General features: G+C 65.1%; 84 protein-coding genes, 3 tRNA genes and 3 pseudogenes (1 of these 90 cut by a window edge). 51 read left to right on the top strand and 39 right to left on the bottom strand.

What is annotated here, in order from left to right; genetic code table 11:
* The first annotated feature begins 81 nt into the window (after positions 1–81).
* The 6 genes from QSJ19_RS17450 to QSJ19_RS17430 all read left to right on the top strand — a co-directional run bounded on the left by QSJ19_RS17450 (position 82) and on the right by QSJ19_RS17430 (position 7,473).
* Positions 82–1,038 carry a hypothetical protein gene (locus QSJ19_RS17450; RefSeq protein WP_286322183.1) on the top strand — a complete coding sequence of 319 codons (957 nt, stop codon included), beginning with the start codon at positions 82–84 and terminating at the stop codon, positions 1,036–1,038.
* An 8-nt stretch (positions 1,039–1,046) separates the two neighbouring features.
* Positions 1,047–1,916, top strand: coding sequence for an HNH endonuclease signature motif containing protein (locus QSJ19_RS17445; protein WP_286322181.1), 870 nt, complete (start codon positions 1,047–1,049; stop codon positions 1,914–1,916).
* Between the two features lie 478 nt (positions 1,917–2,394).
* Positions 2,395–2,781, top strand: a complete 387-nt coding sequence (locus tag QSJ19_RS27025) for a YunG family protein (RefSeq protein WP_502876218.1) — start codon at positions 2,395–2,397, stop codon at positions 2,779–2,781.
* A gap of 6 nt (positions 2,782–2,787) precedes the next feature.
* Positions 2,788–3,888 carry a hypothetical protein gene (locus QSJ19_RS17440; RefSeq protein ID WP_286322179.1) on the top strand — a complete coding sequence of 367 codons (1,101 nt, stop codon included), beginning with the start codon at positions 2,788–2,790 and terminating at the stop codon, positions 3,886–3,888.
* Between the two features lie 172 nt (positions 3,889–4,060).
* Positions 4,061–5,533 (top strand): ATP-binding protein, encoded by a 1,473-nt coding sequence (locus QSJ19_RS17435; protein WP_286322177.1) that lies wholly within the window; start codon positions 4,061–4,063, stop codon positions 5,531–5,533.
* Complete coding sequence (locus QSJ19_RS17430) at positions 5,494–7,473, top strand: Druantia anti-phage system protein DruA (RefSeq protein ID WP_286322175.1); 1,980 nt, start codon at positions 5,494–5,496, stop codon at positions 7,471–7,473. Before QSJ19_RS17435 ends, QSJ19_RS17430 begins: the two co-directional genes overlap by 40 nt.
* A 53-nt stretch (positions 7,474–7,526) precedes the next feature.
* On the opposite strand, the gene QSJ19_RS17425 is transcribed toward QSJ19_RS17430, so the two are convergent.
* From QSJ19_RS17425 to QSJ19_RS17405, 5 genes are all read right to left on the bottom strand, one after another.
* Positions 7,527–8,753: a RecB family exonuclease gene (locus QSJ19_RS17425; RefSeq protein WP_286322173.1), complete on the bottom strand. Its 1,227-nt coding sequence runs from the start codon at positions 8,751–8,753 to the stop codon at positions 7,527–7,529.
* Entirely contained in the window at positions 8,750–14,395 is a 5,646-nt protein-coding gene (locus QSJ19_RS17420; RefSeq protein WP_286322172.1) for a DEAD/DEAH box helicase family protein, read from the bottom strand. The genes QSJ19_RS17425 and QSJ19_RS17420 overlap by 4 nt, the downstream gene beginning before the upstream one ends.
* Positions 14,396–14,399: 4 nt before the next feature.
* Complete coding sequence (locus QSJ19_RS17415) at positions 14,400–15,479, bottom strand: hypothetical protein (RefSeq protein WP_286322170.1); 1,080 nt, start codon at positions 15,477–15,479, stop codon at positions 14,400–14,402.
* Positions 15,476–18,331 (bottom strand): hypothetical protein, encoded by a 2,856-nt coding sequence (locus QSJ19_RS17410; protein ID WP_286322168.1) that lies wholly within the window; start codon positions 18,329–18,331, stop codon positions 15,476–15,478. The genes QSJ19_RS17415 and QSJ19_RS17410 overlap by 4 nt, the downstream gene beginning before the upstream one ends.
* Before the next feature lie 479 nt (positions 18,332–18,810).
* Positions 18,811–19,182, bottom strand: a complete 372-nt coding sequence (locus QSJ19_RS17405; protein WP_286322167.1) for a hypothetical protein — start codon at positions 19,180–19,182, stop codon at positions 18,811–18,813.
* A 390-nt stretch (positions 19,183–19,572) separates the two neighbouring features.
* Here QSJ19_RS17405 and QSJ19_RS17400 point away from each other — a divergent pair, with 390 nt between their 5' ends.
* From QSJ19_RS17400 to QSJ19_RS17380, 7 genes and pseudogenes are all read left to right on the top strand, one after another.
* Positions 19,573–20,364 carry a hypothetical protein gene (locus tag QSJ19_RS17400; RefSeq protein WP_286322165.1) on the top strand — a complete coding sequence of 264 codons (792 nt, stop codon included), beginning with the start codon at positions 19,573–19,575 and terminating at the stop codon, positions 20,362–20,364.
* Between the two features lie 391 nt (positions 20,365–20,755).
* Positions 20,756–21,124: pseudogene (locus tag QSJ19_RS27020) on the top strand (ISL3 family transposase); the annotation flags it as partial.
* 21 nt (positions 21,125–21,145) lie between these two features.
* Positions 21,146–21,607: an ISL3 family transposase gene (locus tag QSJ19_RS27015; RefSeq protein ID WP_502876219.1), complete on the top strand. Its 462-nt coding sequence runs from the start codon at positions 21,146–21,148 to the stop codon at positions 21,605–21,607.
* A complete protein-coding gene (locus QSJ19_RS27010; RefSeq protein ID WP_502876217.1) occupies positions 21,555–22,085 on the top strand; it encodes an ISL3 family transposase in 531 nt (176 codons plus the stop codon). Before QSJ19_RS27015 ends, QSJ19_RS27010 begins: the two co-directional genes overlap by 53 nt.
* Before the next feature lie 425 nt (positions 22,086–22,510).
* Complete coding sequence (locus QSJ19_RS17390) at positions 22,511–23,854, top strand: TnsB C-terminal domain-containing protein (RefSeq protein ID WP_286322163.1); 1,344 nt, start codon at positions 22,511–22,513, stop codon at positions 23,852–23,854.
* Entirely contained in the window at positions 23,848–24,909 is a 1,062-nt protein-coding gene (locus QSJ19_RS17385; RefSeq protein WP_286322162.1) for a TniB family NTP-binding protein, read from the top strand. Before QSJ19_RS17390 ends, QSJ19_RS17385 begins: the two co-directional genes overlap by 7 nt.
* Entirely contained in the window at positions 24,906–27,062 is a 2,157-nt protein-coding gene (locus QSJ19_RS17380) for a TniQ family protein (RefSeq protein WP_286322161.1), read from the top strand. The genes QSJ19_RS17385 and QSJ19_RS17380 overlap by 4 nt, the downstream gene beginning before the upstream one ends.
* Positions 27,063–27,267: 205 nt before the next feature.
* Here the strand turns inward: QSJ19_RS17380 and dnaB are convergent, their stop codons facing one another.
* Complete coding sequence (gene dnaB, locus QSJ19_RS17375) at positions 27,268–30,558, bottom strand: replicative DNA helicase (RefSeq protein ID WP_502876216.1); 3,291 nt, start codon at positions 30,556–30,558, stop codon at positions 27,268–27,270.
* Positions 30,559–31,114: 556 nt separating this feature from the next.
* Between dnaB and QSJ19_RS17370 the strand changes: the two genes are divergently transcribed.
* Both QSJ19_RS17370 and QSJ19_RS17365 read left to right on the top strand, forming a co-directional pair.
* On the top strand, positions 31,115–31,780 hold the full coding sequence (locus QSJ19_RS17370; RefSeq protein WP_502876215.1) for a hypothetical protein: 666 nt from the start codon (positions 31,115–31,117) through the stop codon (positions 31,778–31,780).
* Between the two features lie 220 nt (positions 31,781–32,000).
* Complete coding sequence (locus QSJ19_RS17365) at positions 32,001–32,786, top strand: GAF and ANTAR domain-containing protein (RefSeq protein ID WP_286322160.1); 786 nt, start codon at positions 32,001–32,003, stop codon at positions 32,784–32,786.
* A gap of 36 nt (positions 32,787–32,822) precedes the next feature.
* On the opposite strand, the gene rplI is transcribed toward QSJ19_RS17365, so the two are convergent.
* From rplI to rpsF, 4 genes are all read right to left on the bottom strand, one after another.
* Entirely contained in the window at positions 32,823–33,275 is a 453-nt protein-coding gene (gene rplI / locus QSJ19_RS17360) for a 50S ribosomal protein L9 (RefSeq protein ID WP_187584458.1), read from the bottom strand.
* Positions 33,276–33,292: 17 nt separating this feature from the next.
* The gene (rpsR, locus tag QSJ19_RS17355; protein WP_124709165.1) at positions 33,293–33,550 is read right to left on the bottom strand and encodes a 30S ribosomal protein S18; all 258 of its coding nucleotides are present in this window, start codon (positions 33,548–33,550) and stop codon (positions 33,293–33,295) included.
* 18 nt (positions 33,551–33,568) lie between these two features.
* On the bottom strand, positions 33,569–34,084 hold the full coding sequence (locus tag QSJ19_RS17350; protein WP_286322159.1) for a single-stranded DNA-binding protein: 516 nt from the start codon (positions 34,082–34,084) through the stop codon (positions 33,569–33,571).
* A gap of 123 nt (positions 34,085–34,207) precedes the next feature.
* A complete protein-coding gene (gene rpsF / locus QSJ19_RS17345) occupies positions 34,208–34,489 on the bottom strand; it encodes a 30S ribosomal protein S6 (protein ID WP_286322158.1) in 282 nt (93 codons plus the stop codon).
* Between the two features lie 147 nt (positions 34,490–34,636).
* Here rpsF and QSJ19_RS17340 point away from each other — a divergent pair, with 147 nt between their 5' ends.
* Positions 34,637–36,070, top strand: a complete 1,434-nt coding sequence (locus tag QSJ19_RS17340) for a glycosyltransferase family protein (RefSeq protein ID WP_286322157.1) — start codon at positions 34,637–34,639, stop codon at positions 36,068–36,070.
* Positions 36,067–36,645: a GNAT family N-acetyltransferase gene (locus tag QSJ19_RS17335; RefSeq protein ID WP_286322156.1), complete on the top strand. Its 579-nt coding sequence runs from the start codon at positions 36,067–36,069 to the stop codon at positions 36,643–36,645. Before QSJ19_RS17340 ends, QSJ19_RS17335 begins: the two co-directional genes overlap by 4 nt.
* A 7-nt stretch (positions 36,646–36,652) precedes the next feature.
* Here the strand turns inward: QSJ19_RS17335 and QSJ19_RS17330 are convergent, their stop codons facing one another.
* The 6 genes from QSJ19_RS17330 to QSJ19_RS17305 form a co-directional block, all read right to left on the bottom strand.
* Entirely contained in the window at positions 36,653–37,060 is a 408-nt protein-coding gene (locus QSJ19_RS17330) for a hypothetical protein (protein WP_286322155.1), read from the bottom strand.
* A gap of 56 nt (positions 37,061–37,116) precedes the next feature.
* Positions 37,117–38,115 carry an acrylyl-CoA reductase family protein gene (locus QSJ19_RS17325; RefSeq protein ID WP_286322154.1) on the bottom strand — a complete coding sequence of 333 codons (999 nt, stop codon included), beginning with the start codon at positions 38,113–38,115 and terminating at the stop codon, positions 37,117–37,119.
* Between the two features lie 11 nt (positions 38,116–38,126).
* Positions 38,127–38,501 (bottom strand): HNH endonuclease, encoded by a 375-nt coding sequence (locus tag QSJ19_RS17320; protein ID WP_286322153.1) that lies wholly within the window; start codon positions 38,499–38,501, stop codon positions 38,127–38,129.
* On the bottom strand, positions 38,423–40,030 hold the full coding sequence (locus QSJ19_RS17315; protein ID WP_286322197.1) for a glycosyltransferase family 87 protein: 1,608 nt from the start codon (positions 40,028–40,030) through the stop codon (positions 38,423–38,425). Before QSJ19_RS17315 ends, QSJ19_RS17320 begins: the two co-directional genes overlap by 79 nt.
* Positions 40,031–40,156: 126 nt before the next feature.
* A complete protein-coding gene (locus tag QSJ19_RS17310; protein ID WP_502876214.1) occupies positions 40,157–42,469 on the bottom strand; it encodes a transglycosylase domain-containing protein in 2,313 nt (770 codons plus the stop codon).
* Positions 42,470–42,705: 236 nt separating this feature from the next.
* Positions 42,706–43,095 (bottom strand): DUF5318 family protein, encoded by a 390-nt coding sequence (locus QSJ19_RS17305; RefSeq protein WP_286322152.1) that lies wholly within the window; start codon positions 43,093–43,095, stop codon positions 42,706–42,708.
* A 198-nt stretch (positions 43,096–43,293) separates the two neighbouring features.
* Here QSJ19_RS17305 and QSJ19_RS17300 point away from each other — a divergent pair, with 198 nt between their 5' ends.
* Genes QSJ19_RS17300 through QSJ19_RS17290 form a run of 3 tightly spaced genes read left to right on the top strand, consistent with a single transcriptional unit; the run spans position 43,294 to position 45,930 of the window.
* Positions 43,294–44,028 (top strand): PadR family transcriptional regulator, encoded by a 735-nt coding sequence (locus QSJ19_RS17300; RefSeq protein ID WP_286322151.1) that lies wholly within the window; start codon positions 43,294–43,296, stop codon positions 44,026–44,028.
* Positions 44,021–45,109, top strand: a complete 1,089-nt coding sequence (locus QSJ19_RS17295) for an inositol-3-phosphate synthase (protein ID WP_286322149.1) — start codon at positions 44,021–44,023, stop codon at positions 45,107–45,109. Before QSJ19_RS17300 ends, QSJ19_RS17295 begins: the two co-directional genes overlap by 8 nt.
* On the top strand, positions 45,106–45,930 hold the full coding sequence (locus QSJ19_RS17290) for an alcohol dehydrogenase catalytic domain-containing protein (RefSeq protein WP_286322194.1): 825 nt from the start codon (positions 45,106–45,108) through the stop codon (positions 45,928–45,930). Before QSJ19_RS17295 ends, QSJ19_RS17290 begins: the two co-directional genes overlap by 4 nt.
* Positions 45,931–45,934: 4 nt before the next feature.
* On the opposite strand, the gene QSJ19_RS17285 is transcribed toward QSJ19_RS17290, so the two are convergent.
* A complete protein-coding gene (locus tag QSJ19_RS17285) occupies positions 45,935–47,941 on the bottom strand; it encodes an aconitate hydratase (RefSeq protein ID WP_286322147.1) in 2,007 nt (668 codons plus the stop codon).
* A gap of 148 nt (positions 47,942–48,089) precedes the next feature.
* Here QSJ19_RS17285 and QSJ19_RS17280 point away from each other — a divergent pair, with 148 nt between their 5' ends.
* The gene (locus tag QSJ19_RS17280; RefSeq protein ID WP_286322145.1) at positions 48,090–48,617 is read left to right on the top strand and encodes a hypothetical protein; all 528 of its coding nucleotides are present in this window, start codon (positions 48,090–48,092) and stop codon (positions 48,615–48,617) included.
* Positions 48,618–48,645: 28 nt separating this feature from the next.
* A complete protein-coding gene (locus QSJ19_RS17275) occupies positions 48,646–49,593 on the top strand; it encodes a calcium/sodium antiporter (RefSeq protein ID WP_286322142.1) in 948 nt (315 codons plus the stop codon).
* 13 nt (positions 49,594–49,606) lie between these two features.
* Here the strand turns inward: QSJ19_RS17275 and QSJ19_RS17270 are convergent, their stop codons facing one another.
* Together QSJ19_RS17270 and QSJ19_RS17265 are read right to left on the bottom strand one after the other, a co-directional pair.
* Complete coding sequence (locus QSJ19_RS17270; RefSeq protein WP_286322140.1) at positions 49,607–50,671, bottom strand: DNA polymerase domain-containing protein; 1,065 nt, start codon at positions 50,669–50,671, stop codon at positions 49,607–49,609.
* 1 nt (position 50,672) lies between these two features.
* Positions 50,673–51,728 (bottom strand): ATP-dependent DNA ligase, encoded by a 1,056-nt coding sequence (locus QSJ19_RS17265; RefSeq protein WP_286322139.1) that lies wholly within the window; start codon positions 51,726–51,728, stop codon positions 50,673–50,675.
* 47 nt (positions 51,729–51,775) lie between these two features.
* Here QSJ19_RS17265 and gluQRS point away from each other — a divergent pair, with 47 nt between their 5' ends.
* Complete coding sequence (gluQRS, locus tag QSJ19_RS17260) at positions 51,776–52,708, top strand: tRNA glutamyl-Q(34) synthetase GluQRS (RefSeq protein WP_286322138.1); 933 nt, start codon at positions 51,776–51,778, stop codon at positions 52,706–52,708.
* Between the two features lie 64 nt (positions 52,709–52,772).
* Here gluQRS and QSJ19_RS17255 read toward each other — a convergent pair whose 3' ends face one another.
* Together QSJ19_RS17255 and QSJ19_RS17250 are read right to left on the bottom strand one after the other, a co-directional pair.
* Positions 52,773–53,792, bottom strand: a complete 1,020-nt coding sequence (locus QSJ19_RS17255; protein WP_286322137.1) for a hemolysin family protein — start codon at positions 53,790–53,792, stop codon at positions 52,773–52,775.
* Complete coding sequence (locus QSJ19_RS17250) at positions 53,792–55,210, bottom strand: hemolysin family protein (RefSeq protein WP_286322135.1); 1,419 nt, start codon at positions 55,208–55,210, stop codon at positions 53,792–53,794. The genes QSJ19_RS17255 and QSJ19_RS17250 overlap by 1 nt, the downstream gene beginning before the upstream one ends.
* Positions 55,211–55,469: 259 nt before the next feature.
* On the opposite strand from QSJ19_RS17250, the pseudogene QSJ19_RS17245 reads away from it, so the two are divergent.
* Positions 55,470–55,947 (top strand): annotated as a pseudogene (locus QSJ19_RS17245) (LLM class flavin-dependent oxidoreductase); the annotation flags it as partial.
* A gap of 127 nt (positions 55,948–56,074) precedes the next feature.
* Here QSJ19_RS17245 and tgt read toward each other — a convergent pair.
* The gene (gene tgt, locus QSJ19_RS17240) at positions 56,075–57,349 is read right to left on the bottom strand and encodes a tRNA guanosine(34) transglycosylase Tgt (RefSeq protein WP_286322133.1); all 1,275 of its coding nucleotides are present in this window, start codon (positions 57,347–57,349) and stop codon (positions 56,075–56,077) included.
* A gap of 72 nt (positions 57,350–57,421) precedes the next feature.
* Between tgt and QSJ19_RS17235 the strand changes: the two genes are divergently transcribed.
* Both QSJ19_RS17235 and QSJ19_RS17230 read left to right on the top strand, forming a co-directional pair.
* Entirely contained in the window at positions 57,422–57,862 is a 441-nt protein-coding gene (locus QSJ19_RS17235) for a hypothetical protein (protein WP_286322131.1), read from the top strand.
* A gap of 72 nt (positions 57,863–57,934) precedes the next feature.
* Complete coding sequence (locus QSJ19_RS17230) at positions 57,935–58,708, top strand: MerR family transcriptional regulator (RefSeq protein ID WP_286322129.1); 774 nt, start codon at positions 57,935–57,937, stop codon at positions 58,706–58,708.
* A gap of 21 nt (positions 58,709–58,729) precedes the next feature.
* Here the strand turns inward: QSJ19_RS17230 and QSJ19_RS17225 are convergent, their stop codons facing one another.
* Complete coding sequence (locus QSJ19_RS17225; RefSeq protein ID WP_286322127.1) at positions 58,730–60,052, bottom strand: UDP-N-acetylmuramoyl-tripeptide--D-alanyl-D-alanine ligase; 1,323 nt, start codon at positions 60,050–60,052, stop codon at positions 58,730–58,732.
* Between the two features lie 68 nt (positions 60,053–60,120).
* On the opposite strand from QSJ19_RS17225, the gene QSJ19_RS17220 reads away from it, so the two are divergent.
* From QSJ19_RS17220 to QSJ19_RS17145, 16 genes are all read left to right on the top strand, one after another.
* Positions 60,121–61,206, top strand: a complete 1,086-nt coding sequence (locus QSJ19_RS17220; protein ID WP_286322125.1) for a D-alanine--D-alanine ligase family protein — start codon at positions 60,121–60,123, stop codon at positions 61,204–61,206.
* A 220-nt stretch (positions 61,207–61,426) separates the two neighbouring features.
* A complete protein-coding gene (locus tag QSJ19_RS17215) occupies positions 61,427–61,813 on the top strand; it encodes a DNA-binding transcriptional response regulator (protein WP_286322192.1) in 387 nt (128 codons plus the stop codon).
* A 120-nt stretch (positions 61,814–61,933) separates the two neighbouring features.
* The gene (locus QSJ19_RS17210; protein WP_286322124.1) at positions 61,934–62,347 is read left to right on the top strand and encodes an NADH-quinone oxidoreductase subunit A; all 414 of its coding nucleotides are present in this window, start codon (positions 61,934–61,936) and stop codon (positions 62,345–62,347) included.
* Between the two features lie 71 nt (positions 62,348–62,418).
* Positions 62,419–62,973, top strand: coding sequence for a NuoB/complex I 20 kDa subunit family protein (locus QSJ19_RS17205; protein WP_187584396.1), 555 nt, complete (start codon positions 62,419–62,421; stop codon positions 62,971–62,973).
* Positions 62,970–63,719: an NADH-quinone oxidoreductase subunit C gene (locus QSJ19_RS17200; RefSeq protein ID WP_286322122.1), complete on the top strand. Its 750-nt coding sequence runs from the start codon at positions 62,970–62,972 to the stop codon at positions 63,717–63,719. The genes QSJ19_RS17205 and QSJ19_RS17200 overlap by 4 nt, the downstream gene beginning before the upstream one ends.
* Positions 63,719–65,062: an NADH dehydrogenase (quinone) subunit D gene (nuoD, locus tag QSJ19_RS17195; RefSeq protein WP_286322120.1), complete on the top strand. Its 1,344-nt coding sequence runs from the start codon at positions 63,719–63,721 to the stop codon at positions 65,060–65,062. The genes QSJ19_RS17200 and nuoD overlap by 1 nt, the downstream gene beginning before the upstream one ends.
* A complete protein-coding gene (nuoF, locus tag QSJ19_RS17190; protein WP_286322119.1) occupies positions 65,059–67,191 on the top strand; it encodes an NADH-quinone oxidoreductase subunit NuoF in 2,133 nt (710 codons plus the stop codon). The genes nuoD and nuoF overlap by 4 nt, the downstream gene beginning before the upstream one ends.
* Positions 67,188–69,599: an NADH-quinone oxidoreductase subunit G gene (locus QSJ19_RS17185; protein ID WP_286322118.1), complete on the top strand. Its 2,412-nt coding sequence runs from the start codon at positions 67,188–67,190 to the stop codon at positions 69,597–69,599. Before nuoF ends, QSJ19_RS17185 begins: the two co-directional genes overlap by 4 nt.
* Before the next feature lie 2 nt (positions 69,600–69,601).
* Positions 69,602–70,903, top strand: coding sequence for an NADH-quinone oxidoreductase subunit NuoH (gene nuoH / locus QSJ19_RS17180; protein ID WP_286322117.1), 1,302 nt, complete (start codon positions 69,602–69,604; stop codon positions 70,901–70,903).
* Positions 70,896–71,432 (top strand): NADH-quinone oxidoreductase subunit NuoI, encoded by a 537-nt coding sequence (nuoI, locus tag QSJ19_RS17175; RefSeq protein WP_286322116.1) that lies wholly within the window; start codon positions 70,896–70,898, stop codon positions 71,430–71,432. Before nuoH ends, nuoI begins: the two co-directional genes overlap by 8 nt.
* Complete coding sequence (locus tag QSJ19_RS17170) at positions 71,429–72,259, top strand: NADH-quinone oxidoreductase subunit J (RefSeq protein ID WP_286322114.1); 831 nt, start codon at positions 71,429–71,431, stop codon at positions 72,257–72,259. The genes nuoI and QSJ19_RS17170 overlap by 4 nt, the downstream gene beginning before the upstream one ends.
* Positions 72,256–72,591, top strand: coding sequence for an NADH-quinone oxidoreductase subunit NuoK (gene nuoK, locus QSJ19_RS17165; protein ID WP_286322113.1), 336 nt, complete (start codon positions 72,256–72,258; stop codon positions 72,589–72,591). The genes QSJ19_RS17170 and nuoK overlap by 4 nt, the downstream gene beginning before the upstream one ends.
* Before the next feature lie 8 nt (positions 72,592–72,599).
* The gene (gene nuoL / locus QSJ19_RS17160; protein WP_286322110.1) at positions 72,600–74,501 is read left to right on the top strand and encodes an NADH-quinone oxidoreductase subunit L; all 1,902 of its coding nucleotides are present in this window, start codon (positions 72,600–72,602) and stop codon (positions 74,499–74,501) included.
* Positions 74,498–76,144, top strand: coding sequence for an NADH-quinone oxidoreductase subunit M (locus tag QSJ19_RS17155; protein WP_286322109.1), 1,647 nt, complete (start codon positions 74,498–74,500; stop codon positions 76,142–76,144). The genes nuoL and QSJ19_RS17155 overlap by 4 nt, the downstream gene beginning before the upstream one ends.
* A gap of 26 nt (positions 76,145–76,170) precedes the next feature.
* Positions 76,171–77,943, top strand: a complete 1,773-nt coding sequence (gene nuoN, locus QSJ19_RS17150) for an NADH-quinone oxidoreductase subunit NuoN (RefSeq protein ID WP_286322108.1) — start codon at positions 76,171–76,173, stop codon at positions 77,941–77,943.
* Positions 77,940–78,731: a hypothetical protein gene (locus tag QSJ19_RS17145; RefSeq protein WP_286322107.1), complete on the top strand. Its 792-nt coding sequence runs from the start codon at positions 77,940–77,942 to the stop codon at positions 78,729–78,731. The genes nuoN and QSJ19_RS17145 overlap by 4 nt, the downstream gene beginning before the upstream one ends.
* Positions 78,732–78,823: 92 nt before the next feature.
* Here QSJ19_RS17145 and QSJ19_RS17140 read toward each other — a convergent pair.
* The 5 genes from QSJ19_RS17140 to QSJ19_RS17120 all read right to left on the bottom strand — a co-directional run bounded on the left by QSJ19_RS17140 (position 78,824) and on the right by QSJ19_RS17120 (position 80,865).
* A tRNA-Ser gene (locus QSJ19_RS17140) sits at positions 78,824–78,911 on the bottom strand.
* A 66-nt stretch (positions 78,912–78,977) separates the two neighbouring features.
* Positions 78,978–79,190: a CsbD family protein gene (locus QSJ19_RS17135; protein WP_286322105.1), complete on the bottom strand. Its 213-nt coding sequence runs from the start codon at positions 79,188–79,190 to the stop codon at positions 78,978–78,980.
* 107 nt (positions 79,191–79,297) lie between these two features.
* A complete protein-coding gene (locus QSJ19_RS17130) occupies positions 79,298–79,561 on the bottom strand; it encodes a hypothetical protein (RefSeq protein WP_286322191.1) in 264 nt (87 codons plus the stop codon).
* Between the two features lie 252 nt (positions 79,562–79,813).
* Positions 79,814–80,248 carry a nucleoside deaminase gene (locus tag QSJ19_RS17125; protein WP_286322190.1) on the bottom strand — a complete coding sequence of 145 codons (435 nt, stop codon included), beginning with the start codon at positions 80,246–80,248 and terminating at the stop codon, positions 79,814–79,816.
* A gap of 71 nt (positions 80,249–80,319) precedes the next feature.
* On the bottom strand, positions 80,320–80,865 hold the full coding sequence (locus tag QSJ19_RS17120; RefSeq protein WP_286322103.1) for a tRNA adenosine deaminase-associated protein: 546 nt from the start codon (positions 80,863–80,865) through the stop codon (positions 80,320–80,322).
* A gap of 88 nt (positions 80,866–80,953) precedes the next feature.
* On the opposite strand from QSJ19_RS17120, the gene QSJ19_RS17115 reads away from it, so the two are divergent.
* On the top strand, positions 80,954–81,946 hold the full coding sequence (locus tag QSJ19_RS17115) for a prephenate dehydrogenase (protein ID WP_286322189.1): 993 nt from the start codon (positions 80,954–80,956) through the stop codon (positions 81,944–81,946).
* 16 nt (positions 81,947–81,962) lie between these two features.
* On the opposite strand, the gene QSJ19_RS17110 is transcribed toward QSJ19_RS17115, so the two are convergent.
* The 3 genes from QSJ19_RS17110 to QSJ19_RS17100 form a co-directional block, all read right to left on the bottom strand.
* Positions 81,963–82,586 (bottom strand): putative glycolipid-binding domain-containing protein, encoded by a 624-nt coding sequence (locus QSJ19_RS17110; protein WP_502876212.1) that lies wholly within the window; start codon positions 82,584–82,586, stop codon positions 81,963–81,965.
* A 79-nt stretch (positions 82,587–82,665) separates the two neighbouring features.
* Positions 82,666–83,352, bottom strand: coding sequence for a hypothetical protein (locus QSJ19_RS17105; protein WP_286322101.1), 687 nt, complete (start codon positions 83,350–83,352; stop codon positions 82,666–82,668).
* A 61-nt stretch (positions 83,353–83,413) separates the two neighbouring features.
* Positions 83,414–85,111, bottom strand: coding sequence for a cation:proton antiporter (locus tag QSJ19_RS17100; RefSeq protein ID WP_286322100.1), 1,698 nt, complete (start codon positions 85,109–85,111; stop codon positions 83,414–83,416).
* Positions 85,112–85,168: 57 nt separating this feature from the next.
* Between QSJ19_RS17100 and arr the strand changes: the two genes are divergently transcribed.
* Positions 85,169–85,579: an NAD(+)--rifampin ADP-ribosyltransferase gene (gene arr / locus QSJ19_RS17095; protein WP_286322098.1), complete on the top strand. Its 411-nt coding sequence runs from the start codon at positions 85,169–85,171 to the stop codon at positions 85,577–85,579.
* Here the strand turns inward: arr and aqpZ are convergent.
* Together aqpZ and QSJ19_RS17085 are read right to left on the bottom strand one after the other, a co-directional pair.
* On the bottom strand, positions 85,572–86,366 hold the full coding sequence (aqpZ, locus tag QSJ19_RS17090; protein WP_286322097.1) for an aquaporin Z: 795 nt from the start codon (positions 86,364–86,366) through the stop codon (positions 85,572–85,574). The genes arr and aqpZ overlap by 8 nt on opposite strands.
* Before the next feature lie 99 nt (positions 86,367–86,465).
* Positions 86,466–86,888 carry an NUDIX hydrolase gene (locus QSJ19_RS17085; RefSeq protein WP_286322096.1) on the bottom strand — a complete coding sequence of 141 codons (423 nt, stop codon included), beginning with the start codon at positions 86,886–86,888 and terminating at the stop codon, positions 86,466–86,468.
* Positions 86,889–86,932: 44 nt separating this feature from the next.
* Here QSJ19_RS17085 and QSJ19_RS27005 point away from each other — a divergent pair.
* Together QSJ19_RS27005 and QSJ19_RS17075 are read left to right on the top strand one after the other, a co-directional pair.
* A pseudogene (locus QSJ19_RS27005) lies at positions 86,933–87,275 on the top strand (bile acid:sodium symporter family protein); the annotation flags it as partial.
* 23 nt (positions 87,276–87,298) lie between these two features.
* Positions 87,299–87,457, top strand: a complete 159-nt coding sequence (locus QSJ19_RS17075) for a hypothetical protein (protein WP_286322093.1) — start codon at positions 87,299–87,301, stop codon at positions 87,455–87,457.
* On the opposite strand, the gene QSJ19_RS17070 is transcribed toward QSJ19_RS17075, so the two are convergent.
* Positions 87,447–87,519, bottom strand: a tRNA-Arg gene (locus QSJ19_RS17070). The genes QSJ19_RS17075 and QSJ19_RS17070 overlap by 11 nt on opposite strands.
* Positions 87,520–87,555: 36 nt before the next feature.
* Positions 87,556–87,644 (bottom strand) — tRNA-Ser (locus QSJ19_RS17065).
* Between the two features lie 132 nt (positions 87,645–87,776).
* On the opposite strand from QSJ19_RS17065, the gene hisC reads away from it, so the two are divergent.
* Positions 87,777–88,841 carry a histidinol-phosphate transaminase gene (gene hisC, locus QSJ19_RS17060; RefSeq protein WP_286322091.1) on the top strand — a complete coding sequence of 355 codons (1,065 nt, stop codon included), beginning with the start codon at positions 87,777–87,779 and terminating at the stop codon, positions 88,839–88,841.
* A gap of 137 nt (positions 88,842–88,978) precedes the next feature.
* On the opposite strand, the gene QSJ19_RS17055 is transcribed toward hisC, so the two are convergent.
* Complete coding sequence (locus QSJ19_RS17055) at positions 88,979–89,965, bottom strand: alpha/beta hydrolase (RefSeq protein WP_286322090.1); 987 nt, start codon at positions 89,963–89,965, stop codon at positions 88,979–88,981.
* Positions 89,966–90,033: 68 nt separating this feature from the next.
* Here QSJ19_RS17055 and QSJ19_RS17050 point away from each other — a divergent pair, with 68 nt between their 5' ends.
* A complete protein-coding gene (locus tag QSJ19_RS17050; RefSeq protein ID WP_286322088.1) occupies positions 90,034–90,492 on the top strand; it encodes an acyl-CoA thioesterase in 459 nt (152 codons plus the stop codon).
* A 27-nt stretch (positions 90,493–90,519) separates the two neighbouring features.
* Here QSJ19_RS17050 and QSJ19_RS17045 read toward each other — a convergent pair whose 3' ends face one another.
* On the bottom strand, positions 90,520–91,758 hold the full coding sequence (locus QSJ19_RS17045) for a hypothetical protein (RefSeq protein WP_286322086.1): 1,239 nt from the start codon (positions 91,756–91,758) through the stop codon (positions 90,520–90,522).
* Positions 91,759–91,808: 50 nt separating this feature from the next.
* On the bottom strand, positions 91,809–92,951 hold the full coding sequence (locus QSJ19_RS17040) for an acyltransferase family protein (protein WP_286322084.1): 1,143 nt from the start codon (positions 92,949–92,951) through the stop codon (positions 91,809–91,811).
* A gap of 43 nt (positions 92,952–92,994) precedes the next feature.
* On the opposite strand from QSJ19_RS17040, the gene QSJ19_RS17035 reads away from it, so the two are divergent.
* On the top strand, positions 92,995–94,059 hold the full coding sequence (locus QSJ19_RS17035) for a magnesium transporter CorA family protein (RefSeq protein ID WP_286322082.1): 1,065 nt from the start codon (positions 92,995–92,997) through the stop codon (positions 94,057–94,059).
* A gap of 322 nt (positions 94,060–94,381) precedes the next feature.
* Here the strand turns inward: QSJ19_RS17035 and QSJ19_RS17030 are convergent, their stop codons facing one another.
* Positions 94,382–95,056, bottom strand: a complete 675-nt coding sequence (locus QSJ19_RS17030) for a winged helix-turn-helix transcriptional regulator (protein WP_286322080.1) — start codon at positions 95,054–95,056, stop codon at positions 94,382–94,384.
* A 193-nt stretch (positions 95,057–95,249) separates the two neighbouring features.
* Between QSJ19_RS17030 and QSJ19_RS17025 the strand changes: the two genes are divergently transcribed.
* Together QSJ19_RS17025 and QSJ19_RS17020 are read left to right on the top strand one after the other, a co-directional pair.
* Positions 95,250–96,065: a class I SAM-dependent methyltransferase gene (locus QSJ19_RS17025; RefSeq protein WP_286322078.1), complete on the top strand. Its 816-nt coding sequence runs from the start codon at positions 95,250–95,252 to the stop codon at positions 96,063–96,065.
* Between the two features lie 85 nt (positions 96,066–96,150).
* Positions 96,151–96,851 carry the 5' portion of an alpha/beta hydrolase gene (locus tag QSJ19_RS17020; protein ID WP_286322075.1) on the top strand. It continues 415 nt past the right edge of the window, so the window shows 701 of its 1,116 coding nt (coding positions 1–701); the start codon lies at positions 96,151–96,153; its stop codon lies off the right edge, out of view.

The following is a 96,851-nucleotide window of genomic DNA, read 5'->3' as shown; positions in this document are numbered from 1 at the left end:
GGTGACACGCGTAGGTCGAAAGAATTAGCGTGTCGGGCCCCCACCGTAGAATGGACGAACTAACTATGGGAGGGGCCTGGCATGAGTACGTCGGGTGCAGGCAACAGTGACGCCTATCGAAAGATTCAGGTGGACGCCGCGAGGGTCGTCGCGCAGATGGCTCCCAAGATCCAGTTCGACCCCGCTACCATCGGTGCCCTCAACCAGATCGCGTCTATGTCCCCTGCGCTTGACGCCTACCGCGAAAGCATGGCGAAGCAGCTGGCCCCAGCCCTGGTCGCGTTCAACCAGGCCAACAGCTTCAAGATGGACGTCCTCGCACCTGAGCTGGCACGTACGGCGTCGACACTGGTAGACCTCAGCGCCTTCACGCAGAACTTCGCCACTTCACCGGGAATGCAAGCTCTCGCTGATTCAGTGCGGTCCTACCAGCAGTTTGATTCAATCGTCTCCCCTCAGCTTACGGAGGCAATGCGCGGGGTCATCGCGACAAGCGTCGGTACCGAGGACTTCGCCCGCAAGCTCTTCCAGGCTCCAGGTTTCGCGGACACCCTCCAGAACATCGCCTCGATCAACGTGCAAGTCGGCAACTTCGCTGAGATGTACGCCAAGATCACGGAGCCGCTGACCGAGAGTCTCCGAGCCGCCTACGAGGGCACCAAGGTCCTGGACGGCTTCGACTTCTCGGTACTCGGCGACATCGACGAAGAAGCATTTGAAGAGTTCTTGGAAGAGCACCCCGAACTCGAGGAGACCTACGAGTCCATCGAGCGGACACTCGTCCGCCGAGGTCTGATCAGCAAGGAGACCTTCAGCCGAGCCGGTGCTCGCTTCACGTCGTCGACCTTTGCCAAGCATCTGATGGTCGCGGTCATCATGTTTTCGGCTGGCGCAGCGCTGATGTTCGGCGTCAAGAGCCTCCCTGACGATCTCGAAGACGAGGGCATGATGCACCTCGGCATCGTCGGCTTCATGTACACCGCATATTCCGTCCACTCCATGGTGAAGAAGTCTGTCACTCCCCCGGACACCGAGTAGGACTGGCCATGACAGAGCGGCGACCAACGTACGAGTCGTATGTCTACCGAAACCTGTGGGCATTCTCTGGAAATAGCTGTCCAGGCCAGCTCGAAATATCTAAGGAGCGTTGCCAAAGAATCATCGTCAATCCGGACTCAGCCGAACTGGTTGGAGAGATCGCCCATATCGTCCCCTACTCTAAGCAACCCGGTCAACCGCGTCAGATTGATGGCTGGACCACCCAACAGCGAAACGACGTATCGAACCTGATGCTGTTGTGCAAGACCTGCCACGCAAAGATCGACGGCAAGCAGTGGAAACAGTGGCCAAAGGAACGTCTGGAAGATATCAAACGCAGGCACGAGTTGAAGTTCTCCAACGCGCTGTCGAAGGCATTGAGCCAGGCGGGCCTCTACACAGATCTGACTAGCATGTATCCCGGTTCCTTCGCGTCGAATGGGTATACGCTATTCTCCGAGGAGGACAAAATTGAGGCTGAAGCCAACGACGCAATCAAAACATACGATGACTTTTTGAAGGATTTGAACCAGTTCCAGACCCGGGTCAGCAAACTACCGCGCTCAGCACGGAGTGTCCTGCACATAATTCTCAAGTATGGATATATCAAAGACGCATCGCTACGCATTGATACGTGGGAGCCCGAACGACACGCAGTCGCCTCACGCGACGAGGTTCTCGCCGACCTCTACATCCTGCACAACAAAGACGTTATCTACTATTACAGCGCAGATGAGCTGGGCGAACCCGAGCCCATATCTGTAAATCTCGGCAAAGGGCATCCCTTCGATGACTTTTGGGAGAAGCTCAAAGAGCTAGGCGACGAGGATCTGCAGCGCGCCATCCTGGATGCCGATTTCACCGCCTTCGATAAATGACCTGCGGATAACTTCGCCGCCGCTGATTTCGTGTCGTGAATGAAGAATGGTGCCCTGACCTGGGATGATCGAACTTGCGAAGGTATCAATCGGACCAGGTCGAGGAGCACCATTCAGGTGAGTAAGTCTTCGTCGCCGTAACCTGTGCTGTCTGCACCTCTGACCAGCGATCGACGCCGGGCACGGCGCGGTGGCAAGGAGCACCAGTGGCCAATCAAGCACCCGAATTTCCCGGTCCGTGCCGAAATCTCTGGCTCTCGTCTGTTGATCGGTCGCACCCTCGTTACAGGAGTCCGCGAACGCAACAGCGACAGCGCGATACTGCCGCGCACAAGGCGTCTTCGGAGCAGGAGGACCACTCACCTTAGCTCTGGGAATCGCAGCCGCCAGGGCCCCAACCCAGGAATCGCTCTGCCTCTGACGGAGTTCATGAGCCGAAGCAAGTGAGGCCGTCAGCGCGATTCGGTAGACTTCCTCCATGACTTCGGCATCACGTCACACCGGCGCGGCTCACACGGGCAGTTGCCAATTCCTGATCGACGTCATCCGACGAGCCTGGTCATCTGAGACATCTGCCTCACCCGAGCAATGGAGTCCAAAGGTCCCGTCGACGGGCCAGTGCGCAGTGACCGCTCTGGTGCTGCAGGACCACCTGGGAGGTACTTTGCTTCGCGGTACTGTAGATGGCATAAGTCACTACTGGCTCAGAACCCCCACTGGCGAGGATCTCGATCTGACCATTGACCAGTTCGAGGGACACGTGTCTACGGAACCGTCCCCGCGGACTAGAGAATACGTTCTGTCTTTCGATTCGACATCTAAGCGATATCACAAACTCGCAGCAGATGTAGCTAAGCGAATGTAGCCAACCATGCCAGACGATCGCGAGATTCTGCTCTATACGTCCAATATTCGAGAGCTTTACCTCGCTGATGCGCTGTCGGTGCTGGCACTCCCTCGAGGATCTATTATTCGATTTAGGTACCACAAGGATTATGTCGCTTCAGAATTGTGGAACCATAGAAGGCTCATTGGCCGTTGGGTGCTCGTTCATCTTTCAATTCAGCATCCGAGCCGCTTCCACCCCTCAGCTTTCGTACCGCTGCGACGCGCGTCCGTCTTTCACGCGCATACCCACGGCGACGTATTGGTTTTGGACCTCAAACTGGCCGGCTACTCGGCAGCTATGCCGATTGAAGAGACACAGATCGGCGCGAGTCAAGGTCGCGGAGACGTCATTCGACGATACTCTGACTTTATCCGCCAGGACTCGTCGAAGTACCCAAACCCTGACGGCGAACCTGCCAGATCCGCTGCTTTCGCACGCCCACATTCTGAGCTCCTGGCGGATCTTGACAAACAGGGACTTACTCTAGCTTCGAGAGATGAGGAAACTTCGTTCGCTGAGTTGGTCCGAGATTTTTCGGCAACGCTGACCAACCCTGTTAGGATCTATTATCGATTCGTCGGTATCAGACCCGCGGATTCCGAGCAGTTCCTGCAGGCCGATGGCGGAGATTTTACCCTGACTGCGGGCGAGAGTTATATTCTTGAGATCGAACACCGGCAATATCAGCTGGATGCGGTTCCATCGGCAATAGATCTCCGAACTGGCACCGACGTGAGCAGTCGTGACGTGACTTCTTTACCCATCGCATCTCGATACGATCGATTCGCGGTGGCGATCGATGTGCCTAACAGGCCCGACGTCAGCCGGAGCTATTTGGAAATAGCTCCGGGGCCCGGGCAGTACGGACCGACGGCACGCATGAACCTTATCTTGCGCCCATCTAAATCCCAACAATACGCGATTCCAGCCGCAGGAGCGATAGGAGCGGGTGCTCTTGCATTCTCCAGTACGGACTCAGCACCCGACGGCAATTGGGGAGCCGCTATCGCCGTCGGTATAGCTCTACTTCTTTTTGTCCTAGGCGTTTGGCAAACCAAACGCCGATTGAGTCTTATTCCCTGAACCTACTACTAATGATCCTCAAGCAGGTTCCGGCTTCGTTCCTACCGCGGCACGCGTCTCATCCTGCGACTGCCACCCCGAGTTAGGCATTGAGAATGCTCACACGCTCTCACGGCAGCACAGACATACGCTTCAGGCCCTGGACCTTGGCGATCGCCGAGCTACTCTGGAGATGAGCGTCAAACAGGGAGCGGGTGTACGCGTGAATCAGCAAGTCCAGGCGAGCGGCCTTCTTGTCGACTGCAACTTCGTCCACGCTGTGCGCGAAGCAGGCTACCTGTCAGTGGCCACCGCACTCGCAGAGTTGGTTGACAACTCGATTCAGGCGGGCGCGACGGAGGTGGCGATCACGGTCGAACGCGACGAGCCCGAGTCCAGCCCGACGATCGTCGTTGAAGACAACGGTGCTGGCATGTCGCGCCAAGAGCTTGAAGCATGTCTCAAGTTTGGTGGCTCGTCGAGATTCGACGACCGCGCGTCTTTCGGCCGGTTTGGGATGGGCCTCCCCGCTGCATCGCTGAGCCAGACGCGGCGCGTTGAAGTCCGTGCGTGGAGGCGCTCTGGGTCCGAATACGAGGTCGTTCTCGACGTTGACCAAGTGATGGCAGGTGGTACGACGCTGTCTGCGCGACGAGTCGGTCCCCGACGGTCTGAGTCGGGCTGCTCAGTTGTGTGGAGGTCCTGCGACCGCATCCCCTACCGACGGCTGGGCTGGCTCGATCGTCTCCTTCGCGCCGACCTCGGACGCATCTATCGGCGCTTCATCACCCACGGCACGCTGCGACTCACTTTGAATGGGCGCGATGTCAAAGCTCACGATCCGATGCTGCTCGACACCAAGATCGAGAATTCGTCGGCAGAACGCGCGTTTGAACCGCTGCAGTTCGAACTGGACACCTACACCGGTGTTCCTGGATGGGTCACGGTCAACTTCGCTGTTCTCCCCGTCGCGCAGTGGCACATGCTTGACAACGTAACCAAGCGTCGAACCGGCATAGTTGGCGGACCCACCGTGTCCGTACTACGGGCTGGTCGCGAGATCGCCTCAGGCTGGCACTTCATGGGTAGCAAACGGAGAGAGAACTACGACGACTGGTGGCGTTGCGAGATTGAGTTCGATCCGGTTCTTGACGAACACTTTGGCATCACGATCAACAAACAAGGTATCCGTCCATCGGAGAGACTCCGCGAGGCTCTTGAGCCCGCACTAGAACCAGTTGCCCGGCTCCTCAACGGCCGCGTACGACAAGCCTTCGAGGAGGTGAAGTTCCGAGAGGCAGCGTCGATCTCCTGCCGGATTGCGGCGGACGCAGAGTCGAGTCTGCCTCCAATCGAGGGGCTCGGTCGCCGATCGGGTGGCATCAACTACAGCATCGGCACTGCACAGTTACCGGTCGAATCCATGCTCGCCACCAGATTTGAAGGGAACAACCTCCACGTCGACCTCAACATCGATCACCCGGCCTTTCGAGCCCTCTACCAGCCACTACAGTCCACGGCCGACAGCAGCAGCGGCGATGTCCGCACCGCCCTGGAACTGCTCATCCTCGCCTTTGCACGTAGCACTATTGTGTCACCTGATGGCGCGCAGGAACTGCTTCAAGTGTGGAGCAAGACGTATGGTCGGATGCTGCTGAAGGCATGACAGAAAGTGAGAGCGTGCCGCTTGCCTTGCCTGCCGAGGCAGCGCGGCTTGAACAACTCGCATTCCTACGTCTGTGCAGGTTGCTCAGCAACCCCGTAGGAGGCCGCTCCGACCATGAGTCCTGGGTGAGAAAAGCCAAGCTTGGCGATCTGTACGAGCAGCCAACACTTGCCGCAGCAGCACACGTCGCGATAGACCTTGTCGAACAAGGCTGGACGGTAGCTGTCTCGAAGCAGACCGCAGTGTTCTCGCCGCCGCCAACCAACGGCGACCGAGATCTCGAAAAACAACGCATCCGGGCCCAAGAACACCTGCGTCGGGACGAACAACTGAGGAAGCCAAGCGTCCGTCGCTTCGTTGGGCGAATGGAACGCACCCATCGACACGGCGACGAATTCATCTCAGTGTTCAACCTGATCCGTGATGGACGCGAACTTGCTGACGCTCTCAAGGACCCCGCCGGCAGCGGGTCCGCCATTCAGCCCTACATTCAGATCGTCGACGACTCCATATGCGACTTGACCGGCTTCCGGCTGCACGATATCTGGAGGTACTTTCGCCACACTTGGTCAAACGCGTACTCGACAGTTCCCGGTCGCTCAATGCCGATCCTGGTCCGCGACGCTGCGACCTCTCACCATGCAGTGATCGGCCTGGCTGCAATCTCAAGCCCGGTGGTACAGATCGCTGAGCGCGATCGGTGGATGGGGTGGGATACGGATCAATTCATCGAAAGCATGGAGCAAGATCCGAGCGTCAAACTGGCAAGGTGGATAAGACGACGCATCAGCACTCAACTTGACGAACTGTACTTAGATGATCTGCTTCGCGACGGAGTGCTGCAACCAAGCGACACCAAACATCCCCCGACGGACCTTGCTGACAGACTCCGGGCTGATGCGGAACGGCACCGCGAACGACACCATGGCGCGGCACGCATTAACGAGGTGCGCAATATTTCCCGTGAGTCATGGGTGGAGCGCGCTGAGACCGATCTGTTTCGGAGCAAGCGTGCGTCGGCGCTGGCAGACGCCCTAGAGATCAAACTGGCGTTGAGCCCCTATCTGGAGCCTAACCCGTCAGTCAAAGGCCTTCGAAAACTGTTGCAAAGCAAAGATGCTCGGGTACACCTACGCCGGTTGGTTCGCCGTGCTCGCGGGGAAAGGGTCGGAACGGTAATTGCGGATCTCACGGTCTGCGGCGCCGTAGCCCCCTATAATTTGCTTGCGGCAGGCAAATTGGTTGGCGCCCTATCAGTTTCGCCACCCGTGCTTGCGGCGTACCGGACCAAGTACGCACGACCGAGCGAAATCGCCTCGGCGATGGCCGGGCGAGCCATCGTTCGGGAAGCCCGACTATCTCTGATCACAACCACGTCGCTCTACGGAACCGGCTCCAGTCAATACAACCGCCTGTTCTGGCCGGCCAACACACTTGGAGGCCCGCCGGACGAGAAGATGGGGTTTCTCGAACTGGGGCGATCTCGCTCATTTGGGACCTCCCATTTCACAGACGAGACCGTCCAGGCATTGGTACGACTCTCAATGATGCGCAGTTCAGCGGTTCGGGTGAACAGCCTGTTCGGCGAAGGTGTCAGTCCTCGCCTGAGGAAGGTCCGCCTCGGCCTTGCGGCGCTCGGATGGCCAACGAACGAACTATTGCAGCACCGCCGTCAGCGCATCGTGTACGGAGTACCTCTCGCGGCGAATATCAAAGACTTTTCCCTCGGAATAGACCGCTCTCCGAACTACCTGTTCGACACCAAGATAGCGAATTCAGATGCACTCATTTCTGAATGGTGGCTGCACCGTTGGGGCCTTCCCAGAGCAGCGAGATCCGATATTCGTGACCAGATGCGCCAGCAGCGCCTATCGTATCCGATCGAACACAATGCTCGTGTCAAGCTTCCGGATCTACCCGACGATTCGGATGAGGCTTGATCATCTGCGGCCACGAACTACGCGTGGTGCGCTCAAAAGCCGACGAAAGCCGGCTACGTATCGACCGAGTACCACTCGGAGGTAGCGACCATCGAGATCACCAGCCGTTCTGGCTTATCTGGATCTCGGTTTCGACGCACACCGAGGAGTCGAACGCGCTTGCCGGCGGGGAACGGAACGTCGGTCTCGACCGTCCGGACCAGGATCTCCGTCCTCTGGTGGGACAGGGTCGCAAAGATCCAACTCCTAGACCCGTTCGGCCGAAGCACCGAGCCTTCGAAGTCGAACCACTCTTCGCTCGAGACCGTCGACACTGCTGGTGGAACGCTCAGCCAGTACGGACCGCACAGATGCTTAACCTGGCAGTACTGGCACGTTTCTTCACTCGGGAACGCAGTTGGCGGCGGCGTGACGGTGATCCGATCAGCAGTCGCGACCCGCGCAGCAGTTTCGGCTTCGAGTTCGTCCAACTGTTCTTCATCGGGGGCGTCAACAGAGCGCTCAAAGGACGGATACACGAGGCGGAGTTGCGTCGCCGGTCTGCCATCAGGGTTAGTCTGCTCATCGAGACTCCAGAGCAGGGCATACAACCGCACCTGCTCATCGTGAATGTCGTCCTGAATGCCTGTCTTGAAGTCGGTCACGATGACATTGACATCGTCGACAACCAGTTGGTCGATGGTGCCAGTCACTCGCAGGGACTCTGAGGTCACGACGCGTTCGGCGTGCGCGCCAGGCCGCGCAGGAGACCGTCGCCTCGGACCATCTGTATCAGCCCATTTGCTGCTATGTACCGTCCCGTTCGGAAGCACGCCTCGATGTAGAAAGGCTTTCACCTGATCGGCTGCTTCAGGCGCCCTCCTGGCCAGTTCGCTCCTGATCCGGTCTACGCTTTGGGCGGAAACGCGTGGGTTAGCGTCTAGTCGTGCCAACTCGGTTTCGATCGCCGCCAGCACGATCTCCCGCCAGCCCCCAAGCGATTTAAGGACACCAATCACCTCGCCCCCGCTCGACGACGTCGTTCCAGCATCGCGAAGGGTGTTGGTCAAGTGCTCAATGACACTATGAACGACACTACCGAAGACAGCTGCGGCAACGGGCAACGGCGGATAGCCGCGGCGCTCCCAAATGTCTGGGTAATCAGCGCGTGACAGCATCCAACGTTGGGGGCAGGTCTCTATTTCTCTGAGGGACGAGTAACTCCACAATGTGGGTGTGTTCGGCCAGTGTCCCCAAATGCCCGCAACATCAGTGTAGAAGCGAATCCTTTCCTCAATCACCGAACGAACTCCAGTACCTCGCGAGAGGCATTCGGCAGACTCCGCCTGATTATCAAGTCATCAATGAGTTTCACGCGCTCGAACGTCTCTTGATCGACACGGTCTAATTCGGACGTTGGCGCCACGCCGGGTGTAAGTGGGCTGTGCACCCCGATGAACGCGCGGGCGCCGCTATCCTTGGTCGCAAGAATCGGCACCAAAATCTCGCCAATGCCATCGACAGCGGTGGTCGCATTTCGCGCAAAGGTGACACCCTCGACTCCCGAACGCTCCAAGTCTTCGAAAAGCTTCTGGGCTGACGATTCAAGTCGGGCGGCGGAGAGAGTCGGTCGCGTGCCATCAAGAAGGTAGCGGAGCAAACTGGCTCCAACGTGACGGTCCAGGTGCGTGTGCTCAAACCGGTTCCGGAAGCTACGCAGGCATCGGTAACATGACTCGTCGCAGTCCTCCGGACAGTTTTCAAGCCGATCTAGGGCCAATTCGAAGATCCTTCGGCCCATGTCGCTCACCTGCTGTGTGAACCCAGCGCCGCCTGCGAGTGTGTCGTACAGATAGATCTCTGCTTCGCGGCCGTGGCCCCCCAGAGGAGTGAGCGCGGGACGAAACTCTGCCTGCAACTCGTTGGCCTCGATCTGCAGTTGTGCGGTCGCCGCGATCGTCAGAGCTTCTGCCAAGGTGCGAAGCGCCACCTGTGAGGACAAGAACGACGGCCGCAATGTCACCGGATCGGTGACCGACAGGCGGATGAGAAGAACATCCGAGATGAAGTCGGTGCCAAGCACCAGACCCCGTGTCGCCCGTCCTCCCGGGCACATCGCATCATTTGGATCTGTCGGAAACGGCTTGTGGTGCGTTCCGGCTAGCAGAGGCGTGGGCATGGCTGTCGGCTCAATCAGGCCGCACCAGGTGCAGAAAGTGTAGCCCTCATTGCGCGGCCCGGTGTTCGACACAAGTAACGTCGTCCGGTCGAAGTTCTGCTGGATCCGATCCGTCACCTGCTGCCAAAGATCCTCCTTGCCAGGTCCTCCTGCGATGAGTTTGGCGCGGGTGGCGTAAGAAACGGCGGGCTGGTCGTCGGGACTGGTACCCGGCGGCTCATTGGTCGGGTGCGCAAAGCCTGGTGGACGCAACCAATTCATCCCTGGCCCAAAACGCTCACCTTTGCAAGCTGGACAGAAGTCTGTCCGTCCACGGTCGGATTGCTCCCACGGAACATGGGTGGCGTAGTGGCAGTCTTGGCACTCGAAGTACATGAGTCTCTGCTGCCAGGCGTCGGTCAGTTCACGGCGCATAGGCGAGTAGAGCGCGCCGGAGGTCCATTCACGTTTATCCACCCACACCACTTTGCCGGGGGCGTACTGACTGAGCGCAACGGTCAGGCCCTGGCTGGGCGCGTACTCGAAGACCGGGCGATACGGTGTCGAGCGGTCCTCATCGAAGATGTGGAAGCTGACAACATCCGTCGGGAATGCATACCGCGGCAGCACGCCCTTGTAGAGGAGCCGGTCGAGTAATTTCGTGCGCGCTCGTTGCGAACTCGGGTCTTCGCCGCTGTCTTCGCCAGCATCGTCAGTCCGGCCGTCGCCGTCGTTTTCGACGCCAGCGTCCTCGTCGGAGCCGTTCTCGTCGCCGCCAACATCGGACTCGCTTGCTTCGCCCTCGGGTGGTGGAGGGACGTCGCCGGTTTCCGCAGATCCTGTGGACCCACCCTCGGATTCGATGTCGAGGGCGTGGTCAATCCCCTCCAAGGTCGTCTTGATGAGCCCGCTGAGGACCTCACTGCGCAACTCACCAGCGATCTCGCCCGGCAGCCAGTCGTCGACTTCGCCGCGGAGTGCCGCCTCATTTGAACCGAGCCACTTCTCGAAGTCAGTCCGGTTGAGAGTGGCAGTCTCGGAGAGGAAGTCGGCGACAGAGCCGAGCACTTCGAACAGGTTCGCCGGCATGGTGGCGGGGTCAAACACCTGGATACGGTCCTGGTGATATCGCTGAAGCAAGAAAGCGGTGACGTGACGCTTGGCTATCTCGACGTTGTCCATCGTGAGGACCGGGTCGGAGACTTCTCCGCTGATCATCTCCTTGGGCTCGCGGAAGTAGTGATCGTCGTGAGTATCGGCACTGCCGAACGCGATGACGGTCGCAACCGCGTTGCCTCGCCGACCTGCTCGGCCAGCCCGCTGCTGGTAGTTGGCTCGGGATGGGGGCATATTGCGAAGGGCGACACCACTCAGCGAACCAATGTCGATTCCGACTTCCATTGTCGTCGTGCAGGACAACAGGTCGATAGCAACGTCTCTCTGTTGCCCAGGCGCAGGCACCGCCAGGTCGACATCTTGGAAGAGCAACTCATACATCTCCGCCTTCGAGAAGACATCGTCGGACTGCGATGAGTTGAGTTGAGCGGTGTGCTCGGCCGCAACGATGCTCATCACCTCGCCAGGTGGCGTCGCCAGTGCACGTTTCGAACTCGCGCGGTAGTAGCCCTTGCGTGCCTTAAACACCTCATCGGTGTCGGGATGAAGCGTTTCGACGGCGTTGGCGCCACACGAGATGCAGGTGGTACGGCCGGGGAACGGGCGCTGCGTGAAACGGCATCGCTGGCAGTAGCCCCATCCATCGCCGAGTTCCAACGCGACGGTTTGGGCACTCAGTTGATATTTGTCGCCAACCTGCTGGCAGAACTCGTTTTGAAGGACTGGGAGCCACTCGTTCTGGAATGCGCGGCGCGCGTCGCGGGTCGGCAGCCAGGACTTGATCTTGCCGAAGTTTCCGGTAACGGCCTGGACCTTCGTGCCCTTCCACTCAGCGTTCATCGCTGAGAACCAGATTCCAGGCCGCCGCCACAATGACAGCCACAGCCGCATCAAGGCGATCTTCGCGTCATCGCCTGTGGCAACCCCTGGTATGTCAACTAACTCAGCAAGCAAATCATCCGTGAGGTTGGCGCGCTCGCGAAGGGTGGCGAGTCCGAGCGCCTGGAAGCTGTAGTACTGGCTGGTCAGGGTCGGCACGAGGTTGCGCAGCAGCGACTGAGGCGGCCGCTCCTGGATCGTATACAACTGGATAAGTTCACTCGGGTCAGTCAGCGCGCCACGCTTCAGCGATTTGGCAACCTGGCCGAACGCAGTGAACTTCTCAGTCCCGTCAAGCTCCGGTCGGAGTCGCACGCCGAGCAAGTTCGCGCCAACCAAGGAGGCCAAATAGAGGTGCTCAAGGCTCAATGAAGGCGCAATGACTGCCTGCTTTGACAGTTCGGCCCAGCCCTTCAAGACAATGGGCCGAACTGCATCACGTAGCGAGTAGTCCTGCACGTTGGGCGCCAAGCGGGCTGCGACTTGTCGCGAGTCGGAGAACGCCAGTACCTTTCGGCCCCGTAACGGCGCGAACTCAGTGGCGGGCTGTGGCCCCGGTGGCTGGACCTCGACTTGCCGACTCACTAGAGCCTGAAACGGCTGGTCGCCCTTTGTCTGGTGATCTTGAACGCTGCTCTGTCCAAAGCTGGCCTTCTCGCCACAAAGCCCACAGGGTACAAACTCACCGGGCTTCGGCTTCTTGGTCGATGTGTCATCACCGCTACCATCGTCGCTGCCTTGATCCTCGCGCCGAGACAAGCACAGCCAAATCGGACGCCAACGTTCACCCAAATCGTGCGGATTAAGACGTCCTGTGATCAGATCCAGTTCCTTGAGTTCCGCGTTGCTGTCGTTCTCTGGGGGTTCCTCAAGGAGCAAATCGATCGGCTCCAGTTCTGATACAGGCCCGGAAGCCGTATTGAACGCCTTGCCGGGTTCCTGCCACAGGAACGACGGGTTCTCGACATTGTCTGTGTAGGCGCGGGCGTATGCGGTCCCGCACTGGCGGCAGGTGAACAGTTCAAAAACTCGTGCGCCGCAACCGCAGGTGTTCTGCGGCTGGCCGTACATCGCACCGATTGGGCCCTTGGGAATCCCGTCACGCTCGACAATGCAGTCGGGATCAAGGCAAGCCCAGAGCCCGGGAAGACCGCGAAAGAACGCATGCACGCGACACGGCAGCAGCCCTGCACCATCGGACTTAAGTCGGGCTGCGCTGGCGAGTGAAATCAGAGTCGACACTGCCCTGTCGGCCAATTCGACATCGGCGTTCGGGAAGATCAGCTGGCCGAGTTCGCTGAGCGGAAGCGCCTTCTTCATGGTCGCGTTGACGAGCATTCCAAGAGGTGGAAAGTCGTGGAGCGCTCTAAATAGGACAGCACTCGACTCGGCGCCAGGCCCCGGGACGACCTTCCGGTAGGCCAGCAGAGACGCCGTGGCCTCAATCCTGGCCGGGTCGTCTTCGGCGGCGTAGTACCGATCCATTTGCACATCTGCGAGCGCTGCGGCGTCGGCAGCGGTACCAACCGCAGCGGGGTCTCGGAGGTCGAGCGTTCCGGTGACGGCGTCGAAGTCGCCGACTGACTTGCCGGTCAGCTGTGCTGCAAAGGCTTTGGCGTACTCGGTGTCGGAGAAGCTCGCGCTGGTTGCGATGACCTGGACACGGTCGGCGGAGATTCCCAGCCGTGCGCGTAGGCGCCGCATGAGAAGTGCAACCTCGGCCCCAGATGCGCCGCGGTAGAGGTGTGCTTCGTCAATGATCAGGAAGAAATTCTCGTCGGGGTTATCCTCGAGCCACTGCTTCGTCGCGTCGAATATCGGCCGCTCCAGCGGTCGCATCAGCATGTACTCCAACATGGAGTAGTTGGTGATGAGCACATCGGGCGGCCAGTTCAGAACCTCATGACGCGTTAGCAATTCAGCGTCGTTCGGCAGCATGACAGCGCGCTGAAACTCGCCAGTCTGCGAATTCTGCCAGCGCTGCCCGCTTGATCCGTACCACGCATTGAGGTCGGGTTTCGCCGGCCATTTGCCGCGAGCCTTAAGTTCCCCGACGAGCGCTTGTGCGCGCTTCTGCCGGGGCGAGTTGCCCTTCGCAGCCTCATCGAGCAGAGCAATGTAATACTTCTCGAGTGATTTGAGCCTGACCTGGTCTTTCTTGGCCGTTCGCACGCCCGGGTACAGAGTCCGACTGGTATAGCGTGCAAACCTTGGTGGACGACCGGCCCACCTATCGAACTGCGAGGTAACGCGGTCGTCGCCGAGTAGCAGGCGCAGACGGCCAAGCTGATCATTGACCAAGGCGTTCATCGGGTACAGAACAAGTGCGCGCACGGCGGGCGTCCCAAATGACGCCGGACGATTCGCGGCCTCTTCAGCAAGTTTGGCCAACATCGGGAGAAGAAAGGTCTCAGTCTTGCCTGAACCGGTGCCGGTTGTAACGACCAGACTCCGGCCATCTCGTGCAATCGCCTCCAGCGCGGTGGCCTGATGTGTGTATGGCGGATCGAAGACCAGGGGCTTCACGTCGCCCGCGGTGGAAGTCAGTACCCCGAACAGGTCGTGCACGGCGGCGTCGAGCCCAAGATCAGCGAATCGCTGACCGGCTGTGTAGCGCGGTGTGCTCTCCAAGAACGGCGCCTGATAAGTGTTGCCCAGGCTGTCCAGCAGCACCTGTCGCTGGCGGATAAGCGACGGGTGGCCTATATGGTAGGTCGCTTCGATGTAATCGCGTAGAGCGGTTCGAATCTCGCTGATTGTCTCGGCGATTGTAAGCGCACGCGCCGTCATCTTCTTACACTCCCTCGGAAGCTCTCATCCACAACATCTTCGACAGAAACGCCCGTGTCTCCTGCTGTGCACCGTCAGGAACACGGTAGGAGAAGAGTGCACCTTGCGACTTGGTAACCGGCATCCCGACCAAATCGAGATACCGCTCCGCCCAAGACGGGAGCGGTCCGAAAAAATCGAAGATCCAATCGGCACCTGGCTGGCTGACCGGTCTGGCGGCGCGGAACAATTGGGGTGTGCCGCGGTTAGCATCGAGAGCAGCTTGTAAGCGGCGACCTTCATCCCATCCCGGTGCAACTGAAGTGCCCAAGGGAAAGTCCAATGCGGCCTGCGGGACGCCGTCCGCGAACTCAACTAGGCACCAGACCGGCGATCCGTATGCCTGCGGTCTAGTGCCGACGAAGATGCCTTGGTCACTTGATAGTGGCTCACGCCAGCGTCCCTTGTAGTAGCGCACCGGCGTCGCTGCGTCTAATACCATTAGGCCGGTGATCGGTCCCGGCCTCTGGACGCTGGACAGGCGTCCGCGCACTGCCGCAATGGCGGTGGCCGCCGCCTCCGGGCGCGGCGCCCGTATCCACTGCTCAGGCGTCTGCCGATGCAGTCCCGCGGCCGTGAGCGCCTCAGACGCAAAGCGCTCGTCAAGGATGACGGTTCGGGTGTGTGATTCACTGGTCACGGCGGCGCCAAGCGAATCTTCGTCGACGAGGATGCCAGCGTCTGGCCGAATACCGAGTAGCAGGTAATGACCAGGCCACTTCCGTACATAGGACGGCGGGCCGAGGAAGACCATCCGCCTGTTATTATCCGCTTCGAGGAGTTCTAGTAGGTCTCCAGAGCCAATCAGAGCGTTGAGAGCGGTCGCCACATCGTCGCGTTCGATCCCCGGCCTGAGAGGGGCAAGCGAGCCGAGGACTGCGTCGACGAGTTGGCGAGGCGACGCTGGGCACATGAACGATGCGGCTCGGCGAAGCGCCGCGCAAAGTGCCTCCTTGGACGTGATATCAACCCAGTCGGCATCCAGACCGAGGACACTGACTGCAACGGCCGCTGCCTCATCCGGTTCGATCCGTTGCACGCTCATCCGATGCCTCCTAACAGCACCTCATCGCCGGTTCCCAAGACAGCAAATCTAGCGGCACGAGCAAGGACGGGGTTGGCAAAGACGCGCTGCATGTAGCGTGTCCGCTCCGTTTCGTCCCAATCGAGTAGTGCACCGGGAGAACTCGTGGCTTGAAGGACAAATCGTGTGCCCTTCACTGAGTCCGTGATACCTGCTCTCGCAAACAGACTTTCAAGGGCCTGTCCTAACCCGTAGACAAGCTCATCGGACGAGTTCCATTGCCAGAGGCTTCTCGCTATGACAGCGGCGACCGCACGATGTGCAGCGCTCTCACCCACCAGCACTTGCGCCAGATCTAGATCGACGTCGCCTTTCGCACTCGCCAAGACTTGGTGCTCATAGTCGGCCCACTTACCCGGCGCCAACATGGAAACGAACGCGGAAGTAATCGCTTCAAGCACCCTTTCGCGCTCGTAGCCAGCCACAGGGTGTGCTGGCAGTTCGGCGTCTCGCCATTGCCTGTGGTGCAGCACTAGCTTGGTTGCCTCAGACACAGACCTCTGGCTAGTCGAAACGTCGGGCCGAACGGAATCAGAGCCCAACAGTTGATTCGGATCTGATGGGATTACTTGTAGTGCTTCTTGCTCGCCGTTCGTGGCCCAGACCAGGCCGCCACAGGATTGTTCGACGACCACCGTTTCTTGTGGATACTGTTCCCCACAGAGGGGGTGCGCCATCGGGAAGAACACCACCGCGACAGGGTCGCCATCGGTGCGGTCGATGAGCCTGGCCGCGTACCCGCCATCACGGTGCCGCGCCGAAACCACCCACCGGAGTCCACGGAAGCCACGCTCACAGGTCAGCGTCGCGAATCCAATTCCGTTGTGGGCAAAGCGTAATTCGATAGCATCGCATTCGTCGTAGTGCTTGTAAAGCTGAGGGACGGAACGCAGATCGCTCATCAAACGAAGCCAATCGTCGCCTGTGACTGGAAGCCTGATGCCCTTCTGGTGCGTCGCGAGTCTTGAGTTCTCACAGTCTCTCAGAGTGACCTCCAGGCCTGCTGTGGCGCCACTCGGACCATCCACCTCGACAAGCGCGTGGCCGTCCCAAAGCTCCGGAAGACTCGGTTTCGCGGGTTCTGTGCGGACCCGGATACCTTCGCCCAAAGTGCGCCCCTGAGGAAGTATCTGACGGTCTCGAATCGCCGCGACAAGCGTTCCCTCGATAGTTCGCCCGTCACCTTCGGGGTCGCCCAGCGATACGGCTATTTGGTGTGTCCCGACCGCGAGTCCGTCCAGAGACAGGCAGATTTCGCTCTCACCGGTTGGCCAGTCAACGAAATACTGCTCGCCGTCCAGCATTAACCGAGCCTTGACTGGCGAGTGCGCAGCATGGATGCAGATGAGTACTGGTTCGCCTGCCAACCACTCGGCCGAGCCTTCCCCGTCCCATGCGCTGGCGACGAGACCGACCGGACGAATGGTGACCTCCGATGCAACGGATACTCCAGCGCCCACGAGCGCCTTGCTATCTGTTTCGCTGATCACACTTGGAACCCGCAACTCGTAGGCAACGACCTCTTCAACCGCGATCGCGACGCGGCTACACCACGCGACGTCCGGTCGCGCTATCCCCGATGCCCCCACGATGATGTAGTGGCCACCGGGACGGACAAACTTGCCATTCACCTCGAGCGCCGGTAAGTCCGACTTCAGACGAAAGACCCACCAAGGACCGCTGGTTATCCGGCACTGATCAGCGATGAGCAGGTTGACCTCCCGCGACGCGCGCTGGAGTTTTATGAAGGCTTCGGTTGGCCAGGGCCATGATGTGAACTCAACTGGCGCGGTCGCAAAGAGTAGTCCTCCCGTGGGAATGACTTGTCGCGTGCCGGTAACGACAGCGCGGGACCTTCGCATTTCGTCGTAGACACTTGGGAGAATGTCCTGCAAAGGTCTGAGATTAGGCAGCGCAGCGAACGCCTTCCAGACACCTTGCTCACAACGCAGTTGTAGCTTCGGATCGGTCTGCGCCAGGGGGCGCGGTCCTTCCTTGGCGCCTCGGCCCTCTGCCCCTGTGGATCGCCGAAAGTTGCGTGCGCGAACGATGCTGGCCGATCGTCTGGCTTCCTGAAGCCATCGCCGCGACTGACGTTCGCTATTGAGGCTCTCGACCAGCCGATCCAAAGTCGAAGACTCAATATATGGCGAATCCTCGTCCTCCTCAGATAGGAGCAACGCCGTTGCGACGTGACCGACCAGCGCCGTGTTTTGGCAGAACTTCTCCATCCTGTCGGAGTAGTGCCGCGACCAAGAGTGGAGCCGGACACCCAGGGCCTCGGGGTCGTCGAGCAGGGTCGGCCAAGTAGAACGATGGTCGGACAGCATTCTGGCGAGTTGCACCTGCAAGTAGCGAGGCAGCACTGCGTGTGTAATCGGCCATGCGATCTTGTTGAAGGTATTCGCCCAGGGACCCCTCGGTATCGCGCCACCGTATTCACGAGAGAACTTCCTGAGCCATCCGCGAACACGGTCGCGCTCGTGTTGGCTGTCCCTCCACGACGGAGTCATCTTCGCGTAAATGGGCCAGTATTCCGCCCCGTCGTAGATGTAGCCGACCTCGGCGGCATGGACTGCGAACGGCAGCCACCACCGGTTGCTCGTCCTCGCCAGACTTCCCGTGGCGTAGGCGGCGCGAACGGCATCCTCTAGGAGCGCTACGTCTTTCCCACTGAGGCAATGCTCCAGGGCATAGACCGGCGCTGGGGGGTCGAGTTTGGCGCGTCGCTCATGTAGCACGTGGAAGTGCGTGTCCAAGAGGTCGTGGAAGTACTCCAGCGTGTCCGCGGTGCTACCCGGCACTACATCCATCGCGGCAACACCCCACTTCTTTTCGACTTGAGCGCATTGACAGACAGCATGCCGGACCTATCCGACAATCCGGCACAGGACTCGGACAGAAGTCGTGACTGGGGGAAGCCTCGTGCCTCGTTGAGCAAGCAGCTTCACGAGTCGAACCAGCAGTTCCACACCTGCTTACGCCGGCTAAGCCAGCGTCGCGCCCCTGTTCGGGCTGAGCGGCGATCCAGAAGGGTAGTGCGGTGGTCCAGGTCGGCCAACGCCAAGTATCGCCGGGGAAATGCGGGGCTAGAACGGTCGAGCGGAAGTGGGTCGGTAGGGACCCACCGACCCACCGATGACTTGGGCGTACTTGTGCGCTATTCGTCGGGCAATTCGACGTCGGATGGTGCAAGCGACAGCAAGCGGCCCCTGTGTTGACCGCGGGAATCCGCGGCACAACCACAACTGAGCAAGTCCTCCTTCAGACTGCTCGGCAATGAACAACAAGCCTACGATGCCTGGGAACTGCCCCCACTACGTTCTTTGAGGTCGTGGGCAAAGACAACTTCCAGGATGGGGGGTGCCACTTCTTCCAGGGGTCCTTCATCGAGGATCTGGATGACCGTCTTGAAGCCGAAGTCCGGATGGAAGACCGTGAACCACGCTTGGATTCCGGTCGGCGTGAGTTCGTCCGACAACTCGTCGACAATCTGTGCGACTGTGCGCAGTCTGAGCAGTGCGTTAGGCCGGATTGCGCGGGTGCCGTCTCCCCACTGTTTGACTGTTCTGGCGTCCGATACGCCAAGTGCACGCGCCGCAAGTTCGACGCCGAGCACCTCGCCGATCCACTCCGCGAGCGCAGGTGGCTCTTCCGTCAGCACTGAACTAAATCTACTCACGGCGTGATACCGCCGTAAGTGCGCGATAAAGACGAGGAAATAACGTAGAAACTACGACGTTCTGACGGCTGTTGGATTACGCTCCAGATGGCCCGTGTGGAAGGCATCGAAGGCTCCTTCGGCGGTGGTGTCGGCCAGCCCCTGGTGGGCAGCGTCGGTGTGTGCGGGTGTGTTGGCTCTTCCTAGACAGTGTCGCATGTCCTCAGCGAGGTACCCGATGTTCGCAACTCACGCTGCTCGATGTCCATTCACTATTCCGGGCGCTTCTGCCGTCGCACCGGGTACTAGGTCGGACCCGTGACAGCGCAGGTACCCGGAGCAACAATCACTGCCCGTCGTGGCGCACGTCGGTCCCCGGCCCAGCTGTCAGCGATGATGCGCACCACGATGGACAAGGACCTGGCCCTGAAGGTCATGGACGACGACGACCTCAGGCGTGAAGCTATCGCCACTGCGAAGGTCTTTTGGTGGGATGGCAGGTCCATCCACGAGACAACTCCATCGGGACTGGACGCCTCGTTGATCACTGATATGGCACCTGTCCGCCGGCTTGGGTCGTATCAAGGCGCGCCGTCAAAGCTTGTCCTACACAGCACACGGGTCGAAGGGTTCACCTCGGCTGTGCTGGCGGAATCTAAACTCGAACGACACCACCTCGTCGAACTGGATCGCCGCGCCGGAGTCACCGCATATCGGACGCAACCCCTGATCGTGGTGTGGAAGTTCGGCGACGCTGGGGTGATCTGTCAAATCCCCGATATTGCGGCTGCGATAAACGGAACTGTGGAAATCGTCAGCGTTCGGCCGAGGCGATTGCTCACTGACTACAGTCACGCCCTCCTCGGTGGACTTCTGCCAGACACCTTCACCGAAGACAACCTCCGCTATCGACTTGAAGTGGATATGTCGCCAATACGCGTTCGCAATCTCAACTTGATGGCCTTTCTCCGCTGGAAATCTCCCGTCACCGAAACCGACTGGTGGGCCCGAGTCAGCGAAAGCCGTCCCGCGACGATATACGGGATCTCGGTCGCTGCACGCGACGATCGTCGGCTGGAGAAGCAAGGGCTGTTCCGAGCTCTGCTGGCACTCGCACAAGCCCACTTCGATGCCGACTTCGAAGCTGACATCGACGTATACACCGAGGTGGTATGGCGCAAGTAGCATGCTCGATGAGCAAGGGGACTCGCTTCGAGTACGAGTCGACTGAATGGACTGTGCGCCACATCGCGACGAAATCGCGCACACCTCTAGCAATTCTAGAAAGCGATGAGGGTGAGTTGCTTGAGCTTGAACTCGCCGAAGCCATGCGTGCTGCGCACGAGTATTTTTCGCCTGATCACGTCCGCGATACCGTCCCTGGCGATGTTCTCTCGGACTGTACGCCCGACCAGCGAGCACGGGCTGAAGAGCGCGCCATGTATATGGGCTCTTCAAGGTTGAGCGGGCAATGCCTGGTCAGCGGGCCGGCGTGTCGATGACGTGAGACGCCCCTGGTCTCCGGAAATCTGGATGTTGCGACACATTCCGATTTCGGTGGAGGAGTACCAGGGGCATGGCTGATGCTACGTCGTTGTTGTTGGGTCTGGAAGGACTTGAAGTCACAGGTGTGGTCACGCAGGTTGACCGGGTCCGGGTGGTGGATGTGGTGACCACTGATCCAGAGGCGTCGCGGTGCCCTGATTGCTGTGTGGTGTCTAGGTCGGTGAAGGATCGCACGGTCACCCGACCCCGCGATATCCGCTACGGTGATGATCCGATCCTGTTGCGGTGGAATAAGACACGGTATCGCTGTGTGAACCAGGAGTGCGCACGCGTTACGTTTACCGAATCGATTTCGCAGGTGCCGCCGCGGCGGCGCACCACGACTCGATTACGCACCCAGATCGGCCGATCGGTTGGTGAGGCAGCCCGCTCAGTCAGCGAGGTCGCGACCGGGGTGGGCGTGTCGTGGCCGACTGCGCACGCCGCCTTCGTCGAGCACGCCGAGCAGGTGCTCATCGACCCACAGCCGGTGAGGGTGCTCGGAATTGATGAGACCCGCCGCGGTAGGCCTCGCTGGATCAAGGACGCCGATGGCCGACGGTGGGTGCGAGTGGACCCGTGGGACACCGGGTTCGTCGATCTGGGCGGTGATCAGGGACTGCTGGGGCAGGTTGAGGGCCGCACGAGCGCGGCGGTCACCGACTGGCTCACCACCCAGAGCGAGCAGTTCCGCACCGAGATCACCCATGTGGTGATCGATCCGTCGGCCGCCTACGCCGCCGCGGTCACCGACACCGTGTTACCCAACGCGCAGGTGGTGGTCGATCATTTCCACCTGATCAAGCTGTGCCAACGACACCGTCACTGCGGTGCGACGTCGGGTGACCTTCGACGCTCACGGTCGCCGCGGGCGCAGACATGACCCGGAATGGGCGAATCGCCGCCGGTTACTTTCGGCCCGAGAACGACTGTCGGACAAGTCGTTTGCGAAGATGTGGAACGCGTTGGTCGACAACGATCCGACCAGTCAGATCTTGACTGCCTACATCGCGAAAGAAGAACTGCGCCAGTTGCTGTCCGCTGCCCGCGAGGGTGCTAACGATAGTGAGATCCGTCGGCGCCTCTACCGGTTCTACGCCTGGTGCGCCGCCGCTGACATTCCCGAAGTCACCCGGTTGGCGACCACGATCGAGACATGGTGGCCGGCGATCCTCGCTTTTCTGCACACCGGACTGACCAACGCCCGCACCGAGGGCTACAACCGGCTGGTCAAACAGGTCAAACGCGTTGCCTGCGGCTTCCGCAACACCGAGAACTCACGCCGCCGGATACGATTCCACTGCACCCGCGCCCAGCGGGCCAACATCCAGCAATTCCACTGCCAAGCAGTGCCCGCTTAACCTTGAAGAGCCTGTATATGCGGTTGATACTTGACGGCGCTCCGGCGGTCAGCTTTGGCTCCGGCCCAGCAGATAGATACCATCCGGACGTAACCAGCCCCAGTCGACGAAAACGCCAACTCATATCAGATCTAAAGGGAGTTCCTGGATATTCGCGGGCATCGATCTACAGGATGCTGGGTTGCTACGAGCGAGAACGCAACATCAGAGAATTGGTACCCTATAAAGCCAGCAACCAACCGCCTGATCCACGATTGCGAATTCCCGCCGAGTATCTGGATGCGATGTATCGCGGTCTCGCAGAACTAGCTGGACCGCATCTACCGAGGCGGAAACTCGAAGTGCTTGTCGTTCGAGCCTGTACTGCCATCAGAGACGCCCAACTCGACCCAAACTCAATTCCGCCGTATCGACTGGAGCGGGCAGTGAAGCTCGTCTCCAAGGAGCTTGGACTGGACAAGACATCTCGGCAGCGAAAAAACGAATCATCACGCGCAATCACTGGGCACCGCGCTCAACCTCCAATCATGCCGGGCGAGCGAATCGAAATTGACGCCACTCAAGGAGACATCTGGCTGATCTGCCCTGATACTCGCGAGCGATTCAGACCATGGATCATCGTCCTAATCTGCGTTGTCACACGCCTTGTATCAGTTCGAGTGACTCGTGAACCACCCATTGCAGTTGACTGGCGACTAGCACTGTTCTCCGCACTACACCCCCTGGTCTCCGAACAACCCAAGTACGATATCGACATTCCGTTTGGAGTTCCATCCACCGTGCAACTCCGAGTTGCGCCATATGGATTCGGCACCATTGTCAATGACCACGGCTCCAACATCGAGAATTACCAGATGTCAGACTGTGTAGCTCGATGGGGCGGTGAGATCGAGTATGCGGCAACCCGTACAGGTAGTCACAAACCGTACGTGGAAAACGCAAACTCGGTGATGAATATGTTCCTCCAGTACACTGCGGCATACAGCGGGGGTTCTGTGGACAACAGAGCCGATGTCGATAAACTTCCGGACGCCGACTTTCTTACCCTCGAACAGTTCAACGCGATTCTCACGGTATGGGCGAACAAACTTCGGCCCTACCGGCCACATGAGGGCCTTCCAACCCCTGATGGCAACTTTCATTCGCCCGCTAGCCGCTTCGTCCAGTGCGTCGCACGAGGACTAGGGCCCCGAATCGATGTACATCCCGACGACGTATACGGCCTACTCGACAGCACCGAGCTCAAACTCAATCCAGAGGGCATCCACAAGGGACCATTTCGATACCACGCGGAGATCGTCGGAAAGGTGGTCAATGATATTCGAAAAAGTCGAGGCCTCCTATCCGAGATGGTACGGGTTCACCACGACCGCAACGATATATCCCGTGTCTTTATCCGCGATAGCGAGGATGGGCGTTGGTACACCCTCCGTGCCATTGCCGACGACGGGACTGCACTCGAGCCATTTAGCTCGCTCATTTCCGAGGATTGGGCATCTCGTCTCGGAGAGAAACTCTGGACTCGTGGACAGCGTATCGCTGTGGGTACGCTCTTTAGTGACCTACTCTGCGAGATTCACAAGGAGAATTCATCGAGATTCTCCAGGGATCGCACCCGAGTTGAGTTGCGCCTTCCGGACCCATCCGGAGTTCCTGGATCTAGTCCTGTCGCCGACACAGATAATCAAAGCACCGACAAAGACTTCCCCTTCAACATCGACGAGTTCGTAATTCGGGATATTCCGGATATAGGAGATGACCTATGGTAAATGATCTCTACAAGCGCTCGATTCAGGATCGTGGCTGTTGGGGCCACTTGCCCCGGCGTATTGATGATTACCCTGCCCCGCCTTGCGGGCTCGATGGCGACATCCGTCTGCTCACACGATGGATTTCCGGGCTCGGGCCAATTGAAACGTCCGACATCGCACGCACATACGAGGAAGTGATGAGAATGCTTGACCACAACGCGGGCGCCGCCTACGACGACGCGCGGTGGGTAGCAATCGACGGGCCCAGCCACGTTGGCAAGACGTACACGATCATCCCGGTCTTGCTGCGGATCAACGACATGCTGCTCCGCGATGAGAGACCGCCCAAGCGCGAAGGAGTGAAGTCTGTTCACGTTCCCGTCATCTACGTCGGGGATCAGGGGGCCAGCAGCAAGACGCTGGTCGAATCCATTGCCGAATTTGCCGGCATATTCGTCTCCCGGTCCGACGTGGAGACCACCATCCTCCGGCGTCTCCGCACGATACTGCCACTTATCGGATGTCTGCTGATCGTTGTCGATGAAGGTCACATGCTGCGGCGCGTGGGCGCAAGTCGAGATCTGACCGATAACTTGCGTCGACTCCTATCCCTACCCGTGAGCTTCGTGTTTGTTGGCGCAGGTTTGCGAGATTCTGCTCTCTACAGGCGGACCGACGTGCTACGAGTCCCACAGTCCGAACGCCCGGCGGCGGCAAGAGCAAAGCCCTCGGAAGGTCTGCTTGATCACCCTGACGAGGCCGCAATGCAGCTGCGCAACCGAATGAAGGCCGTTCAGCTGCGCGCATTCGACAGTTCCAACAGTGATCATCTGAATGCGTGGCTAAAGCGCATGAACGGCCTGGTGAGCCAGCTTGAGCGGATACCGGGCCTCGATGTGAGGGAACTGAAGTCTCGAGAGTTCGCTGTCGAACTGTTCACCTTCGCTCAAGGACGAACCGGGACTTCTTTTCTCATCTTGAAAGACGTGTGCGAATTGGCTGTCCGTCGCCGCGAAAGTCCCACCATCCAGCACCTTCACGTAGAGATGGAAAAGGCAGTCTTGACGCCGTGACTCTATCCCTCGTACCTGAACTCTATCCCGGCGAATCACTCGATTCATTCGTAGAGCACCTGTGCGAGTTGCATTACTGCACTCCACGTCAGCTGTTCTCGGCAATCAACGTGTCTGAAAGCCCAAGTTCGGGAAGCCCGCTCGGTCGCCGTATCACCGACGCCGCGGTTCAGGAGTTGTCACGCCTAACTGACGTCGAAGAGCAGCAACTCATCCAGGCGACGACCGCTCGATTCACCCGGGCCGGTCTACAACTCAAGGAGGGTGCAGGTCGGGCTGGCGATGACACCTGGAGCTTTCCCGGCCACGTCGCGTTCTGCCCAGAGTGCCTGGCCCAGAACGACCTCCGATGGAGGATTTCGTGGTACCTACGTTGGACCAATGTCTGCGATGCACACTCCGTACTTCTCGTCGACGAATGTCCCGCCTGCGGCAACCGCCCCCGAACCACCGCGACATATCATCCACGTCGGCCAGGCCAACTCACTACCATGTGGCGTATTCGCAGTTGCCCCACCTCGTGCTGCTCTGAATCGCTGGCCGAGACCACGGCAACCCACGTCAACTTGACTTCCCACGCAGCCAAGCAGGAACGCTGGCTTTCAGAAGTCATCGACGAAGGCGGCGCGAGATGTGAGTACGCCGAGGGTGAGTATCTTTCGGCCACCACAATTCTTCGCGATCTCACGTTGCTGACCCGACACGCACTTCACGCGATGATTCCGGCGACTCAGCGCATCCCTGCCGCGCTCGACCCCGAAACCCCTTTAGTTCCCACGGCGTGGATTCCCGACGAGCAGGCCCACTACAGCGAATCCATGCGGAAGGTGCCTCGCGCAACCTTCCTGGTTGCGCAGACCGCCGCAATTGACACGCTCCGTACGCGATGGTCAGTCGACCGATGTGAAAGTTGGATCACACCCGATCGCGCTGCCACGATGTCCGGCGTAGCGCGTCGAAGAACTGCTGGCCCGGTGAGCAACGCACTGCTCCGCGTCATTGATCTGCATCGAGGCGTCAACTACTTTCACCCCAAGTTGGTCTCAAAGGACAGCATCGGCAGGCGACGCACACAGCATGCCTACAAGACGTTCGCGCTCGGCTCCACTCGCTCGATAGATGCGCAAACCCTACCGTCCACAATCTGGCCCATTGTCACACTCAACGCGCCATCCATGCCACCTCGAGTTCAACGAGTATTCTCACAGTTGGCGCCGATCGCGCTCGCCCTCTTTGGACGACGCGCCACTACCTCAACTCTCGCAAACACATTCAACATCGAAATCAGTGACGACGCCCTCCGGTTTGCTCTGAGCAACTTAATTGCCCACGACGAAGGCATCGCCACCTACATCTACATCGCCACTCTGCACGAACATCTACAGATGCATCCCGCCCCGATCGACTACCGGCGCCGACGGCTCCTGTGGCCGCGTCCAAGCGACATCGGTCGCAACCACATGCGCGAACTTGCGCGCATTTCAGATCTCTACCTCACCAACGCATTCCGATGGAAAATCAGCAGGTACGTCTGGCAACTTCTCACCGGAAACGATCCATTCTTCACACGCGGCACCCAGTTACTCCACGGCCCCGCCGCCTATAGCTACAGAGCTTTCGTCACCACAATGCCTTTCGAGCTTGAACAAGCCGCAGGACAGGTAGCCCAGCGACTACTCCTGAAGGAACGAATTGGCGAACCTGTCACTTACAGCCCAATTCTAGGGCCTGGTGGAATCTGGGCTCCAGGAACCGGTTCCCATTTCCTCGACACCTCACACCGCACAGACCTCAGACGGACATCCAGATCGCTTGAGCACGCCGTGACCGCAGCTGGCGAAAGTGAGGAACTGCTGCATATCGCGCTATCGGGACATGCGCTGCTCGCCCAACGATTGCTCCGATTCAGCGAGACCGCCGACTGGCCCTCTATCAGCGCGGCCGCATCCGCAGCCGGAACATCGAACCATCAGATCGCCAAAGAAACTTCGTTCCTCGAAATGGCACTCGACGATCCTCTATTCACACGCGATAGCCCAAATACCGCAACACGAAGACTGACGAGCATCGGCAGCGAACTTCGCATTCTTGTCGACATGAACGTCGACCGATTGCGGTCCGTCTCCAATTCTGCGATATCAGCGTTCACGTAGCGAAGATCACCCGAACTATCGCTTCGCGACAACCGGCCACATCGCTTACCACACTGTAGTTCATCAAACGTCACGTGACTAAACGTCTCGGGTGGTATCGCGGCCGTTTCAAAGTGTCTCAACATTCTTACAAAACAAGTCGATTTGTCTCAACGTCTCACAGAGACGCCGATTCGTCTCAACTTTTCGCGATAGCCACAGCGCCCTACCCCCGCGCCATATCCACGAACTTGCTCAAATGTAGTTGGTGCGCAACGGTGATCGTCGCCGTCGGGCCGTTACGGTGCTTGCCGAGGATGATGTCGGCTTCACCCGCGCGCGGGTCATCGCGCTCAAAGGCGTCGGGGCGGTGGAGCAGGATGACCATGTCGGCGTCCTGCTCGAGGCTGTTGTGAAGCGCGATCCCGTTCGCGACGAAGTTGTGCGTCCCCGGTACCGTTCCGTCGAAAACGTCTTGCTCACCGACGCTTTCGATGTCAACGACCTCGTCCCAGTAGACGTCGTTGCTGACCAGGAGGTCGACGTCGACGTCGTCGAGGATGTCGGCGACTTGGCCCAGTACGGAACGGCCGCCATCTGCAGATCGAGAGTCAGCTGCGGCAGTCTGTGATGCTGGGACCAGTTCAGGGGCACGCAGGATCTCGTGGAGACGTTCGGACGCTATGGCATTGGCCTGGCCGGGGAACTTGATCGGGGCTGCCGGAGCAGCCAGACCGAGAGCGTTGCTCAATAGAGAGATCTGCTCGTGGCCGTTGATGGTGACGGTGTGCGAGTGGTCTCGATACGCCTCGGGCTCGCTACGCTCGCTCGTGGCTACTCGACCAGCAGGAATAGTTGCGCCCGCGAGCTTTGCGATCGTGTCTACTCGACCATCGGAGCGCGAAATACCAGCAAAAACACCCAACCGTGCCATGAGGTGCGCGAGCTCCGCTGCCGCATCAGCACTCTGAACGGGAATCAGCCAGTTGTCCGCCGACTTAACTGCCATTCGCTCGACGACTTCGCCGACCACGCGCATGACATCAGTCGACGGCGACTGCCTCACGCCGACCTCGGGCCCGTTTCCGCATAGCCACTCGACGGCATCTGCCACGGCCGACGACGCAGAGGTCCACGTCGCCACCGGCTCGGGGACGCTACGCGGCGCGGCAACCTTCTCGCCGACCATCAACTCCGCCAACGGAATCCACCCATCCACCGTCAAGAACGGATGATTCCCCGTCGCCTCGACGACACGCCCGGAGGCCATCCGCACGCGGAAGACCTCCTTGCATCCGCTCGGGAACACCTTGACCATGCGGCGCTTGACGAGGCGGAGCCGCTCGTCCAACGACCACACCAGCGGTTGCTCTCCGGTCGCCATCAGCTCACCGAGGGTGACCTCGGAGCCGTTGTCTGCTCGAAGGATTCGAGCCGACGCCGGCAGACATCCCGACTCACGCAGATCCGACACCTGCGGCTTCTTGTCGGTTCGCTGCTCCGGGCCACGGTTCAGCTGGCTGATCGCAACAACCGGAACCTCGAGTTCCTTTGCGAGCAGCTTCAATTGACGGGAGAACTCGGACACTTCCTGCTGACGCGACTCGACCTTCTTTCCGGAGGTCATGAGCTGCATGTAGTCGACGACGACCAGCCTCAGGTCGTGACGTTGTTTCAGTCGCCGTGCCTTGGCGCGGATCTCCATCATCGTCAGGTTGGGTGAGTCGTCGATGAACAGCGGCGCCTCGGAGATCTCACCCATGCGCCGGGCCAGCCGGGTCCAGTCGTCGTCGCTCATCGTGCCGCCGCGCATGTCGCCGAGCTTGACCTTCGCCTCCGCCGACAGCAGACGCATGACGATCTCGGTCTTGCTCATCTCCAACGAGAACATCGCGCTGGTCTGCTGATTGTGAATCGAGCAGGACCGCAGGAAGTCCATGGCGAGCGTCGAGTTGTGCGTCGGCACCATGGCCTCACCGGCGAGGTACATGTGCTCGTCGTTGTCTACCTCTACACAGCGCACCGGCACGCTGTCGATCGGGCGGACCGCGACAAGGCGGCGGACGCCGGCCCGTCGGCGGAGCTCCTTGTGTCGAATGGCCTTGTGGTGCACCGTGAACACGTCGTCGTCGGCATCCACGCGCAGCCAGCCGGTGGCCGAACGCTTGTAGCTGTAGCCGAGTCCGGCGACCAGGTCGGCGACCACGGCGGTCATGTGCCGCGTCGCCGCGGGGACGGTGATCCAGCCGTCGTCGTCGACGGTGGCCCGGGCGTCGAGCAGCCCGGCGAGCAGTGCCCGTCGTTGCGCGATCGATCCCCGTAGGTACTCGAACGGGATGCGGCCGCCGAGGTCGGCCATCAGCGTCATCACGTCGACCGGTCCCTCGGCGTCGATGCGCATGCTGATCTCGGGATCGTCGAACGCCATCCCGGCGAGCGCGGCGACGGTGTACGGGCCATAGGCGAACCGGCGGCGCGGCAGATCGAGCGGCTGCGTGTTCCGGACGACGGCACACCCGACGTGGGCACGCATGGCGTCGGTGGTGACGGTCTGACGTTTACCGTCGATGTCGGCCACCCACTGGTGCTGCTCATCGGCGACGAGGATGGTTCCGTCGTTGAATTCGACCTCGTAGCAGGGCCGTTCGGTCATCACCTCGGTGGCGGCGACCACTCGCGTCGGGCGGCCCTGGGCGTCGAGCAACTGATCGCCGACGGCGACCTTGCCCATGGTGGTCCAGCCGGTCGGTGTGGGTAGCGGTGTATCGAGCGCGAGCGCCTTGCCGACGCCGGGGCGGGCGGCGACGATGATCATCTGGCCCGGGTGCAGGCCGTTGGTGATCTTGTCCAGGTCGACGAAGCCGGTCGGCACGCCGAGGGAGATGCCACCACGGGAGGCGATCGAGTCGATCTCGTCCATCGTCGGCTGCAGCAGTTCCTCGAGCGGCACGTAGTCCTCGGCGGTCCGGCGCTCGGTGACCTCGTAGACCTCCGCCTGCGCACGATCGACGACCTCGGCGACGTCCTGGCCGTCGCCGCCGGCGTAACCGAACTGCACGATGCGTGTCCCGGCGGTCACCAGACGACGCAGAATCGCCTTCTCCGCCACGATCTCCGCGTAGTACCCGGCGTTCGCCGCGGTCGGCACCGTCGAGATCAGCGTGTGCAGATACGGTGCGCCACCGACCCGACGGAGCTCACCGGCCCGCTCCAGCTCATTCGCGACGGTCACCGCATCGGCGGGCTCACCCTTGCCGTAGAGCTCCAGGATCGCGTCGTAGACGGCCTGATGGGCGGGTCGGTAGAAGTCGGCCGGCCGGAGTTTCTCGACGACGTCGGCGATCGCGTCTTTCGACAGGAGCATGCCTCCGAGCACCGACTGCTCGGCGGCCATGTCCTGCGGCGGCTGCCGACCGAAGTCCTCGGTGGGGACACCGTCCTCACCGCGATCTGCTCGACCGTTCGCCACCGATTCCAGGCGGCCGGGCTCATGCCCGCGGTCATCGACTACTGCCACGTGTGTCAAACCTCTCGCAGTACTTGCACCACTCACTCGAGTGGGTCCGACTCTGTGGCGTCGGCGGCATCCGCCACCGACGTCGGTCGTGCTGATTCCGTGATAGCGACAGGCACTGACAAGCCTCGTTCACCGGCACCCGGTCCCCGTCACAGAGGCACTGTCGGAGCACAGTAGATCCCTCACCCATCCCGCTCAAACGCGGCTGTGCACAACTCTGTCAGCAATCTGTGGACCGACTGTGGACGCCGTCGGCGCCGTTGTGAGCCCCCTGTGTACAAAGTGGGGAAATGTTCTGTGAGCAATAAAGTATTCGCAGGTCAGCGCCGAGTACTTACTCCACAGATGACTGAAGAATTCGTCTCGGCGTGTCACGTCGGACCCGCTGTTCGGCGTGTTGCGGTCATGGTTCAACAACCTGCAGCCAACAGCTCGGTGAACATTGCGTGCGACGTGGGTAACAACCGTTCATAGGTTTGTGCGGCGCCACGCGGAATGGGTCGGTTGTCCACAGATCCGACCGTTCGGTTCACCGTACGGTCGGCCGTGTGATCCAATGATCGGCGTGGGGAGGCACCTGTCGGGCAGCGCCGGAGACACCCGATCCGGCAACGATCGTCGATGGCGGCACGCGTTCGCAGCGCTGTGGGTCGCGACGCTGAGTGCGGTCGCCGTGGTGCTGGGACCCGTCGCGGCGGCGCCGGCCGCTCCCCCGCCCGGACCGACGATGCCCGTCGAGTTCGACCTGTCCCGGTATCAGCCCGTCGACGGCGCACAGTTCCGCCCTGTGGCCTACGCCGACAACGGTCGCGCATTCCTCCGCGTCGGTGGACGCCTGTGTCAGATCGGGCCGTCGTATCGCTACGTGGGCTGTCAGGGCCGGCCTGCGACGGCACCCCCCACAGCCCGCGGTGTGGCGATCTCCGGCGATCAGCAGGGCCCGTGGTGGGTGCCCGACTGGTCCGACTACCGCTTCGGAGCACCATCCGGGTTCCGGCCGCCGGCCCTGGCCGTCGGCAAACAGGTGACGATCGCCGGCGTCACGTGCACGGCGCCGCGCCCCGACACCATCGCCTGCCGGACGGGCGCCCGCGCGTTCATCCTGACCGCGGCCTGGCACAAGTTCTTCTTCCCCAGCGGCGACACCGCCCATAGTGCGAATCCGGCGCCGCGCTATCTGCCTGCGCGCCTGCAGTACTGGAATCAGCTGCCGCCGATCTGATCGTCGACACGCAGACGTAGCGAGAATCGGCGCCGGCAGACGATTTCGGCTACGTCTGTGATCAGACGGCTCCGCGGAGGGCGTATCCACGTGGGCGACACCAGGAGAGGCCGGTTTCGGCGTTGGGTAGAGTTCTCCTCACGTTGAACAAGCAGCGACCCGGCACCGCCGTGCGATCGCTTGCCGGGTGAGACACACCTGGCGAGTGGGGGTTCATGCAGTGAGTTCGGAGAGTGCCGACGGTGCCCGGCTGCAACTCCACATCGCTGACCTGATGCACCGGGTCCAGCGCCACGCCGACACCGACATCCCGCTCGCGCTCGACGAGATCGCCGCGGGCGCGGCGCAACTGATTCCTGGTGCTCAGTACGCCGCCATCACCGTGACGGGAGACGACGGCGCCGTCACGACACCGGCCAGCACCCACCGTTATCCCGCGATCCTCGACGACGTCCAGCACGAGGAGCACGTCGGGCCGTCGGCCGATGCGGCGCGCGACCGGGTCATCGTCCGCATCGACGACCTCACGCAGGACGGTCGCTGGCCGCAGTATCGGGCGAATGCGTTGGCACGCACACCCATTCGTTCGGTCCTGGTGTTCCCGCTGATGGCCCGGACGCATGCTCTCGGAGCGCTCGGCGTCTACTCCGACCGTGTCCGGGCGTTCGACGATGACGCGTTCGCGGTGGCCCAGGCCTATGCCACGCACGCGTCGTTGGCGTGGGATGCGGTGCGGCGCAAGGAACAGTTCCAGGCCGCGCTGGCGACCCGCGACATCATCGGGCAGGCCAAGGGCATGATCATGGAACGCTACGGATGCGACTCCGACCACGCGTTCGACCTGTTGAAACGGCTGTCGCAGGAGACCAACACACCACTGCGCGATCTGGCGCGCAAGCTCGTCGAGGCCGATCGGCCGGTGAGTCCCGACGACGAGAGCAGCGGCGACAAGGGGCGCGGCGGCGACAAGGACAAAGCACAGACGACTGCGCCGGCCAACCCGTGACGGGTTGACCGGCGCAGTCGAGCCGTGGTGGTCGTGTCAGCCGGCGACGACTGCCAGCTCGACCGTGGCCCGCACATCGGGGTGCAGGTTCACGACGACCGGGTAGCTGCCGGTGGCCTTGATGTGGCCCTTCGGCAGTTCGACGCTGCGCTTGTCGACGGCGGGTCCGCCGGCCGACTTGATCGCACCGGCGACGTCGGCCGCGGTGACCGAGCCGAACAGCTTGCCAGAGTCGTGGGTCTTGACGTCCAGCGAGATGTCGGACAGCGCCTCGAGGGCCTGCTTCAGCTCGTTGGCGTGCTCGAGGCCACGGACCTCGCGTGCAGCCTGCACGCGACGGATGTCCTCGACCTGCTTCTCGGCTCCACGGGTGGCCTTGATGGCCAGGCCGCGGGGCAGCAGGTAATTGCGGCCGTAACCGTCCTTGACCTCGACGGTGTCGCCTGCCTCGCCGAGGTTCTCCACGGCGGCGGTGAGGATGAGTTTCATGTCAGTCCCCTTCCCGCTCAGCGACCGGTCGAAGTGAAGGGCAGCAGGGCCACCTCACGCGAGTTCTTCACGGCCACAGCGACATCGCGCTGATGCTGGACGCAGTTGCCCGTCACGCGGCGCGAACGGATCTTGCCGCGGTCGGACAGGAAGCGCCGCAGCAGTGCGGTGTCCTTGTAGTCGATGACTGCCTTCTTGTCTTTGCAGAAGCTGCACGCCTTGGTCTTGGTGACCTTCTCGACGCGCGGCTTCCGCGTGCTCTTTGCTTTAGCCATTGGTACTCCAGTGTGTTTCTAGAAAGGTGGTTCGTCGTCGCCCCCGCCGAACGATCCGCTCGCGGGCGCACTGCCCCAGGGATCGTCGGCAACCTGCTGGCCGCCTCCGCCGGAGGAGCCGCGGCTTCCGCCGCCGCCTCCCGAGGAGAATCCGCCACCGCCGCCACCGCGCGAGGCCTTGTTGACCTTCGCGGTCGCGTAGCGCAGGGAGGGGCCGATCTCGTCGACCTCGAGTTCCACCACCGTGCGTCGTTCGCCTTCTTTGGTCTCGAAGGACCGCTGCTTGAGGCGTCCCTGCACGACGACCCGGGTTCCCTTGGACAGACTCTCGGTGACGTTCTCCGCGGCATCGCGCCAGATGTTGCAGCGGAGGAACAGCGCTTCGCCGTCCTTCCACTCGTTCGTCTGACGATCGAAGGTGCGCGGTGTGGAGGCCACCGTGAAGTTGGCCACCGCAGCTCCCGACGGCGTGAACCGGAGTTCCGGATCTGCAGTCAGGTTGCCTACGACGGTGATGACCGTGTCGCCTGCCATGTGTCTCCCCTTGGGTCGTGGTCGGGCACTCGATGATCGACGTGCACCGGACTATCGGTTGTCGTTTCCTTCAACCCTAGAGCCCGGCACCGACTGCTTACGTGTCGATCGAAGAACTGTGGATTACTTCCGCAGGACCTTGGTGCGCAGGACCGACTCGTTGAGCTTCAGCTGACGGTCGAGCTCGCTGACCGTCTTGGGCTCGGCGTCGAGATCGATGACGGCGTAGATGCCCTCGTTGTGCTTGGAGATCTCGTAAGCGAGACGGCGCTTGCCCCAGATGTCCACACCGTCCACCTTGCCGCCGTCATTGCGGACAACATTGAGGAAGGTATCGAGTGAGGGTGCGACGGTGCGCTCGTCCAGATTCGGATCGAGGATGACCATCAATTCGTAGTGACGCATAAGACCACATCACCTCCTATGGGCTAGGTCGGCCACGGACTGTCCGTGGCAGGAGGGTCGCCTGCGTCGGCAACCGCTCCAAGATACATGACGAACCCCTGACCAGCGAAATCGCGTTCGCAGCGTCGACCACCTAACCTGTAGGCCATGTCCGACGCCCCTGTAGCACGGCCGACAGGGTCGTCCCGCCTCGGCGACACGCTCGCCGGGCGCGGCCACACGACGCTGATCCTGCTGGTCTCACTGTTGACGTCGTGTCTGACGATGCTGTGGAGCTACCAGGCCAAGATCAAGTGCGGTGGCCCGCCGTTCCTGGCCGAGGGGCGCAGCTCGCATTGGCCGGTCGGCGACCCGAACGCCGTCGTCCCCTGCTACTCGGACCTCATGTTCCTGTGGGTCGGCCGCGACATCAACAATCACGTCTTCCCTTACATCAACGGGGGCATCTCCCCTGATGGGAAGCTGTTTGGCGGAGTTGTCGAGTACCCCGTGCTCTCGGGCATGTTCATGTGGCTCGGCGCGATCGGCGCCCACACCGACACCGAGTTCTTCCAGCACTCGGTGTGGCTGCTGGTCCCGTTCGGCCTGGCGATCACCGTGATGCTGGCGTTCATGACGCGGTGGTGGGTGCTGCTCTGGTCGGCTACCCCACCCCTGGTCCTCTACGCCTTCCACAACTGGGAGCTGCCCGTCGTCGCGACCGTCGTCGGCGGTGTCGCGGTCATGGCGTGGAGCTCGACGATCAGTCCACGCACCGGTGAGAGACGGTTGTCGGTTCGGACGGCGGCGATCCTCGCGGCGATCCTGTTCGCCGTCGGATTCTGTCTCAAGCTCTACCCCGGCTTCTTCGTCCTGCCCCTGGCCGCCTACGTCCTCACCTACGGTGCCGTGCCGGGCGCCCGCAAGGCACTCGACTGGGCGGGAGCGGTGTGGGTGGCGATCGCCGCGACGGTGACCGTCGTCGCGATCCAACTGCCGTTCATGGTGCTGGGCTTCGAGGGCTGGAAGGCTGCGCTCTCGTTCCAGGGCGAGCGCAAATCCGACGTCGACACCAACTCCATCTGGTACTGGGGGCTGCGCCACTTCACCGGTGGTCAGACCGACACCTACAACTCGCTCGTCGGTCTGCTCTCGCCGGTGCTGATCATGGCGTCGTTCGCACTGGCGGTCCATCTCGGCTGGCGCGCCCATCAGCGCGACGGCATCTACCCCTGGATCGGCGTGTGCGCGTCGATGCTGGCCGGCTTCATGCTGTTCCACAAGGTCCATTCGCCGCAGTACACCTTGTGGATCCTGCCGTTCTTCGTCCTGCTGAAGGTGCGCTGGCCGGTCATCGCGGCGTATCTGGTGGCCGATTTCATCCTCGACACCACCATCTTCCGGCTGTTCGGGATCTACACGTCCGGCTCGCCGATGCAGTGGTGGGTGATCACCGGGGTCAACGTCGGCGTGTGGGTCCACGCCGTAGTGCTCGCCTACCTCCTGTTCGCGTTCGTGTCGGCACCGCTGCGAGAGCCGTTGGCCTCGTTCGGCCGTCAGCCGCGAGCAGGCGGACCCGAGCGTGTCCTGACTCCGTCATGAGCGGATGGTTGGGCACGGGCGTGTTGTCGGCGGAGCGAATCACGTTGCGTCCGTTCACCTCCGACGACGCACCCGAGCTGGCCGACGTCGTCGACGACCCGGAGCGGTTCCGATGGGCGCCGGGTGTGCCGTCGGATCCGGAGTCGAGCCGCACCTGGATCGCGGCGGCGCTGGCCGATCCGTCGAGCCGTGTCGCCTACGCCGTCGTCGACAATGCGCACGGCCGGATCGTCGGCTCGACGAGCTACTACGACATCGATCCGGCGAACCGTGCGGCCGCCATCGGATACACCTTCTACGCGGAGTCCGCGCAGGGCACCGACATCAACCCGACCGCGAAATTCCTGTTGATGCGCCATGCCTTCGAGGAGTGCGGCGCGGTGCGTCTGGTGTGGCACACCCACGAGCGGAACGCGCAGTCGCGGGCGGCGATCGCCAAACTCGGCGCGAACTTCGAGGGCCTGCTGCGCAAGCACCGCCGGTTCGGTGACGGCTGGCGCACCACCGCCCTGTACGCGATGACCGACGACGAGTGGCCCGCCGCGAAAGAGCGCTTGCTGGAACGGATCTCGTAGGTACCGCCTACGGATTCTCCGTGTGATCGGGGTGCCCGTGGGTGCGGCGGGCTTCCTTCATCCGCGCTTCGTGCAGGTGCCGGACGCCGTCGGTCAGGTCGCTGCGGACCTGCTCCTCGGCCTCGCGCAGCGGGCCCCAGTAGGTGTCGTCGAACTCCTCGACGACCTGGAACGTCCATCGCCCGTTGATCACGTTGCGCCCGACCATCTCGTTCTCGACCATGTCGGCCGCGGCGGTCTGCCCGTCGGCGCGCAGGGCGTCGACGGCCTCACCGAGCACCAGGTCACCGTGGCCGATCAGCTGGTGGAAGCTGTAGAGATGTCCGCGGGCCCGCTCGACGTACTCCAACGCCTCGGACAGTTTGCCGACGGCGTCGGCGGTGCTGTCGGGGATGTGCTCGGCTCGATCACCCATGATCTTCTCGGTACCCGCTCGGGAACATCGTCAATCCACCTCGGCGTCCGGCGGGTTCAGAACTCGCCCGCGACGATGACCCGGGTCCGTCCGGTGACGCCGCCCTTCAGGATGGTCCTGATCGACTTCGGCAGGTCGGTGACGGAGACGTCGGTGGTGACATCGGACAGGTGAGCCGGCTTGAGGTCGGCGCCCAGGCGTGCCCACAGGGCGCGACGGCGGTCGATGGGCAGTTGCACCGAGTCGATTCCCGCCAGGGTCACGCCACGCAGGATGAAGGGATGCACCGTCGTCGGGAGGTCGGCACTGCCGGCGAGTCCCGATGCGGCGACGACGCCGCCGTAGTTCAGGGTGCTCAGCGCATACGCGAGGGTCGCGCCGCCGACGCAGTCGACGACGGCGGCCCAGCGTGACTTGCCGAGCGCCCGTACCTTCTCCCCTTCTTCGGGGAGTCGACCGATCACCTCGGATGCGCCGAGTGTCCGCAGCAGGTCGGCCGCGTCGGACTTGCCGGTCGAGGCGATGACCTCGTAGCCGGCCGCCGCCAGGAGGTCGACGCTGACGCTGCCGACCCCGCCGGTCGCGCCCGTCACCAGGACCGGACCGTCGGACGGGGTGATGCCGTGGAAGGCGAGCGCGTCGACGCTCATCGCCGCGGTGAAGCCCGCGGTGCCGATGGCGGCCGCGTCCTTGGCGGTCAGACCGGACAGCTTCACCACCATGTCGGCGGGGAGGCGGGCGGTATCGGCGTAGCCGCCGTGCCGGCCGGTGCCGATGTCGTAGCCGTGGGCGACCACGACGTCGCCGACGGCGAACTCCGACGATGAGCTCGACCGGACGGTGCCGGCCAGGTCGATGCCCGGAATGAGCGGATAGGACCGCGCCACTCCGCCCTTCGGCGTGACCGCGAGAGCGTCCTTGAAATTGACGCCCGAGTACTCGACCGCGATCTCGACGTCACCGTCGGGCAGGAAACTCTCGTCGACGGCCTCGTGAACGAGATCGATGTTGCCTTCGTCGTCCTGATGCGCCACCAGCGCCTGCACGTCACCCATACCTTCGAACCCTACTGAAGTCCGTCGACCGGCGGGCCGGGCTCGGCGTCGATCCGCGACTCCCGGATGGCCATGAGGCGGCGCAGGAACAGGCCTTCGTCGAGCTTCTTGCGCCGCATCCACGCGGTGACCTCGGTGTTGCATTTGCTGGCGTTGCACGAGCGGCACGCCGGAACCACGTTCCGTTCGGTGTAGCGGCCACCGACCGAGAGCGGTTGGACGCAATCACGTTGCAGCACGCCGTCGGTGCGTCCGCAGTAGGCGCAGCCTCCCCAGGCGGCCTTGATGAGTTCCCACTGTGCCGGATTCAGGTCGTTGTCGGCGAGACGCATTCGACGCTGCCGTCGCCGTCCCGCCCGTGCCCTCCGCGAGCCGCCACGTGCCATGCACCGATCGTAGGTGGCGCACCCGTCCCGACAGTGGAGGTGCGCGGTCGCGGCGCCAGCGCGAGTCGGTCCGGTGCGCGGTCGAGAACACCGCCCGCCGGGTCGTCGAGCCGTTCGTTCGGTCGGTCCCGTCGGCTGCGGATCAGGTCGTCCTCGGGACGCCAGATCTGCCACACGACGACCGCGCACAGCGCCAGCACCATGATCGCGCGAACCACGATCGCCACGGTGAACCACTGCTCCGGCAACCACTTTCGATCGGCGTCGAGATACAGCGCCATTCGCGGGATCCACACGAAGGCGTCGGCGAGCATCCAGGCGAACAGCAGGCGTGTGTGCGGGATGGCGAGCACGGCGAGCGGCACCAGCCACAGCGAGTACTGCGGACTCCACACCTTGTTGACGACGAGGAACCCCGCCACCACGAGGAAGGCGAGCTGCGCGAGCCGAGGACGTTGCGGCGCCAGCAACGCGACCGCAACGATCGCCGCCACCACCGCGACCATCAACACCATCGAGAGCGCGTTCAGCACATCGATGTTCCACGTGAACCCCGCGGCATCGCTGATGATCCGGTACAGGCTGTCGCGCTCGGCGGCTCGATCGGAGTTGTAGCGGAAGAACTCCCACCATCCCTGCGGATAGGTGATCAGGATGGGGAGATTGACCGCGATCCAGACCAGCGCCGCGGCGGCCGCCGTCCGGAAGAACTCGCGGAGCTTCCCCGCACGCAGACACAGCACGAACAGCACCGGCAGCAGGAGCACCGGATAGAGCTTCGCCGCGGTGCCGAGTCCGATGAAAACTCCGGTGAGCCAGGGTTTTCGACGCGACCAGCACAGGATGGCGACGGCGACCATCGCCATGGCGATGGCGTCGAAGTTGGTGAAGATGTGCACGATGACCAACGGTGAGAGCGCGGCCATCCAGGTCACCCACACCCGGGTGCGTGCGGTGAGTGCCGTCGCCCAGATGGTCACCAGCCAGAACAGTGCCAGCCCGAGCGCGGCGAGGTTGAAGAACAGCACGACGTCGAGAGCTGCTGGGATACCCCACTTCTCGTGTGCCGAGTCCCATGCGCGGGCCACCCACGCCACCCCGTACATGTACATCCCGGTGATCACCGGGTACTCCATGTAGCGCTTGACCTGTTGCCCGTCGCCGCCCTTCTCGAACCAGTAGGTGCGGTACGGGAAGGCGCCCTCGTTCAGCCGTTCGGCACCGAACAGACCGATGACATCGGAGTAGCAGAGGTCGGTGTACTGCCGCTGGTCGTCCCAGTCGAGCCGTAGCGACGCGCCCGCGGCGGAGTTGCCGTCGGCGGGGGCCTGCTGCAGACAGCCGGCCTTGCCGAACCATCCCAGAGCGAGGAAACACAATGCGAGAAAGAACAACACCCGCAGTGGCGTCCACGTGCGGCTGCGTCCGACCGCGGCATGCCGTCCGACCGGTCCGCCGACGACCGAGGAGGCCTCGCGCACGACGTCGTCGGTGCGCGAGGGCAGCACGCGGTCGGTGTCGACCCGCATGTCTGGGTCGAGAACGCCTGCGGTGTCCCACGATTGCGAGTCCACCGGCCTGTGTCCCGTCGACCCCGCGGGGGTGTCCGGGGAGCCCGGCTCGTCCGAGTGTCCCTCTGCCACGGTCACCGGCGGCTAGTTGAGCGCCGGGGGCTCCGGGACCTCCCCGCCACCGGTGTCGTCGCCGGTGCCGGGATCGGTTCCTCCGCCGGTGTCTCCGCCACCCGTGCCGCCGCCGTCGCCGGTTCCGCCACCGTTGCCGGAGTTGCCACCACCGTTTCCGCCGCCGTTGTTCCCACCGCCGGCGTTGCCGGGCAGGGTGATCGTCACGCCGGGCGCGAGGGTGATGTTGCCGTCGCCGCCCTCACCGGGGATGCGCGGCGTCTGGCCGCCCTGATCGCGCGGGGTGCGCGACCGCGGCGAGTTGTCGTAGGAGGTCGGCGGCGGCTCGTAGGGCACACCTGCCTGACCGCCGACGGCCTGGGGCTCCGGGAACTGCTGGATCGGTTTGCCGTCGAGGGCACCGTTCATCGCGGCCTGCCAGATGTCCGACGGCAGCATGCTGCCGTAGATCGACGAGCCGCTGTAGTTGGTGATCGCGGTGCCGTCGTCGGTGCCGACCCAGACCGCGGTGGACAGCTGCGGCGTGTAGCCGACCATCCAGGCGTCCTTGTTCTGGCCGGTGTCGCCGAGCTGGGCGGTGCCGGTCTTGGCCGCCGACGGGCGCGAACCCAGGTTCGGATCGGACAGCGAGTGCCCGTTCGAATAGGCCGCGATCGGCTGAAGCGCCGAGGTCACGTTGTCGGCGACCTTCGCCGGGAAGACCCGCTCACCGGCGACGTTGCCGCGATCGAACAGGACCTGACCGTCGGAGGTCTCCACCTTCTGCACGAAGTACGGGTCGCGGTGCACGCCGGACGCGGCGAGCGTCGCGTAGGCCGACGCCATGTCGAGAACGCGCGAGGGGTACTGCCCGAGGACGACACCGCCCTCGATGCCACCGTTCTTCTCCTGCAGCGTGTGCTGGATGTCGCCGAAGCTCTCTGCGACACCGGCCTTGTGCGCCGCCTCCGCGACGGCCTTGGCCTGTCCGTCGAGGTCCATCATCAGGCGGTAGTAGACGGTGTTCAGCGACATCTTCATCGCGGTCGCGAGGTTGCACGAGCCGCAACTCTCGCCGTCGGAGTTCTCGACGGTCAGCCCGCCGGGTCCGTCGTAGGGGCTGGAGCTGTAGACCTTCGACAGTGGGATGTCTTGCTCAAGCGCCGCGACGAGCGCGAACACCTTGAACGAGGAGCCGGTCTGCAGGCCGGCCTGGGCATAGTCCCAGCCGTTCGCGTCGTTGCCGCCGAAGTAGCCCTTGATGCCGCCGGTGCGTGGGTCCACCGAGACCACGGAGGTGCGCAGCTTCTTCGGCTCACCTTCGAGCTGACCGTTGGCCGCCTTGACGACCGAGCGCTGCACCTGTGGATCGATCGTGGTGGTGATCTTGAGTCCCTCGGTGCGCACCTGCTGCTCGGAGATGTTCAGCGCTCCGAGTTCGGCGAGCACGCGGCGCTTGATCAATCCATTGGCACCGGGGGTGTCGGCGGACTGGGTGCGGGCGTTGGGCACCTTCGGATACTTCTGGGCCGCGCGGTCACTGGGCTTCATGGCTCCGGTGGCCACCATGCCGTCGAGCACATAGTTCCAGCGCGCCTGCGCCGCATCCGGATTGATCTCCGGGTCGTAATAGGAGGGCGAGCGGATCGCCGCGGCGAGCACCGCCGACTCCGCGGGCGTCAGCTTCTGCACGTCCTTGCGGAAGTAGGCCTGCGACGCCGCCGACACTCCGTAGGCGCCGCGACCGAAGTAGATGGTGTTCAGGTAGGCGGCCATGATGTCGTCCTTGGACCATTCGTTCGACATCTTGGTCGCGAGCGCAAGCTCCTTGAACTTGCGCTCATAGCTGTGCTCGTCACCGACGAGGGCGTTCTTCACATACTGCTGGGTGATCGTCGAACCGCCGCCAGCCTCGCCGCCGTTGCCGGTGACCTGACCGATCGCGGCGCGGGACAGCCCGCGGATGGAGAAGCCCGAGTTGCTGCGGAACTCACGGTCCTCGGCAGCGATGACCGCATCCTGCATCGACTTGGGGATGTCGGTGATCTTGACGTCGGTGCGGTTGCCCTCTTCGGGCACCACCCGCGCCAGGGTCTGGCCGTTGCTCGTCAGGATCGTCGCGACCTGGTTCTGCTTGATGTCCCCGGGGGCCGGGACCGACGCACCGAAGTACGTCAGGATGAACGCGAGGATGCCGATGAGGGCGACCACCGGGACGACACCGCCGACGATCCCGAGGCCCCGGGCCATCCACTTATGCCGCTTACGCGTCGTCTCGTCGGCGGAGGGTGCGGTGCTCCGGCGTCCGGCGCCACCTCCGCTGGGCGATGTACCGCGGTTGCTCATCGACCCACCTTCCGATCCAGGCGCACGACCATGTCAGCGCTACTCACAATCCGTCTCCGTCGTTCAGCTCGTTACCCCGGTCCGTTACCCCGGTCCGTTACCCCGGTCCGTTACCCCACTGTGACCCACGCGGGGGTATCCGGGCAAAGTGTCCGTACTCGGTTCACCGCCCGCGGACGACGGGGAGCGTGTCGTCGTCAGCACCGATGCACACCCCGATCCGCCCGCGGGTCGGGTTACTTGGCGACCCGGCGCGAGCGCGTGGAGCGTGGCGGCAATCCCGCAACGTACGACTGGACGAGATGGTTCCAGCTACACGTGCGGCACACCTCCACCACGTGTACCGAGAACTCTTCCGCTGAGGTGGCCAGCCGGGCGATCTCGTCGTTGGTCCGGGCCGAACCCGATACCTGGCCGAGCTTCTCGCCGAAGACCCACGACACCAGCGTGACCTGCTCTTTTCGGCAGATCGGGCACAGCGTCGCCGAGGGTCGTCCATGGAACTTGGCCGCACGCAACAGATAGGGACTCGCGTCGCAGACATCGGCCACAGCGGTCCGTCCGGAGTGGACGTCGGACAGCCGTGACCTCCTCTGCAGGGCGTAGTCGACGATCTGGCGTTGCACGAGTTCAAGGGTACGTGGTCACTTCCGCGGCTGTCGGTGTGACCGTCATCGCGCCGAGCGCGTGTCGGTCGCGACATCGGGCCCGCTGTAGACGCGAGTTATATCGCTGCGATACATTGGGAATCACATCAGAGCGAGATGTCGGCACGTCGGTGTCGTCGATGTCACCCGTGGGCCGACCGGAAGGAGTGAGCACCGATGTTGGAGCTCGCGATTCTCGGATTGCTCCTGGAGTCCCCGATGCACGGTTACGAACTGCGCAAACGGCTCACCGGCCTGCTCGGTGCGTTCCGGGCGTTCTCCTATGGCTCGCTGTACCCGACATTGCGACGCATGCAGGCCGACGGCATGATCGACGAGGCGACCGCGCCGACGACCGTCAAGGTCCGGCGCGCACGACGCGTCTATCAGCTCACCGACGCCGGGCGCGAACGGTTCAGCGAGCTCGTCGCCGACACCGGTCCGCAGAACTACACCGACGATGGTTTCGGCGTGCACCTCGCGTTCTTCAGCCGGACACCGGCGGTCGCCAGGATGAGGATCCTGGAGGGCCGGCGCCGTCAGGTCGAGGAACGCCGCGAGGGTCTGCGCGAGATCGTCGGCCGCTCCAACAAGGCGGTCGACCGCTACACCCGCCAGCTGCATCAGCTCAGCCTCGAATCCAGCGAGCGCGAGGTGCGCTGGCTCAACGAATTGATCGCGGCGGAGGCGTCGGGCGACACCGACGACCTCCCCGACGACGGTGACATCCGCTCGACGCGCGGGAACGAGTCGGGACGCAGCCTGCTGACCGACACCGTCGACACAGACTTCCGTGTTGCGGGCTCAGAGACGAGCCGTGACGGGGGACCAGAGGAAACCGTACAAGAGAAAACACCGGTGGCGCAGCGATCTGCGACGCCCCGATCAGAAGGAGAACCCGACCATGGGTGAGCCCAATAAGGTGCGCGTGGCCATTGTGGGCGTGGGAAACTGCGCTTCATCCCTGGTTCAGGGCGTGCAGTACTACAAGGATGCCGACGAGAACTCGACGGTGCCGGGCCTGATGCACGTGAAGTTCGGGCCGTACCACGTCCGCGACGTCGAATTCGTCGCCGCCTTCGACGTCGACGCCAAGAAGGTCGGCTTCGACCTCTCCGACGCGATCTTCGCGAGCGAGAACAACACCATCAAGATCGCCGACGTGGCCCCCACCGGTGTCACGGTCCAGCGCGGTCACACGCTCGACGGACTCGGCAAGTACTACCGCGAGACCATCACCGAGGCCGACGGTGAGGGTACCGACGTCGTGCAGGCACTCAAGGACGCCGAGGTCGACGTCCTCGTGTCGTACCTGCCGGTCGGTTCCGACCAGGCCGACAAGTATTACGCGCAGTGCGCTATCGACGCGAACGTCGCTTTCGTCAACGCCCTGCCGGTCTTCATCGCCTCCGACCCCGAGTGGGCGCAGAAGTTCACCGACGCGGGTGTCCCGATCGTCGGCGACGACATCAAGAGCCAGGTCGGCGCGACCATCACCCACCGCGTGATGGCGAAGCTCTTCGAGGACCGCGGCGTCGCGCTCGACCGCACGTATCAGCTCAACGTCGGCGGCAACATGGACTTCAAGAACATGCTCGAGCGTGAGCGTCTGGAGTCCAAGAAGGTCTCCAAGACCCAGGCCGTCACCTCCAACCTGACCGGCTCGCTCGCCGGCAAGGTCGAGGACAAGAACGTCCACATCGGACCGTCGGACCACGTCGAGTGGCTCGACGACCGCAAGTGGGCATACGTCCGCCTCGAGGGTCGCGCCTTCGGCGACGTGCCGCTGAACCTGGAGTACAAGCTCGAGGTCTGGGACTCCCCCAACTCGGCCGGCATCATCATCGACGCCGTGCGCGCGGCCAAGATCGCCAAGGACCGCGGTATCGGCGGACCGATCCTGCCGGCCTCGGCCTACCTGATGAAGAGCCCGCCGAAGCAGCTCGCCGACGATGTCGCGCGCCAGGAGCTGGAGACCTTCATCCACGGCTGATCATCCGACGGGCCATCCGGCCGCCGTCGAACGACCACGATCGTCCCCGTGAGCGGGTCCGAGGGGAATGCCTCTCGGCGAACGCTCACGGGGACGTTTGTGTCGGGGTCCATGCGGCCGGGGTCAATCCGGCGGACCTGAAACATGCACGGCGCCCGGCAGATGCGTCGCAGTTGCCGCTGCCGATCGGTTACGAGGTGTCCGGCGAGATCCTCGCTGTCGGACCGGACACCGAGATCGCCTCAGGCGGGGGCGTGATCGGTGACGCGGTGCTGGCCTTCCGCGTGAAGGGCGGGTATGCGACGGCACTCACCGTTCCCGCGGAGAAGGTGTTCGCCAAGCCGCCGACCGTCGACCATCCGTCGGCGGCGAACCTGCTGCTGGCCGGATGCACGGCTGCCGACATGCTCCGGGCGGCCGCGGTCGAGCCCGGTGAGCCGATCCTGCTGCACGCCGCGTCGGGCGCGGTGGGTGTGGCGGTGCTGCAGCTTGCGCGACTGCGCGGGATCACCGTCATCGGTACGTCGAGTCCTGCGAGCGCGGTACGGGTCCGCGAATTCGGTGGAATCCCCGTCGACTACGGCCCCGGTCTCGCCGACCGCGTGCACGCGGCGGCACCCGACGGGGTCCGGGCGGCGCTCGACGCCGCCGGTACCGACGAGGCCGTCGACACCACGCTCGAACTGGTCGCCGACCGTTCCCGGATCGTCACCGTCGTCGCACCGGGCCGGGCCGCCGACGACGGCTTCGTCGCACTGGGCGGCACGCAGCCGGAGAGCCTCGCGTCCCGCGACTCCGTGCGCCCCGAGCTGATCCCGTGACAGCTCAGCTGATCTCGCCGCTGTGCTGCAGGACGGTCTCCTTGGCCTCCTGAACGTCGGACTCCTCCTCGGCGGCGAGGCGCGGGATGAGGCCTCCCGCCAGCACGTCGGCGACCTGACGCTCCGACAGACGGTGCCGCACATCGAATGTCGTTCCCTTGGTCACGTTCTCGATGGTCAGCCGGTCGGTGGAGCCGAGGCTGTCGCGCAGTCCGGTCACCTTGAGCACGTCATCCTGATCGATGGCGTCGTGATCGGCGGGATCGTCGAACTCGACGGCCAGCACACCGAAGTTGGCGAGGTTCTGCCAGTGGATGCGGGCGAACGACGTGGCGATGACCATTCGAAGTCCGAGATGGCGGGGTGCGATGGCGGCGTGCTCGCGGGAGGAACCCTGCCCGTAGTTCTCTCCGCCGACGATGATGTGCCCGCCGTCGGCGGCAGCGGCGCGCTCCGGATAGGTCTCGTCGATCTGGGTGAAGCTGAACTGCGCCAGTTTCGGGATGTTCGACCGGAACGGCAGAGCCCGTGCGCCGGCCGGTGAGATCTCGTCGGTGGAGATGTTGTCGCCGACGGTCAGCAGCACCGGCGCTTCGATGGCGTCGGGGAGTTCGTCGAGCTCCGGCAGGCTGGAGATGTTGGGACCCTTCACCGGTTCGACCTCGGCAGCGGCCGCCGCATCGATCGGCTCCACCAGCATGGCGGTGTTGATCGCGTGCTCGCGGGGCAGATCGAGGTGCGGATAGCTCATCCCGACGTCGGCCGCCCAGTCGCGGGGATCGGTGATGTGGCCGGTCAGCGCCGACGCTGCGGCGGTTTCCGGCGAACACAGCCACACCGCATCCTCACGGGTTCCCGACCGTCCGGGAAAGTTGCGCGGCATGGTGCGCAACGAGTTCCGGCCGGTCGCGGGTGCCTGTCCCATCCCGATACAGCCCATGCAGCCGGCCTGATGGATCCGGGCGCCGCCGATCACGAGCTGGGTGGTCGAGCCCATCGTGGTGAGGTCGGCGAGGATCTCCCGCGACGTCGGATTCACGTCGAAACTCACCTCCGGCGCGGTCTGTCGACCATCGATCATCGCGGCCGCGATGGCGAAATCACGCAGTCCCGGGTTCGCGCTCGACCCGATCACCACCTGCGAGATCTCCTCGCCCGCGACCTCGCGCACCGGTACGACATCGCCCGGCGACGACGGCCTCGCGATCAACGGCTCGATCGTCGACAGGTCGATGGTGTCGCTGATGTCGTAGTCGGCGCCGTCGTCGGCGACCAGATCGGTCCAGTCGTCCTCGCGGCCCTCGGCACGGAGGAAGTCGCGCACCGCATCGTCGCTCGGGAAGACCGTGGTCGTGGCGCCCAGTTCCGCACCCATGTTGGCGATGACGTGGCGGTCCATCGCCGTCAGTCCGTCGAGACCCGGCCCGTGGTATTCGATGATCCGATTCACCCCACCTTTCACGTCGTGCCGCCGGAGCATCTCCAGGATCACGTCCTTGGCCGAACACCATTCGGGCAGTTCGCCTTCCAGTCGAACCCCCCAGATCTCGGGCATCCGGATGTTCAGGGGATGCCCGGCGATCGCCAGGGCGACCTCGAGCCCGCCGACGCCGATCGCCAGCATGCCGAGAGATCCGGCGGCCGGCGTATGCGAGTCCGACCCGACCATCGTCGAGCCCGGCACACCGAACCGCTGCATGTGCGTCGGGTGCGACACGCCGTTGCCGGGCTTGGAGAACCAGAGGCCGAACCGCATGCACGCCGTACGGAGGTACTCGTGGTCCTCGGCGTTCTTCTCGTCGGTCTGCAGCAGGTTGTGATCGACGTACTGCACGCTGACCTGGGTCCGCGCGCGGTCCAGCCCGAGCGCCTCGAGTTCCTGCATCACCAGGGTGCCGGTGGCGTCCTGGGTGAGGGTCTGATCGATGCGGATCGCGATCTCCTCGCCGGGCGTCATCTCACCCTTCTCGAGATGCGAACCGATGAGTTTCCGGGCGACGTTGTCCGGCATGACGCACTCCTCGCCGCAGAAGCGTCTGCAGCGGCGACGTCTCCCGACAGCTCGGGTCCGAGCAGAGGGCTGTCGTCGAACCGTCGGTGGGGCCCACCTCGGGCCCGGCCTCTACGACGCGATCTGACGTTGCGCTCGGACTTACTCCATGGTCCCAGCCCGACGGCACGCCCGCCACGAGATCGGGGTGATCGGGTGGCGGATCGGTGACGTTGGGGTGCTGGTTGCCGGCGCCGCCGCGGTGGGATATCGACGACTACTCCGGGGACCGATCCTCACGTGGGGCGGGGCGTATACCTACGACTGGATCGAGAATCTGCTCGGTCTGCACATGCACAGCACCGATCGAGTCCGCGACGAGTTCCAACACCAGGCGATCGGTGAGGTCATCGCGCTCGGGCCGAACCGGATGCGGATCGCCGTCGCGGACCCGGCACACGCATTCGCGACGCGTTCGGAGGACGGCACCTGGGTGTGGGCGTTCACGCTCGTCGACATCGGCGACGGCACGACACGGCTCATCAGCCGCAACCGATTCCGACTGCCCCGGCTTCGCGAGAAGATCGGCATGCTGCCGATGGAACCGGGGTCGCTGATCATGGAGCGCAAGATGCTGCAGGGTATCCGGGAACGCGCCGAGACGTTGGCGCGCCGCGAGGAGGTGGGCTCCGCCTGAACCCCGCCGCGGACATCATAATCAGCGCATGAACTCCTACGTGCTGGTCGTCGTGGGGCTGGTCGCGCTGATCGTCGGTGCGGAAGGGCTGGTGCGCGGCGGTTCGGCGATCGCCGCGCGACTGGGCATCTCACCGATGCTGGTCGGCGTGACGGTGGTGTCGATCGGCACGAGCCTTCCGGAACTCGCCGTCGGCATCGACGCCGCGGTGCACGATGCGGGCCCACTGGCCGTCGGCAACATCGCGGGCACCAACATCGTCAACATCCTTCTGATCCTCGGCCTTTCGGCGGCGATGGTGCCGTTGACGCTGGGCAGGCAGACCGTCCGGCTCGATCTGCCGGTGATGGTGGTGAGCGCGCTCTTGCTGTGGGCGCTCGCCGCCAACGGTTCGTTGTCGCGGCTCGACGGCACGATCCTGCTGCTGCTCGCGATCGCCTACACCATCACGGTCGTCCGCGCCGAGATCTCGGCGGACGACGCACCGCTTTCCGAGGTACTCGACACCGCGCCGGTCCCCGACCGGATCGGTTGGCGGATCGTGCAACTCGTCGGCGGGGTGGCCGTGGTCGTCGTCGGCGCCGAGTGGCTGGTGACCGGCGCAGTCGACGTCGCAGGCGATCTCGGTGTCAGCGAGGCCGTCATCGGCCTGACCGTGGTGGCGATCGGGACGTCGGCGCCGGAGCTGGTCACCACGATCATGTCCACCATCCGCGGCGAACGAGACCTCGCGATCGGCAATCTCATCGGGTCGAGTATCTACAACGTGACGTTCATCCTCGGCACGACATCGTTGTTCCGGCCGCTGGAGGTCACCGACGAACTCGTCCGGATCGACCTGCCGCTGATGGCCGCGGTCGCGCTGATCTGTGTGCCGGTGTTCCTCACCGGCCGACGCGTCACGCGGCTCGAGGGGGTGGGGTTCGTCGTCGGGTACGTGGTGTATCTGGTGCTGGTGATCGCGTTGCGTACGTGAGGGTGGGTAACGGTCACCCCTCCACGCGATTGCCCTTGTCGTCCCAGTGTGCGGCGACCTTTTTGCTCGGCTGCACCCGCGGCGGTTCGCCGGGCATCTTCGGATAGCTGGGCGGATACGGCATGTCGCCGAGGCCGTTCGCGTCGTCGCGCTGCACCATCTCCAGCAGCGGTTCGAGACCGCGTCGATGATCGGCGATGTCGGCCATTGGATCTCCGCGTCGCGCAACGAGTCCCGGTACGGTCGCGATGGTGCAGTCGTCGGGGTTCACGTCCGCCAACTCGTCCCAGGTGACCGGGGTCGACACCCGCGCGTTGGGGCTGCGGCGTGCCGAGTAGGGAGAGGCCATCGTGCGGTCGCGGGCATTCTGGTTGTAGTCGATGAAGATCCGCTCACCGCGTTGCTCCTTCCACCAGGACGGGGTGACGCTCTCTGGATCGCGGCGTTCCATCTCACGCGCGATCGCGATCACGGCTCGTCGGCCGGCGATGAAGTCCCACTTGGGTTCGACCGGCACGTAGACGTGGATGCCACGCCCGCCCGATGTCTTCGGGAAACCCTTGTACCCCAACTCGTCCAGCAACGGCGCGAGCACCTCGATCGCGACGCGGCGGACGTCGTCGAAGTCGGTTCCGGGTTGCGGATCGAGGTCGATCCGTAGCTGATCGGGATGATCGTTGTCCGGGTCGATGGTGGGCCAACTGTGAAAGGTGAAGGTGCCCAGGTTCGCACCCCACACGATGTCGGCGGGGATCTGCGGCTTGATCGCGTCACCCGTTCTACCCGAGGGGAACACGATGCGCGTCGACTGCACGTGGTCGGGACGCTTCTTCGCGATGTGCTTCTGATAGATCTCTTCACCGTCGACACCGTCGGGGAATCGCTGCAGGAAGGTCGGCCGATCACGCACGGCGGTCATGATCGCGCCCTGAACGGCGATCTCACGGTAGTAGCCGACGAGATCCCGCTTGCGCCCGCCATTCTCGCCGAGTTCGGGGAAGTAGATCTTGTCGGGATTGCTCAGCCGGACGGCGACTCCGTCGACGTCCAGTTCCTCGGCGGGTGATCGGGATGCCATGTCAGGAGTTCCCTTCCAGCACGTCGTGCAGATCGTAGGTGAGAGGCACCTCGAGTTGGTCGTAGGTGCAGCTCTCGGGATCGCGATCGGGCCTCCACCGCAAGAACTTGACCGTGTGCCGGAACCGATGGTTCTCCATCTGGTCGTAGGCGACCTCGACGACGAGTTCAGGGCGGATCGGGATCCATTCGCCCGACTTCTCCGAGCGCCACCGCGTCGGCTCACCCGGGCTGGGCTTGTCGGGGTCGGTCCGCATGGGCTCGAACATCTCTTGCAGTTCGATGCGTTTGGCGTCGGAGAACGCGCCGGCCCCGCCGACCATGCGGAGCTCGCCGTCGGCGTAGAGCCCGAGAAGCATCGATCCCAGCCCGGTGCCGCTCTTGTGTACGCGGTATCCGAAGACCACGCAGTCAGCGGTCCGCTTGTGCTTGACCTTCACCATCTCCCGCTTGCCCTCGACGTAGGCGCCGTCGAGTCGCTTGCCGACGACACCGTCGAGGCCGGCCCCCTCGAATGCGGTGAACCAGTCGGTGGCGGTGGCGGGGTCCGCCGTCACCCGACTGACCTTCAGGAGTCGTTCGCCGCGGCCGTCCGGGTCGATCGCCTGCAGCAAGGCCTCGCGTCGGACGGGGAACGGTTCACCGGTCACACTCGTCGTGCCCAACGCCAGGGCGTCGAACCCGATGAAGATCGCCGGGGTCTTCTCCGACAGCATGGTGACCCGCGACTCGGCCGGGTGGATGCGCTGCGCGAGGGAGTCCCAGTCGAGCCGGTGCGTGTCGCCGATGAGGGCCGGCACGCCGATCTCGCCGTCGACGACCGCTTTGCCCGGCAGTTCGTCTTTGGCTGCGGCGACGAGCTCGGGAAAGTAGCGGGCCAGATCCTTTCCGCCCCGGGACCCGACGGTGACCTCGTCTCCGTCACGAAAGATCAACGCCCGAAAGCCATCCCATTTCGGCTCGTAGGACCAGACCGGATCGCCGTCCGGCTGATCGGGCACGGCCGTGACGGCCTTGGCGAGCATCGGGGCAACAGGCGGCATCACCGGGAGGTCCACGGGTCTCATGGTACGTCGGGGGTGGGTCTCGGTACGCTCATCCGCACATGGACATCGGACCCGGACTCCCAGCGCCGACGCCGGCGGGACGCTTCGCACCGTCGCCGTCGGGTGAGTTGCACGTCGGGAATCTCCGGACGGCCGTGCTGGCCTGGTTGTTCGCCCGCACCACCGGACGCAGGTTCGGAATCCGGATGGAGGATCTCGATCGGACGGCGGTCGGTGCCGACCAGCAGCAGCTCGCCGACCTCGCCGCGATCGGACTCGACTGGGACCCGCCGGTGATCTATCAGACCGGCCGACAGGAGATCTATCAGTCGGTGATCGACGATCTTCGTGACGCCGGCCGCACATTCGAGTGCTTCTGCACCCGGCGGGAGATCCTCGAGGCGCCGTCGGCGCCGCATGCACCGCAGGGCGCCTATCCGGGGACATGCCGGGATCTCACGCCGGCGCAGCGCGCCGAGCGACGGGCCGCAGGCCGGCCACCCGCGGTGCGCCTGCGTTCGGACACCGACGTGTTCACCGTCGACGACGTGCTGCACGGCAACCACACCGGGGCCGTCGACGACTTCGTCATCCAACGCAATGACGGCACACCGGCATACAACCTCGCCGTCGTCGTCGACGATGCCGCGCAGGGGATCGATCAGGTGGTGCGCGGCGACGATTTGCTGTCGTCGGCTCCGCGGCAGGCCTATCTCGCCACTCTCCTCGGGCACACGCCACCGACCTACGCCCACGTGCCGATGGTGCTGAACTCCGAGCACGTCCGCCTCAGCAAACGTGACGGCGCCGTCACCCTGACCGATCTGGCCGAGCGCGGGGTGACCGCCGACGACGTGCTGTCGCACATGGCATCGTCGCTGGGCCTGGCCGATCGTGGTGAGCCGGTCGACATCGCCATCCTCGTCGAGCGGTTCCGGCCCGCCGCGCTCCCCCGTGATCCGTGGATTCTCACCGACGACGAGTGGTCGTGAGAAGTCGCGAGGCTCCGCGTCGGCACCGTGCGCACCAGGGACACGTCGGGCGTTGCGGCGCCGGTCAGCCGGACGTCGTGGCCAGCAACCTCTCGAGCACGTCGTCGAGCGTGAGCAGACCGAGAACGCGCCCCTCGTCGACGACCGTCGCGACGTGGCCCTTCGATTCACGCATCTCCGACAGCGCCTCGTAGACCGGAACGCTCGACACGAAGGAGAGTGCCGGCCGCATCAGGTCGGCGGCCGTGGTGTCGGGCCCGGCGGCGAGACTGTCGCGGACGTGGACGACACCCTCGATCGCGGTGGCGTCGCCGGAACCGTTGGCGCGCACCAGAAGTCGACGGTGGTTGCTGCGGCGCGAGGCCTCCTGTATCTGATTCGGCGTCGCCGACCGCGGCACCGCGGTCACCGCACCGTGGCCGATCACGTCGCCGACGGTGAGCGACTGGAGTTCCAGTGCACTGGTCAGGTGCGCGTGATAGCGCTCGTCCAGGGTGCCGACAGTTGCGGAGTGCTCGACGAGATGTCGGAGGGCTTCCGAATCCTGGCCGGAGGCAACCTGATCGACGGCCTCGACCCCGACCTTCGCGAGGCACCAGTTGGCAAGTCGGTTGAGCTGCACGATGACCGGCCGGGTGACCCACATGAACGCCCGCATCGGCAACGCGAGCATGGTCGCCGACCGTTCGGGATGGGCGATGGCCCACGACTTCGGCGCCATCTCACCGACCACGAGGTGCAGGAAGGTGACGATGATCAGCGCGAGTACGAAGCCGGCGATGTCGGCGGTCCACAGCGGCAGACCCCAACTCTCGAACACCGGTGTGAGCCAGTGGTGTACAGCAGGTTTGGTGATTGCACCGAGCGCCAGGGTGCACACCGTGATGCCCAGTTGCGATCCGGCCAGCAGCACCGACAGTTCGGACGCGCTGCGCAATGCGGCGCGCGCCGACCGACTCGTGGGTGCGGCGTCCTCGAGACGGTGACGGCGCGCCGCGATCAGTGCGAACTCGACCGCGACGAAGAACGCGCTCGCCGCGATCAGGCCGACGGTCGCGATGACGACGATCCAAGGGTTGCTCATCACGCACCGCCTTCCTCGGTCGCGTCGACGTGCCGTCCGCGACCCGATCGGGCCTCCGACGGCACCGGGGTCATGGTCAGCAGCACCGACGACGGCACGTGCCGGTCGACGGCGAGCACCACGACGCGTACCGACTGCGGGCCGACGGGTTCGTCGTGCGCCAGCAGAGCGGGATCGGGTTCGAGGTCGAACACGACCTCGTCGCCGACGCCGGGCAGTCCGCCGAACTCGTCGATCACCAGGCCGGCGATGGTCTCGTGGTCGTCGTCGGGCAGGTCGTGGCCGATCTCTCGGGATACCTCGTCGAGGTGGGTGTCGCCGCGGATCAGCCAGCCGTCATCGGTGTGCTCGATCGCCTCCGGCGCATCCGGATCGTGTTCGTCGTCGATCTCGCCGACGAGCTCCTCGGCGATGTCCTCGACGGTGACGACCCCGGCGAATCCGCCGTACTCGTCGATCACCACCGCCATCTCGTCGTGCGCCTCCTCGATCTGTGCGATCACCTCGGGGAGCGGCAGCGACGTCGGCACGATGACCGGCCGGCGGCACACGTCGGCGGCGGTCGCAGACGGGTCGGTGGCGGCGGCGGCCGACCACACGAGCAGATCGTGCAGGTGGACGACGCCGACGATCTCGGCGTTGTCGTCGGCCACCGGGTAGCGGGTGTGGCCGGTGCTCATTCTCGTGAGCACCGACGACGCGAGGTCGTCGTCGGCCACGCAGTCCACCCGCGTGCGCGGGATCATCGCGTGACCTGCTGTGCGCGTGGGGAAGTCGAGGATGCGATCCAGCAGCGTCGACAGATCCGCGGGGAGCTCACCGGCGTCGCGCGACTCGGCGACGATGTGTTCGAGGTCGCGTGGGGTGGCAGAGTGTTCGACGTCGTGCACGGGTTCGATGCGCAGCAGCCGGAGCAGCAGGTTCGACGACTTGTCGAACAGCGAGATGAGCCAGCCGAACACCGAGAGGTAGGCGGTCGTCGACCGGGCCAGCCACCGCGCGACCGGTTCGGGCCGGGCGATCGCCAGGTTCTTGGGGAACAGCTCGCCCAGCACCATCTGGATGACGGTGGAGAACAGGATCGCGATGACCGTGCCGATCACGACCCCGGCGGCGACCGGGATCCCGACGTCGCCGAGCAGTTCGCCGACGCCACTACCGATGAGCGGTTCGGCGACGTATCCGACGAGCAGTCCGGTGATGGTGATGCCCAGCTGGGCGCCGGACAGCATGAAGGAGGTGCGGCGGGTGACGGAGAGTGCACGCGCGGCGGCGGCGTCACCGGCCTCGGCCCGAGCGCGTAGACGCGATCGGTCGACCGCCATGTAGGCGAACTCCTGAGCGACGAAATAACCGGTCAGGGCGGTGATGAGGAAAACCACGAGGATACCGGCAGCGATACCGAGGAGGGTCAACACGACGACCTCCGGGCAGCCGCGACGGCGTGGTCGTCAGGCAGGGTGGAGCAGTGGTGGGCAGATCGTCGTCGGCGTTTTCGGCGCTTGGCGCGTCGCATCGTCTCTCTCGGTTCGGGCTCGGGGGTACCCCTTCAGGGTGCCGAGTCGGCGTACTGTTCGCAAACCCAACGAGCCGGACAGGGTTGTGGTTCCCGAATCAGCGACTCGGCGGTACGAAGGCGAGCAACTCGGTTCCGGTGGATGATCTACAGGCGTGACGCTGCGCATCGGCCTGCACGCACTCGAGATCGGCACGGGGGCGAATCGCGACGTCATCGACGCCGCCGCCCGTCGGGCCGAGCACTGGGGTTTCGCGACCCTGTGGTCCCGCGAGCACGTCGTGATGGTCGATGAACAGGCCTCGCGACATCCCTGTACGGCCGACGGGAAGATCGCGGTCCCGGCCGATGCGGACTGGCTGGATCCGACCATCACATTGTCCTTCGCCGCTGCGGCCACCTCGACGATCCGACTCGCGACCGGGGTATGGCTCCTGACCCGAGCACGATCCCGTGATCATGGCCAAGCAACTCGCGTCACTGGACCACCTCAGCGGCGGACGGCTCACCGCGGGTGTCGGGACCGGCTGGTCGCGTGAGGAGTTCGACGCACTCGGTGTGCCGTTCGAGCGCCGCAGCGCCAGGACCGCGCGGTATGTCGAGGCGATGCGCATCCTCTGGCGAGACGATCCGGCGACGTCGCCGACATCGAACCACTCGCCGCGCTCGGCGTGACCGAACTCGTGATCGTGGATGCGCCACCGGCCGGCGCGGGAGAGGCAGTCGAGCGGGTGGATGACCTTGCCGCCGAATGGTTTCGCTGAACTCAGGACCCCGAGCTGCGGGAACTCGCGTAGTACCGGCCCAGGAAGTCGTCGCGGTACTCGATGTAGTTCCCGGCCTCGATGGCGCCGCGGGCACCGTCGACCATCTGCACGATGAACGACACGTTGTGCAGCGTCGCGAGCGTCGCCGCGAGTCCTTCCTTGGCCTTGAACAGATGGTGCAGGTACGCGCGGGTGTACTGCGAGCTGTAGTTCTCCACCTCGGCATCGAGCGGCCGGAAGTCCTTGCGGTACTTGGCATTGGTGACGTTGTACCGGCCGTCGCGCGAGTAGATCGCCCCATTACGGGCGACGCGGGTCGGCGACACGCAGTCGAAGGTGTCGGCGCCATTCTCGATCGCCACGAAGATGTCGTCCGGCTCGCTGATACCGAGCAGATGCTTCGGCTTGTCCTGCGGCAGTTCGTCGTTGACCCAGCCGACGATGGTGCCGAGGTCGTCCTTGGTGAGCGCACCGCCGATCCCGAAGCCGCCGAAACCACGCCCGCCGTCGGCCTGGTCCATCGCGCTCATGGTGACCAGGTCCCGCGCGGCCTTGCGGCGCAGATCCTCGTACTGGGCGCCCTGGATGACACCCCACAGCGACTGTGGCGGACGATGGGTGCGCTCGCGGGTCAGCCGATTGTGTTCGGCGAGACAGCGAATCGCCCACAGCCGAGTGCGTTCCAGCGAATTCTCCTGATACATACGGGTGTTCATCAGGGTGGTCAGTTCGTCGAACGCGAAGATGATGTCGGCGCCCAGCTGATGCTGGATCTGCATCGACACCTCCGGGGTGAACCGGTGGGCTGATCCGTCGAGATGCGACTTGAAGGTGACGCCGTCGTCGTCGACGGCCGAGAGGCGCTCCTTGCCGGCGGCGGTCGCGGCGTCGTTCTGCTCGCCGACGACATCCATCGAGATGACCTTCTTGAACCCGACACCGAGGGACATGACCTGGAATCCCCCGCTGTCGGTGTAGGTGGGTCCGGGCCAGTTCATGAAGGCCCCGAGACCACCGGCTTCGTCGATGATCTCCGGTCCGGGCTGCAGATAGAGGTGATACGCGTTGGCGAGGACCGCCTGCGCACCGAGCTCGGCGACCGATTCGGGCAGGACCGTCTTGACGGTGGCCTTGGTGCCGACCGGCACGAAGGCCGGTGTGTGGATCTGCCCGTGCGGGGTGTCGATGACGCCGGTCCGGCCCCTGGTGCCGGGCAGAGACGCGCCGACGGTGAACGAATGATCAGGGCCGATGGCGGGGTCGTCGGAACTCACGGGTGCATCCTTGCAGGTGGGGGCCTCACCGCCCAAACCTGGACGCCGATCGGACCCGGTACGGTGATGTCCATGTCGCGCAGCCTGCATCGAATCGTGTTCGTTCTCGCCGCCGGGGTGCTGGGCCTCGCACTCGCCGGATGCGGCACCGAACGGGAGTCCGCGCCGTCATCGGGAGCGGCTTCCGGATCGGCGACGACGGTGTCGGAGAACCCGAGCGCATCAGTCGTCGGCGGGCCGAAGCCGGCCTCCCCGACGACCTCCGTCGCCGACGATCACGCCCACACCACCGCGTGCGGGACCACCAAGGGTCCCGACGGGGCCCTGCGCATCCTGATCCTCGGCGGCGACCTGGACTGCGGCACCGCGAAGAAGGTCGCGACGGAGTACGGCCCGAAGATCGCGACCGGAGCACCGCAGCAGGTGGCGGGCTGGGACTGCGGGCCGTCGGAGACCACCGGCATCCTCGCGAGCTGCACCAAGGGCGACCAGGAGTTCGGGCTCGCGCCGTAGGTTCCGCGGTGGAACTCAGGGCGGATTTCCGCCCTTGACCCTGACGCGACGTGAGGCACCACAGTGTCAGATGTGAGCGAGGAAGACCAGCGCACGGTCGGCGCAATCGCGCGGCTCGTCGGGATCAGCGTCCGCACCCTGCACCACTACGACCACATCGGGCTGGTGGTGCCGTCGGGCCGCACGGCGTCGGGCTATCGGAAGTACGACGACGCCGACGTCGAACGGCTGCACCGCGTGCTGACCTACCGTGAGCTGGGCTTCCCACTGGAGCAGATCGCGACCCTGCTCGACGATCCGTCCGTGGATGCGATGGCGCATCTGCGGGATCAGCACGATCTGCTGACCGAACGGATCGATCGCTTGCACCGGATGGTCGCAGCAGTGGAGGAGATGATGAACGCGAAGAAGGACGGCATCCAGCTGACCGCGGTGGAGCAGGCCGAGATCTTCGGCGACGACTGGCCGGGCGACGAGTACGCCGCCGAGGCGCAGGAGCGCTGGGGGGAGACCGACGCGTGGCGACAGAGCCTGGAGCGGACGGCCCGATTCGACAAGGACGACTGGCGCCGGATCAAAGCCGAGGGCGACGCACTCGAGGCGAAGCTGGCCGATGCGATGCGCGCCGGGGTCACCGCCGGTTCACCGGAGGCCGACGCCCTCGCCGAAGAACACCGGGCCGGGATCAACAAGTTCTACGACTGCGGGTACGAGATGCAGATGAATCTCGCCGAGATGTACCTCTCCGACCCGCGATTCACCGCGCACTACGACACGCGGGCGCCGGGACTCGCACAGTTCCTGCGCGACATCATCGTCGCGAACGCCGAGGGGCGAGACGGCTGAGGTCGCCGCCGGCGGACCAGCTCAGCGCTCGAGCAATGCCTCGGCGACACGCTCGAGTGCGGCGACCCGGCTGCCCTTGACGAGCACGGCATCGCCGGACGCGAGGTCGCCGAGTGCGGCGACGGCGCCGTCGACGTCGGGGACGTGGCGGGCGTCCTCGCCGTAGTCGGGTTCGTCGACCGCGATGACATCGACACCGAGTTCACGTGCGCGGGCGGTGATCGCGACGTGCTCGGTCGCCGAGTCGGCACCCAGTTCGGCCATCGTCCCGAGGACCGCGACCCGGCGCGGGGCGTCGAGCGCCGCCAACGACGACAGCGCTGCCGCCATCGACGTCGGATTCGCGTTGTAGGCGTCGTTGATGATGGTCACGCCGCCCGCCGTCGTGGACAGCTCCATCCGCAGTCCGGACAGCGCGGCCCCGAGGAATCCGTCGGCCATGACGTCGACGGGTACGCCCAGCCAGCCGGCCGCGGCCGCCGCGGCGAGCGCGTTCGGCACCTGGTGTTCGCCTCGTGCACCCAACCGGATGTCGGTCTCACCCCACGGGGTGTGCAGCCGGAACGAGGCACGTAACTGGTCGTCGAGGACGACGTCGGCGGCATGCACGTCGGCCGCCGGGGTGAGCCCGAAGGTCAGCACGCCGGCGTCGGTGCGGTCGGCCATGGCCGCCACTCGCGCATGGTCCGCGTTGAGCACCGCGAGGCCGTCGACCGGAAGCGCCTCGACCAGTTCGCCCTTGGCTTGCGCGACGGCGTCGATGTCGCCGAACAACTCCAGATGCACGCCTTCGACGCGGGTGATGATGCCGACGGTGGGCCGGGCGATACCGCACAGCAGATCGATGTGGCCGATGCCGCGGGCGCCCATCTCGACGACGACCGCCTCGGTGTCGTCGGGGGCGTTGGACAGCGTCAGCGGCAGACCCAGCTCGTTGTTGAACGACTTCTCGCTGGCGGTGGTCCGATAGGTCGTGGCGAGCACGCCGGCGAGCAGGTCCTTGGTGGAGGTCTTGCCGACGGAACCCGTAACGCCGACGACGCGATCGGGCAGCCGGTCTCGTATGGCACCGCCGAGATCGGCGAGCGCAGCCGCGGTCTCGGTGACCTCGATCGCGGGTGCGGCGACATCCGGCAGTCGCCCGACCGAGGTCAGGTACGCCGACGCTCCGCCCGCGACCGCCGACGACACGTACTCGTGGCCGTCGCGCGCGGCGACGATCGGCACGAACAGCTGACCCGGGCGGACGCTCCGAGAGTCGATGCCGGCACCGTCGATCGTCACGTCGTCGCCGACCAGCCGCCCGCCGACGGCCTCGGCCACCTCACTCGCCCTCACATGCACACCGCAACGCTACAAGCCCGCCGACCTCGGGCGGCTGCGGTGTCCCCGCTGGCCGTATCGTGTCTGCCATGGCTTCACCCCTGCTGCGTCTGGTCGTCCTCTTCGGTGGGGTGTCCGCAGAACACGACGTCTCCTGTGTCACCGCGGCCCATGTGCTCGCCGCCGCCGACCGCAGCAAGTACGACCTCGTACCCATCGGCATCACCAAGGGCGGCACCTGGCTGCGCAACGACAAGGCGATCGCCGCGCTGACCGAGGGCAGTGCGTTGCCGGATCGGCTCGAAGCCGCCGGCACCGAGATCGAGCCGCTGACCGCGATCCGCGGGGAGGTCGACGGCCCCGATCAACCGGTGACCGTCGTCCTGCCACTGCTGCACGGGCCGCATGGTGAGGACGGCACCATCCAGGGGATGCTCGAACTGTTCAAGGTGCCCTACGTCGGTGCCGGGGTGTTGTCGTCGGCGCTGTGCATGGACAAGGCGATGGCGAAGGTCGTCGCCGAACAGGCCGGCATCCCGCAGTGCCGCTGGATCGAGTTCCGCGACGGCATCGACGACCCGAACACGATCGTCGCCCGCGCCGTCGACGAACTCGGTCTGCCGCTGTTCGTCAAGCCCGCGAATCTCGGGTCGTCGGTCGGCATCTCCAAGGCGCACGATCCGTCCGAACTCGACAAGGCCATCGACATCGCCCTGCGTTACGACGACGTGGTGATCATCGAGGAACATGTCACGGCTCGGGAGGTCGAGGTCGCGGTCCTGGGCAACACGGCACCCGAGGCGTCCGTACCCGGCGAGATCCTCCCCGGCAGTGAGTTCTACGACTACGAGGACAAATACGTCACCGGCGCGGCAACGCTCGTCATCCCGGCCGAACTGCCCGACGACGCCACCCGCGAGGTGCGCTATCTCGCCGCCAAGGCGTTCACCGCGCTGCGCTGCGCCGGGATGGCACGCGTCGACTTCTTCTACGAAGAGGGCGGTCGCGGTTGGCTGTTGAACGAGGTCAACACGATTCCCGGATTCACCCCGGGGTCGATGTACCCGAAACTCTGGGAGGCGACCGGGGTGCGATACCCGGATCTCATCGATCAGCTGGTGACCTTCGCGCTGGAGAACCATCGTCGGCGGGTCGGGTTCTCCACCGATCACTGAGCACAGTTCGACGCAAAGCCTGCCCAACCGGCGTGGTCGTGGGCACGATCGACGAGAATCCGGACACGGTCGGCGAGGCGGGCGGACGATGGCGGGCGATTCTGCACACGGTCGGCGAGGGTGGGACGGTAATGTGCTCGACGTGACAGACCCCGACCGGAGCAACGAGAAACGCTCGCTGCGACCTCGGGAGGGCGGGCCCCGGGACGCCGAGGGGGTCGTGGCCCTGCGGGTTCTGGTCTATTCCGACCATTCCGACACGCGCGCAGCTGTGATCGGCGCCTTGGGGCGCCATCCCGACCCAGCACTGCCCGAGCTCAGTTTCGTCGAGGTCGCGACCGCGCCGATGGTGTTCGCACAGCTCGACGCCGGTGTCATCGACGTGGTCATCCTGGACGGGGAGGCGACCCCCGCGGGCGGCATGGGACTGGCCAAGCAGATGAAGGACGAGGTCGACCCGTGCCCGCCGATCCTGGTGCTCCTCGGCCGGGCCGACGACCGGTGGCTGGCCGACTGGTCACGTGCCGATGCGACCGCGACGCTGCCCGTCGATCCGATCACCTTGTCGACGACTCTCGTCGAGCTGCTGCGCAGCACCGGGCTCTGAGCCGATCTCGTCCGCAACCGCCGAAACACGTGCCCGAAAGCTCGACAAGTCCGTCGGTTCCGCTTGTAGTGTGTGTGTTACAGCTCACATCAGGCCCTACCCTGCGGAGGCCGTCACGCTATGAACGCTTACGTCCCCATCATGGTCCTCGGGGCAATTGCGGTGGCGTTCGCGGTCTTTTCGGTCGGTATCGCTCTCCTCGTCGGACCGAAACGGTACAACCGCGCCAAACTCGAACCCTATGAGTGCGGCATCGAACCACTGACGGAGTCACACGCGCTCTCGTCGTCGGGCGGGCCCGCCGTGATGACGGCGTCACGCCTGGAACGCACGGTTCAGCGCATCCCGGTGAAGTATTACCTGACCGCGATGCTCTTCATCATCTTCGACATCGAGATCGTGTTCCTCTACCCGTGGGCCGTCGCCTTCGACGCCCTCGGATGGTTCGGTCTCGCCGCCATGGCCCTCTTCATCGTCAACGTCTCGGTGGCCTACGCCTACGAGTGGCGGCGCGGAGGACTCAGCTGGGAATGACCACGGTGCTCTCGCGCGCTCGCCGATGAGCACGCGGGGCGACCGCCGCTACACGCAAGGAGGTTCGCGACATGGGACTCGAGGAGAAGCTGCCCAGCGGATTCCTGTTGAGCACTGTCGAAGATCTGGCCGGATTCATGCGCAAGGGCTCGCTGTGGCCGGCCACCTTCGGCCTGGCGTGCTGTGCCATCGAGATGATGGCCACGACGTCCGGGCGCTACGATCTCGCCCGGTTCGGGATGGAGGCGTTCCGGGCCTCACCCCGGCAGGCCGATCTGATGATCGTCGCCGGACGTGTCAGCCAGAAGATGGCACCTGTCCTCCGGCAGATCTACGACCAGATGGTCGAGCCCAAATGGGTGTTGGCCATGGGTGTTTGCGCATCCTCGGGCGGAATGTTCAACAACTACGCGATCGTGCAGGGCGTCGACCACGTGGTGCCGGTCGACATCTACCTGCCGGGCTGTCCGCCACGGCCCGAGATGCTGCTCAACGCCATCCTGAAACTGCACGAGCAGATCGCACAGATGCCGCTGGGCGTGAACCGGGAACAGGCCATCTGGGCGGCCGAACAGGCCGCGCTGCAGTCGAAGCCGACGATCGAGATGAAGGGCCTCCTGCGATGACGGGGTCCGGATCGGGCCCGGAGACCCGCGGGACCGGAGGCGAACTCACCCGGCCCGAACAGACCGGACCCGAGCAGATCGGTGTCCGGAAGGGACTCTTCGGTGTCCACGGAAGCGGCGACACCTCCGGGTACGGCGGACTGATCCAGGCCGTCACCCTCCCCGGGAGTTCGAGTCGCCCCTACGGCGGCTACTTCGACGAGATCGCCGACGAACTGGCGGCCGGACTCGACGAGCAGGCCGCCGCCGGCGCGCCGGCTGCCACCTACGACGACGCGATCGAAAAGGTGGTCGTGTTCCGCGACGAGATGACCCTGCACGTACGCCGCGAACACCTACGCCCCGTCGCACTCACCCTCCGCAACCGCGACACCCTGCGATTCGAATTGTGCCTGGGTGTCAACGGAGTTCACTATCCTGACGACCTGCACCGAGAGCTCCATGCGGTCTATCCGCTGCTGTCGATCACCCACAATCGCCGGGTCCGGCTGGAGGTCACGGTCGCCGACGACGATCCGCACATCCCCAGCCTCTGCGACATCTACCCCACCAACGACTGGCACGAACGCGAGACGTACGACTTCTTCGGCATCATCTTCGACGGACACCGCTCGCTCACCCGCATCGAGATGCCCGACGACTGGCAGGGCCACCCACAGCGCAAGGACTACCCGCTCGGCGGGGTTCCGGTCGAGTACAAGGGAACCCGCATCGCGCCGCCCGATCAACGGAGGTCGTACAACTGATGACCACCACCGGCCACAACACCCCACACGACAACATCCACGCCACGCAGACCTACACCGTCTCCGGCCAGGACTGGGACGACATCGTCACCGCCGTCCGCGAACGGGCTGCGGCGCAGCCCGGCGACGAACGCATCGTCGTCAACATGGGGCCGCAACACCCGTCCACCCACGGAGTGCTGCGGCTGATCCTCGAGATCGAGGGTGAGACGGTCACCGAGGCCCGATGCGGGATCGGCTACCTGCACACCGGGATCGAGAAGAATCTCGAATACCGCAACTGGACGCAGGGCGTCACGTTCGTCACCCGGATGGACTATCTGTCCCCGTTCTACAACGAGACCGCCTACTGCCTCGGGGTCGAGCGCCTGCTCGGCATCACCGACGACATCCCGGAGCGCGCCAGCGTGATCCGCGTGATGCTGATGGAGCTGAACCGCATCTCGTCGCACCTGGTCGCCCTCGCCACCGGCGGGATGGAACTCGGCGCGGTCACCGCGATGTTCCTCGGTTTCCGTGAGCGCGAGATGATCCTCGACGTCTTCGAGTACATCACCGGTCTGCGGATGAATCACGCGTACATCCGGCCCGGCGGTGTCGCACAGGACCTTCCGGACGACGCCGTGGACAAGGTCGGCGAACTCCTCGACATCCTCCCCGCCCGACTCGGCGAACTCGAGGACCTCCTCAACGAGAACTACATCTGGAAGGCACGCACCCAGGGGGTCGGATACCTGGACCTGACCGGGTGTATGGCGCTCGGCATCACCGGACCGGTCCTGCGTTCCACCGGACTGCCACACGACCTGCGTAAGTCCCAACCCTACTGTGGTTACGAGAATTACGACTTCGACGTCATCACCGACACCACCTGCGACTCCTACGGCCGCTACCTGATCCGCGTCAAGGAGATGCGGCAGTCCGTGCGGATTGTCAGGCAATGCCTCGACCGGCTCCGGCCCGGACCGGTGATGATCGACGACCGCAAACTGGCCTGGCCCGCCGACCTCGCGCTCGGCCCGGACGGCCTCGGCAACTCCCCTGAGCACATCGCCGAGATCATGGGCACCTCCATGGAGGCGCTGATCCACCACTTCAAACTGGTCACCGAGGGTCTGCGCGTGCCGGCCGGGCAGTGTTACGTGGCAGTCGAGTCACCGCGCGGCGAGCTCGGTGTGCACATGGTCAGCGACGGCGGCACCCGCCCGTACCGCGTGCACTATCGCGACCCGTCGTTCACCAATCTCCAAGCGGTGGCGGCGATGTGCGAGGGCGGGATGGTCGCCGACGTCATCACCGCCGTCGCCAGTATCGACCCGGTGATGGGAGGGGTGGACCGATGAGCGAACCGGTGTATGTGGAGCTCGGCGCACCGCCGGCCGAGGGCGTCCCGGTCATCGCCCCGGCACCGAACCCCGCGCTCCGCTTCGAGGGGGAGCCCGCCTACCCCGACGACGTCACCGCCCGGCTCGCCGCCGACGCCGACACGATCATCGCGCGCTACCCGCAGTCGAGGTCGGCGCTGCTGCCGCTGCTGCATCTGGTCCAGTCGGAGGACGGCCGGATCACCCGCGCGGGCGTGGGATTCTGTGCGACGCAACTGGGTCTGACCGAGGCGCAGGTGGCCGCGGTGGCGACCTTCTACTCGATGTATCGCCGGTCGCCCACGGGAGAGTACCTCGTCGGCGTGTGCACCAACACGCTGTGCGCGGCGATGGGCGGTGACGAGATCCTCGAGACGCTGCGCGAGCACCTCGGTATCTCTCCCGGAGAGACCACCGCCGACGGCCGGATCACCCTCGAGCACGTCGAGTGCAACGCCGCCTGCGACTTCGCGCCCGTGGTGATGGTCAACTGGGAGTTCTTCGACGACCAGACCCCCGACGGCACTGTGGAACTCGTCGAGGATCTCCGAGCCGGTGTGTCGGTCGAACCGACCCGCGGCACCGGCGGATTGTGCTCGTTCCGGAGGACGGCGCGGGAGCTGGCCGGGCTGGCCCCTTCGAGGCTCGCTCCGCTCGCACCTCAGGGAACAGAACGGGACTCCCGCGCACCTCAGGGAACAGAACGGGACGCTCCCGCCGAGGAGCGAGCAGGTGTCACCCCGACCCCTGAGGAGCGAGCTCGCGAGCGTCACGAAGGGCCCGCCGACGACACCGTCCCAGTCCTCAGCCGCCACTGGGCCGAGCCGGAGTCGTGGACCCTGCGGAACTACGAGTCGCACAACGGATACGTCGCACTCCGAACCGCGTTGCGCACCGCACCCGACGATCTCATCGAGACCGTGAAGGCCTCCGGGCTCCGCGGTCGCGGCGGTGCCGGCTTCCCGGTCGGCATGAAGTGGTCGTTCATCCCGCAGTCCGACGACCCGGACGCCGCACCGCACTACCTCGTCGTCAACGCAGACGAATCCGAACCGGGCACCTGCAAGGACATGCCGCTGATCCTGGCGTCCCCACACTCGCTGGTGGAGGGCGCGATCATCGCCGCGTACGCGATCCGCGCGCATCACGCGTTCATCTACCTGCGTGGTGAGGTCACCTCGGTGCTGCGCCGCTTACGAAGCGCAGTCGGCGAAGCCTACGCGGCGGGCTATCTCGGCACCGACATCCTCGGGTCCGGGTTCGACCTCGACCTCGTCGTCCACGCCGGCGCCGGCGCGTACATCTGCGGCGAGGAGACGGCACTGCTGGACTCACTCGAGGGCAGGCGAGGCCAGCCACGCCTGCGTCCACCCTTCCCCGCGGTCGCCGGGCTCTATGCCAGCCCGACGGTCGTCAACAACGTCGAGTCGATCGCGAGCGTCCCTCCCATCATCCGCAACGGCGTCGACTGGTTCCGGACCATGGGCACCGAGAAGTCGCCGGGCTTCACGCTGTACTCGCTGTCCGGCCACGTGACGCGGCCCGGTCAGTACGAGGCCGTGCTCGGCGTCACCCTGCGCGAACTCCTCGAACGCGCGGGTGGCGTTCGCGCCGGTCACCAGCTCAAGTTCTGGACGCCGGGCGGGTCGTCGACCCCGATCCTCACCGCCGATCATCTCGACGTGCCGCTGGACTACGAAGGCGTCGGCGAGGCCGGATCCATGCTGGGCACCAAGGCATTACAGATCTTCGACGAAACCACCTGCGTGGTCCGCGCGGTGCTGCGCTGGACGGAGTTCTACGCCCACGAGTCGTGCGGCAAATGCACACCGTGCCGCGAGGGCACCTACTGGCTCGTGCAACTGCTGCAGCGCATCGAGGACGGACACGGCACCGCCGCCGACCTCGACACCATCAGCGACGTCACCAACAGCATCGTCGGCAAGTCGTTCTGCGCCCTGGGTGACGGCGCCGGCAGTCCGATCGTGTCCTCGCTCAAGTACTTCCGGGACGAGTATCTCGCCCATTTCGACGGCGGATGCCCGTTCGACCACCACCGGTCGACCGTCTTCGCCGACGACCCGACCACGACGGGAGGTGAGCGGTGACCGCTCTCGACGACGCGCGCACCGCCGACCGGCCGGCGCTGGTGACCGTCACCATCGACGGCACCGAGATCGCCGTGCCGCCGGGCACCCTGGTGATCCGGGCGGCCGAGCTGATCGGCACCCAGATCCCGCGCTTCTGCGACCACCCGCTCCTCGATCCGGTCGGCGCCTGTCGACAATGCCTCGTGGAGGTGGAGGGGCAGCGCAAGCCCCTGGCCTCGTGCACCACGGTCGTCACCGACGGGATGGTGGTGCACACACAACACAGTTCCGAGGTCGCCGAGAAGGCGCAGCGCGGGGTCATGGAACTGTTGCTGATCAACCATCCGCTCGACTGCCCGGTGTGTGACAAGGGCGGCGAGTGTCCCCTGCAGAACCAGGCGATGTCGTCGGGTCGCGGCGAGTCCCGGTTCACCGGTGAGAAGCGCACCTTCACCAAGCCGGTCCCGTTGTCGTCGGAGGTGCTGCTCGACCGCGAGCGGTGCGTGCTGTGCGCGCGCTGCACCCGCTTCGCCGGCCAGGTGGCCGGGGATCCTCTCATCGATCTCGCGGATCGTGGTGCCCTCCAACAGGTGTCCGTGTACCAGGACGAACCGTTCGAATCCTACTTCTCCGGCAACACGGTCCAGATCTGTCCCGTCGGCGCACTGACCAGCACCGCGTACCGCTTCCGGGCGCGCCCGTTCGATCTGGTGTCGTCGCCGAGTGTCTGCGAACACTGCGCGAGTGGCTGCGCCCAGCGCACCGACCATCGGCGCGGAAAGGTGCTGCGCCGCCTGGCCGGGGAGGACCCCGAGGTCAATCAGGAATGGAACTGCGACAAGGGCCGCTGGGCATTCGCCTACGCCACCGCGGCCGACCGGCTGCGCATGCCGATGGTCCGGTGGCCCGACGGCACGGTGCGCGAGGTCTCGTGGGGTCACGCACTGCGCCACGCCGCGGAGGGTCTCGCCGCCGCCCGCGGTCGCGCCGGCGTCCTCACCGGCGGACGACTGACCGCCGAGGATGCCTACGCCTACGGCCGATTCGCGCGGACGGTGCTCGACACCAACGACATCGACTTCCGCGCGCGCCCGCACAGCGCGGAGGAGGCCGAGTTCCTCGCCACCCATGTCGCCGCGCGCCCCGATGACGTCACCTATCGCGAGCTCGACGTAGCACCGGCCGTCCTGCTCGTGGGCTTCGAACCGGAGGAGGAGTCGCCGATCGTCTTCCTGCGGATGCGTCGTGCCGTTCGCACCCGCCGGCAACGGGTCAGCGCCGTCGCGCCGTTCGCGACACCAGGCGTCGTCAAACTCGACGGCACCGTGCTGGCGACCGCACCGGGAGACGAACCCGCGGTGCTGGATTCGGATGCGGCCGCCGACACCGTCGCCGCCCCGGGGTCGGTGATCCTCGTCGGTGAACGATTGGCCGGTGTCGCCGGTGGGTTCAGCGCCGTCCTGCGGCTGGCCGAACGGACCGGGGCGAGGGTCGCCTGGATCCCGCGACGCGCCGGCGAGCGCGGTGCCCTCGAGGTCGGCGCCGCCCCGAATCTGCTGCCCGGCGGACGGCCGGTCGCCGATCTCACCGCGCGAACCGAGATCGCGCTGGCCTGGCACCTCGCCGACCTCCCGAGCACGCCCGGCCGCGACACCACACAGATCCTGGATGCCGCTCTGCGGGAGGATCTCTCCGCACTCCTGATCGCCGGCGTCGAGCTCGACGACCTCCCCGATCCCGCGGCTGCGGCGGACGCTGTCGCCGCGGCGGGATTCGTGGTGAGCCTGGAGATGCGTCGCAGCGCGGTGACCGACCTCGCGGACGTCGTGCTGCCGGTCGCCGCCGCCGCCGAGAAGTCCGGGATGTTCCTCGACTGGGAGGGACGTGCACGACCGTTTTCGACGGCACTGCCGGAGGCGGGCACTCTGGCCGATCACCGGGTGCTCGATGCGCTGGCCAAGCAGATGGGTGTCGACATCCGGTGCCCCGACCCGGCGACGATCCGCGCCGACCTCGAACACATCGGCCCGTGGGACGGTGCCCGCCCTCCGGTCGCCGCCGTGGCGGAGGCGTCCAACAGCCACGGCACCGGCGCGCGGCGCGCGGTCCTGGCCACGTGGCGGATGCTGCTCGACGACGGCCGGCTCCAGGACGGCGAGCCCCACCTTGCCGACACGGCGCGCACCCCGGTCGCGCGGTTGTCGGCCGCGACGGCCGACGGCATCGGCGCCGTCGACGGCACACTCGTCGAGATCGGCTCCGACCGTGGGGCCATCGTCCTGCCGCTGGCGATCACCGACATGGTCGACGGGGTGGTGTGGGTCCCGGCCAACTCGCCCGGCGCCAAGGTCGCCCCGACCCTGCGGGCCGGGGCGGGCGACATCGTCGCGATCGGTGTGGCGACCGGGGCCCGGGAGGTGGTGTGACGATGGACTTCCCGTCACTCGCCGACTTCGGCCACGACCCGTGGTGGCTGATCCTCATCAAGGCCGTCGCCGTCTTCGGGTTCCTCGTCGCCAATCCGCTCGCCGCGATCCTGATCGAACGAAAGGTCATGGCGCGCATGCAGACCCGGATCGGACCCAACCGGGTCGGTCCGCGCGGCCTGCTGCAGAGTCTGGCCGACGGCGTCAAACTCGCCCTCAAGGAGGGCATCATCCCGACCGGCGTCGACAAGCTGATCTACGTCGCAGCGCCGATCATCGCCGTGGTGCCCGCCGTGATGGCGTTCGCGGTCATCCCGTTCGGCCCGATGGTGTCGGTGTTCGGACATCAGACACCGTTGCAACTCACCGATCTCCCTGTCGGCGTGCTGTACGTGCTGGCCGTGACGTCGGTCGGTGTCTACGGCATCGTGCTGGCCGGGTGGTCGTCGGGCTCCACCTATCCGCTGCTCGGCGGTCTGCGGTCGACGGCCCAGGTCATCTCGTACGAGATCGCGATGGGACTGACCTTCGCCGCGGTCTTCCTGGACGCCGGGACCATGTCGACGTCGGGCATCGTCGCTGCGCAGGAACATCATTGGTACGTCCTGCTCCTGCTCCCGTCGTTCGTGATCTACGCGATCTCCATGGTCGGCGAGACCAACCGCGCACCCTTCGACCTGCCGGAGGCCGAGGGCGAACTCGTCGGCGGATTCCACACCGAGTACTCGTCGTTGAAGTTCGCGATGTTCATGCTTGCCGAGTACATCAACATGGTCACCGTCTCGGCACTCGCCACCACACTGTTCCTCGGTGGGTGGCAGGCGCCATGGCCGGTCAGCATGTTCGACTGGGCCAACTCGGGCTGGTGGCCGATCCTGTGGTTCACACTCAAGGTCTGGGTGTTCCTCTTCGTGTTCATCTGGCTGCGCACCAGTCTGCCGCGCCTGCGCTACGACCAGTTCATGAACCTCGGCTGGAAGGTCCTGATCCCGATCTCGCTCACCTGGGTGATGGTCGTGGCGGTCATCCGCGTCGCGGTCGGCGGCGACGACGACGCCGACCTCGCCCGGTCACTCGTGTCGGCCGGCGCAGGACTCGTCGTCACCGCGCTGATCGGATACGCGATCTGGCGGTTGATGCGACTGCCGAAGGAACCCGCGGCGCCGGATCGGATCACACAGCCCGCGTTCGATCCGATGGCGGGCGGATTCCCCGTCCCACCCCTACCCGGCCAAGTCTTGCCGCCGCGCACCATCCCTCCCCCACCTCCGTCCGATCCTGTGAAGGAGACCACCGATGCCTGACTTCCTCAAACCGATCAGCGGTCTCGGGGTGACGTTCTCGTCGATGTTCTCCCCGACCATCACCGAGCAGTACCCCGAGGAGAAGACGCCGACCGCACCGCGCTATCACGGTCGCCACCAACTCAACCGGCATCCCGACGGGTTGGAGAAATGCATCGGATGTGAGCTGTGCGCATGGGCCTGCCCGGCCGACGCCATCTACGTCGAGGGCGCCGACAACACCGAGGACGAACGGTACTCACCGGGCGAACGCTACGGCCGTGTCTATCAGATCAACTACCTGCGCTGCATCGGCTGCGGCCTCTGCATCGAGGCCTGCCCCACCCGCGCACTGACCATGACCAACGACTACGAGCTCGCCGACGACAACCGCGCCGACCTCATCTACGAGAAAGATCGGCTGCTCGCGCCTCTCGAGCCCGGCGTCACCCCGGCCCCGCACGAGATGGCCCCGGGCTCGACCGAGGAGAACTACTACCGCGGTGAGGTGTCCGAAGACGGTCGGCTCGTCGCGAAGGACGAGTCGTGACAGCACTTCTCGCCGCTGAGCTCACCCGCACGTCGACAGGTGAGGCCGTCCAGTTCTGGGTCCTCGGCATCGTCGCGGTCATCGGGGCGCTCGGTGTCGTCTTCGCGACGAAGGCCGTCTACTCGGCGATCTTCCTGGCCACCACGATGATCATCCTCGCGGTCTTCTATGTCGCGCAGGGCGCACTGTTCCTCGGGGTCGTCCAGGTGGTCGTCTACACCGGGGCCGTGATGATGCTGTTCCTGTTCGTACTCATGCTGATCGGCGTCGACTCCGCCGACTCCCTCGTGGAGACGCTTCGCGGACAACGCATCGCTGCCATGGTGCTCGGGATCGGGTTCGGGGTGCTGCTGATCGCGGCGATCGCCAATGCGTCGCTGGCGGCGTTCGCCGGGGCACCGGTGGCCGGGGGCGCGGGGACGCCCAGCGCGTCCGACGGCAACATCGAGGCCATCGCCCAACTCATCTTCGTCCAGTACCTGTGGGCGTTCGAGCTGACCGGCGCGCTGTTGATCGCGGCCACGCTCGGCGCGATGGTGCTGGCCCACCGGGAACGATTCGGGCCCCGCCGCACTCAGCGGGAGCTGTCCGAGGAACGTTTCCGTCTCGGTGTCGACATGACCCCGATGCCCAGTCCCGGTGTGTACGCGCGACACAACGCCGTCGACGTCCCGGCCCTGCTCCCGGACGGCACGCCGTCGGATCTGTCGGTCAACGCGACGTTGAAACCGCGACCGTCGATCGGCCCGTCCCCCTCGGGCTCGGACCCGGACGGCGACAACACCCGTCGCCCGAGCATCCGCCGATCCCTCGGGGAGGGCCGATGAACCCGGAGAACTATCTGTATCTGTCGGCGCTGCTGTTCACCATCGGCGCGGCCGGGGTGCTGTTGCGACGCAACGCGATCGTCGTGTTCATGTGTGTCGAACTGATGCTCAACGCCGCGAATCTGGCGTTCGTCACGTTCGCCCGGATGCATGGATTGGGCGCCGGGAGCGCAGCGAGCGGGCCCGATGTCGCAGTTGACGGCCAGGTCATCGCCTTCTTCACGATGGTCGTGGCGGCGGCCGAGGTGGTTGTGGGGCTCGCCATCATCATGACGATCTTCCGGGCGCGCCGGTCGGCCTCGGTGGACGACGCAGATCTGCTGAAGCGGTAGGAGGTACGGTGAGCACCCAGGCGACCGCGAATCTTCTCTGGCTGGTTCCGGCACTCCCGCTTCTCGGCGCAGCGATCCTGTTGCTGGGCGGTCGGCGCACCGACCGCCGGGGGCACCTGCTGGGAACGGCCCTCGCTCTCGCGTCGTTCGTCGTCGGGCTCGTGATGTTCACCGGCATGCTCGGCCGGGATGCGGAAGAGCGTGCCGTACACGATATCCTGTTCAGCTGGGTGCCCGTGGGCGAGCTGCAGGTCGACTTCGGTCTGCAGCTCGACCAACTGTCGATGTGTTTCGTCCTGCTGATCACCGGCGTCGGCTCACTCATCCACATCTATTCGATCGGCTACATGGCCGACGACCCCGATCGCCGACGATTCTTCGCCTACCTCAACCTGTTCCTCGCCGCGATGCTGCTTCTCGTGCTGGCCGACAACTACCTCGGCCTCTACGTCGGTTGGGAGGGCGTGGGTCTCGCCTCCTATCTGCTGATCGGTTTCTGGCAGTACAAGCCGTCGGCGGCGACCGCGGCCAAGAAGGCCTTCGTGGTGAATCGTGTCGGCGACATCGGGCTCGCGGTCGCGCTGATGATCATGTTCGCCACCTTCGGCGCGGTGAGTTTCGAGGCGGTGTTCTCCGGCGCCGATCAGGTCGGCGAGAGTGTACTCACCGCCATCGGTTTCATGCTGTTGCTCGCCGCGTGCGGCAAGTCCGCGCAGGTGCCGCTGCAGTCGTGGCTCGGCGACGCCATGGAGGGCCCGACACCGGTGTCGGCGCTCATCCACGCGGCGACGATGGTCACCGCAGGTGTCTATCTCATCGCCCGATCGAACCCGATCTTCGATCTGGCACCCGCCGCCCAGGTCGGTGTCACGGTCGTCGGAGCGGTCACCCTGCTGTTCGGTGCGGTGATCGGTTGCGCGAAGGACGACATCAAGAAGGCACTCGCCGCGTCGACGATGAGTCAGATCGGCTACATGGTGCTCGCGACCGGTCTCGGACCGGCGGGCTACGCCTTCGCCATCATGCATCTGCTCACCCACGGATTCTTCAAGGCCGGCCTGTTCCTCGGTGCGGGTTCGGTGATGCACGGTATGAACGACGAGACCGACATGCGCCGCTTCGGCGGGCTGCGTACGGTCATGCCGATCACGTTCGCCACGTTCGGCGTCGGATATCTGGCGATCATCGGCGTGCCGCCGTTCTCCGGCTTCTTCTCCAAGGATCCGATCATCGAGGCGGCGTTCGCCTCCGGCGGCGTCGGTGGCTGGCTGCTCGGCGGCGCAGCACTTCTCGGCGCCGGCATCACCGCGTTCTACATGACACGGGTGATGGTGTTGACCTTCTTCGGGGAGCGGCGATGGGATGACCACGATCGACATCCGCACGAGTCGCCGGGCACGATGACCGGACCGATGATCCTCATCGCCGTCGGCTCGGTCGCCTCCGGTGCGATGCTCGCGTGGGGTGACTCGCTGGTGCACTGGCTCGAACCCGTTGTCGGCGAGGAGCATCACGCCTTGGCGGTTCCGACGTGGGTGGTGACCGTGACGATCCTCGCGGTGGTCGCGGTGGGTGTGGGTATCGCCTGGCGCATGTACGCGACCCGCACGATACCGGAGTCGGCGCCGGACGACGTGTCCGGGCTGACGGTGGCGGCTCGGCGGGATCTGTACGGCGACACGGTGAACGAGAAGCTCCTGATGCGCCCCGGCCAGGAGCTGACCCGTGAGCTCGTCCGCGTCGAGAACGTCGGTATCGACGGTGTGACGTCGGGGATCGGCAGCACCATCGGCGGACTCTCCCGACGTCTGCGCGGTTGGCAGAACGGCTATGTGCGGTCCTACGCGTTGTCGATGTTCGCCGGCGCGACCCTGATCATCGGACTGGTGATGGTGGTGAACGTCCTGTGAACACACCGTGGTTGACGATCCTGTGGCTGCTCCCCGCGGTCGGTGCTGTCGCCGTGCTGGCGATCCCCAGTTCGCGCCCCGACATCGCGAAGTGGTTCGGTCTCGGCGTTTCGGTGGCGGTGCTCTGCCTCGCACTCGGCCTGACCGCCGCTTTCGACCGGGGTGGGGGGAGCGGCTCGGGTGACACCTCGGGCCGCTACCAGTTCGTCGAGGACCACAGCTGGATTCCCGCGCTCGGCACCCGGTACGCACTCGGACTCGACGGCATCGGTCTCGTGTTGGTGTTGCTGACCGCGGTGCTGTTGCCACTGCTCATCGTCGCCGGGTGGAAAGATGCGGATCATTCGGGATCGCTGGATCATTCGGGCGGCCGACGGCAGAAGGGTCCGCACACCTATCTCGCGTTGACCCTGGCGGTCGAGGCGATGGTGCTGATGAGTTTCGTCGCTCTCGACATCCTGTTGTTCTACATCTTCTTCGAGGCGATGCTGATCCCGATGTACTTCCTCATCGGCGGCTTCGGTACGACCGTCGGGGTCGACCGCACTCGCGCTGCGGTGAAGTTCCTGCTGTACAACCTGTTCGGTGGTCTGATCATGCTCGCCGCGGTGATCGGGCTCTACGTGGTGACGGCACGTTCGGGTCTCGGCACCGACGGCGCGGGGACCTTCGATCTGCGAGTCGTCGTCGACGCGGTGTCCACCGGTCAGCTCGACGCCGGCGGCGGCCTCCTGAAACTGCTGTTCCTGGGATTCATGTTCGCGTTCGCGGTGAAGGCACCGCTGTGGCCGTTCCATTCGTGGTTGCCCGACGCCGCTGTCTCGGCCACACCCGCCAGTGCCGTCCTGATGATGGCGGTCGTCGACAAGGTCGGCACCTTCGCGATGCTGCGTTACTGCTTGCAGCTGTTCCCCGACGCCACAAGGTATTTCGCACCGGCCATCGCGACCCTGGCGGTGATCGGCATCGTGTACGGCGCCGTCCTCGCGATCGGTCAGACCGACGTGATGCGACTCATCGCCTACACGTCGATCTCCCATTTCGGTTTCATCATCCTGGGCATCTTCGCGTTGACGACGCAGGGGCAAACCGGTTCGACGCTCTACATGGTGAATCACGGAATCTCCACCGCCGCACTGTTCCTCGTCGCCGGATTCCTCGTGTCGCGGCGCGGGAGCCGGCTCATCGCCGACTACGGGGGCGTGCAGAAGGTCGCCCCGGTCCTCGCCGGCACGTTTCTGGTCGCCGGGCTCGCGACGCTCTCACTGCCCGGGCTCGCCCCGTTCATCAGCGAATTCCTGGTGCTGATCGGCACGTTCACGCGGTATCCAGTGGCCGCGATCGCGGCGGCGAGTGCGCTCGTGTTGTCGGCGATCTACATCCTGTGGCTCTATCAGCGGATGATGGGCGGTCCGTCCCGGGCCGTCGAGGGTCCGGGCGCGGCCACCCGCGGTATGCGTGATCTGCACGGTCGCGAACTCGTGGTGATCGCGCCCCTCCTCGCCCTGCTGTTGGTGTTCGGTGTCTATCCCAAGCCGGTACTGGACATCATCGATCCGGCCGTGGCCCACACGATGAGCACCATCGGCCAAACGGATCCGCCACCGACGGTTCCGCCGTCGCCGGACGGTGGTCCGCGATGACCGGCGCCGGGATGACGGGAGTGAGCATGACCGGAGCAGCGCCGACGACCACACATCTCGCTGCCATCCAGGCACCGAGCGTCGAGTACGGTCTGCTCTCGCCGATGCTGATCGTGTTCGGGGTGGCGGTTGTCGCGGTCCTGGTCGAGGCGTTCGCGCCCAGGCGGATTCGCTATCCGATCCAGCTCGTGATCTCGGTCGGGGGCCTCCTCGCCGCGCTCGTCGCCCTGATCGCGGTGACCGTCGCGGAGACACGCAACGGCGGCGACGGCCAGTTCGCCATGTCGGGTGCGGTCGTCGTCGATCGCCCGACGCTGTTCCTGCAGGGCCTGCTGTTGCTCGTCGCGATCATCTCGGTCGCTTTCATGGGTGAGCGACGACTCGAGCGTGTCGTCGCGCCGGGATCGATGGATCTCGACGCCGCGCGAACAGGCACGCACACACCGAAGCAGGTGAGCGACGGCCCCGGTGCCGCCGCACAGGCGACGCTCGGCGCGGTCGAGGCGGACATGTTCACCCCGTCCGGGGCATCGGTACCCAACACCGACGCCGAGTTCGAGGCGACCCGGGCGGGCGCGGTCACCACCGAGGTGTTCCCATTGACGATGCTCGCGGTCGGCGGCATGATGCTGTTCCCCGCGTGCGGTGACCTGCTCACGATGTTCATCGCGCTGGAGGTCTTCTCGCTCCCGCTGTACCTGTTGTGCGGTCTGGCCCGGCGTCGGCGGTTGATCTCGCAGGAGGCCTCGCTCAAGTACTTCCTGCTCGGCGCGTTCTCGTCGGCGTTCTTCCTGTTCGGTGCGGCATTCGCCTACGGCGCCACCGGATCGCTGCAACTGGGTGCGATCGGGGACTCGGTCGGGCAGGCGGTGAACGCTCCCGACGGTGACACCGTGTTGCCGTTGATCGCGCTCGGGCTGTTGTCGGTGGGGCTGCTCTTCAAGATCGGTGCGGTTCCGTTCCACGCATGGATCCCGGATGTCTATCAGGGTGCGCCGTCGCCGGTGACAGCGTTCATGGCGGCGGCCACCAAGATCGCCGCGTTCGGCGCGCTGCTGCGGGTGTTCTATGTCGGATTCGGGGATCTGCGGTCCGATTGGGAGCCGGCGCTGTGGGCGGTGGCGATCGCCACGATGCTCGTCGGCGCGGTGATGGCGGTGACCCAGACCGACATCAAGCGGATGCTCGCGTACTCGTCGATCACCCACGCGGGGTTCATCCTGTTGGGTCTGATCGCCTTCGACGACGCGGGCGCCGGGAGCGGAGCGAGCGGGCCCGATCAGCCCGGCCTCGCGGCCACGCTGTTCTACCTTGCGGCGTATGCCTTCTCCACGTTCGGCGCGTTCGCGACCGTGTCGGTGGTGCGCGAGACCGACCGTCTGTCAGGCCCGCACGTGTCCGGCCGCGAGGCCACCGAGATCTCCCAGTGGGCAGGTCTGGGCCGACGGTATCCGCTTGTGGGAGCGATGTTCTCGATGTTCCTGCTGGCCTTCGCCGGGATCCCGCTGACGAGCGGGTTCATCGCGAAGTTCGACGTGTTCGCGGCGGCGGCCGGCAACGGCGGCGGTGTGCTCGTCGTCGTCGGTGTGGTCAGCAGCGCGATCGCGGCGTACTTCTACATCCGGATCATCGTGGCGATGTTCTTCGCCGACGTCCCCGTCGACGCCCCGCACGTGGTGAAGCCGAGCGTGCTGTCGACCTCGTCGATCGCCGTGTGCACGATCGTCACGATCGTGCTCGGCATCTTCCCGCAACCGGTGCTCGATCTCGCCCGGGACGCGGCACAATTCCTCACATGAGACTCCTCCGCACGACGACCGGGGCACGCGGTGTCGCCGGGGCGATCACCATCGGGATGCTCGCCGTGGTCGTGGGCGGGTGCGCCCAGCAGTCCGACGATCCCGCACCCGGCAGCGTCACCACATCGGTGGTCACGGTCACCCGATCGGTCACCCCGTCGTCGTCGGACACGACGAGTACCACCACCACCGCGGCGAGCGCCTACACCCCGACCGCGATCCGTGCGCAGGGCAGGCGCGGCACGACGACCTTCGACGTCGATCTGCCGCAGGTCAGTGGGGGTGAGGCAGCGGTGCGGGAACGGTTCAACGGCGGCATGCGTGCCGCGCTCGACGACGTCGTCGGCCGCACCGCGGACACGACCGTCGAGAACGGTTCGCTCGCGGGAGACACCCGCAGCGCGGTGACGACGACGACCGGCAATGTCGTCGCCGGTGTGGCGATCTTCTCGGCCTATGCCGCGGGCGCCGCCCATCCCAACAATCTCGTCTCGACGATCACCATCAACGCGACGACCGCGAAACCCATCCTGCTCAGCGATGTCCTCACCGACCCGAATGCGACGGCACCGCGACTCGCCGCCCTGGTGACGCAGATCGACGACCGCGCCACCGATGTGCCACCCGTCGTCGACAGCTTCCTCAACTGGGTGCCGGTGACCGCGGGCATCCGGTTCTACGTCCCGGTGATCCACGCGCTGGGCGACTGGCTTCCGGTGACGGTCCCATGGAACGACCTGTCGGCGTATCTGCGTCCGGGGATGGCGGAGTTCCTGGGCGGTCAGTGAGGCGTGGCGATCAGTGAGGCGGGACGGTCAGTGATGCGCGTGCCGGGACACGAGAACGGCCCCCACCTGTTCAGGCGGGAGCCGTTCTGCTGCGGTGGCGGAGGGATTTGAACCCTCGGTACGGGGTTACCGCACACAGCATTTCGAGTGCTGCACCTTCGGCCGCTCGGACACGCCACCGCGGAAGACTGTACCGCAGTCGGCGCTTGTCCCTAAATTGCCTGGTCAGAGGGCCGAATCGGGGGGCTAGTCCTTGCCGGTCAGCTTGTCCTTGACGTCGTCGACCTTGCCCTTCACGGCATCGGCGGCGTCGGCGACCTTCTGCTTGCCCTGGGCGACGGCCTGGTCACCCTTGCCTTCTTCTTTGAGGTCTTGGTCATCGGTGAGGGAGCCGGCAGCTTCTTTACCGCGTCCCTTCAGTTCCTCGGCCTTGTTCTTGGCGTCGTCGTGGATACCCATGAACTGCCTCCTCCTGGTGATCCCGGGACCCTGTGTCGCCGGGTTGCAGGTACTTCCACGGTGCCACGAGACGGCGTCGCCGACCAGAGATACAGGTCACGCCGATCTCAACGTCCGCCGAGCTTGTCCTTCAGCTCGCCGAACTTGTCCTTCGCGGTGGACAGCGCCTCCTGCACCTTCTCGTTCTCGGCGAGTTCGTTCAGCTTCTCCTTGGCGGCGCCGACCGCGTCCTGCACGGCGTCGCTGTTGGCGATCTCGGTGAGTTTGTCCTTCGCGGTGCCGACCGCGTTCTGCACGGAGTCGCTGGCGGCGAACTCGTTGATCTTGTCCTTGGCGGTGTTGACGGCCTCGGTGACCCTGTCGGGGTTCACGCTGTCGGGGTTCACGCTGTCGGGGTTCACGCTGTCGGGGTTCACGCTGTCGGGGGTCACCTTGTCACTGGGATCGGACATGTCGGTCCTTGCCTTTCCTGCGGGGGTCGGTCGGTGGTGCCGGTGCCGGATGTCGGGATCCCGCCGCACCGCTGACTCCAATCTGCCAGAGCCGTGACGTCGGCGAACCCTGATATTCACCCTGATTCTTCGACGACGGTGAGCCAGGGTGGGTGCCGCACGTGAGGCGGCTCAGTCGCGGTGTGCGTGAAAGAAGTCGAGCATCATCGCCCGGCACTCGTCCTCGCGGACGCCGCCGACGACCTGCGGACGATGCGCGAGCCGCGGATCACGGACGACGTCCCACAACGATCCGACCGCCCCGGTCTTGGGTTCCCACGCGCCGAAGACGAGGGTCTCCACACGGGCCAGGGTGATCGCGCCGGCGCACATCGTGCACGGCTCGACGGTGACCGCGATGGTGCAGCCCGGCAGCCGCCATCCGTCTCCGAAACGCGCGGCCGCGGCGCGCAGCGCGAGGATCTCCGCGTGTGCCGTCGGATCCCCGTCGGCCTCACGCCGATTCGACGCCCGCGCCAACTCGATGCCCCCCGGGTCGAAGACGACCGCTCCGATCGGGACGTCGTCGGCTCCGGCCGCTCGGGCCACCGCCAACGCCTCCCCCATCATCGATTCCCAGATCGCACGCGGCGAGCCCAGGTCGGCCGCCGAATGTGCGGGGACGTCGGCGCCGGAGGTCAATGTCCGAGGGTGTCGAGGACCTTGGACAGTTCGTCGGCGAAGCCGAGACGGGCGGCGATCATGCCGACCTGCTCGTCGGCGTACAGGTCGGTGTCGCCGACGATGATGCTCATCACCGCGTCCGGCAGACCCAGATCGGCGAGGATGCCCAGGTCACCCTCCTCCCACGGGTCGACATCGTCGATGTCGTCCGGGTCCAGGTCGGGGACCTCGACGTTCATCGCCTCGAGGGCGTCGGCGGCGACGTCATAGTCGATGCCGGCCGTGGCGTCCGAGATGAGCAGCTGCGCACCCGAGGGGCTGGGCCGGACGACGATGAAGAACTCGTCGTCGACGTCCAGCAGACCGAACACGGCGCCGGTGGCCCGCATCTCGCGGAGCTGACGTTCGGCGTCGTCGAGGGTCAGCAGCGCCGACGGTTTGAGCGCGGTCACCTTCCACGCACCCTCGTCTCGGACCACCGCCACCGCGAAGCCCTCGATCTCGTCGTTGACGTCCTGCCTGTTCGACCCACCCGATACACCAGCGCCGGCACCTGCCATGCAGGTCACCGTATCTGTTTACGGCTGGGCACCCAAGTCCCGGCCGGTCGGCGGGACCGACGACTCGCCGTTCACCGATGCATCGGTGATGTGGGAACGTGGAGTGGTGACTTCTGCGGCTGATCCCGAGGACCCGTCCAGGCACCCTCCCGTGTGCGTACTCGGACTCGGACTCATCGGCGGTTCGTTGCTGCGCGCATTGCGCGACGCGGGCCGCGGCGCCTTCGGCTACAACCGGTCCGGGGAGAGCGTCGACGCCGCGGTCGCGGCGGGATACCGCGCCTCGACCGACCTCGGCGCCACCCTCGACGACGCCGCGACCGGCGGCGCGGTGATCGTGCTCGCCACGCCGGTCACCACCATCGACGAGCTGCTTCCGGCAATCGCGCAACGGGCACCCGGATGCCTTCTCACCGATGTCATCAGCGTCAAACGAGCAGTTGCCGAATCGGTGTCGCGACTGGCACCCGGAATACGTTACGTCGGTGGACATCCGATGGCGGGGACCAGCAGATCAGGTTGGGCGGCAACCGATCCCGAGCTTTTTCGCGGCGCGATGTGGATGGTGACGACCGAGGATCACACCGACGCCGACGATTGGCTGACGATCGCACGTATCGCCAGGCAGGCGGGGTCGTACGTCGTTGCCGCAGCTCCCGACGCCCACGACCGTGCCGTCGCCGCGATCTCTCATCTCCCGCACCTCACCGCGGCCGCGACCGCGGCGGTGGGCGGCGGTGAGAGCGACCTCGCGCTGCGACTGGCGGCGGGAAGCTTCCGCGACGGCACACGGGTCGCCGGTTCGGCACCCGCCTTGCAGCGAGCCATGCTGGAGGCCAACGGGATCGCCCTGCTGAACGTGCTCAGCGAGACCATCGACCGGCTGGTCGCCGCACGCGACGAACTCCGCGACAACGGAAGCGTCGAGGGTCTCGTCCACGACGGGCACCACGCGCGCCTCGCCTACGAGGCGATTGCGTCGGCGCCGCCGGTGCCGGTGACCGGGGTCGAGATCGGTGCGCCCGGCTGGGCCGAGGAGCTACGACGACAGGCCCACCAGGCGCGGGTCTGGATGGGTTGAGCGCGACGAGTCGCGGTCAGACGCGGGAAGCCAGGCCCGCGTAGTCGACGACGAATCCGTTGGAGTCGACCGTCAGCGACGACGTCACGATCGGTGACACCACACCGATGGCGTCCGGTCCCGGCGCGTAGTGCAGGGTCGCGGGCTCGACGGTCCCGGCGGGCAGATATAGGTAGACCACGGGGACATCGGTCTCCGCGCCGCCCTCGTGCAGCCGCTTGCGGCGGATCGGCAGGGCGTTGAACATCGGCGACAGTGCGAGATCGACATCCTCGGCGCCGTTGAACTCGCCGCGCTCGGTGCCGCCCGGGGTCTGGATGAGCCAGTTGTGCTCGCCGTCACGCGTGATGGCCAGCTGTGTCTCTCCGCTCGCACGCAGGAGGTGAACCGACAGACGCTTGGTGACGCCGTCGTCGTTGGTCACCAGCTCGTAGGACGCCGAGAACGCCTCGTGCTCGTCGGTGGCGGCCGCGATGATGCGTCCGTAGGCCTTGATCCGCTCGCCCGTGACGTGCAGGCGCACCTGTTCGAGCCGGTCAGTGCCCTCGCCACGCCACGTGACCATCGTCTTGACGTCCGAGGGCGCAGCGGCACCCTCCGGCGAGGTGGTGTTCTCTGGGGCTGTTTGAGAAGAACTCACCCGTCTACGGTAGCGACCCGAGGTCTCCCGTACACAGTCGATGACCGGGGAGCACCAACGAAACGGTGATCCGTGCCACTCACGCGCGGCAGGAGACGGTCCGTCGCGGGGTCTGCGCACTGATCCGATCGCTGGACACGGTCCGGCCGTCGACGCTGATCGAACACCGGGCGTCGCCCTCACCGGCGAGGACCAGGATGCGCAGCGGATTGGACGTGCCGGTGAAGGTGATCGTCCAGTTCGTCGGCGCGCCGACGGTCGTGCGCAGCCCGTTGTCGTCGACGTAGAGGATCGTCGTCGGGCTGGTCGCGGTGACCTCGTAGACGACCTCCTTGCCGCTCGGCACCATCGGCACACCGGGCGTCGGCCGCTCGTCGCGCGGGACGCCGGTCGGCATCCGGGTGGGCACATCGGAGATGACCACGGGCAGGGTCGGCCCGGCGGCCGGTTCGACATCGGACCGCAACGCAGCACGTCCGACGGTCAGGGCGAGCAGTCCGAGTGCCGCGACGGCGACCAGCGCGAGAATCCCGACGAGTCTGCGGTCGGACTGCGCGAGGCGTGGCCGGCGGTCGTCGGATGGCGGTTCAGACGACCCGGGGTCGTCGGGGTCCGAGTCGGCCGAGTGCCCGGCCGAGGGGTCGGGCTGCGGCCGGGTGGGCTGCTGACCCGGGACGAATTGTGGTGTGCCGTCGGGTGCATACCCCAGCGGCGGATACAACTGGCCGTAGATGGGGGTGCGGTACAGATCGTCCGGAGGGCCCACCCCCTCGACAGTACGACGCCGCGACGGCCGACGTCGGAGTGCCGGCGCCGACCTGCGACTCCTAGAGTCGGCTCTCCAGCCGCGCGGACAGTCCGGCCTCCTGGAGGTCCAGCCGCTCGAGCATGGCACGCACGGCCTCGTCGTCAACGTTTCCGGCGTCGCGGTCGACGACCAGTGCCTCACGCTGGGCGTTGAGCACCGCACGGTAGAGCGCCGCGAAGGCGTCGTTGCGCGCGGTGTGCGCGTCCGGATCGGGCATCTCCTCGGCATCGCGGGCCTGGCGGGCCACCGTGTCCTTGATGAACTCGACGGTCGCGGCGTCGAGTGCGGCGGGCGGTCGGTCGACGAAGTCGGCGATGACCCGATCGGCCGCATCGTGCACGATCTGTTCGGTGAGCGCGGTCTGCGTGTGGTCGTAGCGCTCCTCGTCCTCGTTGTGCAGATGCAGACGCTGGATCATCCACGGCAGCGTCGGCCCCTGGATCAGGATGGTGCCGACCGCGACGACGAAGGCGATGGCCTGGATCGCGGAGCGTTCGGGGAACGGTTCGCCATTCGCCATGGTCACCGGGATACCCGATGCGGCGGCCAGCGTGACGACCCCGCGCATACCCGTCCACGCGACGATCGTCGATTCCTGCCAGGTCAGTGGACGGTGGTCGATGCGGTCGGTGAACCGCCGCCATCGGCCCGGCGGTTTGTCGACGGGTTCGGCGCGACGGACCGTCCGTCGTGGGCTCGCCTGGATCTCGACGTTGACGGCACTGTCGATGCGGCGGCTGACGACGCCGCGACCGAACATGGCGAACACGCAGATCGGTCGGATGGCGAGGACGACGGCCAGCACCAGCACCGACGCGGCGGTGATGTGTAGCAGCGACTCTCGTGCGTCGCGCAGGTCCTCGATGATGAACCGCATCTGCAGACCGATGTAGGCGAACACGAACGCCTCCAGCAGGACGTCGACCGAGTTCCAGACGTACCGTTCCTGGAGTCGCGTCTGGTAGCCGGCGTGGACCGATCCGGAGCCGACGACGAATCCGGCGATCACGACGGCCAGCACGCCCGACGCATGGAGGTGCTCCGCCGCGAGGAAGGCGGCGAACGGCACGACGAAGCCCTGCACGGTCTCCAGCGCCGGGTTCTGCAAGTGACGTCGAATCCACAGCGTCAGCACACCGAGCACGCCGCCGACGATCGGACCGAGAATCGCGTTGTACCCGAACAACAGCAGCGGATTCCCGATGAACGAATGGGTATCGGCGATCTGCGAGATGGCGATCGCGAACAGCGACAGTGCGGCGGCGTCGTTGACGAGGCTCTCGCCGGTCAGGATCGTCATCAGACGTTTGGGCAGGCCGAGTTTGCGCCCGATGGCGACGGCGGTGACGGCGTCGGGTGGCGCGACGATCGCACCGAGGAGCAGTGCGAGCATGAAGGTGAACTCGGGGATCACCAGGGACGCCACCCATCCGACGACGACCGCGGTGATGACGACCATCGCGACACCGAGCCCCAGGATCGGTTTCAGGTTCCGCAGAAAGCTCGGGAACGAGAAGTTGAGGGCCGCCGAGTAGAGCAGCGGCGGCAGCACCACCGTGAGCAGGATGTGCGAATCGAGTTCGACGCGCGGCATTCCCGGGATGAAGGAGACCGCGAGCGCGATCACCACGATGATCAGGGCCGGCTGCATGCCCCGGCGGTCGGCGATCGCGGTGACGATGATCGCGCCGACCAGGACGAGGATGAGCAGTTCCATGGCGGGATTGTGTCAGGTCGGTGGGGTTCGCGTGCGGCGAGAACCTACGCTGTCAGCATGCCCGAACCGCTCGACGACGGACCGTTCTACCACGGCACGAAAGCCGATCTGCGCCCCGGTGATTCACTCACGGCCGGGTTCCGGTCGAACTATCGGCCGGAGATCGTGATGAACCACATCTATTTCACCGCCATGCGCGACGGGGCCGGCCTCGCCGCCGAGCTGGCGGCCGGGGACGGCACCCCGCGGGTGTTCGTCGTCGAACCGACCGGACCGTTCGAGAACGATCCGAACGTGACGGACAAGAAGTTCCCCGGCAACCCCACCCGGTCGTATCGGAGCACCGCACCCCTGCGGATCGTCGCCGAGGTCGATGATTGGACGCGACTGACCCCGGATACCCTACAGGGCTGGCGCGACCGCCTCGCCGAACTCCGCGCGGATCATCGCGGCGAGATCATCAACTGACCGGCTCGCCCGCGGCCCGGGTGTCGTCGGCGGCGCGCTTGCCGAACGCCAGTTTGCCGTTCTCGAAAAGGAGCGGATAGATCAGACCACCGATCACACCGCCGATCAAGGGCGCAAGCCAGAAGACCCACAGCTGAGCGGGTGCACCATTCGCATTGAAGAATGCGACACCCGTCGAGCGGGCCGGATTCACCGACGTATTGCTGATCGGGATCGAGATCAGGTGGATGAGGGTCAGCGACAAACCGATCGCCAGGGGACCGAACCCGGCGGGCGCGCGGCCATCGGTCGCTCCGAGAACGACGATGAGGAAGAACGCGGTCAGCAACACCTCGGCGATGAAAACACTCGTCAGGGAATAGCCGGCCGGAGAATGTTCGCCATATCCGTTCGCCGCCATATTGCCCACACGTTCGAAACCCGGTAGCCCCTTCGCGATCACCCACAGCGTCAAGCCGGCCAGCAGACCACCGGCGACCTGCGAGATCCAGTACCCGGGCAGATCCTTCCACGGGAGCCGTCCGCTCACCGCAGCGCCAAGAGTGATCGCCGGATTGAAATGCGCTCCCGAGATGTGCGCCACCGCGTAGGCCAGGGTGACGACCGTCAGACCGAACGCAAGGGCCACGCCGAGGAAGCCGATTCCCAATTGAAAGGTGCTCCGGCCGTCGTCGGATTGGGCGACTTGTTTCGCGGCATAAATGGCGCTGCCACAGCCACCGAAGACCAACCAGAATGTGCCGATGAATTCCGCGGCGATTCGTGCCACGGGTGATGGTGAGTTCATGGGAATCCTTTCAGTGTGCGGCGCGACAAAGATCCCCCGGCGAACACGGTAACCGAGAATGCTCCGAAAACGGTGAACCCTGGGAAAACTGTTCTCGTGTCAGTCGCGTCGGATACTGGCCCGCACCATCGGGATGACGTGGTCGACAAGCAGCGGCGCCAGATCCTCTGGCAGCGCGACGGTGTCGATGTCGAGCCAACGGATCTCCGCGATCTCGGCCGATGGCGTGATGTCGGAACCAACGACCCCACCGTCGAAAATCGTTGCCAGGACGTCGAATCCGTCCTCGTTGGCCGCTGCCGACCGAAAGGCTCCCCACTCGTCGAGGTCGCCGGCCGCCACCGTGAGCCCGATCTCCTCCAGACATTCACGCGCCGCAGCGTCGACGGCTGATTCATCGGGTTCGGGCTTTCCGCCGGGAAGCATGAAACGTGTCGTGCCCCGCTTTCGGACGGTGAGCAGGCGCCCGGTGTCGTCGCGGACGACCACCCCGCTCACCACGATCGTCTCGGTACCCGGCACGCCGCGATGCTACCGTTGCCCCCCCATCACCGGGAGGTCCTGAGATGGAATCGTCCTTTGTCGGCATCGGTCTCCCGATCGCGCTCGCGGTCGTCATGTTCGGACTCGGGCTGTCGCTCACGGTCGCAGACTTTCGGCGGGTCGTGCGGACCCCACGGGCACTCGCCATCATCCTGGGCGGCCCAGGTGGTCGTGTTGCCGCTGATCGCCTTCGGCCTGGCGAACGTTTTCGAACTCGAACCGCTATTGGCCGTCGGGCTGATGGCGCTCGCCGCGTCCCCGGGCGGGACCATGGCCAGTCTGCTCAGCCACCTGTTCCACGGCGACGTCGCGCTCAACATCACGCTCACCGCGGTGAACTCCGTGACGGCGGTCGTGACGCGGCCCTCGCGCTGGCGATCACACCGACCGTGCTCGACAGCACCGAGATGTCGGTGATCCCCGCCGTCTACGGCATCATCATGTTCCCGCTGGCCGCGGCATTCGGTGCGGTCGTCACGCGGGTGGACCGCTCGACAACGCAAGAACCCCGGCCGGAGCCGGGGTTCTCGTCTGATGTGCGCCCGTAGGGATTCGAACCCCAAACCTTCTGATCCGTAGTCAGATGCTCTATCCGTTGAGCTACGGGCGCGTGCTATTCATTTGTGCCCCGCTGTGGGCGGGTCGGCGGAGGCGAGAGGATTTGAACCTCCGGTCCCGTTTTAGCGAGACAACTCATTAGCAGTGAGTCCCATTCGGCCGCTCTGGCACGCCTCCTTGGCGGAGTCCTTTCGAACTGCCGAAGCGAAAGGTTACACACACCCGGCGGCGCGAAGCAAACCGCGAGGACGCCACCGAAGGGCGTGCACCGTTTTGGCCGTCCGCGGGCGGCAGTCCTACATTTGACGGGTGAGCCTGCGTATCCGTCCCGACCTCGACGACCTGCCCGTCTATGTTCCCGGCAAGACTTTTCCGGGAGCGGTGAAGCTCGCGAGCAACGAGGCCACGGAAGGTCCGCTGCCCAGCGTCCTCGATGCGATCACGACGGCGGCGACGGCGGTGAACCGTTATCCCGACAACGGGATGGTCGAGTTGACCGCGGCGCTCGCCAAGGGGGTCGGGGTCACCGAGGATCAGGTCCAGGTCGGGTGCGGCTCGGTGATCCTCTGCCAGAACCTGATCACCGTCACCAGCGGACCCGGCGACGAGGTCGTCTTCGGGTGGCGGTCGTTCGAGACCTATCCTCTGGCGACACGGGTGGCCGGGGCGACGCCGGTGCAGGTGCCGCTGACCGCCGACCTCACCTACGACCTGCCGGCGATGGCCGCGGCGATCACCGACCGGACCCGGCTCGTCTTCATCTGCAATCCGAACAATCCGACGGGCACCGTCGTCGAGGCGGCCGCCCTCCTCGAGTTCCTGCGGACCGTGCCGTCGGACGTCGTCGTCGCGCTCGACGAGGCGTACTTCGAATACCTGCGCCTCGGTCCGACGCAGGCTTACGACGCAGTCGAACTGCTGCGCGAGTTCCGCAACCTCGTCGTGCTGCGCACGTTCTCCAAGGCGTACGGCCTGGCCGGTCTGCGGGTCGGCTACGCACTCGCCGATCCCGAGGTCATCACCGCACTCGGAAAAGCGCACGTGCCGTTCTCGGTGAACAGCGTCGCCCAGCAGGCCGCGCTGGCATCGCTCGAGGCCGGTGATGAACTCCTCGCACGCACGGACGCCGTCGTCGCCGAGCGGATCCGTGTGACCGGGCGCTTGCGTGATCTCGGCTACCGAGTGCCCGAGTCGCAGGCCAACTTCGTGTGGCTGGAACTGGGTGAGGACACGACCGAGTTCGCCTCCCGATGTGTGGAGGCGGGCGTCGTGGTCCGTCCGTTCGCCGGCGACGGCGTCCGCGTGACCGTCACCCATCCGGCGGAGACCGACGTGTTCCTCGGCTTCGCCGAGCAGTGGGCCGCGCGTGCCTGACCTGACCTGACCGCCGTCGCTCGGAGGGCGTCGCACTCAGTTCGTCCGCCGGGTATGCCACCGCCCTCCGCGTGCTCGCGGCGGACCAGGTGATACCCGGGGGAGGAACGAAGGCGGAGATGTCCGGCGGACGGGACTCAGAGACCTCGCGAGATGGTCTGCCAGGCGACCGGAAGATCCTGTTCCCAGTACACCCAGTTGTGGGTCCCGATGACGTGGAAACCGTCGGTGTACGGGATGTTGTTGACGCGTAGGGTCGCGGCGAACTCCAACGAGCAGCGCCACGCACCGACCTCGAGCGCCGACGACGCGGCGACGACCGCCGACCGCGGCCCCTCGCTGGAGTCGTACGGTGCCGTGAGGTCACGCGGACCGACCGCGCCGGAGCCGGCGGCGATGAAGATGTCCTTGCCGCGGAGCTTGTCGAGATGACGGCTCGGGTCATGCGCGTTCCAGTTCGCCGATCCGAACGGACCCCACATGTTGGTGGCGTCACCGCCGCTCTTGGCGACAGTGGTGCGGACGTAGCTCTCGTTGACCGGACCGGACACCGGCGGGCACCCGCTGAGCGACGCGATGCCCGAGTAGAGGCTGGGGTGGCGCACCGCAAGGGTGAAGGCCGACTGCCCACCCATCGACAGGCCGACGACGGCGTTGCGGCCGGTGCCGTCGAACTTCTCGTCGATCAGCGGGGGCAGTTCCTGGGTCAGGAACGTCTCCCACTGCGGCTTGCCGATCTTCGCGTCGCGACGCACCCAGTTCGTGTAGAAGCTGCCCGCGCCGCCCGTGGGCAGGACGACGTTGACGTTCTTGTCGGCGAAGAACCGTCCGGCCTTGCCCTTGGTGATCCAGTCGCTGACGTCCTCACCGGCGTCGGCGCCGTCGAGCAGATAGACGGTCGAGCGTGGTCCGCTCCCCGACTGCGGAGTGAGGACGGACACTTTGACCTTGCCGCCCATCGACGGGGAGTTCACCCAGATGTCGGTGCGCAGTGGGCTGAGCTTCGACTGTTTGGAGATCATCGCGACCTTGGTGTCGTCGGCGTGCGCGACTGCGGCCGGCATCACGAGGGCGGCAGCCAGCAGCGAGACGACCGCGGCCGTCCACCGATTCGACTTACGCATGCGCTCCCTCACTGCCCTCCCCCCAGACAGGATACTGATCGGTAACCGACAATGGAAAGCTTGCTTGCATGAACAACTCTTTCGCCTTCGCCGCCGACGTCCCGGTGCGTTGGTCGGACATGGATGCTTTCGGCCACATCAACCACGCGCGCATGGTGACGGTCATGGAGGAGGCGCGGATCCAGTGGCTGCTCGCCGGCGCCGGGAGCGAGGCGAGCGGGCCGGGTGATACAGCGGATGAGTCGTTCTATCCACTCATCACGAGCGCGATGATCGTCCACGTCGACATCCGGTATCAGCGGCAACTGCGGCACGAGGACTCACCGCTGCAGGTCGGCATGTGGATCAAGGGTTTCCGTTCGGTCGACTTCACCATCGGCTACGAGATCCGCCCGGCCGGTGAGGACACCTCGACCAAGGCCGCATGTGTGGCGAGCACGCAGATGGCGGTCGTCGACATCGAGGCCCGCACGTTGCGGCGGCTGAGCCCGACCGAGAAGGAGTATCTGAGCTCGTGGTCGCGCTGAGCTCCGGGTCGCGCTGAGCCTGGACGCTCAGGACGGTTCGTACCGTGCCGGCAACTCCCGAGGTAGGGCCGGAGAGATTCGAGCGATATTGCCCTGCAACACATCCCGATAGATCCTCAGCTGCTCCTCGCCGCTGCGCACCTGCTCGCTGAGTCGTTTGGCGTTGTCGACGGAGATCTCGCGGTCGCCCGAGCGGGCGATGAGTTCGTCGATCCGGTCGTCGATGGTGTGGGCCCTGTCGTATTCGGCGAGGACCCGCAGTTCGACGGCGGCGGACTCGACGACGGACGCGACCTCACCGAGCGCCTGCACCCGGTCGAGGAGTTCGGTCCACACGGGCCGCAGCGTCGTCTCCCGACGGTCGATGTGCTCGGCGAACGATCGATCGAATCCGCCGTTGCGCTTGGCCCGGTCGAGGTCGATGCGGACCGCGCGCAGGGCGATCACGTCGGCGGCGATCTCCGCGAGCTCGGCATGCAGGTTGACCTGCGTGCGCTGGATCTCGAAGTGGTCGGACAGCCACGCCGGGTTACGCACGATGCGGTCGTAGAAGTGTCCCGCGACGTACAGCAGCGTCTCGTAGCCGTCGACGAAGGCGGCCGACCCCGGGGTGCCGACGGGCGCCGCCGGCGACTCGGCACGATCCGGGACCAGGATCTGACTCGCCCACTCGCCGGCCTGCGGGTACCCGGACTTGTTGGCGACCTGTCCGACGACGCCGGCAAGCCGGTCGATCGCGGCGGTACCGGCGCGGCGCACATATCCCGTCGTGTTCACGTTCGGGGTGGGCGTGCACATCAGGCCGGCGAAGAGTCGCTCCCGCTCGTCGATCTCGAGGTAGACGTTCTCGCGCCGTTCCCGGCGGATAGCGCGGGTCCCGCCGGCGAACACGCCCTTGGCGGTGACGAGCACCTTGCGGGCGTCCTCACGACGACGATGCATACCGTTCAAGCGGTTGCGCATCACCGCGCCGACGACGCTCGGCATCATCGGGTTCGACAGCTGGTGCTCGGTCTGGCCGATAGCGCGGGCGAGGCGTCGCAGGTCGCCGAATCCGCCCGGCAGGACCGGCATCGGCAGTCCGGTCGAGATCCTTCGGACGACGATCGCCCGGCCGGCCGGTGTCAGGAATCCGGAGGCGACGAGGATCGCCGCGGTGTCGGAGAGCTCGGGGCGGTCACCCGGCACACGCGACTGATCGCACCATGAGCGGAGTTCGTCGCTCGTGGTCGCGGCCCGCAGACCTGGACGCCGGTTCTCGACCATGTGGTGACCCTCGATTCCCCTACCGGGCGCGGCAGACGTATACCCCGATGCTACCTGCGCGTAGCGACCGCTCCCGGGGTGCGAGCCCGCCACAACGGGCGGGTGAGGCGATGGAGGCCCCACGCGACCGGAACGCTCACGACGGTCGTGGCGATGAACGCCACCGGCATCGAACCGGAGAACACGCCGTAGCCGAGGATGTCCATCAGGATCTCGAGCACCAGGACGTGGACGAGGAAGAACTCGTAGGAGATCTCACCGAGCCAGACGATGGGTCGGCTGCCGCACACCCTCGACCACCAGTCGGGTCGATCACCGTCGTCGAGGATGCCCGGGGGACGCACCGTGAGCGGACCGATGAGCCCGACGGCGACGACGATGTACAGCACATGTTTGACGATGGTCGCCGACGCCGTCGTCGGGGTGATGGTCGGTTCCCCCGCGATCGCGGTGCCCGAGAGGAGGAACGCTGCCACGGCGATGCCCACCGAGATCGTCGGATTCCAGCGCCGGACGAGGTGCGTGCACACGGCCAACAGCATCCCGGCGACGAACCAGCCGAGGAACGCCGGTGCCCCGAGGCGCGCGGTGGCGTCGATGCCGTTGCTGCCGGCCACCACCGCCGACCAGATCGGCGACACGAGCATCAGGGCCAGCAATCCGACGATGAGCAGGTCGGGGCGCCAACGTCGTCGGCAGACCGCCACCACCAGCACCCAGGCGATCACCGGAAGCAGCAGGTAGAACACGACCTCGGCGGCCAGGCTCCACATCTGGGTCAGGCCGGAATGCAAATGCCCGACGCCGTACACCTGGGTCAGCGTCATGTTCCGCAGGAATCCCGCAAGGCCGGTTCCCGTCGGGGACGCGTCCGGTGGGTCGTACACCAAGAACAGGGCGTACACCGCGATCACCGTCAGCCAGTAGGCGGGCAGGATGCGTCGCGCCCGGTGCCAGAAGTAACGGCCCACCGACGGAGACGACCGCCCGTCGGCGAGGGCGTTCACCCACGGCGCGAACAGCAGATAGCCCGACAGCACGAAGAAGATCGCGACACCGACCTCGAACCGGCTGAGCAACCGCCCGACGTAGTCGTCGGTGTAGTGACCGGTCCAGAACGCCGCGTGGGTCAGGCACACCGAGAGTGCCGCGATGGTCCGGATTCCGGTGAGTGCGGGAATCCGGGCGGCCATGCTGCGATCCTGCCATCGGCGGGCCGGATGGCAGGATGTGGGCATGTCCGAACGCATCCGGGGTCAGATCTGGCGCAACGGAAAGACGGTCGACGGGTTCGACCTGAACAAGATCTCGGACTGCCTCGCCGACGACGACCTCCTCATCTGGGCCGATCTCGAATGTCCCACTCACGAGACGATGGCCCGCCTCGCCGACGAACTCGACCTCGATCCGTTCGCGGTCGAGGACACCACGGCGTCGGCCGAACGTGTGAAGGCGATCCCCTACGCCCACCACATGTTCCTGATGGTCTATGCCGTCGTGCTGAAGGACTCCGATCAGGTCGGCGACGATCCCGTTGCGGCCGAGAAGCCCGCGGCCGACACCGTGCCGTCGAGCGGACATGCCGTACCCGCCCAGCAGGCCAAAGCGTTTGATCTGCATCGGATCTCGGTGTTCATCAAGAAGAACGCCTTCATCACCGTGCGACTGTCGGCCGGCTTCGACATCGAGCAGGTCGTCGAGAGGTGGAACGAGATCGGCGGCGAACAATACGGGATCGGGGCGCTGTTGCACGGCCTGCTCGACGTCGTCGTCGACGGACATTTCGACGCCGTGCAGTGTCTCGATGACTCGATCGAGGATCTCGAAGGGACGCTGTTCGACGAGAAGGTGGCCGGCAGTGCGCTGCAACGTCAGACCTACGACCTCCGCAAGGACATCGTCGTGTTGCGCCGGGTGGTCCTGCCGATGCGGGAGGTGATCGGCACCATCCAACGCCGACGACTCGACAACGACGCGCCGCCGGAACTCGATCCGCACTTCTCCGATCTCTACGACCACGCCATCCGGGCCGCGGAGTGGACGGAATCGTTGCGCGACATGATCACCACCGTGTTCGAGACCAACCTTTCGCTCGCCGACGCCCGCCTCAACACCGTGATGAAGAAACTCACCGCGTGGGCCGCGATCATCGCCGTCCCGACCGCGATCACCGGGTTCTACGGTCAGAACGTGCCGTTCCCCGGCTACACGCGGACCCTCGGGTTCGTCACGAGCTCGATCCTCATCATCGTCGTCGTCATCGGCCTCTACGTCAGCTTCCGACGCCGCGACTGGCTCTGACTGCGCCACGAGCCCGACCCCGACTCCGACCCCGACTCCGAATCCGCCGACTGTGCCCTGTTTTTCGCCGAGCGGGTCCAGTTTTTCGCCGATCGTGCCCAGAAACTCGTCGATCGTGTCCTGACTCGCCACCGACCGTCGGCTTGCCGCGCAGTCCGTCCGTTCGAGGGCCCGGGCTGGGCACGATCGGCGAATTTCTGGGCACGATCGGCGAATTTCTGGGCACGATCGGCGAATTTCTGGGCACGATCGGCGAGGTGAGGCGGCGAGGTGGATCGGCGAGCGTCCGGTGCGAACGTCCGGCGCGCTCGATCGGTGCGCGTCAGGCGGGTCGCGGTATCGCCGCCGCGTTGCTCTGCCCGATCCAGCCGGGCACCTCTCGTCGAATGTCGGTGGGCGCGAGGACGGTGATCCGGTCGTCGCCCAGACAGGTCGGCCAGTCGACGTCGCCGCGCCACAGTTCGGTGAGCGTACGCAGATCGGTGACGACGGTGGCGTCGACCTCGTACCCGGGGTGGAAGTCGCAGACCTCCGCCTGTCCGTCGCTGACCACCAGCCACCAGGAGCCGGCCTTGCCCATGACATCGCGAAAGGTGAACTCCACCATGGTCCGTCGTCGTGGCCAGCGGTCGATGGGGACGGCGCGGTGCATGTCCCACATGAGCAGGTGCGGGTCGAGGTCGGCGTCGCCGAGTTCACCGATCCATCGCGTACCCCATGCACTCAGCGCCGTCACCACCTCCGTGAGCTCCTCACCCTTCTCGGTCAGCGTGTAGACCGATCGACCACCCACCTCGGTCCGACGGATCACTCCGGCGCGTTCGAGTCCGCGTAGCCGTTTGGTCAGCAATGCCGGCGACATCTTCGGGACACCGCGTCTGAGCTCGTTGAAATGTCTACTGCCCAAGAGGAGTTCGCGGACGACGAGGATCGTCCACCGTTCGTCGAGCAGTTCCATCGCCTTGGCCACCGGGCAGAACTGTCCATAGGAGGTCATCGTGCACCCACTTCTGTCGACCGCCATCCCAGTACATACCCGCCGGAGGTGGTTGACCAGTACAGATTCTGAACCGGGGGTGGTTCAGATCCTGATCTGGCAGGCCGTCGTCGTGCGGAGAGATGCTGACCTGCGTCAGAACCGATGACGCTGCTTCTCTCGACGTCATCCGAACACATGAAGGAGCACGACCATGTCGATCGACGACATCTCCACCGACGCCGCAATCAAATCCAAGCATCGTGCCCTGTGGGCCTCGGGTGACTACCCCGCCGTCGCCGACGTCATCGCGCCGCTCGGGCCGCGCCTGGTCGAGGCCGTGGGCATCACCGCAGGCGACCGCGTCCTCGACATCGCCGCCGGCGCGGGCAACGTGGCGATCCCCGCCGCGGCCACCGGCGCGCACGTCGTCGCCACCGACCTCACACCGGAACTCCTCGAGGTCGGCGAGGGGCGCGCCCCGGACTCCGGGATCATCTGGCGCACAGCTGATGCCGAGGACCTTCCGTTCGCCCCGGACGCCTTCGACGTCGCAACTTCGTGCGTGGGCGTGATGTTCGCGCCGCATCATCAGAGCTGCGCCGACGAACTCGTACGCATAAGCCGCCCGGGTGGGCGAATCGGGTTGATCAACTGGACGCCGACCGGCTTCATCGGCGAGCTGTTCGCCGTCATGAAGCCGTATGCGCCGCCACCTCCGCCCGGAGCGCAACCCGGAGTCCGGTGGGGCGACCCCGACCACGTGCGCACGCTGTTCGGCAACCGCGTCCGCGATCTCACCGCGACCACGGAGATACTGCCGATCACCCGCTTCGACGACGGTGCCGCCTTCCGCGACTTCTTCAAGGCGACCTACGGACCGACCATCGCCACCTTCCGCACGATCGCCGACGACGCGGACAAGGTGGCCGCGCTCGACGCCGAGATGGCCGCCCTGGCCGACCGCCATCTGACCGACGGCCGGATGGGATGGGAGTACCTGCTGGTGACAGCCACAGTCGCGGGCTGATCACCACCGCGTTCCGGAACGGTCTCGGGATTGGCGCCGCACCGGACATGTCCGACATACTCACTGTGTTACGAATGTGACAGATGTGTCGAATGTGAACTGGAGGTCGATGCCGGTGATGGGGCGGAAGCGGGTGGTCGGCGCGGTGTCCGCATTGGCAGCCCTGTTGCTGCTGATCGGGTCACCGGTCGCACCCTCCGCGCAGGCCACCCCCGACGATGGTTCGACATCCCTCGATTCCGCTCGAAACGACGACACGTCCCCGACAGCCGAGTCGTCGACCACGGGCGATACATCGACCGCCTCGGATCCGTCCCGAGCGTACGTCATGTCGTCGACACCGTTCAACGGTCGCGAGCGGCTGAAGGTGTGGTCGCCGGCGATGGCACGCCCGGTCACCGTCGACGTCCAGCGGCCCGCCTCGTCGGGAGGGTCTTCTCGACCGACGCTCTACATGCTCGACGGCGCGGAGGCGCACACCGAGGAATCCGGTTGGTACGCCATGACCGATCTGGCGAAGTCGGCCGCCGGCGACAAGCTCACCGTCGTCACCCCCGTGGGCGATCCGCACAGCTACTACACCGACTGGCGGGCCGTCGATCCGGGCGTCGGCCGGAAGTACATGTACGAGACGTTCCTGACGCGCGAACTCCCGCCGCTGATCGACGGCGAGTTCGGCGGCAACGGGCGCAACGCGATCGCCGGCGCGTCGATGGGCGGTGTCGCGGCGCTGACGCTCGCGGTGCGGCATCCGTCGCTCTACCGCGGTGTCGCCGGATTCAGCAA

Origin of the sequence: Gordonia sp. ABSL11-1 (assembly GCF_030315685.1) — a bacterium.
Classification (GTDB): Bacteria; Actinomycetota; Actinomycetes; order Mycobacteriales; family Mycobacteriaceae; genus Gordonia.
The sequence above is the reverse complement of the archived record's forward strand: the minus strand, read 5'-3'. Positions and strand labels throughout refer to the sequence as shown.

What these genes read in the sequence shown, in the direction of transcription:
- QSJ19_RS17450 (WP_286322183.1), top strand. Translation starts at nt 82, where the DNA reads ATGAGTACGTCGGGTGCAGGCAACAGTGACGCCTATCGAAAGATTCAG.
- QSJ19_RS17120 (WP_286322103.1), bottom strand. Translation starts at nt 80,865, where the DNA reads ATGGCAGGTGCCGGCGCTGGTGTATCGGGTGGGTCGAACAGGCAGGAC.
- QSJ19_RS17280 (WP_286322145.1), top strand. Translation starts at nt 48,090, where the DNA reads ATGGTCCCAGCCCGACGGCACGCCCGCCACGAGATCGGGGTGATCGGG.
- QSJ19_RS17235 (WP_286322131.1), top strand. Translation starts at nt 57,422, where the DNA reads ATGTCGCGCAGCCTGCATCGAATCGTGTTCGTTCTCGCCGCCGGGGTG.
- QSJ19_RS17315 (WP_286322197.1), bottom strand. Translation starts at nt 40,030, where the DNA reads ATGCGGGTCGACACCGACCGCGTGCTGCCCTCGCGCACCGACGACGTC.
- QSJ19_RS17055 (WP_286322090.1), bottom strand. Translation starts at nt 89,965, where the DNA reads ATGCGTAAGTCGAATCGGTGGACGGCCGCGGTCGTCTCGCTGCTGGCT.
- QSJ19_RS17125 (WP_286322190.1), bottom strand. Translation starts at nt 80,248, where the DNA reads ATGGGGGAGGCGTTGGCGGTGGCCCGAGCGGCCGGAGCCGACGACGTC.
- QSJ19_RS17415 (WP_286322170.1), bottom strand. Translation starts at nt 15,479, where the DNA reads ATGAGCGTGCAACGGATCGAACCGGATGAGGCAGCGGCCGTTGCAGTC.
- QSJ19_RS17210 (WP_286322124.1), top strand. Translation starts at nt 61,934, where the DNA reads ATGAACGCTTACGTCCCCATCATGGTCCTCGGGGCAATTGCGGTGGCG.
- rpsF (WP_286322158.1), bottom strand. Translation starts at nt 34,489, where the DNA reads ATGCGTCACTACGAATTGATGGTCATCCTCGATCCGAATCTGGACGAG.
- nuoK (WP_286322113.1), top strand. Translation starts at nt 72,256, where the DNA reads ATGAACCCGGAGAACTATCTGTATCTGTCGGCGCTGCTGTTCACCATC.
- QSJ19_RS17320 (WP_286322153.1), bottom strand. Translation starts at nt 38,501, where the DNA reads ATGGCACGTGGCGGCTCGCGGAGGGCACGGGCGGGACGGCGACGGCAG.
- QSJ19_RS17100 (WP_286322100.1), bottom strand. Translation starts at nt 85,111, where the DNA reads ATGGAACTGCTCATCCTCGTCCTGGTCGGCGCGATCATCGTCACCGCG.
- nuoI (WP_286322116.1), top strand. Translation starts at nt 70,896, where the DNA reads ATGCCTGACTTCCTCAAACCGATCAGCGGTCTCGGGGTGACGTTCTCG.
- QSJ19_RS17310 (WP_502876214.1), bottom strand. Translation starts at nt 42,469, where the DNA reads ATGAGCAACCGCGGTACATCGCCCAGCGGAGGTGGCGCCGGACGCCGG.
- QSJ19_RS17030 (WP_286322080.1), bottom strand. Translation starts at nt 95,056, where the DNA reads ATGACCTCCTATGGACAGTTCTGCCCGGTGGCCAAGGCGATGGAACTG.
- QSJ19_RS17420 (WP_286322172.1), bottom strand. Translation starts at nt 14,395, where the DNA reads ATGACGGCGCGTGCGCTTACAATCGCCGAGACAATCAGCGAGATTCGA.
- QSJ19_RS17135 (WP_286322105.1), bottom strand. Translation starts at nt 79,190, where the DNA reads ATGGGTATCCACGACGACGCCAAGAACAAGGCCGAGGAACTGAAGGGA.
- QSJ19_RS17295 (WP_286322149.1), top strand. Translation starts at nt 44,021, where the DNA reads ATGGGTGAGCCCAATAAGGTGCGCGTGGCCATTGTGGGCGTGGGAAAC.
- QSJ19_RS17200 (WP_286322122.1), top strand. Translation starts at nt 62,970, where the DNA reads ATGACGGGGTCCGGATCGGGCCCGGAGACCCGCGGGACCGGAGGCGAA.
- arr (WP_286322098.1), top strand. Translation starts at nt 85,169, where the DNA reads ATGCCCGAACCGCTCGACGACGGACCGTTCTACCACGGCACGAAAGCC.
- QSJ19_RS17445 (WP_286322181.1), top strand. Translation starts at nt 1,047, where the DNA reads ATGACAGAGCGGCGACCAACGTACGAGTCGTATGTCTACCGAAACCTG.
- QSJ19_RS17035 (WP_286322082.1), top strand. Translation starts at nt 92,995, where the DNA reads ATGTCCGAACGCATCCGGGGTCAGATCTGGCGCAACGGAAAGACGGTC.
- QSJ19_RS17285 (WP_286322147.1), bottom strand. Translation starts at nt 47,941, where the DNA reads ATGCCGGACAACGTCGCCCGGAAACTCATCGGTTCGCATCTCGAGAAG.
- QSJ19_RS17330 (WP_286322155.1), bottom strand. Translation starts at nt 37,060, where the DNA reads ATGGGTGATCGAGCCGAGCACATCCCCGACAGCACCGCCGACGCCGTC.
- QSJ19_RS17040 (WP_286322084.1), bottom strand. Translation starts at nt 92,951, where the DNA reads ATGGCCGCCCGGATTCCCGCACTCACCGGAATCCGGACCATCGCGGCA.
- QSJ19_RS17255 (WP_286322137.1), bottom strand. Translation starts at nt 53,792, where the DNA reads ATGAGCAACCCTTGGATCGTCGTCATCGCGACCGTCGGCCTGATCGCG.
- QSJ19_RS17385 (WP_286322162.1), top strand. Translation starts at nt 23,848, where the DNA reads ATGGTAAATGATCTCTACAAGCGCTCGATTCAGGATCGTGGCTGTTGG.
- QSJ19_RS17220 (WP_286322125.1), top strand. Translation starts at nt 60,121, where the DNA reads ATGGCTTCACCCCTGCTGCGTCTGGTCGTCCTCTTCGGTGGGGTGTCC.
- rplI (WP_187584458.1), bottom strand. Translation starts at nt 33,275, where the DNA reads ATGAAACTCATCCTCACCGCCGCCGTGGAGAACCTCGGCGAGGCAGGC.
- QSJ19_RS17205 (WP_187584396.1), top strand. Translation starts at nt 62,419, where the DNA reads ATGGGACTCGAGGAGAAGCTGCCCAGCGGATTCCTGTTGAGCACTGTC.
- nuoH (WP_286322117.1), top strand. Translation starts at nt 69,602, where the DNA reads ATGGACTTCCCGTCACTCGCCGACTTCGGCCACGACCCGTGGTGGCTG.
- QSJ19_RS17335 (WP_286322156.1), top strand. Translation starts at nt 36,067, where the DNA reads ATGAGCGGATGGTTGGGCACGGGCGTGTTGTCGGCGGAGCGAATCACG.
- QSJ19_RS17340 (WP_286322157.1), top strand. Translation starts at nt 34,637, where the DNA reads ATGTCCGACGCCCCTGTAGCACGGCCGACAGGGTCGTCCCGCCTCGGC.
- QSJ19_RS27025 (WP_502876218.1), top strand. Translation starts at nt 2,395, where the DNA reads ATGACTTCGGCATCACGTCACACCGGCGCGGCTCACACGGGCAGTTGC.
- QSJ19_RS17435 (WP_286322177.1), top strand. Translation starts at nt 4,061, where the DNA reads ATGAGCGTCAAACAGGGAGCGGGTGTACGCGTGAATCAGCAAGTCCAG.
- nuoN (WP_286322108.1), top strand. Translation starts at nt 76,171, where the DNA reads ATGACCGGAGCAGCGCCGACGACCACACATCTCGCTGCCATCCAGGCA.
- nuoD (WP_286322120.1), top strand. Translation starts at nt 63,719, where the DNA reads ATGACCACCACCGGCCACAACACCCCACACGACAACATCCACGCCACG.
- QSJ19_RS17410 (WP_286322168.1), bottom strand. Translation starts at nt 18,331, where the DNA reads ATGGATGTAGTGCCGGGTAGCACCGCGGACACGCTGGAGTACTTCCAC.
- nuoF (WP_286322119.1), top strand. Translation starts at nt 65,059, where the DNA reads ATGAGCGAACCGGTGTATGTGGAGCTCGGCGCACCGCCGGCCGAGGGC.
- QSJ19_RS17145 (WP_286322107.1), top strand. Translation starts at nt 77,940, where the DNA reads ATGAGACTCCTCCGCACGACGACCGGGGCACGCGGTGTCGCCGGGGCG.
- QSJ19_RS17300 (WP_286322151.1), top strand. Translation starts at nt 43,294, where the DNA reads ATGTTGGAGCTCGCGATTCTCGGATTGCTCCTGGAGTCCCCGATGCAC.
- QSJ19_RS17325 (WP_286322154.1), bottom strand. Translation starts at nt 38,115, where the DNA reads ATGGGTGACGTGCAGGCGCTGGTGGCGCATCAGGACGACGAAGGCAAC.
- QSJ19_RS17045 (WP_286322086.1), bottom strand. Translation starts at nt 91,758, where the DNA reads ATGGTCGAGAACCGGCGTCCAGGTCTGCGGGCCGCGACCACGAGCGAC.
- QSJ19_RS17440 (WP_286322179.1), top strand. Translation starts at nt 2,788, where the DNA reads ATGCCAGACGATCGCGAGATTCTGCTCTATACGTCCAATATTCGAGAG.
- rpsR (WP_124709165.1), bottom strand. Translation starts at nt 33,550, where the DNA reads ATGGCTAAAGCAAAGAGCACGCGGAAGCCGCGCGTCGAGAAGGTCACC.
- QSJ19_RS17400 (WP_286322165.1), top strand. Translation starts at nt 19,573, where the DNA reads ATGATGCGCACCACGATGGACAAGGACCTGGCCCTGAAGGTCATGGAC.
- QSJ19_RS17275 (WP_286322142.1), top strand. Translation starts at nt 48,646, where the DNA reads ATGAACTCCTACGTGCTGGTCGTCGTGGGGCTGGTCGCGCTGATCGTC.
- QSJ19_RS17115 (WP_286322189.1), top strand. Translation starts at nt 80,954, where the DNA reads ATGTGGGAACGTGGAGTGGTGACTTCTGCGGCTGATCCCGAGGACCCG.
- gluQRS (WP_286322138.1), top strand. Translation starts at nt 51,776, where the DNA reads ATGGACATCGGACCCGGACTCCCAGCGCCGACGCCGGCGGGACGCTTC.
- QSJ19_RS17350 (WP_286322159.1), bottom strand. Translation starts at nt 34,084, where the DNA reads ATGGCAGGCGACACGGTCATCACCGTCGTAGGCAACCTGACTGCAGAT.
- QSJ19_RS17025 (WP_286322078.1), top strand. Translation starts at nt 95,250, where the DNA reads ATGTCGATCGACGACATCTCCACCGACGCCGCAATCAAATCCAAGCAT.
- QSJ19_RS17050 (WP_286322088.1), top strand. Translation starts at nt 90,034, where the DNA reads ATGAACAACTCTTTCGCCTTCGCCGCCGACGTCCCGGTGCGTTGGTCG.
- aqpZ (WP_286322097.1), bottom strand. Translation starts at nt 86,366, where the DNA reads ATGAACTCACCATCACCCGTGGCACGAATCGCCGCGGAATTCATCGGC.
- QSJ19_RS17370 (WP_502876215.1), top strand. Translation starts at nt 31,115, where the DNA reads ATGATCGGCGTGGGGAGGCACCTGTCGGGCAGCGCCGGAGACACCCGA.
- QSJ19_RS17270 (WP_286322140.1), bottom strand. Translation starts at nt 50,671, where the DNA reads ATGGCATCCCGATCACCCGCCGAGGAACTGGACGTCGACGGAGTCGCC.